117 protein-coding genes, 1 tRNA gene, 1 rRNA gene, 3 other RNA genes and 1 other annotated feature (2 of these 123 cut by a window edge) are annotated in these 115,343 nt (G+C 44.3%); of the genes, 28 read left to right on the top strand and 94 right to left on the bottom strand.

Annotated features, from left to right (window positions below; genetic code table 11):
* Positions 1-1,097, bottom strand: partial view of an AI-2E family transporter gene (locus AR1Y2_RS07135; RefSeq protein WP_137328359.1) — the 5' portion only. Its footprint begins 43 nt before the window's first position; only the first 1,097 of its 1,140 coding nucleotides appear in the window; it begins with the start codon at positions 1,095-1,097; the stop codon falls past the left edge of the window.
* A 156-nt stretch (positions 1,098-1,253) separates the two neighbouring features.
* Between AR1Y2_RS07135 and AR1Y2_RS07130 the strand changes: the two genes are divergently transcribed.
* Both AR1Y2_RS07130 and AR1Y2_RS07125 read left to right on the top strand, forming a co-directional pair.
* Positions 1,254-1,982, top strand: coding sequence for a LytR/AlgR family response regulator transcription factor (locus tag AR1Y2_RS07130; RefSeq protein ID WP_137328358.1), 729 nt, complete (start codon positions 1,254-1,256; stop codon positions 1,980-1,982).
* A gap of 213 nt (positions 1,983-2,195) precedes the next feature.
* Entirely contained in the window at positions 2,196-2,747 is a 552-nt protein-coding gene (locus AR1Y2_RS07125) for a LytR/AlgR family response regulator transcription factor (RefSeq protein WP_243118886.1), read from the top strand.
* 179 nt (positions 2,748-2,926) lie between these two features.
* On the opposite strand, the gene ssrS is transcribed toward AR1Y2_RS07125, so the two are convergent.
* From ssrS to AR1Y2_RS07055, 13 genes are all read right to left on the bottom strand, one after another.
* Positions 2,927-3,105: non-coding RNA, 6S RNA (gene ssrS, locus AR1Y2_RS07120), on the bottom strand.
* Positions 3,106-3,184: 79 nt separating this feature from the next.
* A complete protein-coding gene (locus tag AR1Y2_RS07115; protein ID WP_137328357.1) occupies positions 3,185-3,775 on the bottom strand; it encodes a DUF5662 family protein in 591 nt (196 codons plus the stop codon).
* Positions 3,776-3,777: 2 nt separating this feature from the next.
* The gene (locus tag AR1Y2_RS07110; protein ID WP_137328356.1) at positions 3,778-4,356 is read right to left on the bottom strand and encodes a chromate transporter; all 579 of its coding nucleotides are present in this window, start codon (positions 4,354-4,356) and stop codon (positions 3,778-3,780) included.
* Positions 4,356-4,913, bottom strand: coding sequence for a chromate transporter (locus tag AR1Y2_RS07105; protein ID WP_330576972.1), 558 nt, complete (start codon positions 4,911-4,913; stop codon positions 4,356-4,358). Before AR1Y2_RS07105 ends, AR1Y2_RS07110 begins: the two co-directional genes overlap by 1 nt.
* Positions 4,914-5,014: 101 nt before the next feature.
* Positions 5,015-6,499: a glutamate synthase subunit beta gene (locus AR1Y2_RS07100; RefSeq protein ID WP_137328355.1), complete on the bottom strand. Its 1,485-nt coding sequence runs from the start codon at positions 6,497-6,499 to the stop codon at positions 5,015-5,017.
* A gap of 12 nt (positions 6,500-6,511) precedes the next feature.
* The gene (gltB, locus tag AR1Y2_RS07095; protein WP_137328354.1) at positions 6,512-11,044 is read right to left on the bottom strand and encodes a glutamate synthase large subunit; all 4,533 of its coding nucleotides are present in this window, start codon (positions 11,042-11,044) and stop codon (positions 6,512-6,514) included.
* Positions 11,045-11,387: 343 nt separating this feature from the next.
* Positions 11,388-12,563 (bottom strand): iron-containing alcohol dehydrogenase, encoded by a 1,176-nt coding sequence (locus AR1Y2_RS07090; RefSeq protein ID WP_137328353.1) that lies wholly within the window; start codon positions 12,561-12,563, stop codon positions 11,388-11,390.
* A gap of 143 nt (positions 12,564-12,706) precedes the next feature.
* Complete coding sequence (gene queC, locus AR1Y2_RS07085; RefSeq protein WP_137328352.1) at positions 12,707-13,369, bottom strand: 7-cyano-7-deazaguanine synthase QueC; 663 nt, start codon at positions 13,367-13,369, stop codon at positions 12,707-12,709.
* A 13-nt stretch (positions 13,370-13,382) separates the two neighbouring features.
* Positions 13,383-13,970 (bottom strand): GTP cyclohydrolase I FolE, encoded by a 588-nt coding sequence (gene folE / locus AR1Y2_RS07080; RefSeq protein ID WP_137328351.1) that lies wholly within the window; start codon positions 13,968-13,970, stop codon positions 13,383-13,385.
* A 6-nt stretch (positions 13,971-13,976) separates the two neighbouring features.
* Positions 13,977-14,645, bottom strand: coding sequence for a putative 7-carboxy-7-deazaguanine synthase QueE (gene queE, locus AR1Y2_RS07075; protein WP_137328350.1), 669 nt, complete (start codon positions 14,643-14,645; stop codon positions 13,977-13,979).
* 2 nt (positions 14,646-14,647) lie between these two features.
* A complete protein-coding gene (gene queD / locus AR1Y2_RS07070; RefSeq protein WP_137328349.1) occupies positions 14,648-15,067 on the bottom strand; it encodes a 6-carboxytetrahydropterin synthase QueD in 420 nt (139 codons plus the stop codon).
* A gap of 235 nt (positions 15,068-15,302) precedes the next feature.
* A complete protein-coding gene (locus AR1Y2_RS07065; RefSeq protein ID WP_137328348.1) occupies positions 15,303-16,028 on the bottom strand; it encodes a helix-turn-helix domain-containing protein in 726 nt (241 codons plus the stop codon).
* 478 nt (positions 16,029-16,506) lie between these two features.
* Positions 16,507-17,376, bottom strand: a complete 870-nt coding sequence (locus AR1Y2_RS07055; RefSeq protein ID WP_137330218.1) for a LysR family transcriptional regulator — start codon at positions 17,374-17,376, stop codon at positions 16,507-16,509.
* 145 nt (positions 17,377-17,521) lie between these two features.
* On the opposite strand from AR1Y2_RS07055, the gene AR1Y2_RS07050 reads away from it, so the two are divergent.
* Positions 17,522-18,394, top strand: coding sequence for a DMT family transporter (locus tag AR1Y2_RS07050; RefSeq protein WP_137328347.1), 873 nt, complete (start codon positions 17,522-17,524; stop codon positions 18,392-18,394).
* A gap of 16 nt (positions 18,395-18,410) precedes the next feature.
* Here the strand turns inward: AR1Y2_RS07050 and AR1Y2_RS07045 are convergent, their stop codons facing one another.
* From AR1Y2_RS07045 to dapF, 29 genes are all read right to left on the bottom strand, one after another.
* The gene (locus AR1Y2_RS07045) at positions 18,411-19,184 is read right to left on the bottom strand and encodes an ABC transporter ATP-binding protein (protein ID WP_137328346.1); all 774 of its coding nucleotides are present in this window, start codon (positions 19,182-19,184) and stop codon (positions 18,411-18,413) included.
* Positions 19,181-20,062 (bottom strand): ABC transporter permease, encoded by an 882-nt coding sequence (locus tag AR1Y2_RS07040; protein WP_137328345.1) that lies wholly within the window; start codon positions 20,060-20,062, stop codon positions 19,181-19,183. Before AR1Y2_RS07040 ends, AR1Y2_RS07045 begins: the two co-directional genes overlap by 4 nt.
* Positions 20,063-20,074: 12 nt before the next feature.
* Entirely contained in the window at positions 20,075-21,082 is a 1,008-nt protein-coding gene (locus AR1Y2_RS07035) for an ABC transporter substrate-binding protein (protein ID WP_137328344.1), read from the bottom strand.
* A 191-nt stretch (positions 21,083-21,273) separates the two neighbouring features.
* Positions 21,274-21,512, bottom strand: a binding site (T-box leader).
* Between the two features lie 60 nt (positions 21,513-21,572).
* The gene (locus AR1Y2_RS07030; RefSeq protein ID WP_137328343.1) at positions 21,573-22,208 is read right to left on the bottom strand and encodes a cell wall hydrolase; all 636 of its coding nucleotides are present in this window, start codon (positions 22,206-22,208) and stop codon (positions 21,573-21,575) included.
* Between the two features lie 171 nt (positions 22,209-22,379).
* Positions 22,380-22,717: RNase P RNA component class A (gene rnpB / locus AR1Y2_RS07025), an RNA gene on the bottom strand.
* Between the two features lie 90 nt (positions 22,718-22,807).
* Complete coding sequence (locus AR1Y2_RS07020; protein ID WP_137328342.1) at positions 22,808-24,874, bottom strand: C1 family peptidase; 2,067 nt, start codon at positions 24,872-24,874, stop codon at positions 22,808-22,810.
* A gap of 99 nt (positions 24,875-24,973) precedes the next feature.
* Positions 24,974-26,629, bottom strand: coding sequence for a nucleoside kinase (locus AR1Y2_RS07015; protein WP_137328341.1), 1,656 nt, complete (start codon positions 26,627-26,629; stop codon positions 24,974-24,976).
* A 24-nt stretch (positions 26,630-26,653) separates the two neighbouring features.
* A complete protein-coding gene (locus AR1Y2_RS07010) occupies positions 26,654-27,436 on the bottom strand; it encodes a Nif3-like dinuclear metal center hexameric protein (protein ID WP_137328340.1) in 783 nt (260 codons plus the stop codon).
* Positions 27,426-28,118 carry a tRNA (adenine(22)-N(1))-methyltransferase gene (locus AR1Y2_RS07005; protein ID WP_137328339.1) on the bottom strand — a complete coding sequence of 231 codons (693 nt, stop codon included), beginning with the start codon at positions 28,116-28,118 and terminating at the stop codon, positions 27,426-27,428. Before AR1Y2_RS07005 ends, AR1Y2_RS07010 begins: the two co-directional genes overlap by 11 nt.
* Before the next feature lie 11 nt (positions 28,119-28,129).
* Positions 28,130-29,224: an RNA polymerase sigma factor RpoD gene (rpoD, locus tag AR1Y2_RS07000; protein ID WP_137328338.1), complete on the bottom strand. Its 1,095-nt coding sequence runs from the start codon at positions 29,222-29,224 to the stop codon at positions 28,130-28,132.
* Between the two features lie 34 nt (positions 29,225-29,258).
* Positions 29,259-31,016: a DNA primase gene (gene dnaG / locus AR1Y2_RS06995; RefSeq protein ID WP_137328337.1), complete on the bottom strand. Its 1,758-nt coding sequence runs from the start codon at positions 31,014-31,016 to the stop codon at positions 29,259-29,261.
* 82 nt (positions 31,017-31,098) lie between these two features.
* Positions 31,099-32,106, bottom strand: coding sequence for a deoxyguanosinetriphosphate triphosphohydrolase (locus AR1Y2_RS06990; RefSeq protein WP_137328336.1), 1,008 nt, complete (start codon positions 32,104-32,106; stop codon positions 31,099-31,101).
* Positions 32,107-32,151: 45 nt separating this feature from the next.
* Positions 32,152-32,898 carry a sigma-70 domain-containing protein gene (locus tag AR1Y2_RS06985; RefSeq protein WP_137328335.1) on the bottom strand — a complete coding sequence of 249 codons (747 nt, stop codon included), beginning with the start codon at positions 32,896-32,898 and terminating at the stop codon, positions 32,152-32,154.
* A gap of 9 nt (positions 32,899-32,907) precedes the next feature.
* Complete coding sequence (locus AR1Y2_RS06980) at positions 32,908-33,735, bottom strand: undecaprenyl-diphosphate phosphatase (protein WP_137328334.1); 828 nt, start codon at positions 33,733-33,735, stop codon at positions 32,908-32,910.
* Positions 33,736-33,806: 71 nt separating this feature from the next.
* Positions 33,807-34,046, bottom strand: a complete 240-nt coding sequence (rpoZ, locus tag AR1Y2_RS06975) for a DNA-directed RNA polymerase subunit omega (protein WP_137328333.1) — start codon at positions 34,044-34,046, stop codon at positions 33,807-33,809.
* Positions 34,047-34,060: 14 nt separating this feature from the next.
* The gene (gene gmk, locus AR1Y2_RS06970) at positions 34,061-34,675 is read right to left on the bottom strand and encodes a guanylate kinase (RefSeq protein ID WP_137328332.1); all 615 of its coding nucleotides are present in this window, start codon (positions 34,673-34,675) and stop codon (positions 34,061-34,063) included.
* A gap of 14 nt (positions 34,676-34,689) precedes the next feature.
* Positions 34,690-35,571, bottom strand: coding sequence for a YicC/YloC family endoribonuclease (locus tag AR1Y2_RS06965; protein ID WP_137328331.1), 882 nt, complete (start codon positions 35,569-35,571; stop codon positions 34,690-34,692).
* A gap of 83 nt (positions 35,572-35,654) precedes the next feature.
* Positions 35,655-36,188: a Holliday junction resolvase RecU gene (locus AR1Y2_RS06960; protein WP_137328330.1), complete on the bottom strand. Its 534-nt coding sequence runs from the start codon at positions 36,186-36,188 to the stop codon at positions 35,655-35,657.
* Positions 36,170-37,159: an RluA family pseudouridine synthase gene (locus AR1Y2_RS06955; protein WP_137328329.1), complete on the bottom strand. Its 990-nt coding sequence runs from the start codon at positions 37,157-37,159 to the stop codon at positions 36,170-36,172. The genes AR1Y2_RS06960 and AR1Y2_RS06955 overlap by 19 nt, the downstream gene beginning before the upstream one ends.
* 11 nt (positions 37,160-37,170) lie before the next feature.
* On the bottom strand, positions 37,171-37,929 hold the full coding sequence (locus AR1Y2_RS06950) for an SDR family NAD(P)-dependent oxidoreductase (RefSeq protein WP_137328328.1): 759 nt from the start codon (positions 37,927-37,929) through the stop codon (positions 37,171-37,173).
* A gap of 20 nt (positions 37,930-37,949) precedes the next feature.
* Complete coding sequence (locus AR1Y2_RS06945; RefSeq protein WP_137328327.1) at positions 37,950-38,615, bottom strand: HAD family hydrolase; 666 nt, start codon at positions 38,613-38,615, stop codon at positions 37,950-37,952.
* Complete coding sequence (locus tag AR1Y2_RS06940) at positions 38,609-39,331, bottom strand: pseudouridine synthase (RefSeq protein WP_175403704.1); 723 nt, start codon at positions 39,329-39,331, stop codon at positions 38,609-38,611. Before AR1Y2_RS06940 ends, AR1Y2_RS06945 begins: the two co-directional genes overlap by 7 nt.
* Complete coding sequence (locus tag AR1Y2_RS06935; protein WP_137328326.1) at positions 39,331-40,692, bottom strand: RsmF rRNA methyltransferase first C-terminal domain-containing protein; 1,362 nt, start codon at positions 40,690-40,692, stop codon at positions 39,331-39,333. The genes AR1Y2_RS06940 and AR1Y2_RS06935 overlap by 1 nt, the downstream gene beginning before the upstream one ends.
* 8 nt (positions 40,693-40,700) lie before the next feature.
* Positions 40,701-41,504 (bottom strand): GTP pyrophosphokinase, encoded by an 804-nt coding sequence (locus tag AR1Y2_RS06930; protein ID WP_137328325.1) that lies wholly within the window; start codon positions 41,502-41,504, stop codon positions 40,701-40,703.
* Between the two features lie 293 nt (positions 41,505-41,797).
* Positions 41,798-42,760: a beta-ketoacyl-ACP synthase III gene (locus tag AR1Y2_RS06925; protein WP_137328324.1), complete on the bottom strand. Its 963-nt coding sequence runs from the start codon at positions 42,758-42,760 to the stop codon at positions 41,798-41,800.
* Positions 42,761-42,849: 89 nt separating this feature from the next.
* A complete protein-coding gene (gene spoIVA / locus AR1Y2_RS06920; RefSeq protein WP_137328323.1) occupies positions 42,850-44,322 on the bottom strand; it encodes a stage IV sporulation protein A in 1,473 nt (490 codons plus the stop codon).
* A gap of 441 nt (positions 44,323-44,763) precedes the next feature.
* Positions 44,764-45,633, bottom strand: a complete 870-nt coding sequence (locus tag AR1Y2_RS06915; RefSeq protein WP_137328322.1) for a shikimate dehydrogenase — start codon at positions 45,631-45,633, stop codon at positions 44,764-44,766.
* A 115-nt stretch (positions 45,634-45,748) separates the two neighbouring features.
* Complete coding sequence (locus tag AR1Y2_RS06910; protein WP_137328321.1) at positions 45,749-47,206, bottom strand: UDP-N-acetylmuramoyl-L-alanyl-D-glutamate--2,6-diaminopimelate ligase; 1,458 nt, start codon at positions 47,204-47,206, stop codon at positions 45,749-45,751.
* Between the two features lie 9 nt (positions 47,207-47,215).
* Positions 47,216-48,067: a diaminopimelate epimerase gene (gene dapF, locus AR1Y2_RS06905; RefSeq protein WP_137328320.1), complete on the bottom strand. Its 852-nt coding sequence runs from the start codon at positions 48,065-48,067 to the stop codon at positions 47,216-47,218.
* 231 nt (positions 48,068-48,298) lie between these two features.
* On the opposite strand from dapF, the gene AR1Y2_RS06900 reads away from it, so the two are divergent.
* Positions 48,299-49,648, top strand: a complete 1,350-nt coding sequence (locus AR1Y2_RS06900; RefSeq protein WP_137328319.1) for an MATE family efflux transporter — start codon at positions 48,299-48,301, stop codon at positions 49,646-49,648.
* Positions 49,649-49,742: 94 nt separating this feature from the next.
* On the opposite strand, the gene AR1Y2_RS06895 is transcribed toward AR1Y2_RS06900, so the two are convergent.
* The 14 genes from AR1Y2_RS06895 to AR1Y2_RS06830 form a co-directional block, all read right to left on the bottom strand.
* Positions 49,743-51,020 (bottom strand): aminotransferase class I/II-fold pyridoxal phosphate-dependent enzyme, encoded by a 1,278-nt coding sequence (locus AR1Y2_RS06895; RefSeq protein WP_137328318.1) that lies wholly within the window; start codon positions 51,018-51,020, stop codon positions 49,743-49,745.
* A gap of 13 nt (positions 51,021-51,033) precedes the next feature.
* Positions 51,034-52,050 (bottom strand): NAD(P)H-dependent glycerol-3-phosphate dehydrogenase, encoded by a 1,017-nt coding sequence (locus tag AR1Y2_RS06890; protein ID WP_137328317.1) that lies wholly within the window; start codon positions 52,048-52,050, stop codon positions 51,034-51,036.
* Between the two features lie 9 nt (positions 52,051-52,059).
* Complete coding sequence (gene plsY / locus AR1Y2_RS06885; protein WP_137328316.1) at positions 52,060-52,686, bottom strand: glycerol-3-phosphate 1-O-acyltransferase PlsY; 627 nt, start codon at positions 52,684-52,686, stop codon at positions 52,060-52,062.
* On the bottom strand, positions 52,686-54,008 hold the full coding sequence (gene der, locus AR1Y2_RS06880) for a ribosome biogenesis GTPase Der (protein WP_137328315.1): 1,323 nt from the start codon (positions 54,006-54,008) through the stop codon (positions 52,686-52,688). The genes plsY and der overlap by 1 nt, the downstream gene beginning before the upstream one ends.
* A 115-nt stretch (positions 54,009-54,123) precedes the next feature.
* On the bottom strand, positions 54,124-54,942 hold the full coding sequence (gene pgeF / locus AR1Y2_RS06875; protein ID WP_137328314.1) for a peptidoglycan editing factor PgeF: 819 nt from the start codon (positions 54,940-54,942) through the stop codon (positions 54,124-54,126).
* A complete protein-coding gene (locus AR1Y2_RS06870; protein WP_137328313.1) occupies positions 54,932-55,273 on the bottom strand; it encodes a YraN family protein in 342 nt (113 codons plus the stop codon). Before AR1Y2_RS06870 ends, pgeF begins: the two co-directional genes overlap by 11 nt.
* On the bottom strand, positions 55,270-55,917 hold the full coding sequence (locus AR1Y2_RS06865; protein WP_137328312.1) for a ribonuclease HII: 648 nt from the start codon (positions 55,915-55,917) through the stop codon (positions 55,270-55,272). The genes AR1Y2_RS06870 and AR1Y2_RS06865 overlap by 4 nt, the downstream gene beginning before the upstream one ends.
* 11 nt (positions 55,918-55,928) lie before the next feature.
* Positions 55,929-56,483, bottom strand: coding sequence for a signal peptidase I (lepB, locus tag AR1Y2_RS06860; RefSeq protein ID WP_137328311.1), 555 nt, complete (start codon positions 56,481-56,483; stop codon positions 55,929-55,931).
* Between the two features lie 8 nt (positions 56,484-56,491).
* Positions 56,492-57,346: a ribosome biogenesis GTPase YlqF gene (ylqF, locus tag AR1Y2_RS06855; RefSeq protein WP_137328310.1), complete on the bottom strand. Its 855-nt coding sequence runs from the start codon at positions 57,344-57,346 to the stop codon at positions 56,492-56,494.
* Between the two features lie 13 nt (positions 57,347-57,359).
* Positions 57,360-57,911: a signal peptidase I gene (lepB, locus tag AR1Y2_RS06850; RefSeq protein WP_243118885.1), complete on the bottom strand. Its 552-nt coding sequence runs from the start codon at positions 57,909-57,911 to the stop codon at positions 57,360-57,362.
* 149 nt (positions 57,912-58,060) lie between these two features.
* Positions 58,061-58,402: a 50S ribosomal protein L19 gene (gene rplS / locus AR1Y2_RS06845; RefSeq protein ID WP_137328309.1), complete on the bottom strand. Its 342-nt coding sequence runs from the start codon at positions 58,400-58,402 to the stop codon at positions 58,061-58,063.
* Positions 58,403-58,520: 118 nt separating this feature from the next.
* Entirely contained in the window at positions 58,521-59,204 is a 684-nt protein-coding gene (trmD, locus tag AR1Y2_RS06840; protein WP_137328308.1) for a tRNA (guanosine(37)-N1)-methyltransferase TrmD, read from the bottom strand.
* Positions 59,197-59,709 (bottom strand): ribosome maturation factor RimM, encoded by a 513-nt coding sequence (gene rimM, locus AR1Y2_RS06835; RefSeq protein WP_137328307.1) that lies wholly within the window; start codon positions 59,707-59,709, stop codon positions 59,197-59,199. Before rimM ends, trmD begins: the two co-directional genes overlap by 8 nt.
* Before the next feature lie 20 nt (positions 59,710-59,729).
* Positions 59,730-61,523: a DUF885 domain-containing protein gene (locus tag AR1Y2_RS06830; RefSeq protein ID WP_137328306.1), complete on the bottom strand. Its 1,794-nt coding sequence runs from the start codon at positions 61,521-61,523 to the stop codon at positions 59,730-59,732.
* Positions 61,524-61,688: 165 nt separating this feature from the next.
* On the opposite strand from AR1Y2_RS06830, the gene AR1Y2_RS06825 reads away from it, so the two are divergent.
* The 5 genes from AR1Y2_RS06825 (at position 61,689) to AR1Y2_RS06805 (ending at position 65,763) form a co-directional block, all read left to right on the top strand.
* Positions 61,689-62,369: a response regulator transcription factor gene (locus AR1Y2_RS06825; RefSeq protein WP_137328305.1), complete on the top strand. Its 681-nt coding sequence runs from the start codon at positions 61,689-61,691 to the stop codon at positions 62,367-62,369.
* A gap of 100 nt (positions 62,370-62,469) precedes the next feature.
* Entirely contained in the window at positions 62,470-63,408 is a 939-nt protein-coding gene (locus AR1Y2_RS06820; RefSeq protein ID WP_137328304.1) for an ATP-binding cassette domain-containing protein, read from the top strand.
* Entirely contained in the window at positions 63,386-64,090 is a 705-nt protein-coding gene (locus AR1Y2_RS06815) for an ABC transporter permease (protein WP_137328303.1), read from the top strand. Before AR1Y2_RS06820 ends, AR1Y2_RS06815 begins: the two co-directional genes overlap by 23 nt.
* A gap of 1 nt (position 64,091) precedes the next feature.
* Positions 64,092-64,838, top strand: a complete 747-nt coding sequence (locus AR1Y2_RS06810; RefSeq protein WP_243118884.1) for an ABC transporter permease — start codon at positions 64,092-64,094, stop codon at positions 64,836-64,838.
* Between the two features lie 16 nt (positions 64,839-64,854).
* Positions 64,855-65,763 (top strand): sensor histidine kinase, encoded by a 909-nt coding sequence (locus tag AR1Y2_RS06805; RefSeq protein ID WP_137328301.1) that lies wholly within the window; start codon positions 64,855-64,857, stop codon positions 65,761-65,763.
* Here the strand turns inward: AR1Y2_RS06805 and AR1Y2_RS06800 are convergent.
* Genes AR1Y2_RS06800 through AR1Y2_RS06790 form a run of 3 tightly spaced genes read right to left on the bottom strand, consistent with a single transcriptional unit; the run spans position 65,760 to position 67,329 of the window.
* The gene (locus AR1Y2_RS06800) at positions 65,760-66,512 is read right to left on the bottom strand and encodes an anti-sigma-I factor RsgI family protein (RefSeq protein WP_137328300.1); all 753 of its coding nucleotides are present in this window, start codon (positions 66,510-66,512) and stop codon (positions 65,760-65,762) included. The two genes, AR1Y2_RS06805 and AR1Y2_RS06800, sit on opposite strands and share 4 nt — an antisense overlap.
* Positions 66,493-66,978, bottom strand: coding sequence for an RNA polymerase sigma factor (locus AR1Y2_RS06795; protein ID WP_137328299.1), 486 nt, complete (start codon positions 66,976-66,978; stop codon positions 66,493-66,495). Before AR1Y2_RS06795 ends, AR1Y2_RS06800 begins: the two co-directional genes overlap by 20 nt.
* Positions 66,979-67,017: 39 nt before the next feature.
* Positions 67,018-67,329: a hypothetical protein gene (locus AR1Y2_RS06790; protein WP_137328298.1), complete on the bottom strand. Its 312-nt coding sequence runs from the start codon at positions 67,327-67,329 to the stop codon at positions 67,018-67,020.
* 280 nt (positions 67,330-67,609) lie between these two features.
* On the opposite strand from AR1Y2_RS06790, the gene AR1Y2_RS06785 reads away from it, so the two are divergent.
* The 5 genes from AR1Y2_RS06785 to AR1Y2_RS06765 all read left to right on the top strand — a co-directional run bounded on the left by AR1Y2_RS06785 (position 67,610) and on the right by AR1Y2_RS06765 (position 71,991).
* Complete coding sequence (locus AR1Y2_RS06785; RefSeq protein WP_137328297.1) at positions 67,610-68,329, top strand: Ig-like domain-containing protein; 720 nt, start codon at positions 67,610-67,612, stop codon at positions 68,327-68,329.
* A complete protein-coding gene (locus AR1Y2_RS17750) occupies positions 68,277-68,600 on the top strand; it encodes a helix-turn-helix domain-containing protein (RefSeq protein WP_175403604.1) in 324 nt (107 codons plus the stop codon). Before AR1Y2_RS06785 ends, AR1Y2_RS17750 begins: the two co-directional genes overlap by 53 nt.
* 393 nt (positions 68,601-68,993) lie before the next feature.
* Positions 68,994-69,899: an Ltp family lipoprotein gene (locus AR1Y2_RS06775; RefSeq protein WP_243118883.1), complete on the top strand. Its 906-nt coding sequence runs from the start codon at positions 68,994-68,996 to the stop codon at positions 69,897-69,899.
* Positions 69,900-69,982: 83 nt separating this feature from the next.
* Entirely contained in the window at positions 69,983-70,672 is a 690-nt protein-coding gene (locus AR1Y2_RS06770) for a hypothetical protein (RefSeq protein WP_137328296.1), read from the top strand.
* A gap of 164 nt (positions 70,673-70,836) precedes the next feature.
* Entirely contained in the window at positions 70,837-71,991 is a 1,155-nt protein-coding gene (locus tag AR1Y2_RS06765; RefSeq protein WP_137328295.1) for a site-specific integrase, read from the top strand.
* Positions 71,992-72,005: 14 nt separating this feature from the next.
* On the opposite strand, the gene ssrA is transcribed toward AR1Y2_RS06765, so the two are convergent.
* The 4 genes from ssrA to AR1Y2_RS06745 form a co-directional block, all read right to left on the bottom strand.
* Positions 72,006-72,353: a transfer-messenger RNA gene (gene ssrA / locus AR1Y2_RS06760) on the bottom strand.
* 60 nt (positions 72,354-72,413) lie between these two features.
* The gene (locus tag AR1Y2_RS06755) at positions 72,414-73,214 is read right to left on the bottom strand and encodes a TraX family protein (protein ID WP_137328294.1); all 801 of its coding nucleotides are present in this window, start codon (positions 73,212-73,214) and stop codon (positions 72,414-72,416) included.
* Positions 73,215-73,243: 29 nt separating this feature from the next.
* Positions 73,244-75,694, bottom strand: coding sequence for a hybrid sensor histidine kinase/response regulator (locus AR1Y2_RS06750; RefSeq protein ID WP_137328293.1), 2,451 nt, complete (start codon positions 75,692-75,694; stop codon positions 73,244-73,246).
* Positions 75,695-75,718: 24 nt separating this feature from the next.
* On the bottom strand, positions 75,719-77,029 hold the full coding sequence (locus AR1Y2_RS06745; RefSeq protein ID WP_137328292.1) for an ABC transporter substrate-binding protein: 1,311 nt from the start codon (positions 77,027-77,029) through the stop codon (positions 75,719-75,721).
* Between the two features lie 111 nt (positions 77,030-77,140).
* Between AR1Y2_RS06745 and AR1Y2_RS06740 the strand changes: the two genes are divergently transcribed.
* Positions 77,141-77,932, top strand: coding sequence for a Cof-type HAD-IIB family hydrolase (locus AR1Y2_RS06740; RefSeq protein ID WP_137328291.1), 792 nt, complete (start codon positions 77,141-77,143; stop codon positions 77,930-77,932).
* 53 nt (positions 77,933-77,985) lie between these two features.
* On the opposite strand, the gene AR1Y2_RS06735 is transcribed toward AR1Y2_RS06740, so the two are convergent.
* The 12 genes from AR1Y2_RS06735 to AR1Y2_RS06680 form a co-directional block, all read right to left on the bottom strand.
* On the bottom strand, positions 77,986-78,642 hold the full coding sequence (locus AR1Y2_RS06735; protein ID WP_137328290.1) for a glycoside hydrolase family 25 protein: 657 nt from the start codon (positions 78,640-78,642) through the stop codon (positions 77,986-77,988).
* Between the two features lie 60 nt (positions 78,643-78,702).
* Positions 78,703-79,173 carry an SsrA-binding protein SmpB gene (smpB, locus tag AR1Y2_RS06730; protein ID WP_137328289.1) on the bottom strand — a complete coding sequence of 157 codons (471 nt, stop codon included), beginning with the start codon at positions 79,171-79,173 and terminating at the stop codon, positions 78,703-78,705.
* Positions 79,136-81,307: a ribonuclease R gene (rnr, locus tag AR1Y2_RS06725; RefSeq protein ID WP_137328288.1), complete on the bottom strand. Its 2,172-nt coding sequence runs from the start codon at positions 81,305-81,307 to the stop codon at positions 79,136-79,138. Before rnr ends, smpB begins: the two co-directional genes overlap by 38 nt.
* A 166-nt stretch (positions 81,308-81,473) precedes the next feature.
* A complete protein-coding gene (gene secG / locus AR1Y2_RS06720) occupies positions 81,474-81,710 on the bottom strand; it encodes a preprotein translocase subunit SecG (RefSeq protein ID WP_137328287.1) in 237 nt (78 codons plus the stop codon).
* A gap of 228 nt (positions 81,711-81,938) precedes the next feature.
* Complete coding sequence (eno, locus tag AR1Y2_RS06715) at positions 81,939-83,234, bottom strand: phosphopyruvate hydratase (protein ID WP_137328286.1); 1,296 nt, start codon at positions 83,232-83,234, stop codon at positions 81,939-81,941.
* A gap of 124 nt (positions 83,235-83,358) precedes the next feature.
* Positions 83,359-84,900: a 2,3-bisphosphoglycerate-independent phosphoglycerate mutase gene (gene gpmI, locus AR1Y2_RS06710; RefSeq protein WP_137328285.1), complete on the bottom strand. Its 1,542-nt coding sequence runs from the start codon at positions 84,898-84,900 to the stop codon at positions 83,359-83,361.
* Positions 84,901-84,993: 93 nt separating this feature from the next.
* Positions 84,994-85,305, bottom strand: coding sequence for a type II toxin-antitoxin system RelE/ParE family toxin (locus AR1Y2_RS06705; RefSeq protein ID WP_137328284.1), 312 nt, complete (start codon positions 85,303-85,305; stop codon positions 84,994-84,996).
* A gap of 6 nt (positions 85,306-85,311) precedes the next feature.
* Entirely contained in the window at positions 85,312-85,581 is a 270-nt protein-coding gene (locus AR1Y2_RS06700) for a type II toxin-antitoxin system Phd/YefM family antitoxin (protein WP_137328283.1), read from the bottom strand.
* Between the two features lie 130 nt (positions 85,582-85,711).
* Positions 85,712-86,461 (bottom strand): triose-phosphate isomerase, encoded by a 750-nt coding sequence (gene tpiA / locus AR1Y2_RS06695; RefSeq protein ID WP_137330214.1) that lies wholly within the window; start codon positions 86,459-86,461, stop codon positions 85,712-85,714.
* Positions 86,462-86,499: 38 nt separating this feature from the next.
* Complete coding sequence (locus AR1Y2_RS06690; protein ID WP_137328282.1) at positions 86,500-87,693, bottom strand: phosphoglycerate kinase; 1,194 nt, start codon at positions 87,691-87,693, stop codon at positions 86,500-86,502.
* A 159-nt stretch (positions 87,694-87,852) separates the two neighbouring features.
* Positions 87,853-88,869 carry a type I glyceraldehyde-3-phosphate dehydrogenase gene (gene gap, locus AR1Y2_RS06685; RefSeq protein WP_137328281.1) on the bottom strand — a complete coding sequence of 339 codons (1,017 nt, stop codon included), beginning with the start codon at positions 88,867-88,869 and terminating at the stop codon, positions 87,853-87,855.
* A gap of 170 nt (positions 88,870-89,039) precedes the next feature.
* A complete protein-coding gene (locus AR1Y2_RS06680) occupies positions 89,040-90,713 on the bottom strand; it encodes a Na/Pi cotransporter family protein (RefSeq protein ID WP_137328280.1) in 1,674 nt (557 codons plus the stop codon).
* A 157-nt stretch (positions 90,714-90,870) separates the two neighbouring features.
* Here AR1Y2_RS06680 and AR1Y2_RS06675 point away from each other — a divergent pair, with 157 nt between their 5' ends.
* Positions 90,871-91,680 (top strand): histidinol-phosphatase HisJ family protein, encoded by an 810-nt coding sequence (locus AR1Y2_RS06675; RefSeq protein ID WP_137328279.1) that lies wholly within the window; start codon positions 90,871-90,873, stop codon positions 91,678-91,680.
* Positions 91,681-91,732: 52 nt separating this feature from the next.
* On the opposite strand, the gene AR1Y2_RS06670 is transcribed toward AR1Y2_RS06675, so the two are convergent.
* From AR1Y2_RS06670 to licT, 8 genes are all read right to left on the bottom strand, one after another.
* Positions 91,733-92,602, bottom strand: a complete 870-nt coding sequence (locus AR1Y2_RS06670; RefSeq protein WP_137328278.1) for a radical SAM protein — start codon at positions 92,600-92,602, stop codon at positions 91,733-91,735.
* 15 nt (positions 92,603-92,617) lie between these two features.
* The gene (locus AR1Y2_RS06665; protein ID WP_137328277.1) at positions 92,618-93,298 is read right to left on the bottom strand and encodes a L,D-transpeptidase family protein; all 681 of its coding nucleotides are present in this window, start codon (positions 93,296-93,298) and stop codon (positions 92,618-92,620) included.
* 201 nt (positions 93,299-93,499) lie between these two features.
* Positions 93,500-94,324 carry an N-acetylmuramoyl-L-alanine amidase gene (locus AR1Y2_RS06660; RefSeq protein ID WP_137328276.1) on the bottom strand — a complete coding sequence of 275 codons (825 nt, stop codon included), beginning with the start codon at positions 94,322-94,324 and terminating at the stop codon, positions 93,500-93,502.
* Positions 94,325-94,552: 228 nt separating this feature from the next.
* A complete protein-coding gene (nagA, locus tag AR1Y2_RS06655; protein ID WP_137328275.1) occupies positions 94,553-95,674 on the bottom strand; it encodes an N-acetylglucosamine-6-phosphate deacetylase in 1,122 nt (373 codons plus the stop codon).
* Positions 95,671-96,408, bottom strand: a complete 738-nt coding sequence (gene nagB / locus AR1Y2_RS06650) for a glucosamine-6-phosphate deaminase (RefSeq protein WP_137328274.1) — start codon at positions 96,406-96,408, stop codon at positions 95,671-95,673. The genes nagA and nagB overlap by 4 nt, the downstream gene beginning before the upstream one ends.
* A gap of 88 nt (positions 96,409-96,496) precedes the next feature.
* On the bottom strand, positions 96,497-97,957 hold the full coding sequence (gene nagE, locus AR1Y2_RS06645) for an N-acetylglucosamine-specific PTS transporter subunit IIBC (RefSeq protein WP_137328273.1): 1,461 nt from the start codon (positions 97,955-97,957) through the stop codon (positions 96,497-96,499).
* Positions 97,958-97,992: 35 nt separating this feature from the next.
* On the bottom strand, positions 97,993-98,490 hold the full coding sequence (locus AR1Y2_RS06640) for a PTS sugar transporter subunit IIA (protein ID WP_137328272.1): 498 nt from the start codon (positions 98,488-98,490) through the stop codon (positions 97,993-97,995).
* A gap of 9 nt (positions 98,491-98,499) precedes the next feature.
* Positions 98,500-99,354 carry a BglG family transcription antiterminator LicT gene (gene licT / locus AR1Y2_RS06635; protein WP_137328271.1) on the bottom strand — a complete coding sequence of 285 codons (855 nt, stop codon included), beginning with the start codon at positions 99,352-99,354 and terminating at the stop codon, positions 98,500-98,502.
* A 325-nt stretch (positions 99,355-99,679) separates the two neighbouring features.
* Between licT and AR1Y2_RS06630 the strand changes: the two genes are divergently transcribed.
* The 6 genes from AR1Y2_RS06630 to AR1Y2_RS06605 all read left to right on the top strand — a co-directional run bounded on the left by AR1Y2_RS06630 (position 99,680) and on the right by AR1Y2_RS06605 (position 104,610).
* Positions 99,680-100,603 carry a tyrosine-type recombinase/integrase gene (locus tag AR1Y2_RS06630; RefSeq protein WP_137328270.1) on the top strand — a complete coding sequence of 308 codons (924 nt, stop codon included), beginning with the start codon at positions 99,680-99,682 and terminating at the stop codon, positions 100,601-100,603.
* Between the two features lie 40 nt (positions 100,604-100,643).
* Positions 100,644-100,859: a PTS sugar transporter subunit IIB gene (locus AR1Y2_RS06625; RefSeq protein ID WP_243118882.1), complete on the top strand. Its 216-nt coding sequence runs from the start codon at positions 100,644-100,646 to the stop codon at positions 100,857-100,859.
* Between the two features lie 43 nt (positions 100,860-100,902).
* Positions 100,903-101,724, top strand: a complete 822-nt coding sequence (locus AR1Y2_RS06620) for a PTS mannose/fructose/sorbose/N-acetylgalactosamine transporter subunit IIC (RefSeq protein WP_137328268.1) — start codon at positions 100,903-100,905, stop codon at positions 101,722-101,724.
* Position 101,725: 1 nt separating this feature from the next.
* Positions 101,726-102,559, top strand: a complete 834-nt coding sequence (locus AR1Y2_RS06615; protein ID WP_175403603.1) for a PTS system mannose/fructose/sorbose family transporter subunit IID — start codon at positions 101,726-101,728, stop codon at positions 102,557-102,559.
* A 26-nt stretch (positions 102,560-102,585) separates the two neighbouring features.
* Positions 102,586-103,632 carry a zinc-dependent alcohol dehydrogenase gene (locus AR1Y2_RS06610; RefSeq protein ID WP_137328266.1) on the top strand — a complete coding sequence of 349 codons (1,047 nt, stop codon included), beginning with the start codon at positions 102,586-102,588 and terminating at the stop codon, positions 103,630-103,632.
* A gap of 204 nt (positions 103,633-103,836) precedes the next feature.
* The gene (locus AR1Y2_RS06605; protein WP_137328265.1) at positions 103,837-104,610 is read left to right on the top strand and encodes a GntR family transcriptional regulator; all 774 of its coding nucleotides are present in this window, start codon (positions 103,837-103,839) and stop codon (positions 104,608-104,610) included.
* Positions 104,611-104,702: 92 nt separating this feature from the next.
* On the opposite strand, the gene AR1Y2_RS06600 is transcribed toward AR1Y2_RS06605, so the two are convergent.
* The 6 genes from AR1Y2_RS06600 to AR1Y2_RS06575 form a co-directional block, all read right to left on the bottom strand.
* Positions 104,703-105,440 (bottom strand): GntR family transcriptional regulator, encoded by a 738-nt coding sequence (locus tag AR1Y2_RS06600; protein WP_137328264.1) that lies wholly within the window; start codon positions 105,438-105,440, stop codon positions 104,703-104,705.
* Between the two features lie 21 nt (positions 105,441-105,461).
* Positions 105,462-106,229, bottom strand: a complete 768-nt coding sequence (locus tag AR1Y2_RS06595) for an SDR family NAD(P)-dependent oxidoreductase (protein ID WP_137328263.1) — start codon at positions 106,227-106,229, stop codon at positions 105,462-105,464.
* Positions 106,230-106,270: 41 nt separating this feature from the next.
* Positions 106,271-107,320: a zinc-dependent alcohol dehydrogenase gene (locus AR1Y2_RS06590; protein WP_137328262.1), complete on the bottom strand. Its 1,050-nt coding sequence runs from the start codon at positions 107,318-107,320 to the stop codon at positions 106,271-106,273.
* A gap of 38 nt (positions 107,321-107,358) precedes the next feature.
* Positions 107,359-108,189 (bottom strand): PTS system mannose/fructose/sorbose family transporter subunit IID, encoded by an 831-nt coding sequence (locus AR1Y2_RS06585; RefSeq protein WP_243118881.1) that lies wholly within the window; start codon positions 108,187-108,189, stop codon positions 107,359-107,361.
* 1 nt (position 108,190) lies between these two features.
* Positions 108,191-109,012 carry a PTS mannose/fructose/sorbose/N-acetylgalactosamine transporter subunit IIC gene (locus AR1Y2_RS06580; protein ID WP_137328260.1) on the bottom strand — a complete coding sequence of 274 codons (822 nt, stop codon included), beginning with the start codon at positions 109,010-109,012 and terminating at the stop codon, positions 108,191-108,193.
* 88 nt (positions 109,013-109,100) lie between these two features.
* Positions 109,101-109,580, bottom strand: coding sequence for a PTS sugar transporter subunit IIB (locus AR1Y2_RS06575; RefSeq protein WP_137328259.1), 480 nt, complete (start codon positions 109,578-109,580; stop codon positions 109,101-109,103).
* A gap of 308 nt (positions 109,581-109,888) precedes the next feature.
* Here AR1Y2_RS06575 and AR1Y2_RS06570 point away from each other — a divergent pair, with 308 nt between their 5' ends.
* Together AR1Y2_RS06570 and AR1Y2_RS06565 are read left to right on the top strand one after the other, a co-directional pair.
* A complete protein-coding gene (locus tag AR1Y2_RS06570) occupies positions 109,889-110,584 on the top strand; it encodes a ribulose-phosphate 3-epimerase (protein WP_137328258.1) in 696 nt (231 codons plus the stop codon).
* Between the two features lie 95 nt (positions 110,585-110,679).
* Positions 110,680-111,564: a class II fructose-bisphosphate aldolase gene (locus tag AR1Y2_RS06565; protein ID WP_137328257.1), complete on the top strand. Its 885-nt coding sequence runs from the start codon at positions 110,680-110,682 to the stop codon at positions 111,562-111,564.
* 134 nt (positions 111,565-111,698) lie between these two features.
* On the opposite strand, the gene AR1Y2_RS06560 is transcribed toward AR1Y2_RS06565, so the two are convergent.
* Together AR1Y2_RS06560 and AR1Y2_RS06555 are read right to left on the bottom strand one after the other, a co-directional pair.
* Positions 111,699-112,271, bottom strand: a complete 573-nt coding sequence (locus AR1Y2_RS06560; protein WP_137328256.1) for a GNAT family N-acetyltransferase — start codon at positions 112,269-112,271, stop codon at positions 111,699-111,701.
* A 161-nt stretch (positions 112,272-112,432) separates the two neighbouring features.
* Positions 112,433-112,876, bottom strand: a complete 444-nt coding sequence (locus AR1Y2_RS06555; protein WP_137328255.1) for a PTS sugar transporter subunit IIA — start codon at positions 112,874-112,876, stop codon at positions 112,433-112,435.
* A gap of 169 nt (positions 112,877-113,045) precedes the next feature.
* On the opposite strand from AR1Y2_RS06555, the gene AR1Y2_RS06550 reads away from it, so the two are divergent.
* The 4 genes from AR1Y2_RS06550 to AR1Y2_RS18375 all read left to right on the top strand — a co-directional run bounded on the left by AR1Y2_RS06550 (position 113,046) and on the right by AR1Y2_RS18375 (position 114,300).
* A complete protein-coding gene (locus tag AR1Y2_RS06550; protein ID WP_137328254.1) occupies positions 113,046-113,633 on the top strand; it encodes a manganese efflux pump in 588 nt (195 codons plus the stop codon).
* A 45-nt stretch (positions 113,634-113,678) separates the two neighbouring features.
* A complete protein-coding gene (locus tag AR1Y2_RS17745) occupies positions 113,679-113,828 on the top strand; it encodes a hypothetical protein (protein WP_175403602.1) in 150 nt (49 codons plus the stop codon).
* Between the two features lie 36 nt (positions 113,829-113,864).
* Positions 113,865-114,035, top strand: coding sequence for a hypothetical protein (locus AR1Y2_RS17740; RefSeq protein WP_175403601.1), 171 nt, complete (start codon positions 113,865-113,867; stop codon positions 114,033-114,035).
* A gap of 97 nt (positions 114,036-114,132) precedes the next feature.
* Complete coding sequence (locus AR1Y2_RS18375; RefSeq protein ID WP_175403600.1) at positions 114,133-114,300, top strand: DUF6774 domain-containing protein; 168 nt, start codon at positions 114,133-114,135, stop codon at positions 114,298-114,300.
* 81 nt (positions 114,301-114,381) lie between these two features.
* On the opposite strand, the gene AR1Y2_RS06545 is transcribed toward AR1Y2_RS18375, so the two are convergent.
* Both AR1Y2_RS06545 and AR1Y2_RS06540 read right to left on the bottom strand, forming a co-directional pair.
* Positions 114,382-114,454 (bottom strand) — tRNA-Trp (locus tag AR1Y2_RS06545).
* 108 nt (positions 114,455-114,562) lie between these two features.
* Positions 114,563-115,343: ribosomal RNA gene (locus tag AR1Y2_RS06540) — 23S ribosomal RNA — on the bottom strand (it continues 2,117 nt past the right edge of the window).

Below are 115,343 nucleotides of genomic sequence, written 5' to 3'. Positions count from 1 at the left end.
CTTTCATTGGCCGCATCCCTAAGCAGTGCATAAATAACGGAGCATGCCGGAATGCTGATAAACATGCCTGGAACTCCTGCCAGATTGCCGCCCACTGTCACAGCCACCAAAACCCAAATGGCAGGCAGGCCCACAGAATTCCCAACCACATGAGGATAAATCAGGTTTCCTTCAATCTGCTGCACCACAACAAACATGATAACAAACACTACCATTTTAAACGGGCTCACCATAAAGATCAGGATAGCTCCCAGGGTGCTTCCGATAATGCCTCCCAAAATCGGGATCAGGGAAGTCACACCGATAAACATAGCTACCAGCATAGCATAAGGCAGTCCAATGATATTCATACAGATGAAAATGATCGTACCCAGGATTACCGCTTCCGTACACTGGCCGGACAGAAAGCTTGAAAACGCCTGGTTACACATATTTCCGATATATACGATCCGGTCAGCATAGGATTCTTTGATATAAGAATACAAAAGCTTCTTGGTCTGCAATATCAGCTTTTCCTTTTTCAGCAGCGCGTTCATAGCAAACACGATACCCAGAAGGAAAGTCACCACGGTCTGCACAGCAGAACTGATCACTGACATCGTAGATCCCAGAAGGCTGCTGGCGCTGGATTGAAAAAAGCCCATCAGTTCACTGCTGATCTTGTTCCAGTCCAGATCAATCTTCATCAAATTCTGTTTTGTGAGTAGAGGATTATCCGATATTTTCTGTAAAAAGCCCTGAATCTCATTCACAAACCCCGGAATACTGGAGGCCAGGCTGTATAAAGTTCTGGCAAGCTCAGGCAGAATCAAAAAGCTGATCAGCGCCAGCACACCGATAATACAGACGATAGCCAGCAGCAGACTCAATGCTCTTCTGCCCTTCTTTACCTTGGAAAACAAACGGGTCTCAAAAAACCTCATGGGTACATTGATGATAAATGCCATACATCCGCCGATCACAAACGGGAAAATCACAGAGATCAGATAAGAGATTCCTTTCAGTATGTAGCTTATGTTGCTGACCCCAAGATAGAGAAGGACACCAAATGCTACAAGTCCAAAGAATCCCTGCGTATTTTTATTGTAAAATTTCATATGTTACAGCTCCTTTTAAAAGATATTAACCAATTATACCGGAAATAAAATCAGATATCCATAGATAATAAAAAAGATTCGGTTTCTTATTGTATTTCTAAGTTTTTCCATGGTAAGATAGAGTTGTACAAAATGCAAAATGGAGTGATGATACCAATGAACATTTACATATATAACAATAACCGGAAGACATCCAAAGCCAATAAAAAGACACTAGAAGAACTTGCCTCAAAGCACCACTACAGCACTGATATCTTTGAATATGACAACAAAGATGAACTAGTATTTGATCTTTCTTCCCATCCGGAACGGGCAGATGTGATCATATTTCGTATATCCAGGTGCAAAGACGAACAGATTGCCGGGCTGGAAGCTGCCAAGAGCCTGCGCAAGCTTGGCTGTCATGCCTTGTTTATTTATGTATCGGCTAACAAACAGCTGGCCGCGGATACATTTCCAACCTTTCCTTTTTACTATTTTTATATCAAGCATCTGACCCTTGCCGAGTTTGAGGACGTATACATAAAAGCTCTCTCACTAGCCAGAAAGCGGCGGGACAAGCTGTTCCAATGCGGCAATGACATGGATGAGCACGTGTTTCCTCTGTCAGATATTTATTATTTTGAAATATTTCAAAGAATCACCACTGTATATCACAGCAATACAAGCTTTTCTTTCTACAGGTCCATGGCAGGCCTGGAAAAGGAACTGACTCCGAAAGGATTTCTGCGCATTCACAGATCCTTTCTCATCAACATGCGCCATATTGACAGAGTCACTGACCACACCGTAAAGCTGACCAACGGATTTGAACTCCCTATCGGCACCACATACTTAAATCAGGTCCGAAAGAAACTTTCACAACTTAAAACCTATTCCATATAAGAGTTAAGAAGGTGATATCATGTTTTCTATCTGTTTTTGTGACGATACCCCTGCAACCCTCGAAAAACATATCGCCTTTTTCAGTCCATCGCAGAGAGACACCAGATTCAGGCCAATTTCCGAGCCTTCTCATCAGGTGGGGAACTTCTTCGCTATGCGGAAAATCCAAACCACTTTTTTGATCTCTATTTCATCGATGCAGTGCTGAAAGACATGAACGGCATAGATACTGCCGTCCATCTCCGGGAATATGACCCCGACGGACTTGTCGTCTTCCTTGGTCTCCGCCCTGAATGTGCCGGGGATTGTTTTACAGCCTATCCCTTTAATTATATCATTAAGTCAAGGCTCAATTACACAAAAGGCGAGTCCGTTTTTCTTGCCGCCTATTCTGTCTTTAAACAGAGACAGCAGCCGTTTATCGTGTGCAGGAACCGTTCTACCTTCCAGTGCATCAGGCTCTCTGATATTTCACATTTTGAAACGCTGGGACGTCTCGTAGTCGTTCACTTTAAAGACCAGACATTTGAATTTTATTCCAAGCTTAATACTGTGGAGCAGTCCGTAAAAGACAAAGGATTTATTCGCGTGCACCGTTCTTTTATCGTAAATCTCTCCTATATTGCAGCGGCGGACAAAGAGAGCCTCTATCTGCTCGGACATGAGAGTGCCATTCCCATCGGGCAAGTATACCTGGATCAGGTACGCCGGGAGACCTATCCATTCTTCAGTATCAATCAAAACAACCAGACCCTCACTCTTTGAGGTACTGTAATTGACAATTTTGAGCACCAAATGTGAATTGACGTAGTTAAATGATTTCCTTACGCATTTTGTTTGCATTCTCGCGAAGCGTTTTTATGTCATAAGAGGTTCCGTAGGAATTTCCTATGACATGAAACAAGGGGGCTGCCTGTATGGCATCCCCCTCAATCTTATCTTTTGTTATGCCCAAGATGCCGTTCCCCGCAATTTTGACTCCTAGCCACAGCTAGGTGGGTTTCCTCATCCTGCCTTCTACCTTCCACCGTATTGTGGCTTGGTATCCAGCCGGATATTCGGAATCCCGTTCAAATAGTTGTAGGTTCAAAATAGCAGGCGTTATCGTACACCCCAGGCCGTTCGTTCCGTTTCATTAAAGCTATTATACCCTAAGTATTCCAGAGTTTCAAGAATTATATGCAAGACAATTTTACCAGCACTCAGCCTATGACTACTGAACCCGTCTTTTCAAAAGGAGAGATTTTGTCATAGCCGCTGATATCTTCCTTCAGGTCTCTTTTGACATAACGGAAGGTCTCCTTCTCTCCTTTTTTGGCATACATGGTCAGAAGCATCATCAGATAATCCTTGGATGCCTCATGCATAATCGATGCACCGATCCCATTGTTAAAATACTCCAGAGGGCTCTCTGTTGTAAAATCGTTCTTTTTATAGATCTTTCCCGCACTGATCCTGTCTACCAGCATCTCCGCCATATATCGTTTGGGAATCTTCATTCCTACCAGACATTTGGCCTCCGGGTTTAAGCTGTAATCGATCCAATACTCAAAATGGTGCCTGTTCCGCCCCTTATGATGTAGCCATGCCCTGGATATCCCGTACTTTCTCCTCTCTATATTGTTGGGGCTTTGATTCCCCTGATAGTACCTTGCCCCGGGAATGAATTCCGTCGGAGAATACTTTGACATATCGTGCATGATCCCTTGCCAGTAAAGGCCGACCTTAAAGCAGCCCTTTGCCACCAGGATTTTGTGCTTTGTAATTGTCCTAAAATGTCCTAAAATATGCATAATCAAACTCCCAGTACGGCAACCCCAATACACCCCGACAACACGATCAAGAAAATCGGATGTATGGATCTCCCCCGTTTTTCTGCTAACTTACTTATCATATATAATATAACAAAAAGAATCACAGATTTAAAGTCAATGGAGGAAAGTATTTTATGAATATTCAGTTCTCCGGTTTTTAAGAACGCAACTTTAAACACGGATAAGGTGGCTGCACAGATTAGCCCGGCCACCACCGGGCGTATACCGTAAAAACCAGCTTCCACATAGCGGTTATTCTTAAAGCTTTCCAGTACCCTGGCCACCAGGATGATAATGATGACGGACGGCAGCACAAGACCAAAGGTCGCTATGAGACTTCCCGGAACTCCTGCGATATGATATCCGGAATAGGTTGACATATTAACCCCGATGGCTCCCGGTGTGGACTCTGAGATCGCCAGCATATTGACAATATCGCCCTGGGTAAACCAGTGAAATTTGTCTGCCATACTATAGAGAAACGGAAGTGTGGCAAGGCCTCCGCCAAGGGCAAACAGGCCTGTCTTAAAGAATTCTACAAACAGCTGAAAAAGAATCATTAATTCTGCTCTCCTTTCCGCACGCGCCCGCAGAGCAGAAGCCCCAGGGCAGCACCGATGATCACATAGATCACCGGATTATTCATGACAAATACCATACCGAAAAACGTAGCGGCAAAGATAATCCCGGTAAGCCAGTCCACCACACCGCCTTTTACCATCTTCTTTATGCTGTTGATCATCAGGACGCAGACACAGACCCGGATGCCCCAGAACGCGCTCTGCACCGCTTTCAGTTCACTGAAGTTGGTCATAAAAGCGGCAATCACCATGATGATGACCAGGGACGGAGCCGTAAATCCCAGAGTGGCTGTGATACCTCCCCTAATCCCCTTTAATTTGTATCCGATAAACGTGGAAGTGTTGACAGCGATGACTCCCGGTGTACACTGTCCCACCGCAAAATAATCCATGACCTCTTCGCTGGTGGCCCAGCCTTTATTCTGTACAACTTCCCTCTCGATCATCGGAAGCATGGCATAACCTCCGCCGAACGTAAATGCACCCATCTTAAAAAAGGTTAAAAATAATTCTTTATATTCCTTCAATATATCCATCCGTCCTTCCCATTGATTTTTCTTTCTTATTATACGGAAAAACTGTAAAAAAAACCAGAGACAAAACCAAACTGGTTTTGTCTCTGGCCGTGTAACGGTTCTTAAAGATTGGTGTAGCCCATCATCTCAAGGTCGACCTCTCTTGCCGCTTCCCGTCCTTCGCGGATCGCCCAGACGACCAGTGACTGGCCCCGGTGCATATCTCCTGCAGTAAACACATTTTTTATATTGGTCCGGAAAGAGTCTTTTTGTGTGGCGACGTTGGTGCGCTCATTAACCTTTACGCCAAATGCATCGGTCACATAGGATTCGCTTCCAAGGAATCCTGCCGCGATCAGCACCAAATCCACCGGCACTTCCTTTTCCGTACCTGCAATCTCAGCCATGACCATCCGTCCGGTCTTTTCATCCTTTTTGCTCTCAAGCTTCACGATGACGGCTTTTGACACCTCCCCTTTTTTATTCTTCTTAAATTCCTTGACCGTAGACTGGTAAGTCCTCGGATCATGTCCGAACACAGCGGCCGCTTCCTCCTGCCCATAGTCCGTCTTTGAAACTCTTGGCCACTCCGGCCACGGATTGTTTTCCGCCCGCTCGTGGGGCAGCTCCGGCATCATTTCCAGTTGGATGACACTCTTAGCTCCGTGGCGGATGGAAGTGCCCACACAGTCATTTCCTGTGTCGCCGCCTCCGATGACCAGCACATTCTTCCCTTTCGCACTGATATAGGTGTTTTCCTTAAGCCCATTGTCCAGCAGTGCTTTTGTGGTGGATTTCAGGAAATCCACTGCAAAGTAGATACCTTTTGCATCTCTTCCTGGGACTTCAATATCCCTTGGATGAGAGGAGCCGCAGGCTAAGATAATACTGTCATATTCTTTTTTCAGCTGTTCTGCTTTGATATCTTTTCCCACATCCGTATTGATCTCAAAGCGAATGCCTTCCTCTTCCATGATCTTGATCTTGCGCTCCACAACCTGTTTTTCCAGTTTCATGTTGGGAATCCCATACATCATAAGGCCTCCCACCCGGTCAGAGCGTTCAAAAACCGTAACCTGATGGCCTCTTTTATTCAGGGAATTGGCAGCTGAAAGCCCTGCCGGGCCTGATCCGATAACTGCAACCTTCTTTCCTGTCCTGCTCTTCGGAGGTTTTGCCTTTGCCAGCCCGTTGGCATATCCGTATTCAATGATACTCAGCTCATTTTGCTTAGAGCAGACTGGTTCTCCGTTCAGGCCGCAGGTACAGGCCGCCTCACAGAGGGCCGGGCAGACCCTTCCTGTGAATTCCGGGAACGGATTGGTCTTTTTAAGCCGTTCAAATGCCTGTTCCCAGTTGCCTGTATAGATCAAGTCGTTCCATTCCGGAACCAGATTGTTTAACGGGCATCCGGAGGCCATTCCATTTAACATCAGCCCTGACTGGCAGAACGGCACACCGCAGTCCATACAGCGGGCACCCTGCCTCTGCTGTTCCTCCTTTGGGAGAGGAATATGGAATTCATTATAATGTTTAATTCTTTCCTTGGGATCTTCAGCCCTTGCATCTTTTCTATCATAATCTATAAATCCGGTCGGTTTTCCCATTTGTCTGTCCTCCTACTTTGCGTTCTCGTAAAATGCTTCAATCTGTGCCTGCTCGCTGCTAAGTCCCCGTTCTTCCATCTGAACGATCAGGTTCAGCATCCGTTTGTAATCCACCGGCATGATCTTTTTAAACTTCGGCAGATATTCTTCAAAATTCTTCAGGATATTCTTTCCTTTTTCGGAGTTTGTGTAGGCCACATGCTCTTTCAGCATTTCTTTGACTTCCAGCACATCGTATTTGGATGTAATGTTTTCAATGGTCACCATTTCCTTGTTCACATTCATGTAGAGACTGCTGTCCTCATCCAGAACATAAGCGATACCGCCGCTCATGCCTGCCGCAAAGTTCTTCCCTGTCTCGCCGAGGACTAAAACACGTCCTCCGGTCATATATTCACATCCATGATCGCCTACGCCTTCCACGACGGCAATAGCTCCGGAATTTCTCACGCAGAATCGTTCTCCTGCAACTCCGTTGATAAATGACTTGCCGCTGGTTGCTCCGTAGAGCGCCACGTTTCCTACAATGATATTTTCTTCCGGCCTAAACTTGACGCCGGTCGGAGGATAAACCACAAGCTTTCCTCCTGACAGCCCTTTTCCAAAGTAGTCATTGCTGTCTCCCACAAGCTCCAGCGTGAGCCCTTTCGGTATAAATGCCCCGAAGCTCTGTCCGCCGGCACCAGTACATTTTATTGTGTACATATCGTCAGGCAGTGTGTTTTCACCCCAGCGTTTGGTAATCTCAGAGCCGAAGATCGTACCGAAGGTACGGTCTATATTTGTCACATCCAGTTCGATGCTCTTTCTCTGCTTCTTTTCCAGAGCCGGTTTCAATTTCTTAAGAAGAACCGTCTCATCCGCTGACTTATCCAGTTTAAAGTCATAAACCTTTTTGTGAAGATAATCAACCTTTTCCGCTTCCACATAGGAAGTATCCAGAATCCTTGTCAGGTCAATATGCTTTTCTTTGGCTTCCTCTGTCGGTTTCAGCAAATCTGTGCGTCCTACCAGTTCATCGATGGTAGCCACACCAAGCTTCGCCATATATTCCCTCAGTTCCTGGGCAATAAACCGCATGAAGTTTACCACATACTCCGGTTTTCCTGCAAATCTCTTGCGCAGTTCCGGATTCTGAGTAGCCACACCCACCGGACAGGTATCCAGGTTGCAGACACGCATCATGACACAGCCCAAGGTGACAAGCGGTGCTGTAGCAAAACCAAACTCCTCTGCCCCTAACATAGCCGCCACTGCTACGTCACGTCCACTCATGAGTTTACCGTCTGTCTCCAGGATCACCTTGTTTCTGAGATCATTCATGATCAGGTTCTGGTGTGCTTCCGCAAGTCCCAGCTCCCATGGAAGCCCTGCGTTGTAGATGGAGTTTCTAGGAGCGGCTCCGGTACCACCGTCATACCCTGAGACCAGAATTACCTGCGCCCCGGCTTTTGCCACACCGGATGCCACAGTTCCCACTCCAGCTTCGGATACAAGCTTCACAGAGATTCTGGCGTCCCTGTTTGCATTTTTGCAGTCATAGATCAGCTGCGCCAGATCCTCGATAGAGTAAATATCATGGTGAGGCGGAGGGGATATCAGTCCCACTCCCGCCGTTGAGTGACGGGTCTTGGCGATCCAAGGATAAACCTTCTTTCCCGGAAGATGTCCTCCCTCACCAGGCTTTGCTCCCTGAGCCATCTTGATCTGAATCTCTTTTGCACTGACCAGATACTCACTTGTGACTCCGAACCTTCCGGATGCCACCTGTTTGATAGCAGAACAGCGGTTCTTTCCGTCTCTTCCAACCGTCAGACGTTCCGGGCGTTCCCCGCCCTCTCCGCTGTTGGACTTGCCGCCCAGCATGTTCATGGCAATGGCCAATGTTTCATGAGCCTCTCCTGAGATAGAACCATAAGACATAGCACCGGTCTTAAACCTTTTGACAATCGACTCTACGCTCTCTACCTTCTCCAGAGGGATGCCCTTGGACGGATAGTTAAACTCCATCAGGCCTCTTAAATTGCCCGGCTCCAGCTCTTCATCGATCATATGTGTATACTGCTTAAACGTGTCATAATTGCCGGTCCTTGCCGCCATCTGAAGCGTATGGATCGTCTGCGGATTATACAGATGCTGTTCCTTGCCGCTTCTGAACTTATGGCTTCCGGTGCTCTCCAGCATCAGATCGTTTTCCAGGCCCAGCGGATCAAATGCAGAGGAATGTCTCACATCCACATCTTCTTCAATATCTTTCAGGGTGATTCCTTCTACACGGCTTACTGTATTTGTAAAGTACTGGTCAATGACCTTGGAGTCAATACCGATCGCCTCAAAGATCTGGGACCCCTGGTAAGACTGGATCGTGGAAATACCCATCTTGGATGCAATTTTGATGATTCCGTGAAGCACTGCGTTTGTATAATCCTCCACTGCGGCATAATAATCCTTGTGCAGCAGGTTATCATCAATAAGCTTCTGAATAGCCTGAAGAGCCAAATATGGATTTACCGCACAGGCTCCGTAACCAAGCAGAGTCGCAAAGTGGTGGACTTCCCTCGGCTCGCCGCTCTCAAGGATCAGGGCCACAGAGGTTCTTTTCTTTGTCTTGATCAAATGCTGGTGCATCGCGGACACAGCCAGCAGTGACGGGATAGCGACATGATTCTCATCCACGCCCCGGTCAGACAGAATAATAATATTGGCCCCATCCCTGTAAGCACGGTCAGCTTCCACAAACAGACGGTCCAGCGCCTTTTCCAGAGAAGTATTTTTATAGTATATGATCGGAAGTTCAGCTACTTGGAATCCCTCCCGCTTTAAGTTTTTGATCTTTAAAAGGTCCGTATCCGTAAGGATTGGGTTATGAACCTTTAACACCTGGCAGTTATCCGGCTTTTCCTCTAAGATATTTCCGTCTTTTCCCACGTAGATCGTTGTGGAGGTCACAAGCTCTTCCCTAATCGCATCAATCGGCGGGTTTGTTACCTGTGCGAACAGCTGCTTAAAATAGTTAAACAGCGGCTGGTGTTTTTTTGACAGAACAGCCAGCGGGGAATCCGTTCCCATGGCCGCGATTGCCTCTGAGCCATTGAGTGCCATGGGCTGAATGGCTGTTTTAACTTCTTCATAGGAATATCCGAAAGCCTTTAAAAGCTTTTCTCTCTGCTCGGACTCGTAAGCCGGAACAGGGATATTCGGGATCTTTAAATCCTTAAGTTCGATCAGATTGCTGTCTAACCACTCGCCGTAGGGTTCTTTTCCTGCATAGGATTCCTTTACAACATCATCGTCAATGACTTCTCCTTTGACCGTGTCCACAAGGAGCATCTTGCCCGGACGCAGCCGTTCCTTCACTAGAATCTTCGTAGGGTCAATATCCAGCACTCCGATCTCGGAAGACAGGATCAGCTGATCGTCATCGGTGATGTAATATCTGGAAGGACGCAAGCCGTTTCGGTCAAGCACGGCTCCTACCTGGTCTCCATCGGTGAACAGAATGGAAGCCGGTCCATCCCAAGGCTCCATCATAGTGGCATAGTACTGGTAAAAATCCCGTTTCTTCTGGCTGATAACTTTATTGTTCTCCCATGGCTCCGGAATGGTGATCATGATCGCATGAGGCAGTGCCATACCGCTCATCACAAGGAATTCCAGTGTGTTATCAAGTCTTGCCGAATCTGATCCGTTGGGATTGACTACAGGGATCACTTTATGCATCTGGCCCTTCAGGTACTTGGACTCCATATTCTCTTCCCTGGCCAGCATCTTATCAGCGTTTCCACGGATGGTATTGATCTCACCGTTATGTACGATGAAACGGTACGGATGTGCTTTCTCCCAGCTTGGAGTGGTGTTGGTACTGAACCGGGAATGAACGAGGGCTATGGCAGATTCATAATCCTGATCCTGAAGGTCTTTAAAGAAGGTCCTCAACTGATCCACAAGGAACATTCCCTTATATACGATGGTTCTGCTGGACAAAGAGATCACATAGGTCTCCTCGTTGCTCTGTTCAAAAACTTTCCTGATGATATAAAGCCTGCGGTCAAATTCCAGCCCTTTTTCAACTGCCTCCGGTTTTTCAATAAATGCCTGAAGGATCTTAGGCATACATTCAATGGCCTTTTTTCCCAAAACCTTACTGTCCGTGGGCACTTCCCTCCATCCCAGGAAGTTCATCCCTTCTTTTTCCACGATAATCTCAAACATCTTCTTGGCCTGCTGGATTTTCAGTTCGTCATTCGGGAAGAAAAACATGCCGACGCCGTATTCTCTCTCTCCCCCGATTCCGATACCGGCCTCCTTACAAGCTTTCTCAAAAAATTTGTGGGAGATCTGAAGCATGATCCCGACACCGTCTCCAGTCTCTCCTGCTGCGTCTTTACCGGCTCTGTGCTCTAAGGTCTCTACAATCTTTAAAGCATTATGAACAGTCTTGTGGCTCTTGATCCCTTTAATATTGACACAGGCTCCAATCCCGCAGTTATCATGCTCAAAGCTAGGATGGTATAACCCAGGGGTGTTCTCTCTCTTGTTCGTCATAAGTCTCTTCCTTTCTTCCTGCTGCTTGGAAATGTTATTTTTTGTAGATTTCCTACGTTGGAATCTATCATACAAAAATTTAAGGACCTTGTAAAGTATTTTTTTCTTAAGTTATCTGATTATTTGATTATTTTGCATTCTTATATGAATAATCTGATAATTCATCAGGATAATTCGCCCAGACCCAGGATAATATTAGAAATGAATTCAGCTCATAAGATCAAAAAAGCCGGGACTAAAAAAAGTCCCAGCTTTAAAAATATGAGTTATTTACCACGATTTCCATCGCACTTTTTAAAATGCGCTTGCCCATAGTGGTAAATGGATGTAGTGTCTGCTATATTTAGAATATTACGTCTTTTCCGTAGTAGATGCACTCTAACACTTTTTCCATGTCATCTACAGAGGTTTCTCTAGGATTAGATCCTGTACATGCGTCTGCCACAGCACGCTCCGCGATCATCCTCTTCTTCTGGTTGAATTCTTCTTCATTGATTCCGAAATCTTTCAGGTTGGAAACAATGTTCAGCTTCTTGTTCATATCCCGGATTGCTTCAATCAAAGAAAGTGTCAGTGCTTTATCGGAATTTCCAGGGAGGCCGATCTTTCTTGCAATGGCTGCATAGCGGTCTTCGCATACCTTTGCATTAAACTGGATCACATACGGAAGATAGATAGCGTTCGCACATCCGTGTGTGATATGTCCTGTATCAAAAACTGCTCCTGTCTTATGCGCTAAAGAATGTACAATTCCTAACAGTGCATTAGAGAATGACATTCCTGCAAGACATTGTGCATAGTGCATATTTTCACGTGCGGTCATGTCTCCCTCATAGGAAGCTTTTAAGTTGTCAAATACCATCTCGATGGCATCGATTGCCAAAGGATCTGAAAATGGTGAATGCAGTCCGGCAACATATGCTTCAATCGCATGGGTCAGTGCATCCATTCCTGTATAAGAGGTCAGTTTCGGAGGCATCGTCTCTGCCAGTGCAGGGTCTACAATGGCAACATCCGGTGTGATCTCAAAGTCTGCCAGCGGATATTTAATGCCTGAACTGTAGTCCGTGATAACAGCAAATGCCGTCACTTCCGTAGCTGTTCCTGAAGTTGAAGGGATTGCAAGGAATCTTGCTTTGTTTCTGAGTTTTGGAACTGTGAATGGGTCTTTTACATCGTCAAATGTGGTTTCCGGATGTTCATAGAAGATCCACATAGCTTTTGCAGCATCGATCGGAGATCCTCCGCCCATTGCCACGATCCAGTCCGGTTCAAACTCTCTCATAATCTCGGCACCTTTAAATACGGTCTCAACAGAAGGGTCCGGCTCTACTCCCTCAATTAATTTTGTCTCTATGCCTGCTTCTTTTAAATAATCAACAACCTGGTCTACAAATCCAAAACGTTTCATAGATCCGCCGCCGATGACTAAAACAGCTTTTTTTCCGTCCAGCGTCTTCAGTGTCTCAAGTGATCCTTTTCCAAAGTACAAATCTCTAGGTAATGTAAATCTTCCCATACGTTATCTCCTTTGTTGCAGAGGATTGATATGTTGACAACCCTGACCATTGGTTACATTCCTATTGTACTATTTTGTTAATGTTTTATCAATAAGAATCTAAAAACAAGATAACACTTAGACAAATTTTCTAAGCCTGAATCTCAGTTCCGGCGCTCTGTTAGATAGGCTTCCATTCCTTTTCTTCTCAGCTTGCACGCAGGACAGTCACCGCATCCGTCGCCCTTTACCCCGTTATAACAGGTCAGTGTTTCCTGCCTGATAATATCAAAAACTCCCAGATCATCGGCCATTTTCCATGTCTCTTTTTTGTCAATCCACATGAGCGGAGTGATCACCTCAAACTCGTAGTCCATTGCTAGCGTCAGGGTTGTTTCAAGAGATGTGATAAACACATGTCTGCAGTCTGGATATCCGCTGAAATCACTCTGTGACACACCGGTCACCAACACATGAATCCCTCTCTGTTTTGCAAACACAGCTGCGAATGTAAGAAAGAGCATATTCCTTCCGTCTACAAAGGAATTGGGTGTACCGGTCTCTGGCGCTTCTTTGTCCACCTCAATATCCGCCCTGGTCAGGGAATTTGGCGCCAGCTGGTTTAGCAGGCCCATATCCAGGATATGATGCTCCACCCCATGCTTTTTGCAGATTTCTTTTGCACAGACCAGCTCGTCTGAATGCTTCTGTCCATAGTTAAAAGAAAGCGCAATGACTTCCTCATATTTTTTCTTTGCCCAGAACAGACAGGTGGTGCTGTCCTGTCCTCCGCTGAATACAACGACTGCCTTTGTTGGTTTTGACATAATATCCTCCTCTTTATCTGTCTGCCAGTGTGTAAAAACGGCTTTCCATGAAAGGATCGCTCTCAAACCGGCCTCTCAGTGTCGATGTGATGGTTTTTGCCTGGTTTTTCTTGATGCCCCTGGCACTCATGCAGCTATGGTTTCCCTCTATGAGCACTGCCACATCTTCTGTTTGGGCCACCTCAGAAATAATCTCTGCTATATCGGATCCAATGCGTTCCTGAAGCTGCAGGCGTTTACCCACCATGTCACAGATTCTCGCAATCTTGCTGAGTCCCAGGATCTTTTCTTTCGGCTGGTATGCGACGGTCACCTTCATATTGTACATCAATGCTAAATGGTGCTCACAATAGCTGAAAATATCAATATCCTTTACAATAACCATGTCCTTATGATTTTTAACTGACAAATCGTCTTCAAACGTCTTGGAAAACATCTCCGCGATCTGAGTGTTTGTATAATTCATCCCTTCAAACACTTCTTCATACATCCTGGCCACACGGTCCGGTGTCTCTACCAGCCCTTCCCGTTCCGGATCATCTCCTAGTGCTTCAAGTATTCCTCTGATATGTGTCTTGATTGCTTCTTTATCGATTGCCATAGCTTCCTAGACTCCCTTCTGCTCCGGATCCCAAACGACCTTGTGGATCTGGATCTGAAACCTGACTTTATTAAGCTTGTGTTCCTTCATAAATTCTACGATCTCTTCCGGCAGCAGTGCACCAAAGACCGGACTGAAATAAACGATGGCTCTCTCACAGAGAGAAAACCGGTCTGTGATCTCTTTTGCCCTTTCCAGGTCCTCTCTTGTCCCTATAACGAACTTTACTACATCCCACGGTTTTAATTCTTCCATATTTTCAAGGCACATGGATTCTTCCATGCCGCTGGACGGCAGCTTATAATCCATGGTCATAGAAAGCCTTGCGTCTCTTTCTCTCCACGGGCGGATGGGAATACTTCCGTTTGTCTCAATCTCCAGTTCTACTTTCGGCAGAGCGAGAATACTTCCGATGAGCCCGCTGATATTTTCGTCCAAAAGCGGCTCCCCTCCCGTCAATGTCACCAGTTCAACCCCGGCCTCCTTCACCATCTGTGCAGTCTCCGGGGCCGTCATAAGTTCCGCGTCCCCTTTTTTGCTGATGGCCCATTTGGTGTCACAGTAGGAGCAGTTTAGATTACATCCCCGAAGGCGGATAAACATGGCAAGCCTCCCGGCCTTCTTTCCTTCTCCGTTAATACTCACAAAACTTTCTGCGATCTTAAAAGTTTCCATTTCTATTCTCCGTAAATTGCACAGTTATTCGGCGTCTCATACACTTCCACAAAAGATACATCATAGCCGCTCTGTTTGAAACAGTCATAAAAGTATTTTGCAAAATTCTCTGCCGTCGGCCGGAATGCTACTTCAATGATCCGAAAATCTTCTTCCTTCAGCGCTTCCATTGTTTTTTCTTTCAGTGTATTTTTTTCTATGATCAGTGCATGGTCAAACTCATCTGCGATCTCTTTTACCTTATCTTTTAATTGGCCAAAGTCTACGACCATCCCTCTGGTCTGGCCCTGTTGTTCCACTTTTTCTTTTTGAATGGTCACCGAAAGCTTCCATCGGTGCCCGTGCAGATTGCTGCATTTTCCCTCATAACCCGCCAGAAAATGTGCCGAGTCAAAGGATGCATGTGTATTTAATTGATACATAAGACTTCCCTTCTCTATCTATCCTAATGAAACAAAAAAGACATGCCACCCTGAGGTATCCATGTCTCTAAGCATTTCTCTAAGACGTAAGAACTGCACAAAGGCAATCTTCTTACACTGTCCTAGTTTTGTTTAAAGACAGGATGGTACGAATGAACTGTCTATTCTATTCAAAATAACTAATTGAGTATAACACACTTTCGCTCAATTTGAAACAGGTAAAATAACATATAGTTCAGATAGAATTCATGCCTGAAGAAAACAGCCGGATGAGAAATCTCCATATATGGGGATATTCTTTTAAAATCGTTCTCCTGATCTCATCGCTGACGGCCTTTCCTTTCTCTGTAAATGTATATGCCCCGTCAGCAACTCCCCCTATAGCTATATGGGCATTTGCATATCCGCCCACAGCAATATGGGATGCCAGCGCACACCCTCCTATGGCATAGATTCCCACAGCGAGCCCCCCCACTGCAAAGATACCAATGGCGGCGCCCCCTACTGCCAGACCTCCAATGGCAAGCCCGCCAAAGGCCAGCAGGCCAAGGGAAAGCATCCCAATGGAAAGTAAACCGGTAGAAATCATTCCCATAGAGACCAGTCCCACAGCGATATTTCCCGCTGCTATGATCCCTTTTGCTTTATAAATTCCTCTCCCAAAGTTGATATGCACCAAAGGAATCCCGCAGATTGTCATTTTGCTCTTATATTCATAGTGCTGTTTTACAGCGACATAGACAACTTCCTTTTCTTTTTTATACAATTCATTCCCAGTCAGTTCATCTATACTGACTCCAAAAATACGGCTTAATTCTATCAGCTTGTTCATCTCCGGCGTTGTCGTCCCAAGCTCCCATTTAGAGACCGTCTGCCTGGATACATTCAGCCGGTTCCCCAATTCCTCCTGGGACCATCCTTTTTCTTTTCTTACCCGGTTTAGATTTTCATAAAATTCCATAACTTTTCTCCTATTCCTAATCGTGCGAAGCACGCACGCCCGAAGGGTATTCCCTGTGGTATATATTTTTGTTTATTATAAGAAAACCGGGTGTTTTTCACCACCAAATGCCGTTGGAAATCTGTCAACCAAACTTAACATCGTCCTTTTTACACCCTCTCAGGTGCGCGTGCTACGCACGACAAGGTATACCCACAGGGCATCCCGTGTTTTATACCCTCGGGTGCGCGTGCTACGCACGATAAGGTATGACATTTTCCACATGATTTCCGTTCGGCTCTTAGAATGCCTCCCTCCAATCATGTAGAAAATGGACGTAATGTCTACTGGAGAAGGGCTTCTGTCAAAAGAAGGGTGTCACTTTTCAAAAGTTATTTACCACTATTGGAGGAGCGCATTTCAAAAGCACGACGGAAATAGTGGTAAATAACTCATACCCACAGGGCATCCCGTATTCTATACCCTCCGGGTACGCGTGCTACGCACGATAAGGTAAATAATCCAGGAATCTTTTTACTGCTAGTGACATCCCTTTTCTGTCCCGGAATGCAAGCCCGATCTTTCGATAAGCCGGCACCTCCAGTTCCTTTGTGACAATACGGTACGGGATGCGCTGCAAAATAAGCTGCGGGAGAATGCTGATTCCCAGACCGCTCTCCACCATGGACATGATGGCATAATCATCCCAGGTAGTAAATTGAACTTTTCGTGAAATGCGGCACTGTTCAAGAATCTCTGAGACATCTGAATTGCCATCTCTTTTCAACAGCATAAAGGGTGCATCACACAGTGCCTCCATAGGAAAACGGCTGCATTCTGCCAATGGATGTTGTTCCGGAAGGACTGCCAATAGCTGGTCCTGCTCCAGAAAAACTGTCTCCAGCTCCGGAAGCGTGGGAAGCCTTAGAAAACCGCAGTCCACACGTCCATTTAAAATCCAGTTTTCTATTTCCGTATAGTCACCAAGCAACAGTTCATAGTCAATGTGGGGATAATCCTCCTGAAATTTTTTGATGATATTCGGAAGCCAATGCGTGGCTGCACTTGAAAATGTTCCGATCCGTATCAGGCCTGATGTCAGACCTTTTAATTCGTCCACCTGTACTTGCAGCTTCTCAAACTCTCTGCAGACGCTTTTTGCATACGGCAAAAGCTTCATCCCATCTGAAGTCAGACGCACGCCTGACCGGTCCCGCTCAAGAAGAGATACCCCCCATTCTGCCTCCAGGTCATGGATCATGCGGCTGATTCCCGACTGGGAATAACTAAGCATCTCCCCGGCTTTTGTAAAACTCCCATATTCCACAGCTTTCACAAAAGACATGTATTTTTGAAGATTCATATCCATCTGTATACCCACACCTCCCTATTTATCTGAATTTGTCATCTTTTATATGACAAATATTCGTTTTTGTTATTTATGGTTTCATGATACAGTATAAGTATAAGCTGTTCAAGAAAAAGCAAGCAATATGCTGTCATCGAGGTGAGTTATGGAAAAACATTATTTTAAATATTTTACGGCACTGCTGCTGTTTGGATCCAACGGCATTGTTGCAAGCTATATTGAACTGAACAGTTATGAGATTGTATTTTTAAGAACTCTGATCGGGAGCCTGTTTCTCCTTCTAGTTTTCTTTTTCACTGAAAAAAGGCCGCATAAATATAAGGATAAAAAACATTTACTCTATATTCTGATCTCCGGGACCGCCATGGGGATCAGCTGGATGCTTCTCTATGAGGCGTATAAGACCATCGGTGTCAGTATCGCCACATTGGCTTACTACTGCGGCCCTGTCATTGTTATGGCTGTCTCTCCCCTGCTGTTTAAGGAGCGAATGACAATACATAAATTCCTGGGATTTACGGCCGTTGCAGCAGGTATGATAACGGTCAATGGAAACAGCCTGTTTCACACCGGTATCTCCACAGGGCTGCTCTGCGGCCTCCTGTCAGCCGTCATGTATGCTCTCATGGTGATCTTTAACAAAAAAGCACACAGTATTACAGGTCTTAAAAACTCTATGTATCAGCTGATCATAAGTTTTCTTACTGTGGCAGCCTTTATGCAGACCAAGCAGAGCCTCAGCCTTCCGTCCGTATGGCAGAATCTGTTCCCTGTATTAATTTTAGGGATCGTCAACACAGGTATCGGCTGTTATTTCTATTTTTCATCCATCACAAAACTGCCCGCAGGTTCCGTGGCCATCTGCGGATATTTAGAGCCACTGTCCGCCCTGATATTCTCGGCTTTCTTTCTCAGGGAACACTTAACTGGCATACAACTGCTCGGTGCCGTCTTGATCATCGGAGGGGCCATGTACGGAGAACTTATGGGCAAGAAAAAAAGCCATAGGAATCAATGATCCTATGGCTGGTGTGCTAATTTCCTGTCTCTATGCTGATCTCATTAAACTGATCCAGCAGATCTTCAATTGCAAGAGCCTCTTTTTCTTCTCCTGCCTTGTCTATGATCGCCTTTCCCTGATGCATCATAATCAGGCGGTTTCCATATTCCACCGCGAATCTCAAGTTATGCGTGACCATGATCGTGGTCAGATTCTTCTCCGTGACAATCTTATCCGTCAGCTCCATAATCAGCTCCGCAGTCTTTGGATCCAGTGCTGCCGTATGCTCATCCAGAATCAAGAATTCTATGGGGGTCATGGTAGTCATCAAAAGTGCCATGGCTTGCCGCTGTCCTCCGGACAGGGAGCCTACTTTGGTTCCCATCATATCCTCAAGTCCCAATCCCAGCTGGGAGAGCATTTCCTGGTAATGGCGGATCCTCTTTTTATTGGTTCCCAGCCCAAGGCCGTATGACTTGCCCTTGTTGTCAGCTAAAGACATATTCTCAAGGATTGTCATGGAAGGACAGGTTCCCATAGAGGGGTCCTGATACACACGCCCGATCTTACGCTGGCGGACAAACTCCTTTTGCTTTGTAATATCTTCATTGTTTAAAAAGATCGATCCGCTCTCCGGCTGAAGGCTTCCGCAGATCAGATTCAGCATCGAGGTCTTTCCGGAACCATTGCTTCCGATCACGGAGATAAAGTCTCCATTCTGAACCTTCAGGCTGAAATCCTGAAACAGACATACCTCATTTACTGTTCCGATATTATAATATTTGTCGATATTCTTAAGTTCAATCATGCTTTCACCTTCTTCTTACGGTCCATGCTGACGATCAGGATCACAAGGAACAGAATCGCCGTGATCAGTTTAAGATCCTGTGAATCCAGGCCGATCTCAATGGCAGCCGCCACACAGGCCTTATAAATAACAGATCCGATGATGACAGCTGTAGTCGCTTTCAATCGATTTCCTTTAAAAATGTTGGTCCCGATGATCACGCTGGCCAGACCGATGACGATTGTACCGGTACCCATTGAAATTTCAAAAAATCTCTGCTGCTGACACATGACACTACCCGCCAGAGCTACCAGCCCATTTGCGATGGAAAGACCAACGATCTTTACAAATCCGCTGTCTTTTGCCAGAGAGGTGACAATTTTTTCATTGTCCCCCACCGCCCTTAATAGATAGCCGGATTTTGTCTTTAAGTACAGATCCAGAAGGAGCTTTGCGATCAACATAATAACAGTGATGATGACCAGCGTCTTATATGGAGCAAGTGCTTCCGGGAATAATCCGTTGATCCCATTATTATTAAATATCGTATTGTAATTGAACAGTGGAACATTGGCACTTCCGCCTGTGATCCGCAGATTGATCGTATAAAGCCCTGTCATCATGATGATACCAGACAGAAGATCCCGGACCTTAAACTTCACATGGATAATGCCGGTCAGCGCTCCCGCTGCCGCCCCTGCCGCTGTGGAAAGGATCAGCGACAGGATTGGATTGAATCCATTCATCAGCAGTACGGTTGTGATAGCCGCGCCTAACGGAAAGGTACTGTCCACAGACAGATCCGGAAAGTCCAGTATTTTATAAGTAATGTATACGCCCAGAGCCATGACCGCATAGATAAATCCCTGCTCAAAGACCCCAATGATCAATTGTTCCATTTTTTGCTCCTATTATTTGCTTGCTTTAATTTCTGTAAATGTCTCTACGGCTGTTTTCTGTATATCAGATGGAAGTTTGATACCCAGATCCTTCGCTGCCTTTTCATTCAGATAAATATCTCCCTGATTGAATGTTTCAAACGGAATCTCAGATGCTTTCTTTTCTCCCTTTAACACTTTGGCAGCCATCTTTCCGGTCTGTTCCCCGAGTTTCACAAAATCGATACCCACACAGCCGATACATCCCAGTTTTACCTGTTCGATCTCTGATCCAAATACAGGAATCTTTGCTTTGTTAGCTTTTTCCAGGTAGGTTGGCATACAGCTGACAACTAGGTTGTCTGTCAGGTTTGTGATACAGTCGACTTTTTTGATCAGACTGTCTGCTGCCATAGGCATATCAGCCGCTGCACTGATTCCCTGTGTTACGATCTTGAAACCATTTTTCTTGGCCACCTTCTCATATGCTTCAATTCCCGCCTTGGAATTTACTTCGTTGGTGCTGTATAAAATACCTACGTTCTTTGCCTTTGGAAGTACTTTTCGGATCAGCTTCAGCTGTTTGTCTGCAAGGATCAGATCCGAAGTACCGGTGACTTCTCCCACATTCTTTCCGTCTTTATCTACAAATCCCGCCAGTTCCGGTGAAGTGACTGCAGTGTAGATAACCGGTGTCTTAGAATCAGAAGCCGCATTGTATGCGCTCTGTGCACTAGGAGTGGCAATCGCGCAGATCAGGTCAAATTTTTTGGATGCGAAATTGGATGCGATCTGATTGTCCGCCGCTGTATCTGCCTGTGCATTTTTAAAAGTGATCTTTAAGTTCTTGCCCTCTTTGATCCCTTCCTTTTCCAGACCCTGGATAAATCCCTTACGGCAGTTGTTTAAGGATTCGTGCTCCGCAAACTGCTGAATTCCGATCTGATACGTCTGGTCCTCACTTTTTTTTGAACATCCTGCGAGTAATAAAGATGCTGCCAATACCATACTGCAGCCTGCTGCTAATAACTTCTTTCTCATAACTTTCTCTCCTTTTCTCTACAATTGATTAACTGCACTATAGAGATAAACAATTCATTGAGCGCCAAATGCGATTTGACCCAGTCAAATAATTTCCTCACGCATTTGTGTGCATAATACCCGCAGGGCTTTTTAATTCATAGGGAGGTTCGAAGAACTATCCTATGGAATAAAAAACGCCCCAAGCTCACGCTTGAGGCGGATATCCGCGGTACCACTCAAATTGGCATCATAAAAAATGCCCACTTTTCTCATATACTATCATATATGCCCTGTTAGGTAACGGGTCGGGTGCCCGGCAACTCCTACTATAAGTTCAGAACTGCCCTCGAAAGTCCATTCATCAGGGAATTCATGCTACAATCCCACCACCTGCAGCTCTCTTTAAATCCTTCTGCTCCTGACTACTACTCTTTCTCATCGGTTTATCACTATATGATAGAATGATAATACTTTTCTGTTTTCGTGTCAACCCCGAATTTTTACTATCTTATTTATAAAATGAATGTCCCTGATAAGTGAACAGTTTCGTCAAAGCCCGGTCAAACCAAGATACGTTTCGAGGATTTGCCATTGTCTTTTCTACAAAGTACAAAGCACCTTCTGAATAGTCTTCTCCGGAAAGGGCCCTCTCCACGCTTTCCCTTGTGGATGCTTTGATGGTCACAGAATTGTATCGTCCATCGGCTGTAGGAGAAAACTGGACACTTCCGTTGGTTCTCTGGAATACAACCTTTTCCACCGTATTTGGAAATTCCTTGGAACGCACTCTGTTTAATATCACATTTGCGACTAAGATTTTACTCTTTATGTCTTTGTCAGTAGCTTCTGCTTCCACAATCCGTGTGAGGATCGCTTTATCTCTTGTAGATATTTTTCCCTTCAGACCTTTGGCTTGCTGCACCTTTTCGATCTGACGTTCAATATTCAACTTTTTCACCAGTGCTTTACGTTCTTTGAACTGCTCTTGTTCCTCCAACAGTTTCCTTTGGATGAGCTGGTCTGCACCATTGTCGCTTTTCGGCGGCTGGAATAATGTATCGCTGGCAAAGACCTGCTGCCCTACACTGCATAAGCCAATCGCGCAAGATATGGCTGCTACTTTCCATTTTTTCTTCAATGTCATACTACACTCCTTTGATATAGTGTATGACAAATTTGAAACATTATTCACACTTTTGTAAAATTTATGTCCTAAAACAAGCAAATCGTTATTTTTCTACATGATTTAAAATAAAAACTGCCTGTCCAGCAGTTGTAATAACGGGACAAGCAGTGTAAACAATCTTTCAAAACGGAATTTAGTTAATCTGTAAGCCGGGTTCTGTCTTAAATGATCATCTATCTCGACCTGCTGTTGCCAGCAAGCTCCAGCGGCACACCGAAAAGTGGACCGGGCAAGCCCATAGCTTTTCTCCTGCCTTGCTTCGGATGGGGTTTACATGTGCCTTGTCTGTTACCAGCCAAGCGGTGGGCTCTTACCCCGCCTTTCCACCCTTACCGGCAAAAACCGGCGGTTTATTTCTGTTGCACTGGCCTGAGGGTCTCCCCTACCGGACGTTATCCGGCATCCTGCCCTGCGAAGCCCGGACTTTCCTCACCAAATTACTTTGGCGCGATCATTCGGTTAACTAAATTCCGAGTGGAATTATACCATGTTCTCATAGGTCCCGTCAAACAATTTAAAGATTCCTTTTCTTCTTTCTAATGCAATATCTATACATCTTAATAGATTTTCACGGTATAAGATACTTTAAACTTCCCGCAATAAGCGGTTACTTTTACTCTGCCCTTTTTCTTTTTAGCCTTCAGCTTACCGCTGGTCTTTCCAATGGACGCCAGTTTTTTATTATTGACTTTCCATTTCACTGTACCTGTGACGCCATACTTTTTCGCCTTGAACAGATAAGACTTCTTTCTCTTTATCTTTGACTTCTTCTTTGTCAATGCCAAACGCTTATTGCTTACTTTCACTTTGCACTTCAGGCTGTAGCTCTTGCCCTGCTGAGTCACCTTAGCTGTAATTGTTGCAGTTCCGGCCTTCTTCCCTGTCACAGCACCGGCAGAGCTTACGGCTGCCACAGATTTGTTGGAACTGGAATAGGAAACTTTTGCTCCGCTAACTTTATTCTTTATACCAACTGTCGTTTTATTTCCCTTGTAAATGCTGAAAGAACTCTTTGACAAATACGGTTTTTTATATACCACCGCCGGCCTTGTCGTTGTTGGTTTTGTCTGAGGCTTTGGTGATCCACTCGTATTAGAACCATTTGCATCCATTGACTGAGTATAGGACCTTGTAGTTGCTTTTATTGAAAAATTACACAACCGATTTTGACCATTTTCTGGCGTATAAATATCATTGATGGCCTGCTCTCCGGCCTTGACAAAGCTTTGGCCTGGCTCAATCGTCCCCTTATAATAACAGTCCCCATCACCATAGTAGTCTGAACATTCCAGTCCGATATTGAGTCTTTGATCCGCTTTGGCTTTCCTTAACATCAAAACAACTGCATACTTTCCGGATACTTTCTTCGCAGAGGTCTTTGCAGTGATATATCCTGCATGCAAAACTGTCTGCTCCGACGTCAGTTGTTCCTTTTTTGATAGCTCCGGTACACCCGAAGAGTTTACAGGAGCCATATATAACTGATACTTACTGCCAATGGAATCTGTAAAAAATGTCACTGATTCTAATTTCTCATTTTTACCAAAATCAAAAACATTCGCAAAATAACAGAAATCTGCAGAGATGTTTTCGGATACATTGATTGAGGTCACTGCTCCAAATTCATCCAACTGATAAAGCTTTTCATCTGAATCATATGCCTTAAAACTCTTGATTGTATAATCAGGCAGTAAAAGAGGATCTTCATAAGAAACCCAATAATACCCTCCGTCACTGTAGCTGGCGTTGGTTCCCCAACTATTCTTAATCAGCCATGCGCCGTTTTCTGACGGAGCTTTGCTGAAATTCGTTTTGCTATATGTATCATCCCATCCAACAATAATGACCTCATGATTTTGAACTAATTCTTGATTATTCCTATCTGTCAATTCGCCCGAATAGTAATAAGAATCTCCTTTGTGGTACTTAGAAGAAAAGTCCCAATATATTCCTGTCCCCACAGCACCGTTATTCATCACTGCCTGTTTGATCTCTTTGCCGTTCTCCGGATTAAGGAACTGGATATCGGTTGCCTGATATAACTTGGGCGCACTGTTAAGATTCTTCGGCCTTACTACATTGGCGAATTCAAATATCTCATTAATAAAAGAAATATCCTGCTCTGATTTCGGCCCAAACCCGGATGCATAATATCCGGAAGACATCCACTCGTTGCCTCCATTGTCGTTAGTTGTATTGCACATGTAGCCGCTTCCTGTCAGTCCGTTCATGGTCCAGAGCATATGCTGTTCTGACAAGTCCGTGCTTAGTCCCGTACTTGTCTTTACTTTTGATTCAAACAATCCTGAACCTGAAAAAGCCCAGCAGGCTCCTACATCTTCCTGGTCTTTGACAGATGTCATATGTCCTGCTGTCCTTCCATCATATCTGGAAGGGATGGCACCGCTTCTCTTCTTTCCAGGAATGGATACGGTGGCCGGAACCTCTACCTTGGCCGGCGGCTGCCGATATCCATACTTTGAATCTTCTTCTCCAAAATGTTCATTCGTTTCTGCAGTCAGTTCAGGCGCTGTCTCTGCTTTGACCATTGATGTCTGAAATATCAGGCTAAAACAAAGGCAAAGCGCAAAAGCGGCACTAACTCCCCTTTTTATCTTTCTCAAATTCTTCTCCCCTTTATTATAGATATTAAAACCATTCTTTTATACTATATATGAGGAAAAATCTTCATTGATAGTTAGAGGTTTGTCTTCAGGTTGTGATTAAGTTTCAAAACAGCTTCCCCCAATAAATTCTCTGAGAAGTGAAGTTTTCGGTATATCTTCGCTCTTAACGCTCAAAAAGTAATCCAAAAACTTCAGCAGACGTTTGGATTCCTGGTACTCCGGACATCCTGGACTGATCTGAAATAAAAGAGGTTCCGCATACTGCTTTAACACGGCCAGCTCATAGATCTGGGCAGAGTTAAACATGATATCCGCCTCCTCCTGATAAGGAAAGATATTCAGTTCTTCCCCTCTCCTGACAGATTCCCAGCGCCCTATGGTTGTTTTGGCATCCATTCCCCTGTGTCTTGCATCCCTTACGATCCTTCGCAGCAGACGCCCGTCGGAGCTTGGTATCCGGTTGTGTTCATCAATGTTGATCTGGCTCAACGCACTGACATAGATCTTATATTTATCCTGTTCCGAGATCTCACTGGACAGCATTCCATTCAGACCGTGGATTCCCTCGATGACCAGCACATCATCCGGTCCGATCTTTTTATAATTGCCTTTATACTCCCGCTTGCCGGACACAAAATTATACGTGGGCAGCTGCACCCCTTTTCCCGCCAGGAGGCAGTTGATATCTTCATTAAACAATTCCAGATCCAGGGACGCAATGGTCTCAAAGTTATAATTGCCTTCCTCATCCCTTGGTGATAACTCCCTGTCTAAGAAATAGTCATCCAAAGAAATCGGATGCGGCGTCAGCCCATCGATCTGCAGCTGTATGGCAAGCCTGTGGGAAAATGTAGTCTTTCCTGAGGAAGACGGACCGGCGATCAAAACCACCTTTTTTCCATCGTCTACGATCTTTGTAGCGATGTCTGCAAGAAGTTTTTCCTGCAGCGCCTCCTGGACCAAAATCAGATTATTGATGTCCCCGTTTGTGATCTCCTCATTGAGCTTTCCGACGGTATCCACACGCATCAGTTTACTCCAGGATCTGGACCGCTGCATCACATGGAAAAGCTTTGGCTGCGGCGTAAACCGGGAAACTGCGTAAAGATGGTCCCTCCTGGGGATCTGGAGCACAATGCCTCCCTGATATGCATCCACAAAAAAGTCCTTTATATAGCCGGTGCTCGGTGCCATATACCCATAGAAATAGTTCTCATAGCCATCCAGAGAATAGACGTTGGTCCTTGAGACTCTTCTGAATCTGAAAAGCCTCACCTTTTCCTTCATGCCCTGTTGTGCAAATCTTTTCCTGGCCTCAAACGTATTGTAGGAGATCTTTTCTATCTTTAGATCATGGTTGACCAGTTCCCTCATCTTTGCCTGGATTTTCTTAGCAAGCTGATCATCAACCTCCAGGTCATCCAATGAGAATTCGCAGAATGTACTGTTCCCAATAGAATAATTCATGGTTATGCGGTTGGTGCAGCCTTCTCCGAGTACTTCCTCACACGCTTTTAAGAACACAAAATTTACAGTTCTTTTATACGTCATATATCCGCTCTGTTCCTCGTTGGTAACAAAACGGATCTCACAGTCCTCATCAATGGTGTGGTATAATTCCCTCAATTTCTCTCCCGTATAGGCAAGCAAAATCACAGGAGTCCCCGGGCGCTGGAAGCGTTTTGCGATATCCTCCAGTGTCGTGCCCTCTTTTATACTGATCCTGGCTCCTTCTACTGTTACATGTAACATTCCCTGCATCATCTCCTCTCTGGTCTATTTTACGTCAAACGGGCATTTTGTATGTCTTAAGATTACGTCACATTCTGGTATATTCTTCTGAAGAAAATGTCCCATAAAATCAACAAAGATTTTTTCCAGTCCGTGATGGCCGGCATCGATGACTGTGATGCCCATATCCACCGCATCCAGTCCCTCGTGGTGCCCGATATCCCCGGTTAAAAATACATCTGCCCCGACAGAGGATACCTCTTTTTCCATATGCCTTCCGGAGCCTGGCACAATGGCCACCCTGCGGATCTCCTTTGTTCCGTCCCCGAACACAAACACCTGCTTGATGTCAAAGGTCTTTTTGATCTTCTCCACAAAGTCGTCAACAGACACGGGCCGGCGAAAGTCCGACACTGTTCCAATCCCCATGGGAATGCCGTTTTCTGTACATGTGGTCTCTACCGGACCGTCACTTTTAAGGCCCAGCGCTTCGCAGACGATCCTTCCCATATGGACGACATCAAAATTTGTGTGCATAGCGTAACAGTTGATGCCGTTTTCCAATAGAGTAAGGATCTTGGAAGGTGTTCCCGCATCGTCCGTAATGCTCTTTAAGGGAGAGAAAATGAGAGGGTGGTGGGTCAGCAGAAAGTCCACATTTTGGCTCACTGCATCTTCCACCACCCCTTTGTCCGCATCCAATGCGACCATGATCTTCTGGATCTCTCTATCCTGCCGTCCCGCAAGAAGGCCCACGTTATCCCAGTCCATGGCATAACCTGACGGCACATACGTCTCTAATACTCTCATCAGTTCACTACATTTCATAATGTTTCAGTGCCTCCTTTATTTCCTCCAGGGCAGAGGATAATTCATTTGCCCTGTTTTTCAGGGTTTCTGAGTCTTTCCCCTGAAAAGATGTGAGGATCTTTTGTATATCTTCTTTTTCTTTCAAAAGGTATTCTTTCATCAAAGGATCCTTTGACCCAGGAAGATATGTCCCGTAAGAATACTGCCAGGAAGACGGATATGACTCCCGGCCTTGGACTGCTTTAATTACAATGTAATATTTCCCGTCCTCCCTGACCAATGCCTCTTTCTTGATGGCATATCCATGGCTGTGAAGAAACTTCCGCACTTTTTCCCAATGGGACTGGGGAGAAAGAACAAGCTCGGCAACATGGCAGAGCTTGTCTTCCCCCCGCGTAAGGATCTGTTCCATCAAATCTCCGCCCATACCGGCGATCACTGCACTGTCGGCATCTTCCGGAAGTCCTTCCATGCCGTCAGATAAGATGCACTCGATCTGTCCGTCCAGTCCCTCTTTTTTTATATTCTGTCTGGCCCGCTCGAGGGGCCCCCGGTTGACATCCATGGCAAATGCCTTTCCAGAAAGTCCTTCGGATGTCAGATAAATCGGTATGTATCCATGATCTGTCCCTATATCGGCGACACACATCCCTTCGGATACAAAAGAAGCAATTGTTTTTAACCGTGTTGACAGCTCCATAATCCACCCAATTAATCCAGATAATCTTTCAGTTTTCTGCTGCGGCTCGGATGTCTCAGCTTTCTCAAAGCCTTAGCTTCGATCTGACGGATTCTCTCTCTTGTGACGTTAAACTCTTTTCCTACTTCCTCTAAAGTCCTGGCGCGGCTGTCATCCAGACCGAAGCGCAGTCTTAACACCTTCTGCTCCCGCTCAGTGAGAGTTCCCAGAACTTCACTCAGCTGCTCCTTGAGCAGTGTAAATGCCGCGGCATCCGCCGGCACCGGTACATTGTCATCCTGTATAAAGTCTCCCAGATGGCTGTCCTCTTCCTCGCCGATCGGGGTCTCCAAAGAAACCGGCTCCTGGGAAATCTTTAAAATCTCCCGGACACGGTCCACCGGAATATCCATCTCCTCCGCAATCTCCTCAGGAAGTGGTTCCCGGCCAAGCTCCTGTAACAACTGTCTGGATACACGGATCAGTTTATTGATGGTCTCCACCATATGCACAGGAATACGGATCGTTCTCGCCTGGTCAGCAATAGCTCTGGTAATGGCCTGACGGATCCACCATGTGGCATAGGTGCTGAACTTATATCCTTTTCTGTAATCAAACTTCTCCACTGCTTTGATCAGTCCGAGATTTCCCTCCTGGATCAGGTCAAGGAACAGCATCCCCCGCCCCACATAGCGTTTTGCGATACTGACAACGAGACGCAAGTTGGCTTCCGCCAGTTTCTTCTTCGCTTCCTCGTCCCCTTCTTCCATCCTTTGTGCCAGGCGGATTTCCTCATCGGCGCTGAGCAGCGGTACTTTTCCTATTTCTTTTAAGTACATGCGCACAGGATCTTCGATACTGACTCCATCCGGGATGGTCAGATCCGCTTCTTCCTCAATCTCTTCTTTGATCTCCAGATCTTCGTCCTCGTCTCCCTCTGGAATCGTGAGCACGTCAATCCCATTTTGTTCCAGGTAATCAAAAATCGCCTCCATCATATCCGATGTCAGCTTAAAATCTTTGAAATATGTCTCAATCTGAGCATACTCCAAAAAGTTTTTATTTTTCTTCCCCAGTTCTACTAAACCTGCCAGCTTCTCGCTGAATTGTAACATTGTGTCGTCCATTGATTTCCTTCCTCTCATACCTATTTTAACCAACCTAAATCGAAATATGCAGCTTTGCAAGGCTGCCCTTTTCCTGGATCAGCTCCTGCCATTTCATAATGTCGTTGGATTCATTCATCTTGTGTTCAATGCTGTCTTCTTTCACCTTGCGGACAATATCGGTCAGTGCCTTGTCGTTGTCCTCCGGCAGCGGCTTTAGTTTCAGCGTGGTGTTAAACAGTTCCGCGATCTTCTTCTGATCCTCCATGTCCACATACTGATTCAGGATCTTTGCCGGCGTCACCTTCCCGTCCTGCTCGTATTCTTTAAACAGTAACACAGCAACACCGTGGTAGATCGGCTCGATAAAGTCATCGGGCCCGATAATCCCTCTAAGCTTGTCAAACAGCACCGGCTCGTTGACCAGCCATGTGAGCAAAAGCTTCTGCGGCTCTAGTTTTTTTTCTTCTTTTTTAACTTCGATCGGCTTTCGTTCCTGTTCCTTTGGCTTTTCCTGGACATATCCGCTGGTCCCGTAATAATCCACCAGATCCGTAAGCTCTTTTACTCCCATAAAATATTCCCTGGATACAGCCTCACAGTAATTGCTGCGCTCCAGCGGCTCCCTTATGGAAGACAAAAGCTTGGCCGCCTCGTGCTGGAACTTTGTCTTTTCTTCTGGGTCGTCCTGGTTGTACTTCCCAGCCGCCACAGAAACCTGAAACATAAAACTGCTCCGGGCCTTCTCGATACGCTTGGTGAGTTCTTCACTTCCCAATGCCTTAATAAACTCATCCGGATCTTTATGTGGATTTAAGTTCAGGACCCTGACCGTAAGCCCAGCTCCTTTTAAGATCGGAATCGCTCTTAAAATAGCCCTCTGTCCTGCCTCATCGCTGTCGAAGGAGAGGATGACTTCATCAGTATAACGTTTTAAAAGCATCCCGTGCCCTTCTGTAAACGCGGTCCCAAGTGCTGCCACCGCATTGGTGAATCCGGCCTGGTGCATTGTGATAACATCCATATATCCTTCGCATAGAATGATAAATTTCTCTCTTGAGCTCCGTGCAAAGTTCAGACCGTAAAGATTCCTGCTCTTGTCAAACAGCTTTGTCTCCCTGGAGTTCAGATACTTGGGATTTCCGTCCCCCATGACACGTCCCCCGAATCCGATGACACGGTTGTTCACATCCTGGATCGGAAACATGACCCGGTTCCAGAACTTGTCGCTGCCTCCTCTGGCCTCATCGATGGAAACCAGTGCAGAATCCTTCAAGTCTTCATCTGTAAATCCTTTGCTCTTTAAAAAGCGGTAGAGGTCATCTTGATAAATATCCGCATATCCAAGGCCAAACTTTTTAATTGTCTCCTCGGTGATGCCCCGCTTTTTAAGATATGCAAGCCCTTTTTCTCCTCTTTTGCTGTGCAAGAGGATATAAAAATAGTTGGCCGCCATCTTATTCATCTCTTTTAATTTTGCTTTGGCATCTGCCTGCTGCTTTGCCTCTGTACTGAGTTCCTGTTCGGGCAGCTCCATCCCGGCCCGCTCTGCAAGATACCTCACGGCTTCCGGAAATGTGAAGTTTTCATATTCCATAATAAAAGTGAACACATTGCCCCCTGCCCCGCATCCAAAACAGTAATACATCTGCTTGTCCCTGCTGACAGAAAACGACGGTGATTTTTCATTATGGAAAGGGCAAAGGCCAAAATATGAACTGCCTTTCCGCTTCAGTGGTACATATGAAGAGATTAAATCCACGATGTCATTGCGGCTTCTGACCTCTTCAATAATGTCATCTCCGTATAACAACAGCCTGTCCTCCTAATCTAAGTGATAAATGTCCTCTATATATATTATTCTACATAAATTGATTCATTCCTTTTTATTTTTCTCACTTTTCCAGCCAGAATTTCGGAATGAAGATTTCCTTGTATGTCTCAATGGCAAAATGGTCCGTCATCCCGGCAATATAGTCACATACAGCCTGTTCTTTCGACTCTGTCTGGCCAATCCGCCCTCTGGAAACATCAGGAAGAAGGTCGATATGATGCAGATAATGCGAAAACAGCGGCTCAATGATGTGGTGCACCTTCTTTTCTTCTTTTTTTGTCTGTGGATTAAAATAGACGTGGTCAAACATAAATCTCCGGAGTCCGAACATCGCCGTATACACTTCCTCAGACATGAGAATATCATCCTTTTCCTCACTGTGTTTTACAATATCACAGATAATATTATTAATCCGCTCCCTTACTGTATGCCCGAGCACATCCGTGTACTCTGACGGAAGATCGGATTCTTTCATGACCCCCGCACGTATGGAATCGTCGATGTCATGGTTAATGTAGGCGATCTTATCGGCCAGACGAACGATTTTACCCTCCAGTGTGGCAGAAATGCTGTGGGTAGAATGGTTTTTCATTCCCTCCCGGACCTCCCAGGTAAGATTCAGCCCCTTCCCGTTCTTTTCCAGGCATTCCACTACTCTGACACTCTGGAGATTATGGCGGAATCCTTCCGGATTTAGCTCGTTTAAGGCTCTTTCCCCCGCATGGCCGAACGGTGTGTGCCCCAGATCGTGGCCCAGAGCAATGGCCTCAGTGAGCAGTTCGTTCAGGTTCAGTGCTCTGGCTATGGTCCTGGCATTCTGGGCCACCTCCAGAGTATGGGTAAGCCTGGTCCGATAATGGTCCCCTTTTGGCGATAAAAACACCTGTGTCTTGTCTTTTAAACGCCGAAAAGCCTTGCAGTGGACGATTCGGTCCCTGTCCCTCTGGAAACAGGTCCGAAGCTCGCACTCCACTTCAGGCTTTTCTCTCCCTCTTGTCTGGCTGCTCAGCGTCGCATAAGGACTGAGCATCTCTTGTTCTGTCTGTTCCTGCTTTTCTCTGATGTTCATTGCCCCACCTCTTCCTGTACCTATGGGCGGCCGGGAGATCCCGGCCTATTTCTGGGTAATGTCCGTCTCTACCACAGAAATCGCATCCAGTGACATCTTCATGATCTCTTTTACTTCCTCCTCCGTCATGGAAAGCTCATGGGCAAGCTCCTTCGCAGTAGCTTCCCTTCCTAAATCCTTTGCCAGGAATCTGGCTGCCTCGTCAAGACGGTTTGCCTTTCCCGCCATCTGCTCTCCCATAGAATCCGCATGAGTCTGTTCTGCGACCGCTGCCTTTATGGCCTCCTCCGCAGACGCCATCAAGAATTCTTCCGCTGTCTGGGGATCCTTTTCGTTGAGGCTGTACACAGCTTCAATAAGCCCCATATTCCCTTCCTGCACAAGGTCTCCTAAGTGAACTCCGCGGCCCGTATACTTTTTGGCGGTCAGAGCCACTTCAGATAGCAGGCTCTCGACCAGCTCATTTTTCACATCTTCCCCATTTCCGAGCCGGACGATCAGTCCCCTGACCTCCTCCGGGTCAGATCCACCCCGTTCTGCCAGTTCCTCTTCATAAAACCGGATGACACCCGGTTCTGTCTCCTCTTGCTGCTCTTTTTTTGGACTTCGGTCATATCCTTCCACCTGGACTCCTGCTTCCACAAAATAATCGCAGAGCATGGTCTCGATCTCATCTGTTATGTCAAGTCCTCCGAAATACGATAAAATATCTTCCTTCCGGATTTTTCCGCCCCCGGCCTTTGCCACCTCCAGAAGCTCCTGCATTCCTTTTAAAAATAATTCTTTCTCCATGTAATTCTCCTAATTAACAAATGTAAAATATCCGATGACCAAAACACCGAGTATGATCCGGTATACACCAAACGCCTTAAAGTCATGCCGTTTCACATATCCCATCAAAAACTTGATAGCAACGATGGAAACAAGGAACGAAACGATCATCCCCACAGCCAGCACTAAAAGCTCCGTGCCGGTAAACGCAAAGCCGAACTTTACGATCTTTAAAAGACTGGCTCCAAACATGACCGGGATTCCGAGAAAAAATGAAAACTCAGCCGCCACAGTCCTGGAACACCCAATCAAGATCCCGCCGACAATCGTGGCGCCGGAACGGGACGTTCCCGGAATCAGCGACAGTACCTGGAAGACACCTATGATAAAGGCCATCCGGTATGTAAGGCCTTTCAGGGAATTCATCTCTCTTCTGCGGCTTCTCTCATTATGATTTTCAATGACGATAAATAAGATACCGTAAATGATAAGAGTGGCTGCGACAACGATCGGATTAAAAAACCGGTCATGAATAGCATCGTCGAACAAAATGCCGATGACAGCGGCCGGAAGAACCGCAATGATCACTTTATACCAGAGAACCATCGTATCATGTTTCTGCGCCCGGTTCTTCTTCGGTGAGAGAGGGTTCAGCTTATGAAAATACAGCACTACCACCGCCATGATAGCACCCAGCTGGATCACCACGTCAAACATCTCCTTAAATGCCCCTGAGACATTTAAGTTTATGAACTCATCTACTAAGATCAAATGTCCAGTGCTGCTGATCGGCAGCCACTCCGTGATGCCCTCCACAATTCCAAGAATAACAGTTTTTAAGATTAATATAAGATCCATGCCTAGTTCCTTTCAAGATGATATTTGAAAAGGGTGATTAGAAAATATCCTATTCACCCTTCCTGCTTTCTCTATTCTTCGTCTTCTCCATCCTGAAGAATCTTTACTTTACTGCTCCTTATCTCCTCCACTGCAGTGGAAAGAGGCTTCTGTTCATCCGCATCTTCACTGAGCGGCATATCTCCCCCGATCAGCTGTCTTGCTCTCTTGGCACTGGCAATGACCAGTGAGTATCGGCTTGTGATGATATTCTTATCTTCGTCATCTCCGTTGATAACCTGCATTAATTCTGAATATGATGGGTGTAGCATAAATATGATTCCTCCTATAGGGTTTTTAAACCTTCCATTGTCTCTTTCACTAATTCCATGTTGTGCCTGCGCTCACATGCCTGTGCGGTGACAACCGCATGCACCTGATCCACACACACTTCCAGATCGTCGTTGACGATAATATAATCATACTGGCACATGTCCTCAGACTCCTCCACAGCCCTTGAAAGTCTCTTGTTGATCACTTCCTCGGACTCCGTCCCTCTTCCGATCAGGCGGTTTTTGATCTCCTGGGCACTGGGTGCCGTGATAAAGACCAAAAGAGCGTCTTCGTACTGTTCCCTGATGGCAAACGCCCCCTGGACTTCAATCTCCAGGATCACATTGTGCCCTGCATCCAGTTCTTCTTCCACGAACTTGCGCGGGGTGCCGTAAAAATTTTCTACGTATCTAGCATATTCTATAAATCCGTTGTAGTCAATCAGGTTTCGGAAATCTTCCTCGGACTTAAAGAAATAGTCCCTTCCGTCCACTTCTCCTTCTCTGGGCTTCCTTGTGGTGGCAGAGACGGACAGGCTGTAGCCGTACTTCTCCACCAGGCGTTTTGCCACTGTCCCTTTTCCAACGCCGGAAAATCCGGATAAGATGACCAATGCACCTTTTTTCATCGTTTTGTTCCTCCCTACTCAATATTCTGAACCTGTTCCCTGACCTTTTCCACATTTGTCTTAAGCTCAATGGCGTGATTGGAAAGTTCCACGTCACTGGACTTGGACAAGATCGTGTTGGCCTCCCGGTTCATCTCCTGGGCAAGGAAATCCAGCTTTCTTCCTACACTGTCTTTCTCGTAAAGTTCTTCCTCCATAGCCTTGATATGGCTCTTAAAACGGACGATCTCCTCATCCACGGATATCTTATCTGCATATAAGGTTACTTCTGCGGCAATACGGCTCTCATCCATGCCTGCATTATCTAAAAATTCCTTGACCTTATCTTCAAGCTTGGTGCGGTATTCTTTGATGATGGACGGAGAACGCTCTGCAATAAACTCAATGTCCTTTTCCATCTGGGCAAGCTTTCCTTGCATATCTTCCAAAAGCCTTTTGCCTTCTACGGTTCTGGACTCCACAAACTTCTCCCCGGCTTCCGTTACAGCCTTCTTAATAAGGCTCCACCACTGGCTCTCATCGAAAACCTCTTCCGTCAGGGAAAGCACCTCTGGAAACTGGGACAGACGCTCTGCCGTGATCGACACAGGAATACCGAACTCTTCCCCCATCTGATGAAAAGCATCCATGTATTCTTTTGCCATGGCGCGGTTATAGTGGAGACCCACGCTGGTCTCTGATAAATCTTCATATGATATGGACAGATCAATCTTCCCCCTGTTTGCGAACTGCTTGAACAGGCTGCGGACATCCGCCTCAAACATAGTAAACTTTTTTGGTATCTTTAATGATATATCACAGTATCTGTGATTGACTGATTTCACCTCAACGGTGATCGTCTGATTGTTGTCATTGGATACGACGCTGCGCCCAAATCCTGTCATGCTTCTAATCATTGGTCTATCTTCTTTCTGTGTATTCATTTGCCGGACGTAACGGCTGTTTCAATATTTTATTATACGAAAAACCGTCCGCCAAGTCAACGCCTCCCGGCCAATAGTTTGTTGAGACATTCCAGATAATGCAGGATCATCCCTTTCTTCATCGGGACAAAGAACCCTGCATCCAGCTCACCAAATTTAAAATGCTTCGGCCCGCCGTCTGTCTGTCGATTCCAAAACTTCATCGTTTCCTCAAAAGACATAAAGTAACAGGCCTGCCTGTGGGTAAAATAAATCAGAAGAAAACTGATGCCCCCCTGTTTTTCAAACCTCTCCATAAATTCTATTTGATGTTCATGGATATTATGTAATGGAAATACGTCAGTTGCACATTCTTTGGCGTCAAAACAGATCGGATACCCCTGGACAGCACCTATATAATCGACAGTACTTTTCTGGTCAAAGTATGCCAGAGTGATCTGCCGGCTGTTCTTGTCAAATCTGACCGGCTTTATGGAGGTAGGTATCTTCTGGACCAGTGCCAGCCCCTGCTCCTTGTATTTTTCATTGGTATGGTTGACTAGTTCCTCCAGAACCGATCCCCGCAGTCCTTTTAAATTCCAAGTTCCCATGATATGCTCCCAAATAATTCTTCTGCCGTCTTTAAAAATAATTCCGGCACCTGTGCGGTGACCGTCCTGCCGGACAGTTCTGTACATCGCTTCATCTCTTTTGGAAAAACAAGACAACCGCAGTGCAGCAGCTGGTGCTTCACTCCAAACTTTCTTTTCAGCCAAAGGTTTGCTTCCCGGTCTCCATACTTGGTATCCCCTACGAGAGGAAATCCCATTCCAGCCAAATGGGCACGGATCTGATGGGTCTTTCCGGTGATCAATTCCACTCTAAGAAGCGTAAAACCGCCTCCGCAGGCCACAGGCTCATAGGCCGTCTCAATGCGGCTGCCACTCCCATCTGCCTTCTCTGAAAATGATACTTTATTTTCCTTCCGGTCTTTCTTAATATATCCGGACACTCTGCTGCTGTTTTTTAATGTGCCTTTGACAATACAGTAGTAATACTTTTTCACTGTACGTTCCTTCAACATTTCAGCCATGGTCTGCAGACCTTCCAGGGATATCCCCGCGATCAGCAGTCCCGTTGTATTTCTGTCCAGACGGTTGCATATAGACGGCCGGAACAGTTCCAGATTGGATTCCTTTAAGATCCCAAGCTGCAGACAGTACGGGACGATCAGTTCATTGACCGACACATCCGACGGCTTTGACTTCTGTGACAGCATCCCGTAAGGTTTATTGATGATCAATACATTGGAATCCTGATAGGCCACAGAAAGATCCGCTCTTGTCTTCTCCGCCTTCGGCTCCTCCCGAAACGTTGCGATGGTCTCGTCTGCCAGGTAAATACATACCACATCGCCAGATTTCAGCTTTTCATTTCCGGAAGCCTTTTTTCCGTTCAGCTTGATGTTCTTTTTCCGGAGCATTTTATAAAGGAAGCTCTTGGGCGCCTTGTTCAAATATTTTGCCAGAAGCTTGTCTAGCCGCTGTTCTTCTTCCCTGTCTGAAATCCTGATTTCTTTCATATCGTTTCCCTCTAATGGATCAGCCTGACGATCAGACTGCTTGGAAGCAGCTTGCAGAGAACTCTCACGGCCTTCATTAAGATTCCGTATACAGAGACTGCCCTGCCCTTCTTCACATCTTTCAGGGCTTTCTTCACAACCCTTTCCGGCTTCGCCATCACAAGCTTTTTGTATAGTTTCATTTCTTTTTTCTGGTAGGCTGTATCGAAAAATTCAGTGTTGACCGGTCCCGGGCATACGGTTGTGACATAAATTCTTCTTTTCTTCAGTTCCTGTCTTAATGCCAGGCTGTAATTTAATACATAGGATTTGGTGGCGGCATACACTGCAAAGCCAGGCTGCGGCGCAAAGGCTGCGGATGAGGCCACCTGGACAATACGGGACTTCTTCGGCATGTACGGCAGGACAGCTCTGGTTACCCTTGTGAGTGCCAGACAGTTCACCTTCAGCATCTGGTCCAGCAGTTCTTCGTCCTGTCTGTCAAACAAGCCGGCCAGCCCAAGTCCGGAACAGTTCACCAGCACATAAACCTTCGGTTTTTCTTTTGCGAGGATACTCCTGATTCTTACGATACTGTCCTTCTTTGAAAGATCCAGCGGAATCGGCCGGATTACAATGTTGGAAACCAGCACTCCCAGTTCTAAAAGGCGGTCCGCTCTTCTGGCCACTACCCAGATCTCATCTAGAAATCCATGGCTTTTAGCTATCTGGAGAACGAACTGTCTTCCAAGTCCTGAGGAAGCTCCTGTAACGATTGCTACTTTCTTCATGTTATCACCTCTCGTATCGGTTATACTGATTGATAGGTTCCATTTATGATATCAAAGTAAGTGTCAATATAGTAATCAGCCAGTTCCCTCTTCTTGTCAGCCACCGCCTGGGAATAAGCATCCCTGACGGCACAGGTCGTCATATTGGCGCTGTTTCCAGCCATGATCCCATATGGGATATCCTCAAACACCAGAATATGTTCCGGCTCAACCGACAGCTCCTGTGCTGTCTTTAAATATACGTCCGGGGCAGGTTTCCCCTTTGGCACCTCATTGGAAGTACAGATGTACTGAAAATACTGCCCGATCCCGTGGGCATTTAAACATGCCTTTGTCAATTCTCTGGAATTGCTGGTGGCGATCCCAATAGGGAGCTTTTTGTCCTTTAATACATCCAAAAATTCGATTACCCCTTCTTTCAGGGGGATCTCATTCGTATACATCTCGTAAGCCATACGGTTCCATGTATCTTTAATCTCTTGAACAGTGAGCGGAAGCGGAAAATGGTTTTTAAAGTACTCCGCCGTCTCATTAAAGCTGTAGCCTTCCAGCAGATCGTTCAGCCCTTCTGGAACCTGAAGGCCGAAATGCCCAAGAAAACGTTCGTCAATCTCTTTCCAGATCCACATAGAATCCACCAAAGTTCCGTCCAAATCAAAAATTACCGCTTTTTTATCCTTTAGCATTGGTTCTCCTTTAAACATCTGATCTCTTCCTCTGTAAGTTCCCTGGACTGCCCTGGCAGGAGCTCCGGATCCAACAAAAGCGGTCCCATGGAAAGACGCTTTAATTTAAGCACCTGACTCCCCACCGCTTCAAACATGCGCTTGATCTGATGAAATCTGCCCTCTGTGATGAACACCTCAGCCTCAGAAACTTCCCCTGACTTCAAAATCTTCAGCCTGGCGGGCTTTAACGGTTTCTCATCACCAATGTCCATACCCGACTCAAAAACCTCCTGCTGTGCTCTTCCAATTTGCCCTGTTACAGTGACAGAGTACCGCTTCGTGACATGATGCTTCGGTGACAGCAGACGGTGCCCCAGCTCTCCGTCATTTGTTATCAGCAGAAGCCCTTCTGTATCCTTATCCAGCCTTCCCACCGGAAACATACCCTTTTTATGGACTTCTGGGATCAGATCCATGACCGTTTGTTCCCTGGAATCCCTGGTCGCCGTGACCACTCCCTTAGGTTTGTTCAGCATCAAATATTCATATTCCCTGTATTTAAGTTCCTTCCCGTCCAGTGTGACCTCGTCCTGTCCAGGCACTACCTTTTGTTCCGGTTTCTTTACTGTTTCTCCTGCCGCCAGGACCCTCCCCTGACGGACCATTTTTTTTGCTTCACTTCTGGTACAGCCACAGACCGCGCACAGAAACTTGTCCAAACGCATTGCCTTCATCACATCCATCTCCATGAAGGCGCATATTTATTCTTCATCCGGCCTTTGGATAATTTCCCCCATCCAAGAGGATATCCCTGGACTGTGACAAGATACATACCGTCTTCCTTTTCATCTGCAAGTATGGTTTCACATTTTAAATACTTCATAAGTCTCTCATCGGACAGGCTTAAGTCCAGCGTTCTCGCATATCCATCTCCGGACAATGCCATGGCCAGCACCTGGCTTGGCTCAAATCTCCGTTTTTTCATCTCTCCAAGTAAAAGGCCATGCCTTAACACCCTGAGCCTTCCAAGATCAGGCAGATCTTTGGGCGTGAGGATCAGTCTCCCCTTATGTTCTTTTATCCGGTTTGGGTCCAAATCCATCCTGCATTCAGAGAGGAAGGCCTCTGCCTCCTGGGAAATCTTTGCACGGTCACGCTTTTGTCCTTCTGCGCCGGCTGCCGGTTCTCCCTCTTTTTTCAGAAGCGCAAGAAAATGCCCTTCCCCTTTGATCTTATGTGGCCAGAGCCTGATACACTTTTTGACATCCTGAAGTCCCGACACGGTCCACTCAGGGTGTCCCCGGTCAAATCCATCAGCCTCAGGCATATCAACCAGAGAAAGCTCCGGCACCTGATGAAGCAGGTACTCGATCAGCTGCTCATCTTCCTCCGGTGAAAAGGTACAGGTGGAGTACAAAAGATATCCCCCGGGTTTGAGCATCTTAACCGCATCCAGTATAATCTCTCGCTGAATCTTCACATAGGGTTCGATCCCATATTCCGCCCAGTTTTTGATCTCATTGCTGCCCTTTCTAAACATTCCTTCTCCAGAACAAGGGGCATCCACTAACACCTTATCAAAATACTCATAGCATACCGGCACAAGATTCTTTGGTTCCTCGCTTGCGATCACGCTGTTGCTGATACCGAACATTTCCAGGTTCTTAAGCAAAGCTTTTGTCCTGGTAATACTGATATCATTGGATACTAGAAGGCCCTCGCCCTTAAGCCTCGCTCCCAGTTCCGTGGACTTGCCTCCAGGCGCTGCACACAGGTCCAGTACCTTGTCTCCCGGCTCTACCGGCAGAAATGCAGCCGGAGCCATGGCGCTGGGCTCCTGGATATAGTACAGGCCAGCATGATAAAACGGGTGTTTTGCCGGCTGGTCTTTGGCTTCGACAAAAAATCCATTTTCGGTCCATGGCACAGGTTCTATCTCAAACGGTGCGATCTTTCGGAACTCCTCCACGGAAATCTTGGAGGTATTGACGCGGATGCCGCTCTGCTTTGGCCTTTGGAGGCACGCCTCATAATCGCTGTATTCTTCCCCCAGAAGGGATTTCATCTTCTCAACGAATAACTGTGGTAATTCCATAATTTCTCCTATGACAGGCTCTGTGCACGGTAGCCCTCCGCAATGATATCCAGCTGCTTATTAAAATGGATCAGCTGCTCCATATCTCCTGTCTCATATATTTTGTAAAACTCGTCCTGTATCTTGATGACTTCCTGTTTGTTTGCTACTTTATATAAATTCTGCATGGTTGACAGAATCTCGGAAACAATATTTGCCTTTTTTCGGAAAGAATTCTGGGCATCCATGATCTCATCTCTGACAATGGACATCTCTTTATCCAGGACCACAATGGCGTCTGCTGCATTCATCAGCTTCTCCGTTATGTGCTCCGGTATGTTCTCTTTATACTTATACTGCAGGGAATGCTCTACTGTGGCCCAGAAATTCATAGCAAGAGTACGGATCTGTATCTCTGCCTGAATCTTTTTCTTGCCGTAGATGGTATCCACGTCATAATAAATGATCACATGGAAACTCCGGTATCCGCTGTCTTTTGCTTTTGTGATATAGTCCTTTTTCGTCTTGATCTCCATATCAGAACGCTGTTCAATGATCTCAACCACACGGTCAATATCTTCGACGAATTGACAGATGACCCGGATGCCTGCAATATCTTCCAGATCTGTCTCTATTTCATTAATGTTTATTTTCTTTCTCTGCATCTTATCAAGAATACTAGAAATGCTTTTTACTCTGCCGTCCACCTGTTCGATCGGTGAATAACGGCCTGCGGTTCTATATTCATTCATGATGTGCACGAACTTCAGCTTTAACTCCTCCACAGCCAAGTCGTAAGGGCAAAGGATCTCTCTCCACATCTGTAATTCCATTGCCAACACCTCCCTTAATCTATATTAATATATTATACCATACTTTGACGTGCGAAGCACGCCCATCCGAAGGATCCAGAATACGGGATGCCCTGTGGGTATACCTTGTCGTGCAAAGCATGCCCATCCAAAGGATCTAAAAGGGTTGTTCGTTTTTCTCCATTGCCTGGAGGAAGCCTTTCCAGAGCAGACGGAAGGCAATGGAGAAAAACGAACACCTCCCCAATAAACAAAAAAAGCAGGAAAGCCCTACTTTTTTCTCAGATGATGCCGGAAGATCCTCCGGCCGTTTCTTACCATTCTAAATAAATCGTTCCCCAGGTCAGCCCGCCGCCGAATCCGCACAGCACAAGCTTATCTCCTCTTTCCAGCATTCCCTTTTTGTTGATCTCGTCTAGCAAGATCGGAACGCTCGCCGAAGATGTGTTGCTGCATCGGTCCAGATTCATCGGAAACTTTTCGATATCCAGCTTCAGACGTTTTGCCGCCGAATCAATGATCCGTTTATTTGCCTGATGCAGGACGTAGTATTTGATCTCATCTTTTGAAGCTCCTGCTTTCTCAAGTACATTTTCAATCGTCTTTGGAACCGTTTTTACCGCAAAGCGGTATACTTCCTGTCCGTCCATAAAGACCGGTTCTAAAGGCTCATGATTCTCTACCAATAAATTATTTAATTTTCTCTCACCGCAGGTCAGTGCTTCTCCCAGGTCTCCGTTAGATCCATAGTCGATAAAGACTTCTCTGGAATCATCCGCTTCCACAACTGCGCATCCTGCCCCATCCCCGAACAAAACACAGCTGCTCCGGTCCTTCCAGTCAACGATCTTAGACAGGGTCTCCACACCGATCACCAGCATTTTCTTAGCCAGGCCTGACTTTGCATATGCGATGGCCGTGGTCAGCGCATAGACAAACCCGGAACAGGCCGCATTTAAGTCCATGCAGACTGCATTTGTAGCCTTGATAGCCTTCTGCACATCACATGCACCGTTGGGAGTAGCCCGGTCGCCGGACAATGTCGCGAAAAAGATACAGTCCAACTCCTCCGGAGCTACTCCGCTTTCCTTCAAGGCCTCTTTGGCAGCTTTCACTGCCATGCCGGATGTTGTATCGTCCACAGAAATATGACGCGCCCGGATACCGGTCCTGCTGGCGATCCACTCGTCACTGGTATCCATCACTTTTGCTAAATCATCATTTGTAACAATCGTCTCCGGAAGATAACTTCCTGTACCTAATATTCTAATCGACATATCTTATCATTTATCCTGCGCTTTCCTAATATTTTGTTTACCAAAGTATATTCTTTTTTTCCCCATTTGTCAATGGTGCCCAGCTATTCTCAAATGATGATGCAGACAAGTCCACCATTGCTTTCGTTGACGATTTTCTCCATAGTATCCTGGAGTTTTTGCTGGCTTTCCTCTGTCATCTTCTGGGCTTTTGACTGCATGCCCTCTCCAACCAGCTGTTCCAATGTCTTGCCAAAGATATTGATATCCCAGATACTCTCCTGTGGATCACTCTTCCCCTTGTCAAAATATTCCATCAGATCCTTCGCCTGATACTCTTCTCCTACGATCGGTGCGATCTCTGTGGAGATATTGGCTCGGATCATATGGATCGACGGAGCACTGGCTTTGATCTTTACACCGTACTTATTGCCGTGTTTAACGATTTTAGGTTCTTCCAGCACAATGTCTCCCTTGGTCGGCGTCACGACTCCATACCCACGTTGTTTCACCGCGTTGAGTGCATCTGCCACCTCTTCGTATTCTTTCTTCTGCCTTGCCAGATCCTGCATAATAGAAATAAATTCGTACTCATTTTTGATCGGCAGCCCAATGGTATCGCTTAAAAATTCATAATAATAAGAATCATCCATATCAACCGCGATCCGTATCACCCCAGTATCCATGGCTACAGAATCCAGTTTCCACTGTTTTATGTATTGATTTTCATAATCTTCCTCCTCATAGATGTCTTTCATGGTATCCTTCTCCATGAGCATCCTGCGGGCCGTATCCATGATCTCCTGCTTGATCTTATGGTCCTTCGGGAGCACCTCCACCCATTTCGGCACGAAAAATCCGATGGATGAGATCGGGAATTCCATCAGAACACTTTTCAATATAAAATAAATATCATCCTTCTTCAGCTGCTCACAGTTCATCGGGAGTACTTTTGCTCCATACTTTGCCTCTTTTTCCTTGGCAAGTTTCACTGTCTCCTCGGAATATGGACGGCTGGTATTCAACAGAACCACAAATGGTTTATGTAATGCTTTCAGCTGTTTGATCGTCTCTTCTTCCGGCTCCTGGTAATTTGCGGCTTCAATATCCCCGAAAGAACCGTCCGTTGTCACCACAATCCCGATGGTAGAATGTTCTGTGATAACCTTTTTAGTTCCGATGCTGGCAGCCTTTGTAAAGGGAATCTCATAATCAAACCACGGCGTCTTTACAAGCCGTTCCTCTTCCCCTTCAATATGGCCCACTGCCCCGTTTACCATATAGCCGACACAGTCAATCAGCCGCACCTTCATGCTGATGCCGTCATCCACATTGATCTCCACCGCTTCATTGGGCACGAATTTCGGTTCCGTTGTCATGATGGTCTTTCCGCTGGATGACTGGGGAAGCTCATCGTTGGCACGGTTTCTTTCATTCTCATTTTCCATATTCGGCAGAACCATCAGATTCATAAACCGCTTGATAAATGTACTCTTTCCAGTCCTCACGGGACCTACCACACCAATGTAGATTTCTCCATTGGTCCTGGCCATAATATCCTTATATACATTAAAGTAATCCATAATATCCTCCTACGATAGACTGTTAAAGTATATGCAGGCTCTTCGCAAGTTATGACTGAAACAAAGAAAAAAAGGACTGCCTGCGCAATCCTTTTATCTCTTATCTTACTATGTATTATCTTATGAGTTTTTCTCCATTGTTTCCAGTCGGCTCTGGAAAGGCCTCCTTCCAACAATGAAGAAAAACTCTTAGAGGTGGCGCCTTTTGTCTTGTAGCAGCCTGCTCCAGCAGACATTACGTCCATTTTCACCAGTTCGGAGGCCTTGCATTCGAAGGGACGTTAGTTTTTCTTCTTGAAGCAAAGACTCGGAGGCGGTGCGCATCGCGCAGTGAGGCTGTCTGAGCGTCAGCGAGTTCCGAACGGGCCGCCGGAGAGACTTTGCTGAAAGTTAGAAAATCTTACGTCCCTGAGACAGCAAGCCGGAGAACTGGTGAAAATGTTATGAAAAGAACTTTTCTTTTACTTCTTTTACCGGCATATCCTGTCCTGTGAACAGTTTAAACGCTGCAACTCCCTGCCATAAGAGCATTCCGTCTCCCTGTACCGTTTTGCAGCCTGCTGCCTTGGCATCTTTCAAGAGTTTCGTCTCTTTTGGATTATATACAACGTCCGCAACAACCATATCCTCATGGAACAGGCTTGTGTCCTGTATCACAGAAGTATCTTCTTTTGGCTTCATTCCAAGCAGAGTTCCGTTTATAAGGATATCAGTCTTTAAAACTGCCTTTTTTACAGCCTCTTCGTCTGCCAGATCGATCAGTGAAATCTTGCAGTCCGGAGCTTCCACGCGGAGCTTTTTGTGCATCTCCTCAGCACGGTCAAAAAAATCATCTCTTGGATTGATCACCGTGATTTCTTTTGCATCGTCCAGGGCACACTGCACTAAAATCGCAGTTGCCGCGCCTCCTGCGCCGAAGATTACAATATCCTTTTCCTGCACTGTAACACCGTGGTCATTTAAGTTTGCCACGAAACCTTCGCCGTCAGTGATATGACCGTAAAGTTTTCCATCCCTGTTCACGACAGTATTGACTGCACCGATCAGCCTGGCCGCTGGAGATAACTCATCCATGTATTTTGCCGCTTCTGTCTTACACGGCATTGTCACATTGATCCCCTTCATATTCAGAGTGCGGACTGCGCTGATGGCGTCTTTTACCTGCTCTTCTTTAATGTCAAATGCAAGGTAGGCCGCATCAATATCCAATGCCTGAAAGCCATAATTGTGCATTGCCGGTGAGCCTGAATGTCCCACCGGTGACCCGATCAGTCCAAGTAATTTTGTTGTTCCTTTGATTCTGCTATCCATAGTTCCTCCTAATCTCTTCTCTGACAGACTTACAAAGCTGCCGTTTTTCCTTGATTTCTTTTATCTTAAAGGCCTCAAGCACTTATGTGCCATCCGTCTTCAGCTTTCCATTCAGTTATGCTTCCTCTATAATCTCACGGATCAGGTCTCTTTCATCCATATGATGTTTGACCCCTCTGATCTCCTGGTAATCCTCATGCCCTTTTCCAGCAAGAATAACGATATCTCCCTTGCCGGCATGTTCCATACAATAGCGGATGGCTTCTTTCCTGTCCGGGATCGTGACATATTTGCCCGGACCCTTGTGGACGCCAACTAAAATGTCATCAATAATATCCATAGGTTCTTCATTTCTTGGATTATCAGAAGTCACCACCGTTAAGTCTGCAAGCTTTGAGGACACTTCTCCCATCTCATACCTTCTTGCCTTTGCCCGGTTGCCTCCGCAGCCGAACAGACAGTAGATCTTTTTTGGTTCGTATTTGCGGATTGTCGTGAGAAGACTCTCAAGACTCATGGCATTGTGGGCATAATCGATCATCAGTGTATATTCTCCCGGTGTTTTTATAATCTCCAGACGTCCTTTTACCTGAATCGTATTTAACGCATCCAGCACATCGGACTTCTGGATCCCCATATGGCGGCACAGAGAGATAGCGGCCAATGAATTGTAAACCGTAAAATCTCCAGGGATATCCACATGGACATTGTACTCTTCCTTTCCCTTCAGATCATAAGAAACACCCAGATAGCCGGGTTCCTGGATCCTCTTTATATTTTGGGCATACACATCGTTAGCCTCATCCATGCCAAACGTCTCCAGGGAGCAGGTATGTCCTTTGATGATCCTCTCCACATAAGCGTCATCGCCGTTAACGATTCCCTGCCTGCACTGCTGAAACAGCAGAGACTTGCAGTGAATATAATCATCCATATCCTTGTGCTCATTTTCCCCGATATGGTCTTCGGCAAGATTGGTAAAGATTCCGTAGTCGAAAGTGAATCCGCTGACCCGGTGCAGCATCAATCCCTGTGAGGACACCTCCATCACCACGTTTTTACAGCCCTCATCGGCCATCCTGCGGAATGATTCCTGGATCACATAAGACTCCGGAGTTGTATTGACCGAAGGAATCCGCTCCTCTCCGATGACAGTCTCGATGGTTCCAATCAGTCCGGTCTTCTGCCCCGCATGCTCAAGAACAGACTGGATCATGTAAGTGATCGTTGTCTTTCCCTTGGTTCCGGTAATCCCAATAGTCGTAAGCTCCTCTGCGGGGTATCCGAAGTAAGCCGCGGACATTTCCGCAAGCGCTCTCCTTGTGTCGTCAAACCGGATCACAGTCACACCTTCCGGCACCTCCACATCCCGTTCAACGACAACGGCTTTGGCACCTTGTTCTGCCACCTGGCCGACAAACTTATGTCCGTCAAATGCTGCTCCTGAGATGCAGACAAAAACGCTTCCTTCTTCCACTTTTCTTGAATCATAGACAAGAGTGCTGATCTCTGTATCTTCCTGCCCCTGTACGAGTCTATATTCTGATCGTTCCAATAATTTTGATAATTTCATAGATTCCTCCTAAGCCAAAACTTCCGTAAGGTCAATCTCCCCGTCAAATACCTTTGTGGCCGGCCCCTTCATAAAGATGGTATGTTTCTCTTCATCGTAATTAATCTGAAGATCTCCGCCCAGCAGGTGGACCAGAACATTTTTGCCGGTCTTCTTATTTAAATAACATGCGTAGGCGCTCGCACATGCTCCGGTTCCGCATGCCAGTGTCTCTCCTGACCCGCGTTCCCATACCCGCATTTTGACCGTATGGTCATCGATGACTTCAATGAATTCTGTGTTGACCCGGTCCGGAAACATTGGATGGTTCTCAAACATTGGCCCAAGCCTTTCGATCTCAAGATCGTCAACAGAGTCCACAAACACGACACCATGAGGATTCCCCATGGATATGCAGGTGATCCTGTACTCTCTGCCGTCCACGATGACAGGCTTATCAATGACTTGTTTTTCTTCGTCATAGTTCACAGGAATCTTCTCAGCGTCCAGCACCGGTGCATCCATATCAACATTGACCCAGGTGACCTTTCCGTCCTCTACCGTAAGATCCAGTTCCTTGATCCCGCCCTTTGTCTCTATGGTAATCCTTGTTTTATCTGTCAATCCATAGTCGTAGACATATTTTGCTATGCAGCGTACTCCATTGCCGCACATGGCTCCCTCGGAACCATCAGAATTGTACATTGCCATGCGGAAATCCGCTTTATCGGAAGGGTGAATACAGATCATGCCGTCCGAACCGATGCCAAAGTGGCGGTCACTGACAAATTTAGCTGCCGCATTTGGGTTCTCGATGGTTTCTTCAAAACAGTTCACATATACATAATCATTGCCGCAGCCGTGCATTTTTGTAAATTTCATGGAATCACTCCTTATTTTCTTATTGTCATTAATATTTTTTTATTCTACCATAATCAATATAGAAACACAAAGTGTTTTCTGCCGCTCCTAGTTGTGTTTTGGAGCTCCCTATTATAAAATAGAAGCACCAATCTAAGGAACAAAGTGGGAAAGAAGAGATCATCTACTCAATTTTACTATAAAAAGTATATATCACTAAGTAAGTTCCTAGACATTAAGGCGGCGTTTATTATGGAAAATAAGACAAATGATTTTACAAAGGGAAGTGTAACGAGAAATATTATAAACCTGGCTGTTCCTATGACACTGGCTCAGCTGATCAATGTTCTGTACAGCATTGTTGACCGTATCTACATTGGAAGGATGGGGACGGATGCTGCTCTCGCCCTTGGCGGCGTGGGAATCACCTTTCCTATCATCACGATCATCATGGCTTTTGCCAATTTAATCGGTATGGGCGGTGCCCCCTTATGTTCTATTGAGCGGGGAAAGGGGAATCAAAAAAAGGCCGAGGAGATCATGGGGAATTCTTTTTTCCTTCTGATCGTCCTGGGCCTTCTGCTCACTGCCGTGATCCTTATATTTAAAAAACCGGTCATCTATGCGTTTGGGGCCAGCCAGGCTACATTTCCATATGCAGACAGCTATATCACAATCTATCTGCTGGGATCTGTTTTTGTGATGATCGGTCTTGGAATGAACAGTTTTATTAACTCACAGGGATTTGCCAGGACAGGCATGTTGACGGTTTTAATCGGTGCAATCTTGAATATTGTCCTAGACCCTGTCTTTATCTTTGTGCTGCATCTGGGTGTCAGAGGCGCCGCTCTGGCAACAGTCATCTCCCAGTTTATTTCTTCTGTATGGGTCCTTGTGTTCCTGGCCGGAAAAAAGACCATCTTAAAACTGAAGATAGAATATTTCAGTCTGAAGTTGACTCTTGTCAGACAGATCATCGCTCTGGGTCTCTCCGGGTTTACCATGTCCATCACCAACAGCATCGTCCAGATCGCCTGCAATGCAACCTTACAGATTTACGGAGGGGATCTCTACGTGACGATCATGACGATCTTAAACTCTATCCGGGAAGTGATCACTATGCCAGTGACCGGCATTACCAACGGCGCACAGCCGGTGCTGGGTTATAATTACGGGGCTGAACAGTACCAACGGGTAAAACAGGCTATAAAGTTTATGACCCTTGCCTGCATTGTCTATACATCCGCAGTCTGGGGCATCCTGCTTTTGGCTCCCCACTTTTTTATCCATATATTTAACAGCGACCCCTCCATCATCGCTAAGGGCGTGCCTGCCCTGAAGCTGTATTTCTTTGGGATCTTTATGATGTCCCTACAGTTTTCAGGCCAGTCCACCTATATTGCCCTGAACAGATCCAAACAGGCCATCTTCTTTTCAATCTTCCGAAAGGTTGTCATTGTGCTTCCTTTAACTGTCTGCCTTCCGATGCTGTTCGGTTTGGGCGTCAACGGTGTTTTTATAGCAGAGCCTATCTCAAACTTTATCGGAGGAACCGCCTGTTATGTAACCATGCTGATCACCGTTTATCGAAAACTAAAGTAAACAAATAAAAACATATCGGGTGAGGACATATCTTGCCTCTGAAATTAAAAGAAGGCTCTACCATCCCCAGGTAAAGCCTTCTTTTCCTTATGTACTATAAGTCGGTTTGTTCCAGAAGCTTCTGGATCCCGGCCTTTTTTACACAGACACAGAATAATTCCATAGCCTGCTCCAATTCTTCTACTGTAGGGTAGGTAGGTGCGATCCTTAAGTTGCTGTCCTTAGGATCCTTTTTATACGGATAGGTAGCTCCGGCGCCGGTGAGTACAACTCCCGCTTCCTTTGCCAGACGGACCACTTCCTTTGCACAACCAGGATATACATCCACTGAAACAAAGTATCCGCCCTTTGGCTCCTCCCATACAGCAAGTCCAGTTCCTGTAAGTTCTTTCTCCAGATATTTAAGAACCGTCTCAAACTTTGGCTTCATGCAGCCGGCTAAAACCTGCATGTGGGCCCTGAGCCCCTCAGCATTTTTAAAGAACTGCACATGGCGCAGCTGATTCACTTTGTCATAGCCAATGGTCTGGGCACCCATGATCTTTTTAATCTCCTTGATATTCTCGTGACTGGAGGCGATCAGGCTGACACCTGCGCCAGGAAAAGTGATCTTGGATGTAGAGAAGAAATAATAAGCACGGTTTTTGGTACCGGCCTCTTCACAGGCATCTAAAATGTTCTTTACTTTCACATCCTCAAATACCGGATGCACACCGTAGGCATTGTCCCAAAATATCCTGAAGTCATTCGCGGCAGTCTTCATGGAAGCCAGTCGGTCTACTGTCTTGTCACTGTAGCAGATACCCTGAGGATTGGAATACTTCGGAACACACCAGATTCCCTTGATGGACTCATCGCTTCCGGAAAGTTCTTCTACCACATCCATATCCGGGCCTTCTTTTGTCATAGGAACCGGGATCATCTCCACACCCAGTGTCTCGCAGATGGTAAAATGACGGTCATATCCCGGACTCGGACAGAGGAACTTCACTTTTTCGAGCTGTCCCCATGGTTTTTCTCCCATAGCACCAAACACAAACAGACGCATCATCGCGTCAAACATTAGGTTCAGGCTGGCATTTCCCCCAACGATCAGATTGTCAGCATTGATATCAAGCAATTCACTGAAAAGTTCCTTCATCTCCGGTATTCCGTCCAGAACACCGTAGTTTCTCACATCCATTCCCGCCTTTGTGTGATATTCGGTCATCTCTTTCAGCATGCCGTTGGCGTGATCGACCTGGGAAGGCGCAGGTTTTCCTCTTGACATGTCCAGACTTAGATTCCTGCTTTTTAATTCCTCATACTCATTGTCTGCTGCTTCCTTTGCTTGTTCCAATTCTTCCTTTGACATTTCCGCGAATTCTGCCATAACGTTATCCTTCCTATTCTTCTTCCCATGTAAGATTTGTATGTTCTTTTTTACGTTCCCTTAAAAGAAGGTCTGCAACGGCCTCCCTTGGATCCTTCTCTTCAAACAACACCCGGTTGACTTCCTCGATGATCGGAACATTGACATGCTTCCTCTTTGCAAGGCCAAGGGCTGCCTTGGCGGAGTAAACACCTTCCACCACCATCTTTACCTCATCCATAGCCTCTTTCGGAGAGTATCCCTGTCCCATTAAGAGACCCGCTTTTCTGTTCCGGCTGTGGACGCTCGTACAGGTAACGATCAGGTCACCAATGCCGGTAAGCCCGGTAAAGGTCTCAATCTGTCCTCCAAGTGCCACACCAAGTCTGGTAAGCTCTGCGATCCCTCTGGTCATCAATGCAGCCTTTGTGTTATCGCCATATCCAAGACCGTCTGTGACACCTGCTGCAAGAGCAATGACATTTTTTAACGCTCCCCCAAGCTCGATTCCCATAATATCCGGGCTTGTATAGACACGGAATACTTCATTCATGAATAGATCCTGCAGCATAACGGCTACACTCTCTTTTTTTGCGCCAACTACACAGGTGGTAGGAAGCTTTCTTCCGACTTCCTCTGCATGGCTTGGTCCGGAAAGTACGCAGACTACAGCGCCAGGAATCTCTTCCTCGATGATCTCAGTGAGAGTTTTGAAAGTCTCGTCTTCGATTCCCTTCGCTACGTTGACGATTACCTGTCCTTCTTTGATAAAAGGAGCCATGCGCTCTGCCATGGAACGGACCACCGGAGACGGCACAGCCATCACAATGACATCTTTTCCAGAAAGAGTTTCCTCTAGATCGCCGCTGACTTTTACGTTGTCGGGCAGCTTCACTCCCGGCAGTTTATCCTTCTGCTCTCTTTCCTTCATAAGCATGTCTACTTCCTGTTTGTCATGAGACCACAGGGTCACTTCATTACCGTTATTCGCCAACAGAACTGCCAAAGCACTTCCCCAGCTTCCTGCACCAATCACACTTACCTTCTTCATAGTTTCCTCCTAACGTTTTACCTTCTGCCCAAGCTTGTTTTCCGTCCCGTGAATCAGCCGGTCAATGTTTGCCCTATGTCTCCAGACCGCCATCGCTGTGAATATACATCCAACTGCCACCAGCTGCCAATCGTTGGGACTGCTGAAATATAAAATAAAAGGGATCACAAGCACCATACAAATGGAACCCAATGATACATATCTGCTGATCCCCGTAACTACGGAGAAGATCAGCAGACAGAGAAGCCCCAGCCTCCAGTCAAATGCAAAGATCACTCCGCCTGTAGTAGCGATTCCCTTCCCTCCCTTAAAGTGCAGGTAAAAGGGAAAATTATGTCCGATGACCACTGCAAAACCAGTCACCAGCCAAAGTGTAGCTTCATGAGCCATCCCGCCGAATTGGGGGATCAGTATGTATCTCGCAGCGTTTACTGCGATGAGTCCCTTTAGGGAATCTCCGAGGAAAGTCAGCAGCGCCGCTGTCTTTCCCAGAGTTCTCAAGGTATTTGTAGTTCCTGAATTTCCGCTTCCGTAGTTTCTTATATCAATATGATTGATTTTTCCGATGATGTATCCTGTCTGAATGCAGCCCAGCAGATATCCCATAGCCAGGCAGAGAAAAACACAAAGGACCATTACTTTTCCTTCCTTTCCCGCGCAATGATATGAATCGGCGTACCCCGGAATCCAAAAGTATTCCGGATCTGGTTTTCAATATAACGGGTATATGAAAAATGCATCAGCTGCTTGTCATTGATAAACACAACGAAAGTCGGCGGTTTTACCGATACCTGTGTCATATAGTAGAGTTTCAGGCGTTTTCCCTTGTCGGACGGCGGCTGCTTCATGGCCACTGCCTCTGTCAGAATCTCGTTCAGCACTCCGGTCTGCACACGCATTGCGTGGTTCTCGATGACAGCGTCAAGCATATCAAAAATCTTCGGAAAGCGCTGTCCTGTCTTCGCTGAGATAAAAACTAACTCCGCATAGGACATGTAAGCCAGGACTTCACGAATCTTGTTGGTAAACTTATAAATCGTCTTGTCATCCTTCTCCACAAGATCCCATTTATTGACCGCTATGATCATTCCCTTGCCTCTCTCATGGGCAATCCCCGCGATCTTTGCGTCCTGTTCTGTGATGCCTTCCGTGGCGTCGATGACCAGGACTGCCACATCACACCTCTCCACGGCAGATACAGTACGGATCACGCTGTAGCGCTCCAGTTCCTCTTTGATCTTATTCTTTCTGCGCAGCCCGGCAGTGTCGATAAACACGTATTCTTTGCCGTTTTTCTCAATGACGGTGTCGATGGCATCTCTTGTGGTGCCCGCAACGTCAGAGACTATGACTCTCTCCTCACCAAGCATCTTATTGATGATCGAAGACTTTCCTGCATTTGGTTTTCCGATGATGGCAATCTTCGGCCGTTCATCCTCTTCTTCCTCCAACGCCTCAGGATCACAGTTCTCTACCACTTCATCCAGCAGGTCACCGAACCCTAACTTGGAGTTTGCAGAAACCGGATGAGGGTCTCCCAGCCCCAGATTATAAAACTCATAGGTATCCGCCAGGAACTTATCATAGTTGTCCACCTTGTTGACTGCCAGGACGACCGGCTTTCTGGAACGTCTCAGCATGTCTGCCACTTGGAAGTCAGCATCCACCAAGCCCTGTCTGACATCCACCAGGAAAACGATGACATCGGCCGTCTCAATGGCGATCTGTGCCTGCTCCCGCATTCTGGAAAGGATCACATCTCCTGAGTCCGGCTCGATCCCTCCGGTATCAATCAGTGTAAAATTATAATTCAGCCAGGAAATGTCCGCATAAATCCTGTCTCTGGTCACTCCGGGCGTATCCTTTACTATAGAGATATTCTCGCCCGCAAGTGCGTTGAACAGCGTGGATTTTCCCACGTTCGGCCTTCCCACAATTGCTACTATCGGTTTACTCATATTTATTTCCTCTCTGTATGGAATCTTTCTTCCTAAAACTTCCGTTTGATTATAAAATAATCTTCCCCAGTTGTAAAGATAATATGATCACTACTCTGTGCCCATTATATCATATTCAAAGCACAATGAATGCCCCTAAATTTCCACGCCGTCCTTTGGTCGCCCGGTGTGAAAACAAATACTCACTGTTACAGCAGGTACACAGGTCAGTGATATCCAGATGTTCCTTTAAGATTCCTGCTTCTGTTAAAATGATCTCATTCGCTTTCCAGAGATCCAGCTGATACTTTCCGTTTCCCTTTTCATCCATGAATTCCTCTTTTGGATGCCCGGAAAACTCTTTTATAAACTGTTCCGCCACGTCCTCACTGACCTCATAACAGTCTCTACAGATGGACGGTCCCACAGCTGCTACGATATCCTCCGGACGGCATCCATATCCGCCCTGCATATTTTTGACCATCTTAGCGCCGATCCTTCCAACCGTTCCCTTCCATCCGGAATGGGCCAGGGCTGCCACCTTTTTCTCTGGATCAAAGAAAAACAACGGCACACAGTCCGCATACCCGGTATACAAAGGAACACCAGGTACATTTGTCACCAGCCCGTCCATGCCCGTCATGATCTTACCGCAGTCATCCTTTCCGACTCTTTTGATCCGGGTATCATGAACCTGGTTTGAAAACACAAGCTTTGTGTGGTCGAAGCCGACAGCCTCTCCGATCCTGCGGAAATTTTCATCTACTGCCGCCTCATCGTCTCCTCTTGTATAGCTCAAATTCATGGATGAGAACATCCCTTCGCTGACTCCGCCCTCTCTGGTGGAAAAGCCATGGACGACTCCTGCCCGGCTGAGCTTACTGAATGTCAGATATGGAACCTTCCCTTCGTTCAGTTTTGTGGAATGATTTTCGTTTGACTTCTTAAAATGCATTTTTTATCACCCTGATCTTCTTTCCTAAGATTTCTACCACATCAAACCTTGCCGGCACCGAAAACAAGTTGTGCCGGTATAGATAATACTCCGCGGTTTTGCGGATCTTCTGCTGTTTTGCACCATTGACTGCCTCCAAAGGATATCCGTATGCCGCATTTTTCCTGTACTTCACTTCTACAAACACGAGATATTCCCCGTCTCTGGCGACAATGTCAATCTCCCCAAAATGGGAATAAAAATTCCTCTCCAGTACTTCGTAACCCTGGGACACCAAAAACCGGCACGCAGTTTCTTCCTTCTCCATCCCGGTTTTTCTCTGATTTCTCATATGTACTTCCTAACAAATGTCCTCCGGTGAAGGTCACAGATCCCGGATTCCTTGATTGCCTCAATGTGGGCTTTTGTTCCATACCCTTTATTTTTCGCAAACTGGTACTGGGGATAGATCTGGTCGTACTCTTCCATCATCCGGTCTCTGGTCACCTTTGCCACAATACTTGCCGCAGCGATGGAAGCGCTCTTTGCGTCTCCCTTGATGATCGGCACCTGTTCTATGTCAATTCCCGGAATTGTGACTGCGTCATTCAATAAAAGATCCGGTACAACAGAAAGCTTTGACACAGCCATCATCATAGCTTCATAGGTTGCATTTAAGATGTTGATCTCATCGATCACCTTTTCCGATACCATACCGATCCCCACCGCAACAGCTTTTTCGTATATCTCATCATACAAAGCTTCTCTCTTTTTTGCAGAAACTTTCTTGGAATCATTCAAATATAAAATATCACAGTCCTTCGGAAGGATGACCGCCGCGGCAACCACCGGCCCTGCAAACGGCCCCCGGCCCACTTCGTCAATACCGCATATATGGGAGAAGCTTCCGTATTCCCTTTCATAGAAAAACATCCCATGCATACGTTCCTTCTCTGCGTTTAACTTTTCTAATCGTTTTTCTTCCTGTTTCGTCATAAGTACCTCGTCTAGCGGATTCTTCCCGCATGCCCGATTGGAAACAGACGGAAGATAACTCTCCCCTTAATCTCTTTCCTGTATATGGGCCCCACACGGATATCTCTGCTGTCCATGCTGTTGTTTCTGTTATCTCCAAGAACAAAATATTCATCGTCTTTTAATGTGATACTCCCCTCTACGTTGATAGGAAGTGTCATATGGTCTTTGGAGTAATCATGGGAGACCTTCTGTCCGTTGACATACACTTGTTCACTTCGGATCTCCACCGTCTCCCCCGGCAGCCCGATCACTCTCTTTACCAGCGTTTCTTTTCTGTCGGCAGGATTGGGGAACACCACCACCTCAAACCGCTCCGGATCCCGAAAACGGTACGTGATCTTATCCACCAGCACGCTGTCTTTATCCTTCAAAGTAGGCTCCATGGAATAACCAGAAACCCCAGTTCTTTCCCCCACAAAAGTAATGACCACAAAAGATACAAAAACTGCGATCACCACAGTGGAGGCCCAAAAAAATAATTCAGAATAAAAACGGTGCGCCCTGCGCCTTGTTCGAAACGGCATGTGATTGATTACTCCTCATAGTCAGCGGGAACTTCCAGCGAGATCTTACCAAGCTTTCCATTCCTGTACTCTTCCAGCAGAATATGTGCAGCCTTCTCATAGTCCAGCTGATTCCCTTTTTCTTTGCAGTGACGGTTCTCTGCGATCTGTTCTAAAATCTTTAATGTATTGCTCTCCTCGTCCACTTGGTAGCGGCCGGCTAAAATCCCCGGATATTCTTTCACCAAAAACGGAATCAGTTCCATGGCCATCTCTTCCCTGTTCAAAATCTCTTCCTTGATGGAACCGATCAGTGCCAGATGAAGGCCTACGGTCTGGTCTTCAAACTTGGGCCATAAGATTCCCGGCGTGTCCAAAAGTTCAATGTTCTTGTTCAGCTTGATCCACTGCTTTCCTTTGGTCACTCCCGGTTTATTTCCCGTCTTAGTGCAGGCTTTTCCCACCAGACTGTTGATAAAAGTAGACTTTCCAACATTAGGGATCCCTGCGATCATCGCACGGATGGGGCGGTTCTTGATTCCTCTTTTCCGGTCCCTCTCAATCTTATCCTTGCAGGCTTCCATAACAATCCCCTGGACCGCCTTGACGCCTGTTCCTTTCTGAGAATTGACTTTTCCAACGAAAAAGCCCTTCTCTTTGAAGTACTGCTCCCACAGTTCTGTTTTTCTGCTGTCTGCAAGATCTGTCTTGTTCAGCAGTATCAGCCTGGACTTGTTCTGGGCCAGCTGGTCAATATCAGGATTTCTGCTGCCAAATGGGATCCTGGCATCTACCAATTCGATCACAATATCGATCAGCTTGATATTTTCCTGCATCATTCTCTTTGCCTTGGTCATATGACCTGGGTACCATTGAAACTGCATAGATCCTCCTTCTTTATCCAAAAGGCCAATACTTCATGCCGACCTTACCTATAATCTGTGTCTTCTTTACATTTCCCACAACAGCACTTCTGGAATCTTCGCTGTTATTGTAATTATCTCCTATAACAAAATATTGATTCTTGGAAAGTTTCACACCGTCGGCCGCCAGTCCCGGGGACAGGATCTTTTCTGTTCCGAAGCTTCTGGCTTTTCTGCCGTCCACGTAAACGTCTCCATTCTTGATCGTTACCGTCTCACCAGGAAGCCCGATGACTCTCTTTACATAATACTGCCGGTTATTTTCATCTTCGGATTCGAACAATATTATATCATATCGCGACGGACTTTTCACTTTATAAATCAGGCGGTTCACAAGCCTTTTTTCCCCGCTCTGATATGTGGGAAGCATGGAATCTCCCTGGACCGTATAGCTGGCACAGAGAAATCGAACAATTAAAAATGCGGCAAAAATAACGGCCACAAAAGCCAGCAGATAGGCCACGATCTTATCCCGTCTCTGTCTTTTTTTCTTTCTCATCTGATACGTTACCGTATAACCACTCACAGACCTCACATCCTTTCTATACGCATTTGTGTGCATAATGCCCGCAGGTCTATTTTATTCCATAGGGAGGTTCGCAGAACTTTCCTATGGAATAAAATAGGGACAAGCTCCGGCTCGTCCCTGTTTGTCTTTTCCCTGAATCGGACAGACTATACTCTTTCTTTTACTTTCGCAGCTTTACCTACACGGTCACGTAAGTAGTATAACTTCGCGCGTCTAACCTTACCTTTGCGCACTACTTCGATCTTTTCGATGATCGGAGAATGTACAGGCCATGTTTTTTCTACGCCGATACCGCTGGAATTCTTGCGGACAGTAAATGTCTCACGGGCTCCGCCGTTCTGTCTTTTGATGACAGTTCCCTCAAATACCTGGATTCTCTCACGGTTTCCTTCTTTTACTTTTCCGTATACTTTTACAGTATCACCTGTTCTGAAATCTGCAACTTCTTTTAACTGTGCATCTTCGATGCTTTTAATGATATCGTTCATGTTGTTCCTCCTCAAATCATTTTAGATGTTCTTAATACCTTCCGTAACAGAGGACCATCCTATTTATAACAACTGCTATATGATAGCATATCAGCGTTTTCTTTGCAAGGATTTTTTTCTATTTTATGAGCAGATCCGGCCTTCTCTCCTTCGTCCTCCGATAAGACTGTTCTTTTCTCCATTCTTCAATCTTTGCATGGTGCCCGGAAAGCAACACCTCAGGTACTTTTCTGCCGAGGAACTCCGGTGGCCTGGTATACTGGGGATATTCCAGCATCCCGTTTTCAAAGGACTCATACTCTGCCGACTCACCGTTGTTGAGCACTCCCGGGACCAGCCTTGAAATCGCATCAATCATCACCATGGCCGGAAGTTCCCCGCCAGTCAAGACATAGTCCCCGATGGAGACATAATCTGTGACGATTTCCTCTAACACCCGCTCATCCACGCCTTCATAGTGGCCGCATAAAAAGACAAGTTCTTCTTCCTTTGCAAATTCTTTTGCCATCTCCTGGTGGAAGACTTTCCCCTGAGGGGTCACATAAATGACCCTTGGTTTCTTTTCCATCTTTTCTTCTATATGCTGATAAGCCAGGTAAATCGGTTCTGCCTGCATGACCATGCCAGCTCCCCCTCCATATGGGTAATCATCCACCTTTTTATGCTTGTCCCTGGTAAAATCACGGATATTGACCGCTTCCACGCTGATATGCCCTGCCTCTGCCGCACGGCCTAAAATACTTGTATTGCATCCGTTTTCAATCATTTCCGGAAACAGGGTCAAGACATGAAACTTATTCATCCAACAATCCTTTCATTACAAAAACGTCGATCCTCTTTTCTTCCAGAGAAACCTTCTTTATACAGTCCTTGATAGCCGGAAGCAATACTTCTTTCCCGTCTTCCATTTTTACTACATACACGTCATTGGCACCAGTTTGGAGTACATCGTCCAATATCCCCAGTTTTTCTCCAGTTTCCCTGTAGACATCAAATCCCAGGATATCTGCGATAAAAAACTCATTCTCATCGAGTTTGACCGCATTCTCCCTGGTGACAAACAGTCCGCAGCGTTTATACTGCTCGATGTCATTGATATCATCAAACTCTTGAAATTTTAAAATCGGCTGGTTCTTAAAGAATTTGCAGGACTGCACATGCAGCAAACGCATTTCCTTTCCAGTATCCAGCAAAACTTCTTTTAGGTCTTTAAACCGTTCTACATCGTCAGTCATGGGGTAGATCTTAACCTCTCCGCGGACACCATGGGTCGAGGCAATGGCCCCCACCTGAAACATATCTTCCATATATCTTATAAACTTCCTTCCTACTTATTTTCTTTGATGTATGCCTCAACAGCTTTTCTCACAGTTGCAAAATTACTCGGGCCATTTTCAAGGATGGCTTTGTGAAACTCTTTTATTTTAAACTTCTTGCCGAGTTCCTTGGAAGCTTTGCTCCGTAGTTCCTGGAACTCCAGGGCTCCTGCATAATACTTAAGGTAATAACCGGGTTCTGCCGCCACAAGACGATATAGATTTTCAACACCAGAGGTACCGTACCCCATATTCTTCATAAAATCCTTCGCCTTGCTAAGACTCCAGCCACTGTAGTTGACTTTGATGTCCAGATAACTTCCCAGGCACATGTTCATCTCATCGTTCACCCGCTTTAACTTTCCGACAGATTTATCGTAGGGCACGTAATCGTATGCATGCATTTCCACATAGGTGGCCCATCCCTCGGAATAACCGGGGAAATCTAAGATCAGCCGTATATCATCCGGATCTGTGCTGAGGAAATAATTATTCTCATAGAGATGCCCCGGATAGCCTTCATGGGCTAACGTAGTGTAGAGGCTGCTGTTATCTGTGGAACCTTTGTTGATATAAATAGTATTTTCCGTCTCATCATCAATAGGCGGAACCATATAAAAGGCAGGGCTTAAGGTATCCTCCAGTGCTTCCGGCACATATTTGATCTTATAATTGACTTTTTTAAGCGGCGGATAATCCTTTTTCGCCTGCTTCTCCAAGTCTGCTAAAATCTTTTTAGGATTTGTCATCACAGGGTCAAAGTTATAAAACTTTTTCTGGAGGCTCTTGTCATTCTCCATGAGCCGCATCATCTGTTTTATACAGCTTTGCATCCGCTGGATCAACTTCAGTTCCAGCTCCTTGATGGACTTAGCTGTCCCTGTCCTCTGCCGCAGCACCAGTTGATAATAGTCCTTGCCGTTTTTAAGCTTGCATATGCCCCCGCTGTTTTTTCCCGTACCTTTTAGGGAAAGTATGGTCTTTTTTAAATTCCGGAATGCAGGATAAACAGAACCGGTGAGCAGCTTTTTATTCTTTTTGCTATATTCGGCCTTCTGCTTTTTACTCAGCCCGGAAAACGAAGAGATACGCTCCTTAAAGGTGGCGTTTAAAATATTCTTTTTCCCGCTCTCCTTCAAAAAATCATTGATCTGTTTTACCGCATTGTCTGCCGTTTGATCTGTCACATAAAGGCCGGCTTTGGACTGTGCTTTCAGATATTCCCCTGCCTCTGTAAAATAATCAGGGATCTGGCTTAACAGCTCCAAATAATCCTCGATATCCTTCTTTCTATAAAACTGATATTCAGCCAGCGTCACCGGAAGATTGGACTGAAGCCCGGATACATCCCCGATGATATTGGAGTACAGAGGATACTTTTCGTCCTCAATCAGCATATCCAGATAATCCTTTAATATATCATAAGTCAGCTTCTGATCCTCTGTCAGGCTGCTCCTGTCAAACTCAGCAAGTTCAGAGGCCGTCTTTTTGTTTTCCTTCAGTGCCTTTTCGTCAGTACCCGGGACAATATGCCCAATGGAAACCTTGTCCTTTTTTATTCCATACTTTTCCGGATTCTTCAACTGATAGTGAAGATTCAGTGTGTTGTCCGAAAGGCTCTCTTTTACCTGGCGGCTTAAAAACTTGTCAAACTCTTTTTGTACATTGGTCTTTGCCTGCTGCTCTGATGCAGTCTCAGCCTGATCTGTACCACCCTGTCCGGATGGAAGACTGCATCCTGCCAGAGAAACCGCAAGCATCAGGGAAAGCAGCAGGGAGATCAGTTGTTTTCTTCTTTTCATCATATTCTTTATCCTCCCGGGAATTCGCTTCTTATCAATATTTTAAATAAACAACACAAGATATGCAACCTAAAAATCCAGAAGCGGATATTTCTTTAAATCTCATCCCACGATTTATTTACCCATGTTATACTATAATCAAAATTACAGAAAGGCAAGGTAGCGCATATGCCTAAGATATTGATCATTGAAGATGATAAGGAAATCCGTCTTCTTCTGTCTGATTTTTTAAGTGAACATGGATATAGGACAATCTGCAAGCAGGAGGGGCGCCATATTGGGGAAACCCTAGAACAACAAAAGATCGACCTGGTACTTTTGGATCTTATGCTCCCATATAAAAGTGGTGATCAGATCCTGCCAGAAATACGTTCCTGCTCTGATGTTCCGGTGATCGTCATTTCCGCAAAAGGTACCACTCAAAATAAAATTGATCTGCTCCGCCTGGGCGCTGATGACTATATCACAAAACCCTTTGACCTGGAAGAAACCCTGGCAAGAATCGAGAGCAGTCTGCGCAGGGCAAAGCTTCAGATAGCTCCAGAACATGCTCTTGAATTTCAGGAACTGACCTTGGATGTAGAGGCCCATACGGTACAAGTGAAAGGCCGGGAGCTTACACTGACCGCCAAGGAATATAAGATTCTGGAACTGCTCATGAGATATCCGGACAAAATATTTTCAAAATCCAATCTGTTTCAAAGTGTTTGGAACAGCGAATATTTCAGTGAAGATAATACGTTAAACGTCCATATCAGCAATTTGAGAAATAAGATGAGGACTCTGTCACCAGACTTTGAATATATTGATACCGTCTGGGGCATCGGATACCGCCTGCACAAGGGCTGAACGCTGCACTTAAGATTTATTTTATGATTTTGTGCCCTGATTTAAGAAAATCTTTAAGGTTGAGACTTATACTTGTATTCTAAAGAAAGGAGCACAACATATGGGTTCTACAGTTTTAGAGGCACACGGCCTTACAAAAATTTTTAGACATACTCCAGTTCTGGACCACGTAGATCTGACGGTGGAAAAAGGCAAAATATACGGTTTCATAGGGCAAAACGGAGCAGGAAAGACTACATTTCTCCGCATTACAGCCGGCCTTTCCTTTGCCTCTAAGGGCACGCTTTCTCTCTGGGGCAGGCAGAGCAGGGCGGATCTGCAGGAACAGCGTAAAAGAATGGGCTGCATGATCGAGACACCGGCTCTGTATCCTAATCTGACCGCTTTTCAAAACATGGAGGTACAACGCCTTTCCCGCGGTATCCCCGGCAAATCTATAATCGCAGATTGTCTGCGTCTGGTGGGCCTTGAGGACACCGCAAAAAAACCGGTGAGAAACTTCTCCCTTGGAATGCGCCAACGCCTGGGCATCGGAATTGCACTGTTAAATACCCCGGAATTTTTAATCCTGGACGAACCTATCAACGGACTCGATCCCGCTGGTATCGTTGAAATACGCAGTCTTCTCAGACATCTGAACAAAGAATATGGAATGACCATCCTGGTATCCAGCCACATTCTGGAGGAGCTGTACCAGACAGCATCACAATTTATCCTGATCCACAAAGGACGTATCATTGAAGAGCTCTCAGACAGCCAGTTAAATGAACAGTGCAAAAGACATATCGCTATAAAAACAACGAATCCCCAAAGTGCTCTCCTGGCACTGGAGAAGAAACTGCACACAGAACAGCTCCGCCTTATGCCCGACGGAACGATACGCCTGTATGAATCTCTGGATGATGTAGAGACGGTGGCCCGGCTTTTGTCAGAGTCCGGCATCCTTGTGACCGGTTTAAACCTGTCCGGCGATACTTTAGAAGATTATTTCTTAAGAAAGGTAGGTAAGGCTTCCCATGAATCAACTGTTCAAGTCTGAATTCTATAAACTGATAAGGCAGAAAAGTTTCTGGGGTCTGACTGTATTTTCCTGCCTTCTGAGCAGCATCCTCCTGCTGGACGGATCTTTCCCCACAGATGCACAGGCTTTTTTTGATCACGCACTTTACGCCCTGCCCCTTCTCTATGTATTGATCATGGTCTTCGGCGCTTTGTTTGTGGGAAAGGATTTTGACATCCGGACGATACAAGCTTATGTCTGCGCCGGCCACAAAAGAGGAAACATCCTGCTGGCTAAGGCCACAGTCCATCTTGTGGGCAGTGCTGCCATCCTTTTTTCGCCGCTGATTCTTCACACAGTCACCGGATACATCCTGTATGGAATACCCGGCAGCGGCATAACACCGATTTTAATGAAATCTGCCATGACTTTCTGGATCATCTGTGCCATGGGCATGCTGCCCTGTATTTTTGCGTTTCTTTTTAAGGATGTGGGGAAGACACTAACTCTGCTATTGATTCTTTATTTTATCATGCTTTTTCTTTTAAACGGCCGGCATTATCGCCTCATGGCTTTCTGTCTTCCCATGGGACAGCTTAGACTTCTGTCTCTGAATCAGCTGTCGGGATTTTATATATCTGCTTTCTTTACTGACTGTATCTGGATCCTCGTCTGTTACTCGTTGGCATACTGGAACTTTTCCCGTTCGGATTTGAAATGAGGTGAATATTTTGATTAATCTGTTAAAAATGGAGCGTTTTCATCTGTTCCACAACCGGACTTATTGGCTGAGTGCCTTTCTTATTTTTATGCTTGGTTTTATAACAGCGGACACTTATGTTTCAGAGCTGTTCGGCCCGGAAGAACGTATCGCCAGCTCCCTCGGCGATGTATTTAACGGCATGGTATACGACAGCACATTTTTGCTCATTATCATTTCCTGCGTATTGGCATTAATCCTTGGACAAGAGTTTTCCTTCAGGACCATCCATCAGGAAATCAGTGCTGGTCATTCAAGGCTTATGGTTTTTATAAGCAAGACTACTGTATATCTTTCTGCGTTTAATCTTCTGGCGCTGGTCTATCCCACTGCCGGATGTATCAGAGAATTTTCACGCTTCGGTCTGTCAGATCCAGGCAGCTTTTTCTATGCGCTGGCAAAGGCAGCCTTCAACTCCTTCCTGCTCAACAGCTCTGTTTTTCTGATCCCCGTACTCTGCTGTTTTGGCCTAAAAAGTATGACAAAAGCACTCTCTGTCACCGCTCTGGTCACCTTTGTTTCCAGCCTGTATCTGGGATACGGCATGATGCTGAAACTGCCGGTCCGCTTTCTTCCGGCCTTTCAGATCCGCAAAATGGTAACCGGAACAGACATCTTTTCTATAGAAAGTCTGGCGGTAGCCGTGGCCTGGAATGCCGTGCTGATTTATGCGTCCTGGCATATTTTCCGCCGATGCGATTTGAAATAACTAAAAGGGAGGCTTTATGAACTTTGTAATCTTAATTCTTCTTGTTCTCGCCGTAATCTTATCTATAAAGTACATAGTCATAAAAAAACAGATCCACAGTATCTCCCGCCAGATAGAGCAGGTGACTACCCGTGAATCCGAAAAAATGCTGGATATATCCTTTGTTGACCCGGACTTAGAATTACTTGCCGGACAGATCAACACTGTTTTCGCAGGGCAGAGGACCGCCACCGCAAAAATACTGCAGCACGAAGAACAGCTGAAGGAATCCATAGCCGGGATCTCCCATGATCTGCGCACTCCGCTGACGGTGATCCTCGGCCACCTTCAAATGCTTAAGGATTCAGATCTTCAGCCGGATCAGCTTAAGCGGGTTGAAACTGCCCTTCGGAAATCTTACCGACTGAAAGATCTGATCGACAACTTTTACGACTTGTCGCTGCTGGAAACAGAACAGATTGAACCTCACTGGGAGAAGATCAACATTTCCAACCTCCTGATCGACTTTCTGGCGGAGAACGCTCCGCTGTTTGAGAACAGACATGTTCATCCACAGATCAAAATCCCTGATACCTCTGTTTTTGTACTGGTAGACCGCAGTATGCTGGACAGAATCCTGCAAAACTTGATCACAAACGCAGTCCGTTATACGACAGACACAGTGGACATAAGCCTTACACTATCCCCAGATGGGCGTGCCATTTTTCAGATATCCAATCCTGTCTATGATCCCGAAAAACTGGACGTGGACCGGTTATTTGAACGGTTTTATACCGGGGACCCATCACGGAGCACAGAAAGTACGGGCCTTGGGCTCTCCGTTGTAAAAATCCTGCTTGAAAAACTCCAGGGCAGCGTCTGTGCTTCGGTCCGCGGATCTGTCCTGTATATTACAGTCACACTTGAAACCCTTCTCAAAGATTAATGGTCGTGGTGGCTTCCATGTCTGTGATGTCCCTGCTGCCCCTGCTGCTGGTCTTTCCCGTGCTCATCCTCACATTTCTTTGTGTAGTCTTTGATCTCACTGATTGAATGATCCCTGCACGTCTCTACTGTTGCCGTCTGGTCCACCCTCTGAAGTTCCTTAATGGCAAGATACTTAGCCGGTGATACATTCCAGTGATGGGATTTCTTCTTCACCGTTTTTGACACAGCATAAACTTCAACTTCATGCCCGCTGACACATTGGTCGATCTCGGTATGCAGTTCCTTTATCTCAGAAGATTTTACTGACTTTTTCCCCTGGACCGTTACAGAGATGATGCCGTCTTTCTTTAAATATCCCTTTTTCTTTATTTTCTTTAAAAGGATAGAAACTGCATCCTTATAGCTTTTGTGTTTAAGATCCAGTCCGGAAAGCACCTCTTTCCCGTCCTGGTTGTAGGCAGACACCCTGATCACCCGTTCAAAACGGTTGACCGATAATTCTATGGAGGGATTTACATCCAGATCTATATAACTGCTCTCTGAAAAATATATTTGATATGAGCCAATTCCGAAAAAAAGTACGAATGCGGCCGCTGCCAATGCAGCAGAGAACCTGTATATGCCTCTCTTTTGTCTGGGCCTTTCGTCTAATCTCTTTAACACCGCTTCTCTTGTTTTTTCCTTTAACTCTTCTTCTGCCTTGATTTTCTCAAAAGATCTGTGTATATCATTCTTCAAAAAAGTCACCTCCTAAATTTTCCTTCAGCTTATTTCTTGCTCTTCCAAGCCAGGTATAGATCGTGTTTTCTTTTTTATGAAGAATCAGGGCGATCTCCGGCACCGTATACTCTTCATAATAAAAAAGATACACTACATTTTTAAATTTAGTCGGCAGCTTTGCTACTGCATCAAAAACATCCAGATCTCTTTCTTTCAAAAACACCGGCTCTGTACTGACAGAGTCAATGGAGACAGCATTTTTTCTGAAAAAATTCCTCAGCACATCTTTGCATCTGTTCACAGTGACCCTGATCAGCCAGGCCTTTTTATGTTCTTCGTTTTCAAAGCTGATGTCACTCTGCATATACTTTAAAAATACGTCCTGAAACACATCTTCCACATCACTATAGTTTTTCAGATGCATAAAACATATTTTTCTGAGCATATCAGAATACATTTCGATTGTGTTGGTCAGATCTGCTTCACTTCTCATTCTTGCCCTCCCAGGCATTTCTCTTATAAGCTTTTGTTTCTATGCGTGATGCTTTCCATGGTGACTGCTTTTGTGTCTGTTGCTGTGATGCCCATAGTGGCGTTTATGAGTATGTTTCTTTGTAATCGTACAATTAGAACGACCGCAGTTGTAATGCTTTGTTTTCTTATGATGTTTTGCTTTGGAATGATGCTTGTGCGTAGTTGTTTTCTTGCATGATTTTACAGTACATACTGTCTTGACTGCCGGTTTCTGGATCGATATATTTTTTGCTGCCCCGCTTCCGGAAAATGAAGAAAATCCTCCTAAAAACACAAGTCCTGTAGTGATGATTGCTGCTGAAACTTTCATTTGATCCACCTTCTCTTTCTTAAATGTTTTAACGTTCTATCATTAATACGATTCAATGAAGGGAATCCTTTCACAGTTTTTTTATTTCTTTAAACTGTTTATTTCTTAAAGACAAAAGCCAGCTGCAGACGGGGATCTTATATAATGAACCAAACCTTCTTTTTTCCAATAATTTTACATATATTCTACTACATCTTCCATTATTTATGTTATATTTATATATATTAGCATCATACTCAAGAGGGATGTGACTTTAAATTTAACACAGAGGAGGTATTTTATGAAGAAAAAGTTGTTATGTTTTTTCCTGGTAGCTGCGATTTTGGTTCCTGCTTTGCCTGTAACTGCAGATAATAGCTGCCATCATGAGTGGAGCGAATGGGATACCACAATTGAACCTGACTGCGGAAATACTGGGGAGGAATCCCGTTTCTGCTTTAATTGCTATGAGGACCAGACTAGGACTGTTCCTGCCACGGGGGATCACTTGTGGGATGACTGGTATAATACCAAGAAGTCAACCATCCATAAAACCGGATTGAAAAAACGCGAATGCATGATGTGCTATGCAACTCAAACCAAAAAGACAGCAAAGGTAAAACCCTATGTAAAGTTCACGAAAAAAACAGTCAAATTAAAAGTTTCAAAAACTTATAAACTTAAAATCAAATATGCAAAAGGTGATTCAGTTAAGAAATGGAAATCCAGCAACAAAAGAGTTGCCACCGTTTCAAAAAAGGGAAAGGTAAAGGCAAAAAGGAAAGGTACTGCCAAGATCACAGTTATTATGAGATCCGGCAAAAAAGCTACATGTAAGATCAAAGTTTCACGCAAAAAGAAAGCATCAAAGAAGAAAACTGTAGCAACGGTCTATTGGACACCTGGAGGGTCTGTATATCATAGCACCATAAATTGTCCTACTCTCAGCCGTTCTCGGACAATCTATTATGGCTCCGTATCATCCTGCCCTAAAAGCAGGCCTTGTAAAGTTTGCTTCTGAGAATATATCTGGAGATTATGAACCAAAGCAAAGAAACTTGTATAAAATAGCAAAAGCATTAGATGTTGATATATCTTGGCTCATGGGAAATGATGTTCCTTCTGAAAGTCAGGGAAATGAAATAATGTCTTCCTATGAACTTGCAAATATTACAAACAAAGTTAAGAATGATATACAAGCCCAGGAGTTATTAAAAATATACTATGATAGTTTAAACGATGATAACAAGCAAAGAATATTGGATCTCGCCAGGGCTTTGGGAAGCAATTAAGCTCCCCTCTTCTGTCCCACCATTTCCATTATAAGATTATAAATAAAAGTAATATCATCTTCAGATAAGTTAGGTAATTCTTTTATAATTAGTTTTATACAATCTTTTGTTATCATATGTATCTCTCCCTTCATTCAGCAAACGTATGTTTGTATTTATTATAACGCACAAAAAGAATGCTTACAACAAAAACCAGAACATTTGTTTGTTTTTTATAAATGCAGCGACCTAATTTAACTAATTGCATTACTAGTTGTTATTTTTATTGTATTTTACTACTTTTATCATTGTTTGTGTAAACTTTATATAGATTACCATAATTTACATTATATTTACATCAATACACTTAAGAGGGATGAAACTATTAACTTTTTACATTAAGGAGAAGGCGCAATGAAAAAATTAATGATGAGGGTTATTCCCTTAATTTTCGCTGTTTTTATTGTTAGCGGATGTTCGCATAAGGAAACAAGTAAAGCCAAGGATGAATACAAAAGCTATAAAACGTATGCTTTTGCTGACGATTTTACATATAAGGCTCCTGCAAATTGGGAGTTTGATGATTCAAGTAATGAAAATTTTTTTCATTATAAAAATAAAGATGATCATAGTGATGGTATGCTAAATGTCTCGTGTGTTTATGATGCAGGAGGGTTAGTTTCTGATAAATATTCATTTGACACATGGATTGAAGGGATAAAATCTAGAGATGATTATGTAGGGGAAATCAAAATCAGTAATATAAAAGTTGATGGTCTGGATGCAAAAAGATATAGTCATAGATTAAAAGTAGAAAATCAAATATATTATATAGACAACGTTGTATTTAATTGTATAAATGGATGGGGATATGTTGGCATATTGACCTTGAATAAGGAAGACTATAAAGATACATTTGACAGAATAATAAATTCAATCGATATAAACGAAGATGCCAAATCTACCACAGAAGCCATAACAGAAGCCACTACGGAGGCAACCACAGAAGCTACTACCGAAGCATACTCGCCGACTGCAGGAGAAGAAAACGCTCTAAGTAAAGCTTATAACTATCTTGATAGCATGGCGTTTTCTAAATCTGGATTAATTGAACAGCTTGAATATGAAGGATTTACAAAAAAAGAAGCAAAATACGCAGTTAATAATTGTGGGGCAAATTGGAAAGAACAGGCCGTAAAGAAGGCTGCGCAATATTTGAGCAGTCAATCATTTTCCAGATCAGGATTAATCGAACAACTTGAATATGAGGGATTTACAAGCAAACAAGCAAGGTATGGCGTAAAGAAAGCATACAAATAAATACAAAAACTGCCCGGAGGAAATTTCATATATTTAAGATGGGGACAGCAGAAAAAATTTTGCAATAAGGAGAAGAATTTTTTATGAAGAGAAAGATATTCTGGTTATTTACAACTTTAGCTTTAATATTTTCAATGACAGGATGTGTGTCAAAGCAGGAAAAAAAAGTATTGAAGATTGATGCATTAAAAAAAGAATATGCAAGCATAAATTCGTTTATAAAATCTATAAATTGGAAATATTCCGGGGATGAACTAGAAAAAGCTGGATACTCAAAAACAACTTTCCCTGACGAAGGATATGATTTAGAGTATTGTTTAGACGATATTGTTATAAAAACGCTAGGAACGGTAGAAAAATCTCATATCTCAGCATCTTTTAAATTTAAAAATGATAAATTACAAGACGTTGAACTATACTACCTTGCGAGTGACAAAAATGACTATAAAGAAAAATTTGAGATAATCTATTCAGAATTAGATAAAACTCAGAGGTTTAAGGAACATTTCTTCTTTGTCAGGGAAAACAAAAATGATAAAGGTTCGATCGGTAAATTAGAAAAAACTGATTCAGCAGTTGAAAAAAATTCTGACTTAGCTGATATTGCTGGTGTTTACTATGAAGGTTTTATATATAAAGCATTTTTTACTTCAAAAGATGCTCGATATAAAACGTCTCAGCTAGTTGGAACAGGTGCCAAAACAAAAAACGATGACGTAGGATTTAGCATTATTTATAATATTGCGAACGATAATTCATATTCAAACAAATGATAACAAACTAAAAAACCGCCCGGCGGCAACCGGACGGCACATAAGATACTATTATCAGGATGACGCCTGATATAATACGATTTGCACTCATATTATATCATTTTGGCACCCGTTCTGGCAATAGGTGTTATTTTTATACAATTTTTTAGAAAGGATGATGTAATATGCCAACTGCAAAAAAGCTACCAAGTGGATCCTGGCGGTGCCAGGTATACAGCCATTCCGTTATTTTAACAGACAAAGATGGTGATATTGTATATGATAAAGATAAGAAGCCAAAAAAGAAAAGGATTTATGAAAGTTTTACTTCAGATGATCCGACAAAAAGAGGAAAAGTCGAGGCTGAGGCAATGGCTAGTGACTTTATACTGAACCGAAAAGGAAAAAAGAAAAGGTCAAAGGACGTTGATATGACCCTATTGCAGGCAATCGACAAGTATATAGACCAACATAGTGAATCCCTCTCCCCCTCCACCCTTAAAGATTATGACACAATAAAAAGAAATGGCTTTCAGGATATTATGCTACTAAAACTCAGAGAGTTTGATGAGGATATTCTTCAGGATGCCATTAACCGTGAATCTAAGCGTGTTTCTAAGGGGAGGTGTAAGAATCCTAAGCCTATATCATCAAAACGTCTCAGAAACGAATATGGATTGATTAGACCGGTATTAAAAAAGTACCGAAAAGATATTGATTTTGAAGAAATCTCTCTCCCTCAGGTTGCTCCAAGAAACCCAGAACTCATTCCACCGGAAATTATTTTCGACATCATAAAGGATACCGATATTGAATTGGCCGTTCTTTTAGCTATGTGGTTATCATTTTCACAATCTGAAATCAGAGGCCTGACAAAATCAAAGTCCATTAACGGGGACTATATAACAATTAGAGAAGTTATTGTAGACGGAAAAGATGGTCCGGTAAAAAAAGAAATCGGAAAAAATAAATACAGAAATAGAAGACATAAAATCCCGGCGCGTATAAAAGAACTTGTTGATAAAGTTGAAGGGGATGTATTGGTTCCAATGAGTGGCAGTGCAATTTATAATAAATGGATACGTTTATTAGATGAACATGAGCTACCGCACATCACTTTCCATGATCTCCGTCACGTCAATGCCTCCGTTATGGCCCTGCTCCGGATCCCGGATAAGTACGCTCAAGAACGTGGCGGCTGGAAGTCAGACAAAGTCATGAAAAAAGTTTATCAACAGACATTCCCTGAAGAGCGCGAAAATGTGGATAAGAAAATTGATGATTATTTTGAAAAGAAAATGCAACACGAATGCAACACGAAAAAGAAAAAGAGCACGTAAATACGCGCTCTTTGCGATGGACTAGGCGGGAATCGAACCCGCGTCCAAAAACCCATCCCCTCAGGCATCTCCCATTACAGTCTCTGTATTGACATTCCCTCCATGCTGCTCCCAGAGACAGGATCAACACTTCAGTAGCTTCATAAATACTTCATCTGCCGCAAAGCTTAAGCAGACGAGGGTTCTACATTATTTGAAGCCTAATAACAGGCTGTAGATGACCTGTCACAGACTACTGCAAGCCCTTAGGCTGCAGCGTACGCTAATTTATTATCTGCGTTTAATTTAAGTTTACACCGTAACGTGGTCTCTCCGAATGGCTTCCCGAGCTTCAGAATCCCTGTCGAAACCAGTACTAGCCCGAATATTTCCTTATATAGTATAACCCTTTTTTTGTGAAAAAGTCAATAAAAAGAAATAGATTATCCCAAAAACATATCATAGATCAGAACAATGATAGAAATATGGACAGGATAAAACAAATAAAAAAAGTATTTCATCCCTCTTCCTCTCTTTCCATGGTATGTCTGGAGAACCAGCAATGTGCCGAGAGCAAAACATAACTTTATGATATAGACAGGAAGCATATGTAAATCAAATCCATAAGCCAGGATGTCCTCTGCTGGAATCTTTACACCATAAAACAGGAAAATAAGAATACCAAGGGCAAGTAATTTCTGCTTTTTCTCTTTCAAAGCGTAACATACAAATACAGCAAGAACACCATAACAATCATAATCTGTATGAAGCAAATGAGCAGTTGCCGCACAGAAGGCAACGATCAGAAAACCTACCGATGCTTTATCCCTCTTGTTCATCTCCTCGTATGCGAAACATGCACATGCCCCCAAAAACAGTGTAAATAAAACATTCGTGCACCCTAAATGCAGCTTTAGAGGCATTTCTGTGATGGCATCCAAAAGATACTGGAACGGAATCTCTGACAAAACCGCAAACACCAAAAGATTTCTTAAATAACGAAATCTATGTTTTGTATACCGACATGATTCTGCACAGAAGAATGCAAAAATAAAAAACGACATAGAAGTAATGCCAAAAAGCAGCACTATGATGTTGTAGCTCAAGCCTTCACTTATGTGTAACCATGCACTCATCCCAGTTACGATCCAAAAGAGAAATACTTTATAGATATGGTCTAAAAGCATGGTCACGGCTCCAAATATCTTAAGTTGAGATGCGGTATATTCTTTATGTATTAACATTATAACTTTTCCTTTTCATACTGCCGGGATCACCTCTTGTTATAGGGTAAATGCCGGGTCAGAATTTGATCTAAAAGCTGGATATCAATAGGCTTTGGCATAAAATCATCAAAACCTTTCTTCTTAAACAACTCCTGGGCCTCTTTTGTCACGTTGGCCGTCAAAGCGATGACCGGTATTCTCTTCTTTTCTGCGTCAGGCAGCGACCGGATGGCCTTTAATGTTTCAATGCCGTCCATTTCCGGCATCATATGATCTAAGAAAATCAGATCATAGCTGTATTCCTTCACGGCCTCTACTGCCTCTCTCCCGGAACTTACACAGTCAATCTGCATCTGGTACGGGGCCATCAATGCCTCTGCCACCCCAAGATTGATTTTATTGTCATCTACAATCAGCACTTTGGCCTCCGGGATCGGCTGTATCATGGAAATATTAAATTGTTCAACTGAATCAAATGCATCCTTTTTCCCGGAATACAGCAGGGATTCCAGCCCAAAACAGAACAGTGGGGAATATACTGCTGCCTCATCCGCCCCATAAGGATCTTCTTCCTGCCGAAGAAGCACAATGCTTTTATATGGCCCTTTGATGCATGTACTTTTTACTTTCGATAACGTTTCTTGGTCTGCCAGGATAAAATCAAAACGTTCCTGTACAACATTCTTCAAAAACTTCCTTTGATCCGATTCAAGCCGGTAGGAGATCTGGTAATCCTTTAATGTTTTTTCGTACAGGGCACAAAGATCCTTGTCTGGCTCATATACAGCCAGAACACGTTCTGTAGGCCAGCTGAGCTGAACAAGTTTTTCTTCTCCAACCGGTCTCTGGCAAATGACCGCTGAAAAAGAGGCCCCTTCTCCATAAACACTGTCCACAGTAATACTTCCGTCCATCATCTCCGCCAGATTCTTGGATATGGCAAGACCCAGGCCGGTTCCTCCGCTGCTGTGACTGTAATGAGAATCAATTTGTTCAAAGCTGTTGAACAGGCGGTTCATATCCTGCTTTCTTATCCCAATCCCAGTATCCTCCACTGTTATAGTCAGCAGGAACCGGCCATTTTCCATGCTACCATGAAGGTGCAGACAGATATATCCCCGTTCTGTAAATTTCACTGCATTGCTCAGCAGGTTTACCATGATCTGTTTTACCCGAGCCATATCCCCGTATAGGAGGGCCGGAAGATCCTCGTCTAAGTCAACATAAAATTGTACAGGCTTATCACCGATTTTTAAAACAGTCAGCGCTGTTATATCTGTCATCAGGCTCCTCAGACTGTATTTTTCCTCGATCAGCGTAAATTTCCCCGCTTCGATCTTGGAATAGTCCAGGATATCGTTGATGATCACAAGAAGGCTTTTGGACGAATGATCGATGGTCTCCACATACTCTCTCTGTTTTGCTGTGAGATCTTCCCGCAGTAGCAATTCACTGACTCCTGTGACAGCGTTCATCGGTGTACGGATCTCATGGCTCATATTAGCCAGAAATGTTGATTTCATCTCAGCAATGTGCTGCTGGTTTTTGGATACCGCAAGAGAAACCACAACAGTGGTCAGGAGGACTACAAATATAACAACACAGGAAACACTGAGCATCGCCAGCTCCTTTGTCAGTACTGCTGTATTTGCAGACACTGCGTCCTTGCCCACAATGTTTACGACCGTCCAATCATGAAATCCCAGAGGCTGGTAATATGCATATTGTTCTGTCCCAAGGTGGTCATAAAGTGTCATTCCCTTTCTATTATGATCTATATCATCCTTTACTTTTTCCAGACTGTAATCACCATCAAAAATATTATTTTCCAGCACTCTAAAATAATTATTATAATCCATGCTCTTTGTGCGCAGTATCAGTTCTCCCTGTGCATCAATCATATAAGCATATCCGTTTCCATTAAAACTGCTGATGCTTAAGGCATCCTGCAATTTCTTGATATCCATCATAGCAACCAGAGCGCCGTCCGGGAGGCCTTTTTCTCCTTCAACCGGGATAGAAAAAATAATTCCTGAAGCAGCCCTGTCCTCTAAGATCTTACGCTGCACATCAGTGATCACTGCCTTCCCTTTGCACGCGTTAATATAATAAGGCTCCTTTGAAATATTGTCCCGCCGCTTCATATCAGGTGTCCATAGAGTTCCCTTTCTGTCCGCATAGCCGATAAAAGCAATGCCTGGCTTTTTTCTGACATGGGAAAGATAAGATATCTTATTCCCACTGCCCTCAATGGATGACAGTGCGTCAGCCGCCACCTCCAGAGAAGTCTGGGTGTCCTGAATGATCGTCTGGGTGTGGGATGTAATCTGCTGTGCTGTCTCGGCCAGCCGGACCTGGTTTTCCTTGGCCAGAGTCTGGTCAAACCTGCGAAAATAAAAAATGACAGCACCAATAAACACAACGGTCAGAAGCAGTATGGCCCCGCTGAGGCAGTGGATCAATTTTTTAGAATAACTTGAACTTCTCATTTTTTTCATAGACCATACTCCCGGCTGTCATTGTCATTTTTCCTGCCTGATCCTCTGTCTCCGCAGCTTGTCCATCTTCTTCAGACATTCCTTTTCAGTGATGTTCTGGTCTGAAACCATGTATTCCTGGATGCAGGAGGCATCTGTCTGAGAAAATCCCCGGATCCTGAGCCACGCAATGGAATCATGATAGTTCCGGTCGATCAGACGCTCAGACTGCATATACTGAGGCGTGGAGATACTTGCCGTCTGGTTTTTAAAAACCGGTGCCGTGTATATCCTTTCAAACGCCTTATTATAATTAAATGGGTCTGCCAGAAAAGTGACAAAGTTAATGGCATCCGACAGTTTTGAACTGTGTTTATTCACTGCGACCAGCGCAAGGTTGGGACCCTCAAAAGTACCCTGGTCTGGGACTCCCATGAATGCCGGCATGATGCCATACTCTGCCGGATTTCCATCAAAGTCCGTGTAAAGCCATGTATCCCAGCAAAGCATCATACCGTATTTTCCGCTTTTCATAGCACTGTTCATTCCGTCCCAGGTATTGTCGGTATACTTCTGTCCAAGATATCCTTTTTTGGCCATCGTCTTATACCACTTCAATACACTCCTCATCTCCGGGAGATCCAAATAACCCATTTTTTGGTCATTCATGTTTTCAAGCGTCTGTGAATCACCCACGATCGTGTCCAAAGGAAACTGATAGAGCATCATCGATGATTCCTTAAATGGCATATACAGTGGAGTGATGCCGTTCTTTTTCAACACCTCACAGACTTCCAGAAACTCTTTCTGTGTTTTCGGAACCCGTAAATGAAGCTTTTTAAATATTGTTTTGTTATAGATGGTTCCAGAAATAGATGCCTCCCAGTGGGGAAGACCGATGATCTTTCCATGGTAGATTGCCTGATTGACTGATGTGTCAGTCAGATCATCCACCCAGACAGCATTGGTAAAATCATATAGATTTTTATCCGGATCGATACTGTCAATATTCGTTCCCCCGTAGGTCAGCAGCAGGTCAGGCTTGCTCTCCTTACCTGCAAAAGCATTCTTGATCTTTTTCTGGAATTCATCTTTCGGAAAAGATTTTATCTCTATATGGCCGCCCGTGGCAGCTTCATAATTATTGACAGCTCTTTTCATATAGACACGTTCCATCTCCGGTTCCTGAGACCAAAGGACCAAAGCCTGTCCGCTGTTTTTCTTCCATTGATACTGAGGTTTCTTATAAGGAGATGCCGGTGCCATGGAAACCTTCTGTGAACTGCAGGAAGTACAACCCGTAAGACAGGCTGCCGCAAACAGCAGACATACGAGCGTAAAATAGATTCTTTTCATGATCCCATCCTCCTTATGCAGAAACACTGCTTTCTTAAAGAATATTATATCACGCTTAAACCATGATGTGGTAAAATAATACCAGTCTTAATAAGAAAAGGAGGCCTGACTATGACAAATCAGAAAATTGTATTTTTTGATATAGACGGCACACTTCACGATCATTCCGGCAAAGTGACTGAAAGTACACAGCATTCCATAACAAAGCTGATTTCCAACGGCCATTATGCGGTCATCTGTACCGGCCGCAACAAAAGTATCATCAAACAAGATATCATTGATCTGGGATTCCATGGCATCATCGCTGGATGCGGCACCTATGTAGAATTTGACGGCAAAGTGCTGCATAACGCCGTGCTTCCCGAACAGGTGGGAAAACATGCAGTCTCTGTGCTTCACCAAACCAATGTCAACTTTTTTATTGAATCCCCTGACTACGTCTACCTTGATGATGCAGCGGCCGGCGAAAACTTTCAGGCTGCCATAAAAAGAATTAAACACAGCTACGGCCAGAATCTGCGGCCTCTGTCTTCTTGTGATTACCGCTTTTCTAAGATTACCGGGTACCCAAAAGAAGACAGTGATATCGCTGGACTGGTTCAGCAAATGCAGCCGGAATTCCAAGTGATTCTTCATCCGGAACACCAATATAATGAAATCATACCGGCTGGTTATTCCAAGGCATCCGGCATCCAAGTCCTGCTCTCCCACCTGGGACTTGCCCCAGAAGACAGTTATGCATTCGGGGACAGCAGAAATGATCTTGAAATGTTTGACGCAGTCTCCTACGGAATTGCCATGGGAAACAGCCCTGACGAAGTGAAATGCCGGGCCTCCTATGAAACACTTTCTGTGGCGGACAACGGAATTGAATATGCCCTGAAAAAATTCGGATTGATCTAAAAATCCCCCATTCTGTACTAGGCGTTTTTGTCTTATACAGGATGGGGGAATTGTTATTCTCTGCTTTCTCTTGTTTCCGGGCAAAGTCTGTGTCTTGCTGAAGGATTCCTTTTGTCATAGTCTTTGAAACTGTAATCCATATCCACAGCACCATGGATGCCTCTTACCCTTCCGTCACTGGAAAACTGCCACATATCCACATCCTCCACTCCTAAAGTAGGCTGATATTTGGCAAGCCACAGCTCATATTCCCTGAGTCTTTCTATATCAAAATAGTCCTCCAGGTCAGATAAATTTGTGTAAAACATAGGCCTGTAACCGGATCTTCTGATTTCATTACAGAATTCCCTTGTAAAGTCAGTTGCCAGATCTCTCGTGATGATAACTCCTTGATCCCTGGCGTAATCAATCGAGTCTTCTTCAAAATCAAAAGCCACCGGATACTCAATCCGATATCTCCGGATAATCCTCACACACTGTCTTGCTTCTTCTCTGGCCATCTCCTTTGTATAGGCATAGCTGAACCAGTAGGCTCCCAAAGGAATCCTTTCACGGTTACATTCCCTTGCATTGCGGTCAAATTCGTGATCTATATTTCCGTCGCCGAATCCGGCCCTGACCATTGCAAATTCAATACCATCCTGTTTCACTCTTCTCCAGTCAATCCGGCCGTCGGCGTAGCTTACATCAATTCCTTTCCTTCTGTGCATACGTACCTCCTGTCCTTTTGTAACTATAATATGCGGAAAGGGCCGGGAGGTTCCGTGCAGCTATCCCAGATTTCTGACCTTAAAGTCTCTGAGGGCTTCTCTCTTCTGGTCTTTCTTGGCGATATCCTGACGTTTGTCATACAGCTTCTTACCGCGGCAAAGCCCAACCTCTACCTTCACCAGGCTTCCTTTGAAATAAACCCGGAGAGGGATCAGAGTATAGCCTTTTCTGTTTACTTCTGACATCAGTCTTGTAATCTCAGAACTGTGGAGCAGAAGCTTCCTTTCTCTCAATGGATCTTTGTTAAAAATGTTTCCCTTCTCATATGGGCTCACATGCATCTGTTTCACAAAGATTTCTCCATTATCAATGCTGATAAAGGCTTCCTTGATACTGCAGTGGCCCTGTCTCATAGATTTTACTTCTGTTCCAAAAAGCACAATTCCCGCTTCCACGGTCTCTTCCACAAAGTAATCATGACGTGCCTTTTTGTTATTCGCAATCAGCTTTGTTCCGCCCGTCTTCGCCATGTTCATCCTCCTCAACAATCTCAAAATCAATATTTTTCAAAATCTTGTCAACTCCAGTCACCAGGATCTGTACCGGCTGTCCAAGCTTCCATGTGCGCCCTGTTCTCTCCCCAACCATAGAGTATGACATCTCATTATAATTATAATAATCTCCCGGCAGCTTTGACACATGGACCATACCTTCAATCGTATTCGGCAGTTCTACATAAATGCCCCATCCGGTCACCCCGGAGATCACACCTTTGTACTGCTGCCCGATATGCCGCTCCATATACTCCGTTTTTTTAAGCTTCTCTACTTCCCTCTCTACTTCATCCGCTCTGCGCTCCATTTTAGAAGACTGTTCAGAAACCTTAGGAAGTATGGATTCATAATGCCGGATTCTTTTGGTATTCAGCTTCCCCCGAAGAGATTCTTTTATGATCCTATGGATCTGCAGATCCGGATATCTTCGGATCGGAGAAGTAAAGTGGCAGTAATACTGAGTTGACAGGCCAAAATGACCTGAACTCTCTGTGGTGTATCTGGCCTGTTTCATAGATCTTAACGTAAGGCGGCTGATCAGTGCCTCCTCTGGAGTTCCCTCCACCTTGGTCAGCAGTTTTTGTATTTCCTTCGGGTGGATCTCATCCTTTTTCAGCTTCAGAACAATCCCGAAATTCTCCAAAAATGTCCGCAGCTTCTGAACCTTCTCTCCATCCGGATTGTCATGTGTCCGGTAGACAAACGGTGTCTCCTGCCAGTAAAAATTCTCTGCCACAGTCTCATTGGCCAGCAGCATAAAATCTTCTATGATCTTTGTGGCTGCATTTCTTTTTGCAGGAATCACATCGATTGCTTTCCCCTCTTCGTTTAAGAGAATTTTTGACTCAGGGAAATCAAAGTCCACACTGCCCCGTTCATGTCTGCGTTCCCTCAAAACATCTGAGAGTTCTTTCATCTGCTCAAACATCTGGACAAAGTCCTTATAACGTGTCCGCTCCTGTTCGTCTCCGTCCAAGACCGCTGCTACGCTGGTATAGGTCATACGCTCGTCCACAAGAATGACCGTCTCAGCAATACGGTGGCTCTTTAGGTTACCCTTTTCATCCAGTTCCATAATGCAGCTCAACGCCAGACGGTCAGTGCCTGCATTGAGGGAACAGATTCCATTGGACAGCTGATGAGGCAGCATCGGAATCACTCTATCCACCAGATAAACACTGGTTCCTCTTTTCAGTGCTTCCTTATCCAGTGCTGAGTGTTCCGTCACATATTCAGAGACATCCGCAATGTGGACCCCCAACTGATATCCGCTGTCTGTTTTTGTCAAGGTAATCGCATCATCCAAATCCTTGGCATCTTCACCATCAATGGTCACCGTCTGCCAATCCCTCAGGTCCAGCCGGCCTTCCAAAGCTGATGTTTCCACAAAAGAAGGGACCGCTTCCACTTCCTTGACAATCTCTTCCCCAAACTCTGTAGGGATATTATACGCCTTGACAATGGACAGGATGTCCACCCTCGGATCGTCTCTGTGCCCCAGAACTTCTATGATCTTCCCTTCGGGGCTTCTTCGTATATCTCCATAATCCGTGATCTCTACAAGAACCTTGAATCCGTCCGTCAGATTCCCGCACTGTTCTTTTGGAATAAAGATGTCACTTTCAAATCTTTGATTATCCGGAACCACAAAGCCATAACTTTTGTTTTTTTCAAACGTTCCTACAATCTCCTTCATTCCACGCTCAATAATCTTGATGATCCTGGCCTCTTTCCGTCTTCCGTTTTTGGCCTGGTCTTCCGTCACCTCAATCAAAACAGTATCCTCATGGAAGGCTCCGTTCATATCATTCTCAGCAATATAAAAATCGCTGTCTTCTCCCTCCACTGAGACAAATCCAAATCCCTTCTGGGTACAGGTAAAGGTTCCTGTTAACGTCTTTTTGGTAACCGGGCGGAACTTGCCTCTTTTGGAAACCTCAATAGTTCCCTCATCCACAAGCTCCCCAAGAATCTGTGCAAGCTCCTTGCGGTCTTCTGGCTCCACCTGTAAAAGGTATCCGATTTCCTTTTGTTTCATAGGCTCATAATGTTTATCATAAATCAGATCGCTGATTCTCTTTTTTCTTTGATTATATAATTCCTTTTCCATAACTTTTCCTTTTCTTTCTGCAGAATATAGGACAAACGATTTCCTTGCGTATTTGTGTGCATAACGCCCATAGGGCTTTTTTATTCTGTAGGGAGTTTGGAAGAACCTTCCTACAGAATAAAAAAACACTTCTTAAACATTATCTGCTTTAAGAAGTGTTTCCATTCTAAAGAAATCTGGAACAAAGAAGAGCTGCTGTCACAAAAAAGATCACTGTAAAAACAGTCGTCGCTTTTATAATGCTTCCTTCTCTGGAGCGGCCTTTGTTCTTGCTCCAATACGTACCGGAGATCGTTGATCCTGTCAGAGATCCCAATCCGGCTTCTTTTCCTTCTTGCATCAATACTAATATAATCAGAACAATACACGATACCAAAAACAGTATAGTTAATGCCATTTTCATTGCCTTTTCCTCCTAATGTTTCTGCTCACTGCTGATTATTCTAGCACACCTTTCCATAAAATGCAAGGATCCCGCAGTATCTTACCTTTTCTTAACAGACAGCACTGCAAAAAACAGGACAACGTTGCACCGCTGTCCTGCTTCTCCTGAGGTCTCTTCTCCATATACGGGAATATTCCATGTAAGTCCATGAAATACTTTATTTATTTTTATTATACCGCTGTACCTCTATAAATACAATCCATATCGTTTGCAAGAACCAAGTTCCTCCTCAATCCTAAGCAGACGGTTATATTTTGCTGTCCGGTCAGAACGGCACGGTGCGCCTGTCTTGATCAACCCGCTATTTGTACCAACCGCAATGTCTGCAATGGTGGTGTCTTCTGTTTCTCCGGAACGATGGGAAATGATGGTCTTATAACCTGCCCTTTTTGCAGTCTCGATGGCATCCAATGTTTCGGTCAAAGTACCGATCTGGTTAGGTTTGATCAGGATACTATTTGCCATATCATTTTCAATCCCATCCATTAGACGCTTTTTATTGGTCACAAACAGGTCATCACCCACCAGCAGGATCTTCTGGCCAAGACGGTATGTGAGAACCTTCCAGCCCGGCGCATCTTCTTCGTTTAATCCGTCTTCGATCGAGAAGATCGGATAATGCTCTGTAAGCTGTTCGTAATACTGTACCATCTCCTCAGAATTCCTGCGGATTTCCTTTCCGGTCATCTGGCTTTCCCCTGGAAAGTAGTACACATCTTCATCTTCGTCATAGATCTCTGAAGCAGCGCAGTCCATGGCGATCATCACCTGTTCCCCTGCTTTGTAGCCAGCATTTTCGATGGCTTTGACCAAAAGATCCAGAGCAGCCTCAGGACTTTCCAGATTCGGCGCAAAACCGCCTTCATCCCCTACTCCTGTGCTCAAATGATTCTCTTTTAAGATACTTTTCAGCTTATGGTAAATTTCAGTTCCCATCATCAGTGCTTCTTTGAAGGTCTCGGCTCCAACCGGCGCGATCATAAATTCCTGGAAGTCCACCGTATTGTCCGCATGCTTTCCTCCATTTAAAATATTCATCATCGGTACCGGAAGCTTACAAGCAAAACTTCCGCCTAAATACTGGTACAGCGGTATCCCCAGTCCGTTGGCGGCAGCCCTTGCCGTGGCAAGAGATGCCCCGAGAATGGCATTGGCGCCAAATTTCTCTTTATTCTCAGTTCCGTCTGCTTCGATCATGATCTGATCGATCTCGATCTGATTCAGCGCATTTTTTCCCACCAGACGGTCTGCGATCCTGTGATTGACGTGGTTTACCGCTGTCTCCACCCCCAGACCTCCGTAGCGTTTTTCACGGTCACGAAGCTCTAAAGCCTCGAATTTCCCTGTGGAAGCCCCAGATGGCACCAATGCAGATCCATAATGCCCATTTGACAATATAACCTCCACTTCCACCGTAGGATTTCCCCTGGAGTCTAAAACTTCTCTTCCTATAACATCTTCTATTGATAAGCCATATTTCAACACACTCACATCCTTTACAAGTAATTAGTAGTATTTTATCCAGATAGATGAAGATCCATACATTGAAATACAAAAAGAGAGCAGTGTGCATGAAAAAACACACTGCTCCCTTCCATAAAACGATTTATTTCACTAATAAAGACTTTCCTGTCATTTCTTCCGGCTGCTCAAGACCCATCATTTCGATCAAAGTCGGAGCAATGTCGGCCAAACATCCGCCTTCTCTCAGTTTTACACCTTCCTTGTAGTTTACTAAGATAAACGGTACCTGATTGATCGTATGAGCAGTAAACGGAGCGCCGGTCACGTAGTCAACCAACTGTTCCGCATTTCCGTGGTCTGCACAGATGAACATCTGTCCATCCACCTTTTTGATGGCTTCCACTGCTCTTCCCACGCATCCATCAACGGTCTCAATGGCTTTTACTGCCGCTTCGCAGATACCAGTATGGCCTACCATGTCAGGGTTTGCAAAGTTAATGATGATCACATCATACTGATCGGACTCAATCGCTTCCACAAGTTTGCTTCCCACTTCCAAAGCACTCATCTCCGGCTGCAGGTCATAGGTTGCCACAGATGGGGATTTAACCAGAGTTCTCTCCTCTCCCTCATTCGGAACCTCTACGCCTCCGTTAAAGAAGAATGTCACATGTGCATATTTCTCTGTCTCAGCCAGACGAAGCTGTTTTAATCCTTGTTTTGCCAAGAACTCCCCAAATGTATTCTTGATCTCAACTTTGTGGAATGCTACAATCTTGTTCGGAATTGTTGCATCATATTCTGTAAAACAAACGAAAGTTGTCTTAAAATATCCGTTTGGACGTTCAAAGCTGTCAAACTTGTCGTCACAGATTGCTCTAGTAATCTCTCTTGCACGATCCGGGCGGAAGTTGAAGAAAACAACAGAGTCATTTTCCTTAATAGTAGCGGTTGGCTCTCCATTTTCTGTGATAACAGTCGGTAAAACAAACTCGTCATTGACTTCTTCTTTGTAAGAATCCGCAATAGCATCCACGGCAGAATCTTTCATCACACCTTCTCCCATGACAAGGGCTTTATAGGCCTTCTCCACACGGTCCCAGCGGTTATCACGGTCCATAGCATAGTAACGTCCTGAAACAGTCGCAACTTTACCGACCCCGATCTCTTTCATCTTTGCTTCCAGTTCTTCAACAAATCCTTTTCCAGAAGTCGGAGCTGTGTCACGTCCATCTAAGAATGCATGCACATATACTTTATCGATATTATTTCTCTTCGCAAGTTCCAGCAGACCATACAGATGAGTATTATGGCTATGTACTCCTCCGTCGGAAACCAGACCCATAGCATGAAGGGCGCTGCCGTTCTTTTTACAGTTTTCCACTGCCTGGAGCAGTGCTTCGTTTTCAAAGAAATCGCCGTCCTGGATTTCTTTAGTGATCCTGGTAAGTTCCTGATATACGATCCTTCCTGCACCCATATTTAGATGTCCTACTTCGGAATTCCCCATCTGACCATCCGGAAGCCCTACAGCCATGCCAGAAGCATTTCCAGGGACAAACGGGCAAGTCTTCATCAGTTCGTCCATAACCGGAGTGTTAGCCGCCGCAATGGCATTGCCCTCTTTATTATCATTCAGTCCATAACCATCTAATATCATTAATACCGTTGGTTTTTTACTCATTGTAATCTCCTTTATCTTCATTGATCTCTTTTTATAGTCCGTTAATATTATAACGATTTTTGAGAATGAATTCAACCAGGGAATTCATATAAATCATATCAGGTTTTTATATTCCCTTTTTCCATCTACGATTGCATAAATTATGACATTTTTATTTGTCTCATTTACTTTGTAGAAAATCAGATGACGTTCTACAATAAGAACCCGGTATCCCTGCTTTTTCAAAATAGAGTATCTTGGAGTGCTGCCTGAGCATGGAACATCTTTTAGCTGGATGACACGTTTTTCTATTTTGTCCAAATAAGCCAGGGCAATCTTGTTGTCACCTGAATCAGCAGCAATGTAAAATATAATATCCCTCAGCTGATCTTCAAATTTATCTGTTCGTATTATTTGAAATGCCATATCCTGTCACCTTGATTGGAGGGCAGACCGGATGCCATCAAAAGTTTCCTGAACTGGCTCGAGTCTTCCGTTTTTCACGTCATCCTCGGCTTCCGCCAAAGTTCTCAATAACTCTAATTCAGCCTTCATTTGATTATATTGTTGAATACCAAGGACAACCGTATCTCCACGTCCATTTACCGTGATAACGATCGGCTCTCTTGATTCCTTACATTGCTTTGATATTTCACTATAATGATTTCTCAAATCTGCTGACGGCCTGATTTCTGGCTGCATAACATCACCCACTTTCTCTATAGTCATATTATATCTCAATATGATAATAAATTCAATCTCCATAAACTTACAAAAATCCCGCAGACACTTTATGAGATATCTGCGGGAAATTATTAATTCACTTAAATCATTATTTGTAATTCACGATCTTACCAAAGTCTGGTTTTAAAGCAGCTCCACCGACTAATCCTCCATCGATGTCTTCCTGTGCAAATAATTCTGGTGCACTTGCAGCGGATACAGAACCGCCGTACTGGATACGAATAGCGTCCGCTGTTGCCTGATCGTATACTTCAGCGATGCACTCACGGATCGCTTTACATACTTCCTGAGCCTGTTCTGTCGTCGCAACTTTTCCTGTTCCGATAGCCCAGATCGGTTCGTATGCAATGACAGCTGTCTTTGCCTGGTCAGCAGTCACACCCTGGAATGCGATCTTGATCTGCTGGCGTACGAAATCGATGGTCACACCCTGCTCTCTCTGAGCAAGTGTCTCACCGCAGCAAACGATTGGAGTAATTCCATGTTCAAAAGCTTTTAAGACTTTTTTATTCACTGTCTCATCTGTTTCTGCAAAATATTCTCTTCTCTCAGAATGTCCGATGATAACATATTTCACACCTAAGTCTGTTAACATATTCGGAGCGATCTCGCCTGTGTAAGCGCCGCTCTCTTCAAAATACATGTTCTCAGCGCCGATGTTGATGTTACTTCCTTTTGCAGCTTCCAGTGCTGCCGGAATACAGATGGCCGGCACACAGAAGACAACATCTGAAACCTCGCTTGCTACCAATGGCTTTAATTCATTAACTAAAGCTACTGTCTCGCTAGGTGTTTTGTTCATTTTCCAGTTTCCTGCTACGATTGTTTTACGCATAATGCTATATCCTCCGATTACTTTCAATAAGTGTACAGTGCTTATTTATCGTTTGCCGCTGCAACGCCTGGTAATTCTTTTCCTTCCAGGAATTCCAGTGATGCTCCACCACCTGTAGAGATATGAGTCATCTTATCTCCGAATCCGAGCTGGTTAACTGCCGCTGCGGAATCTCCTCCGCCAATGATAGTTGTAGCGTCGATCTCTGCCAGTGCTTCTGCAACTGCAACGGTTCCTGCTGCAAAGTTCGGCATCTCAAAGCATCCCATCGGTCCGTTCCATACTACAGTCTTGGCATCTTTCAGTGCATTTGAAAACAGTTCTCTTGTCTTTGGTCCGATGTCAAGTCCCTGCCATCCTGCTTCGATTCCGCCTCTCTCAACAGTTTTGATGTTGGCGTCATTTGAGAAGTCATCAGCAACTACAGTGTCAACAGGAATCAGTAAGTTCACACCTTTTTCTTTTGCCTTGTCCATCATTTCTTTTGCGTAGTCTAAGTAGTCAGCTTCCAGAAGGGAATCTCCAACTTCTTCTCCCAATGCTTTCATGAAAGTATATGCCATACCTCCGCCGATGATCAAAGTATCGACTTTGTCTAGCAGGTTATTGATCACAGAGATCTTAGAGGAAACCTTTGCTCCTCCCAAGATAGCGACCATAGGACGTTCCGGATTGTTGACCGCATTTCCTAAGAAATCAATCTCTTTCTGCATTAAATATCCTACAACTGCAGTGTCCACGAACTTTGTAACTCCCACGTTAGAGCAGTGAGCTCTATGAGCGGTACCAAAAGCATCATTAACAAAAACATCGCAGAGACTTGCAAGTTCTTTGCTGAACTCTTCTCCATTCTTTGTCTCTTCTGCTCTGTAGCGTGTATTCTGAAGTAAAATGACATCCCCGTCCTGCATTCCTTCTACCGCAGCTTTTGCATTCGGTCCTACCACGTTGTCATCTGCAGCAAACTTTACTTCCTGTCCTAATAACTCGCTTAATCTTTCTGCTACTGGCGCAAGAGATAACTCCGGTTTCGGTTCCCCTTTTGGTTTTCCTAAGTGTGAGCAGAGGATCAGCTTTCCGCCGTCAGCAATTAACTTCTTTAGTGTAGGAAGTGCTGCCACAAGACGGTTCTCATCTGTGATCTTTCCATCCTGAAGCGGAACGTTGAAGTCACAGCGCACTAAGACTTTTTTTCCTTTTACGTTGATATCATCTACTGATTTCTTGTTTAACATGTTCTTTCCTCCTAGGATTTCTTATAGGAAGGACTAAAAAGTCTTCCTATGGAATAAAAAAACGGTCCGGTCCAAAAAGACCGGACCCGTTTGAGTCTTTATAATATTACAGAATATTACACTGACTTCTGAGGCTTGTCCTCACAAAAGTGTAGAAGCTTATGCTAATTCTGCAAAGTATTTGATTGTTCTAACCATCTGGCTTGTGTATGAGTTTTCGTTGTCATACCAAGAAACAACCTGTACTTCATATAATCCGTCACCAACTTCAGTAACCATTGTCTGAGTTGCGTCGAATAAAGAACCATATTTGATTCCGATGATGTCAGAAGATACTAATTCTTCTTCTGTGTATCCGAAAGACTCTGTTGCTGCTGCTTTCATAGCTGCGTTGATTCCTTCAACAGTTACATTGTCACCTTTAACAACTGCTGTTAAAAGTGTTGTTGATCCTGTAGGAACCGGTACACGCTGAGCAGATCCGATTAATTTTCCGTTTAATTCTGGGATAACTAATCCGATAGCTTTTGCAGCACCTGTAGAGTTAGGTACGATGTTGACTGCAGCTGCACGTGCTCTTCTTAAGTCACCTTTTCTCTGAGGTCCGTCAAGAGTCATCTGATCTCCTGTGTAAGCATGTACTGTTAACATGATACCAGACTGGATTGGTGCATACTTGTTCAGTGCATCAGCCATAGGTGCTAAGCAGTTTGTTGTACAAGATGCTGCTGAGATGACTGTGTCTTCTTTTGTCAATGTATCGTGGTTTACATTATATACGATAGTTGGAAGATCATTTCCAGCTGGCGCAGAAATAACAACTTTCTTAGCTCCTGCCTGAACGTGTGCGGATGCTTTGTCTTTAGATGTGTAGAATCCTGTACATTCTAATACAACATCAACATCTAATTCTCCCCAAGGAAGTTTTGTTGCGTCTGCTTCTGCGTAGATTTCGATTTCTTTTCCGTCAACTACGATGGAAGATTCTTTTGCTTCTACCTTGTCGCCTAATGCATATCTTCCCTGTGCAGAATCATACTTTAATAAATGTGCTAACATCTTAGGATTTGTTAAATCGTTGATTGCTACAACTTCATAACCTTCTGCTCCGAACATCTGTCTGAATGCAAGACGTCCAATACGTCCAAATCCATTAATCGCTACTTTTACTGCCATCTCAATTCCTCCTAAGTCTTGAATGAATAATTTAATGTTGTCTGTCAATTGTCAATCTATTGACAAACTTCCTTTTTATTTTAAACAATATGTCCAAAAATATCAAGCCTATTTTAGTATTTCTCTCATGTATACAAAATCATACCTTTGTACAAGATTACTAAAATCTTTTATTTCTCATTTTCATCGATGATATAATTGGCAATATTATCTGCATAGTCAGAAATACGCTCCAAACTGGTCATCATATCGATGTAGATCACACCAGCCTCAGGTACACAGGATTCCCTCTCCAGCCGTTCAATATGCTGTTTTCGGTACTGCTTCTCCATCCGGTCGACTTCTTCCTCTCCCATGAGAGCCTGTTTCGCGATCTCCACATCATCATTTTCAATGGCACGGATCGCATAATCAAAAGTTTTAATGACTTGAGCCGTCATTTTGTGCAATTCGTCCTTAGCGAGGTCTGAGAAAGCAATTTTATCGTCATGCTTCATCTGCATGAATTCTGCAATATTCTCAACGTGATCTCCCGCCCTCTCAATGTCAGAAATTGTATAAAACAAGTCAGTGACAATCTTGCTCTGCTTCTCCGTCAGCGCCAGATTGCTGATCTTTACCAGATAGCCAGTGATCATGGTTTCCAGATGGTTGATGACCTTCTCGTCCCTGAACACCTTGTCCAGCTGTTTTTCACTTGGCTGCGGATTCATGGCTTCTTTTGTGACGCGCTTCATATTCTTCAGCACAATATCACCCATACGCACCACTTCCTTTACAGCATTCTCCACTGCAAAAGAAGGAGTCTCCAAAATACGCGGATCCAGGTGGCGCAAAACCATTTCTTCTACTTCTTCATCCTCTTCGTCTTCCGGCTCCTCATGGATGATCAATCCTGACAGTTTTACCAAAACATTGGCAAATGGGAATAAAAGCACTGTGACGGACACATTAAAAATAGAGTGAAAGATCGAAATCTCCGTACTTGTGATGTGCTGCATAGCCAGATTATCAAACACTCCAAAGAAAATTGTCATGATAATTCCATAGATACCTGCACCGATAATATTAAAGGACAAATGAATCACTGCGGCTCTCTTTGCTGTTTTATTGGCTCCTGCACTGGATAAAAGTGCGGTGATACATGTACCGATATTCTGTCCGAGAGTGATAAAGACTGCGGAACGCCAGTTGACGATCCCCTTCATGGCAAGTGTCTGCAGGATACCCACAGATGCAGAAGAGCTCTGGATAACCGCTGTTACCACTGCTCCGACCAAAATCCCGAGAAATGGATTACCTCCAAGGATCTCAAACGCTTTCGAAAAGACCGGGCTGCTCTGGTAAACCCCGATCGAACTGGACATAAAGGAAAGCCCAATGAAAAGTACACCAAAACCAACGGCAATCTCTGCCTTTTGGCTCAGTTTTTGTTTATTTGAAAAAGTTACAATAAATGCGCCGATGGCCAGGATCAAAGGGGCAAAAAATTCTGGTTTTAATGCGCCTGCCCATTCATTGGCTGATACAAGCCATGCGGTAATCGTGGTTCCGACGTTTGCTCCCATGATAACGCCTGCTGCCTGGGTAAGATTCATGATCCCGGCATTTACAAAACCTACGACCATGACAGTTGTTGCCGAACTGCTCTGGATGATGGCTGTGACCAAAGCTCCCACTAAAACTCCTAAAAAGCGGTTGTTGGTCAGATATCCCAGAAGCTGCCTCATTTTATTTCCGGCGGTCTTCTGAAGGCCATCTGCCATCACATTCATTCCATAGAGAAACATACCTAGTCCGCCGGCGAAGGCAAATAGGTTCCCTACATGATCTAATGTACTCATTCTTTTTTCCTCCTGTATTAAACATCCTTAGTTTAACATAAGGTAATTGTTAATTTAAAGTAAAACTTTTGTAACTTCTCTGTTTTTCATGTATTTTTTTTAATAATTATATATAATAAAGGTGAAACCAATCTTAAATATATATAAAGGAGATGCCATGATTCGTTCAGATTTTCATTTACATACCAGCCACTCATCTGACTCAAAAGCCCCAATGGAATCTATGATTTTAAAGGCTGTAGACCTGGGTCTTACGAAAATTTGTTTTACAGAACACCAGGATTACGACTATCCCGAAAATGATGAAAACTTTGATTTTCTTCTGGATATCCAAACATATAAAAAGGAATTATTTACATTAAAGGATAAATACAAAGATCATATACAGGTGCTGTTCGGCACCGAGATCGGTCTCATGCCCACAACCTATGACAAATGCCGTGCCTTCGCGCGCTCAGAAAATTTTGACTTTATCATTGGATCTACCCATATTGTTGACCAAATGGACCCATATGAATCCATATTTTTTGAAACATATCCTGGAAAACAAGGACTTACAAGATATTTAGAAGTGATTCTTGAGAATGTACAGACATACCATGACTACTGCGTCTATGGCCATTTGGATTATGCAGTGCGCTACTGCCCAGATAAAAACTACCATTTTGTTTACAAAGACTATGCCGATTTGATCGAGGAAATTTTAAGAACGGTCATTGATGATGGAAAAGGGATCGAGGTCAACACCGGCGGGTACAAATACGGCCTCGGCTATCCGAATCCCCACCCGGATATTTTAAAACGCTACCGGGAACTTGGAGGGGAAATCCTGACCATAGGATCAGACGGACACTGTCCGGAACATATGGCTTATGATTTTTCAAAGCTTTCGGACCTGCTCACTTCCGTTGGTTTCCGGTACTATACGGTATTTAAAGATCAAAAACCAGAATTTATAAAATTATAAAAACAAGGGGAGAAGTCCTGGTCATTGGACACCTCCCCTTCTGTCATTTATATTAAAATCCCCGCATCCACTCTTCTTTTAAGTGTATATTTCCCTGGATTGCTTCTTCCAACTGGGCCATCATTCTTTCCCGGTCTTCGTTTAAAGTCCCTTTCAAATTGACATAATTGGAAGCATGGTTGGAACGGAAGATACAGCCCGGACAGTCCATGTTTTCCAGCATCAGTTTTGTCTCCTTGAGATTGTCATACGGGGTCATCAGTTCAAATTCCCCTTTTTGAATCTTCTCTTCCAAAGGCAGTCCCGGCTCTACCATCAAGGTCAGCAATCCTACATAATCCGGCTTCATAGCGGACAGCACCTTTCCGGTGTCAACTGCATGTTCTCTCCACAGCTTTGTTCCTCCAAGACCAGAGATTGCTGTCACAGACAGCCGGATGCCTGCCTGCTTTATCTTACCCGCTGACTGGATCATTTCCTGCGGAGTCGCCCCCTTTTTCATGAATTCAAGCACCTGTGCATTACCTGATTCCAGTCCCATATACACCATATCCAGACCGTGTGCTTTCAGTTCCCGGAGTTCCTCTTCTTTTTTGATCATGACACTTCTGGGTGACGCATAGCAGGTCACCTGACGGCATTCCGGTATCTCTTCCCGTATATAGTTCAGGATCTCATTAAGATATTCATTCTTGCAGATCAGAGCATCCCCGTCTGCCAGAAAGATTTTTCCAATCGAGCTGTAGTATGCTCTTGCCTCCCTGAAATCAGCCAGCACATCCTGAAGCGGCCTCATTCTAAATCGCTTTTCTTTATACATATTACAGAAAATACAGTCGTTCTGACTGCACCCGATCGTCACCTGTATGATCAGGCTGTATGCCTCGCTGGGCGGTCTGTAAACCATTCCTTCGTATTCCATTGGTTCCCCTCCTGATTAACTGCGGTAGATGCAGATTTTTACTCCTGGCTCCGCATTTCTTATGATCTTTTTCATGTTTGCCTTGCTGACTGCAATGCATCCTGCCGTGAAAGACTTTTTCCCTTTACAGTGCATAAAAATTGCAGAACCCTTTTTATATTTATGTTTTGGATTGTAGTTCAAAAAAAGTCCGTAATGATAATGTGGCTTGTAATCGATCAAATGCTCTCCCCTGCAGCGATGCTTTTTTTCTCTCACATCCACCAGCCGGTTATAGTATTTTTTGTCGCCGCACCAATAAAGATATTTATTTACCTTCGTATATTCCATCTTTGACCCTGGATTTTTTTTGATACCAAAAGCTCCCGTAACCCCATAAGTACCGGAAGGTGTTTTCATATCCCCTTCTTTTTTCTTATAGATTCCTTTTTTCCCTACATAGCCTCTGCATTTTAAGATCCGTTTCCATTTATGATTCTTTTTCTGGTACATACAAACCGTTGCTCTTGATTTCTTATGGTATTTTACAAAGATCAGCTGGTTTACTTTACTGTCATACCGGAATCGGTCGAATTTCTTCTGCCATACAGACTTCTTTGCCGCTGCATGGACCGTCTGTTTTTCTATGATTCCCGCTGTCATATTCCAAATAAGGACTGCCATAACCAACACTGCCATCCATCTTTTTTTCTTCATTATTGTATTCACCTCTTGGGCTATTATACACAAATACAGATAAGAAAAAAAGAGGTTTTCGCAAAATTATTTGTATACAAACTATTTTTATACAAACTAAATATTTCCAAATTCCTTCTGACATGCCGAAAATGTCTTGGCTTCGGCCATAGTCCCACAGCCGAATATTGTACTAATGGACATAAAGCCATCATCCACGCATCATTTCTTTACAAACCGGTCAATTCCATTGGCTGCCCCTTCTGCCATCTTTTTTTGAAAGCGTTCACTTTTCATAGACATATCGTCCTTTGGGTTACTCAAAAAGCCCAGTTCCAGAATCGTTACCGGCATAGCTGCCCAGTTTATACCGCTCATCTGATCTGTCAGCGTGACGCCACGGTTCTTCATACCCGTGGCCTTGCAGTACTCTTTTAGTACGCTTTTAGACAGTTCCTGAGATTGTTTAGCCAGCCGTGCCGCATATGGATTGTTATTTGAAGGCGCCATAGAAAGAGCACCCCGCACTGCATAGTCTCTCGAACCATTGGCATGAATCCTGATAAAAATATCTGCGCCCTTTTTTTCGGCAAATTTTGCTCTTTTGGCATTGCTGATATTTACATCTGCTCTTTTCCGGGTCAAATACACCGTATACCCTCTTTTTACGAGCTCTTTCTTAAGTTTCTTTGATACCATAAGGGTCAGTTCATATTCATTTAATCCTGACACAATACCGCTGGTTCCAGAGGATACCTTCGATTTCATTTCTTTAGCCCCTGGCCCGATGGGCTCCTGGGACTGATCCTGTTTCCTCTGATGCCCCGGATCAATCACTACTACATACTTCTTTTTTTCTGCTTTTACCTTTTCCTTAGATTTCTGCTCTGCCTTTTGTCGTGTTTCTTCAGAGAAAATCGTCCTCTTATCGGCGGGGGAAGAATCCCTTCCGTCCTCTTTTCCTGCAAAATATAAAATCATTATTCCTATGACTGCCAAACACGCGCCAATGACTGCGGAAGCTTTGATTATCGTTGTCTTATTCATCCATATCCCAGGTCCTTTTCTGCTTTTACAATCGGTTTTAGGTTATATTCTTCAGCATATTCTGGTCATGCCGTGCAGACATTTTAAAACAAACCAACAAAAAAATGTGAAGAAAAATGCCGGAAGATATAATTTCTCACATTCTCCGCTCTCAATAATCCAAGAACTATATAATAAAGAAAGGCAGAAGCCGTCTTTTAAACGTACTTCTGCCCTCTGTTATTCTGTTTAATTCTTCTTTGTCAATTTTCCTTTTTGTACGATTGACTTGATATTCAGCTCTTTGTCTAAGATAACAACATTGGCATATTTGCCCTCTGAAATACTTCCATATTTATCATCAATGCCAATGGATCTGGCTGGATTCTGTGATGCACATTTGACTGCACTCTCAAGTGGAATCCCCATGCTTTTTACTGCGGTTCTCATACAGTCCATCAAGTTTGTGGCAGAGCCTGCAATCGCTCCCCCTTCCGCTAAAGTTGCAAGATTGCCCACGACTTTAACGTCCTGGCCTCCCAGCTGATAAGTGCCGTCATCCATTCCGGTGGCCATCATGCTGTCACTGATCAGGATAATATGGTCATCTCCAAACATCTTAAAGGTAGTCCTGACGGCACTGGGATGAATATGAATACCGTCGCATATAAGTTCCACATCCAGTCCGTAGTCACAGGCTGCCCCGATGACACCTGGTGCCCTGTGGCTGTACCCCGGCATGGCGTTGTAGAGATGTGTCACGTGGCTGACTCCATGTTCAATGGCTTTTACTGCGGTGTCATAATCCGCTGCAGTATGGGCAATCGAGATGACCGCCTCGTCTTTTACCTGACGGATAAAGTCCATGGCTCCCTCGGTTTCCGGTGCAATGTCCACCAGCTTAAATAAACCGTTTGAAGCCTTTTGAAGCCTCCGGTACATGTCCACATCCGGTGTATGGATATACGCAGGATTCTGCGCTCCCTTTTTGGCCTCATTGATGAATGGACCTTCCATGTTAATGCCGACCAGATCCGCTCCAGCGCCGCCCCTATATCCAGCGGCTGCCTCGGCGATGGACATCAGTTGATCCTCCGCTAAGGTCATAGTAGCCGGACAGATCGCAAGCACTCCATTTTCTGCTTCATACTCTGCCATCTTATGGATAGCTTCAGAAGTCCCGTCACAGAAATCATATCCCACACAGCCGTGAAAGTGAATATCAACCAGCCCTGGGATTGCATAGCAGCCCTCGGCGTCTAAGATCTGTTCATCCTGTGAAGAATCACAAAATATTTCACCGTCCGTACAGATATCTTTTGACCGGAAGACCCCGTCTTCACAAAAAACTTCTGCGTTTTTTATAATCATAATAAATCCTCTACCTCTGACAATGCGTCCGCATCTGCTACCAGGATCACATCATTGTGAAGCTGTAAGATGGACGCCGGTACTTTCGGTGTTACCGGTCCGAAGAATGCTTCTTTTACAATACCTGCTTTTTCTTTGCCGCTGATAATAAGAAGAATCTTCTTTGCTTTCATGATTGATTTGATGCCCATTGTATAAGCCTGTCTCGGCACGTCTTCTTCTTTTTCAAAGAAACGCTTATTGGCATTGATGGTGCTCTCTGTCAAATCCACGCAGTGGGTCTCTTTTTCAAATGCTTCTCCAGGCTCGTTGAATCCAATGTGCCCGTTGTGTCCGATTCCAAGAAGCTGTAAATCCACCCCACCGATTTCCTCTAACACCTGGTTATATCTTGCACATTCTTTCTGCGCATCTTCTTCCATACCATTTGGAATGTTGATATTCTCTGGTTTGATATTTACCTTATTAAACAGATATTGATGCATAAAATAGTCATAGCTCTGGTCATTGTCTTTCGGAAGCCCTTTGTATTCATCCAGATTCACTGATCTCACCTGGCTGAAATCCAAATCGTCCTGCTCATACCAATGTACCAGATTCTCATAGATCCCGATCGGTGAAGATCCTGTCGCCAGCCCCAATACACAGTCTGGCTTAGTGATGATCTCTGCTGAGATAATATTTGCTGCCTTCCTGCTCATGTCCTTGTAATCTTTTCCCTTAATAACTCTCATTTTCTACTTCCTTTCTATGATCCGGGGAAACACTAAAAGCTGTTTCCCCATAAATAGTTTCCATCTATTACTCAATATAACTCTTAGTTTACATTTCAGCAAGCTTTATTAACTCGTCTGCCACAAACTGCACTTTCGTGCCTACGATGATCTGAATACTGTTTTTGCCGGGACGAATAATTCCTGCAATTCCAGCTGACTTAATCTTTTTCTCGTCAATCAGATCCTGGTCCTTGATTTCCAGACGAAGCCTTGTGATACAGTTGTCAATAGAAGTCAGGTTATCCTTTCCTCCGAGCCCTTCTAAAATGATCTGCGCCACTCTTGTAAAATCATCATTTGCCAATACGGCACTCTTCTCCTCCTCCACGTCATCGTCTTCTTCACGTCCTGGAGTCTTTAAGTTAAACTTCACAATGATAAAACGGAACAGCACATAATAAACTACAAACGCAATCACACCAAGAATCAGCAGCATCCACGGCTTATTGGCCATTGGAAGTCTGGAACTCAAAAGGAAGTCAACCAGTCCTGCACTGAAGCTGAATCCTGCTGTAGCATGTAAAGCTGCCGCTACCGCCACAAAAATACCAGTCAGCAACGCGTGAACCACATACAGTGCCGGAGCCAAGAACATAAAGGAGAATTCCAGAGGCTCTGTAACGCCGGTAAAGAAAGAAGCAAAGGCCGCCGCGATCAATAGACCTGCCGCTACTTTTTTCTTGTTGTCTTTGGCTGTATGGTACATAGCCAGAGCGCCTGCCGGCAGACCAAACATCATAACCGGGAAGAATCCTGCCTGATACATACCAGTGATACCTTTGACTCCGGTCCCTGCCCAGAATTTACCGATATCGTCAATGCCTGCAACATCAAACCAGAATACAGAGTTTAATGCGTGATGTAATCCTGTCGGAATGAGCAGTCTGTTAAAGAATGCATAGATTCCTGCTCCCACAGGTCCCAGTCCTACAATACTTTCCCCAAATTTGACTAATACATTATACAATGGCGGCCATACAAAATACAAAATACCAGAAACGACTAACATTAATGCTGAGGTTATGATCGGCACACAGCGTTTTCCACTGAAGAATGATAAGGCCGTTGGCAACTGTACTTCTCCAAACTTATTAAAGCAAGCTGATGCTATAAGACCGGAAATAATACCGACAAAAGCGTTTTGGATCTTTGCAAAAGCAGGAGCTACCTGCTCAACCGGAATGTTCAGCAAAAGTGCCACATTGTCACTATTTAAAATAGTCGTTACAACAAGATAAGCAACCAATCCTGACAGTGCCGCTGCGCCGTCTTTCTTTTTGGTCATTCCAAGAGCGACACCCACAGCAAACAAGATCGGCAGATTATCGATGATGGCTCCTCCAGCCTTCACTAAGAATACTGCCACCGCGATCGGAGCTTTGTCGGCATTGGCTGCCATAACATTGGGGTCGATCAGATAACCGATACCCATTAAGATTGCGGCCGCCGGAAGTACCGCAACCGGCAGCATCAATGCTTTACCTAATTTCTGAAAATATTTCATCATAACAATAAGTTCCCCTTTCAAATTAAATCCTTCTCTTATTTTTCATTTAACCGGATGATCAGCTCCCCTGCCTCTACCTCCTTTCCGTGGAAGCATTCGATATCCGTATAATTTCCTTTTTCACAGATGACAACAGGAACGGTTACATCATAACCCGCCGCTTTGATGGCATCCATATCAAATGTGAGCAGCAGATCGCCAGCCTTTACCGGATCTCCTGAATTCTTATGAGCCGTAAAATGTTCCCCTTTCAGTTCAACAGTGTCGATCCCCACATGGACAATCATTTCCAGACCGTCCGGCCCCGAGATGCTGACCGCATGCTTTGTCTCAAACATCACGCCGACTTTTCCGTCGATCGGCGATACAACTTTCCCCTCTTTCGGTATGATCGCCACTCCCGTCCCAAGGATTTCTCCTGCAAACGTCGGATCAGCCACTTGATTCATGGCAATCACTGTCCCCTTCATTGGTGACAGTACTTCAACCGATTTCACTTCCTGCTTAAACGCTTTCTTCAAAGACTTAAACATGATTCCCTCCTATTTTCTAATGTTCTTTGTCTGATTGCTGCTTTTTATGCGTTCAATATGCATTGTTAAGTATACAATCTCTCCCTCTGACATTTCCCGCCGGTATTCCTTCTTAATATACTCTGCAATCTCCTGGCTGCATTGATACTCATCCGGATACATGGCTGAGATCATCTTCTGGAGCTCAGGCTCAATTTCGTCCATCCCTCCTCCTGACATGACTTTTCTTGACAAAAACTTGAGGTGTGTAATAAATCTTTCATAGTTTAGAGAAGTTTCCGTAAGTTCCATTTGAAAATAATCTTTGACCTTGTCAATAACGTTTTTGATAAAAGTTGTGATCTGTACTGTGTCACGCACTTTCGTATCATACTCTGCACTGACCACATGGAGGGCTATGGATACCGCCTCATCCTGTGGAAGCTTTACACCCAAGTCCTTTTCCACGATTCCAAGAGCATATTCCCCGATCTTGTATTCCAGATCATAGAATGTCTTGACCTCCCGGCTCAGAGGGTTGGGGTACATCATATCCTGCTTCATTCTCTGAAGCGCAAAGTTGATATGGTCTGTAAGGGTAATATAGATGTTTTCATTGAGCTTCGTATTAAGGATCCCTTTTGCATACATGATGATGTCGCTACATGTCTGCAGAAGCTCCATCGGAAGGTCCGTGATCAATTCTTTAAACCTTTGACTGACCCCCGGGTCCTCCATATGAAAAACCTTCTGGATCTTGCTATCATCCACAGGAGAACCTGCTTTTCCTTTAAACCCAAGACCGGTCCCCATAAGGATCACTTCATTGCCTGCTTCATCTATGGAACTAACCACATTGTTGTTGATCACCTTTGTAATTTTCATAATGCCTCTCCTCATAAACATGAACAAAAGAAAAAAAACCCAATTCTACAAGATCGGTTGAAGTTCCCTCAAAAAACTTTCCCTACTCGTAAAATCCGGTTTTGCCTGCCGAACAGTGACAATCCACGAATAATAAATATCACCAGTTATTCCTCTTTATGTGATTATTATATTCGCAAGATGCACAGATGTCAACCCCCTATTTTTTCGATTTGTATACAACTGTGCCAAAGAAGTCAATGGTAACATTTACCATGCCGCTTTCGTCGACATTTCATACCCAACTCTTCATAATAGAAGGAAAATACACAAAGGAGAATCTATTATGAATCATTTATCTACACTAATTACCGATTACCTAAGGAACTGCCAGATCCGAAAACGTCTGAATGCCAAAACACTGAAAGCCTACAAAATCGACTTGTCACAATTTGAAAAATTTATGTCAAACTATTCTTCTCCATTCTGCAAAGATGCATTAAATTCTTATATCTCTGATTTGCATCAAAAATATCAGCCAAAAACAGTCAAAAGGAAAATCGCAGCTACAAAAGCATTTTTTCATTACCTTGAATTTGAAGAGTTTTTACCCGAAAATCCCTTTAATAAAATTTCCTTAAAATTCCGTGAACCGAAACTGCTGCCAAAAACTATCCCTCCACATGTTATAGAAACCTTTCTGTCCGAGTTATATAAAAAGAAAAAAGAAGCCGTCACTACATACCAAAAAAAGTGTTCCCTAAGAAACATCGCTGTCGTAGAGCTGCTTTTTGCCACGGGCATCCGTGTTTCAGAGTTATGCAGCCTGAAATCAGAAAATATTGATCTGATCAATCACACAGTTTTAATATTTGGAAAAGGATCAAAAGAACGTCTCCTCCAAATCACAAACATGGATGTCCTTTCCGCCCTGAACGAATACTATTCATTTTTTTGTAAAGAGATCTTAAGCTGCGGATACTTTTTTGTAAACCGTCTGGGGTCCCGTCTCTCGGAACAGTCCGTCCGCTTCATGCTTGACAGGCATGCAAAAGCTTCTGACATATCCCTTCACATCACACCCCATATGTTCCGTCATTCCTTTGCCACCTTGCTTTTAGAAGAGGATGTCGACATACGCTACATTCAGCAGATCTTAGGACACAGTTCTATCACCACTACCGAGATCTATACCCATGTCTCCACACAAAAGCAGAAAAATATATTGATGAACAAATTGCCCAGAAACCATATGAGCATCCGGAAGTAAAGGATAACAATGTATTATCCTTCTTAAATACCCGAAAACATTGTGCTGCTTAAAAGAGAAAGGAATCATTTTTGACCACATCAATATCGGAGGTATGGGAGCAGGAGGTGATAGAAAGCAATTTTACAGAAATATCTCAATGTCCGAAGAAGAAATAGACATACTCAGAGAACTGTCAGAGGCAGGTTCAGCGTTCAATATCAGAATCATCGCAGAAGACGGAGAAATAGATATTTCAAAAATGCTGGATAAGTAACTTAAGAAACTAAAGACAAGAAAACTAGAAAAGGAGGTCGTTTATGAAAATAACCCTATTTCAGGCACTTCTAATTGGAATTGTATACTACTTAGGCAATACAGGCACCCCGTGGCTGTCCTTGCTGGGAAGCTTTTCTGTCGTATACAGGCCCTTGGTGGCAGGAACAATCGTCGGATTTATTTTAGGTGATCCGGTACAGGGATGTATGATCGGTGCCGCTATCAATCTCCCTTACGTGGCATTTATCAATGCAGGGGGAACCCAGCCCGCTGATCCGGGGCTGGCCGGCACAGTTGGAACCGCATGGGCCATGGCCGCCGGTGTCAACCCAGCCGCAGCAGTTACCATCGCTCTCCCGCTTGGACTGCTTGGAACAATGGTGTGGGTAGCACATATGACGTTGGATGTAACCTTCGTACATATGGCAGATAAGGCAGCAGAAGAAGGGAATCTGGAGAAAATATGCTTCTGGCATGTAGTTCCGCCTCAGATCCTTATGTTCCTGCTCTGTGTGGTTCCGGCAACCGCAGCAACTTATTTTGGATCTACTGCCGTCAAAGGTATTATTTCTTCCCTGACAGGTAAACCGCTGGCAACCTTAACTGTGATTGGAGGTCTGCTTCCTGCACTTGGTATCGCAATGAACCTCCGTGCAATTGGACGGCCTGGTACACTTTTGTTCTTTCTTGTAGGATTTATAGCCGTTGTCTATTTAGAACTACCTGTTATCGCAGTGGCCGTACTGGCAGGTGTGATCGGATACTTCTATACCATGCTGAGCAACCAGACACCACAGGCAGCCGCCGCTGGAGATTCGTGTGGAGCTGTGCCAATAGAAAATGACGATGAGGAGGATTTTTAATATGTCTGAAGATATAAAGAAAAGATTATCCAAAAAAGATGTCTCAAAGGCTTTTTGGAGATGGGCATTTTTCTCCCATGCAAATTATAACTATGAACGACTGGAAGCAACTGGTCTGGTTTTTTCTATGAAGCATATTATAAAAAAATTATATGGCGATGACCCTCAGGAATATAAAGCCTGCCTCAAAAGGCATATGCAGTTTTTTAATACAGAGCCGAACTTTGGTGCAGTCATCCCAGGAATCGTTTTGGCTATGGAGGAAGAGAAAGCAAATGGAGCTCCCATATCCGATGATGCGATCAACGGTGTGAAAACCGGCCTGATGGGTCCGTTTGCCGGTATTGGAGATACCCTATGGCAGGGCACCTTAACACCGATCCTGCTGGCATTTGGTATCAGTTTAGGTTCAAAAGGAAATCTTCTTGGGCCTCTGGTGTACGCCCTGCTGATGCTGGGAATCATGTGGCCGATCGCGCATTTTTGCTGGACAAAAGGTTACCAGCTTGGCAAAGAAGGAATTGAAAAGATTCTCGGAGGCAACCAGTTACAGTTGTTGATCACAGGGGCCTCTGCTATGGGTGCCATCGTACTGGGGGCATTATCGGCACAATTTGTAACGGTAAAGTGCATTGCGAAGCTCAATTTCGGCGCTTTGAATATGAATATCCAGGAAACTGTGTTTGACGCATTATTTAAAGGTGTATTACCTTTGGCCTTTACAATGCTGACTTATTATTTACTGAAAAAGAAAAAAATTAATCCAACGGCCGTGATGGGAATCTTAATACTGATCGGAATCATCGGAGGAGTGCTTGGAATTCTGGGCGCGTAAAGCAGAAAATATCGTGGAGGAGAACAATGGGAGAAATGGCAAAGACCCTGGTATTCACAGGGGAGAAACAAATTGAGATACAGGAATATCCGATTCCTGAAGTCAGTGACGATATGGTTCTGGTAAAAACAGATGCATGTGCGATCTGCACATGGGAGCAGAGGGTTTATACCGGAGTAAAAAAAGTGGACTTTCCGTTCATCGGAGGCCATGAGATGGTTGGAAAAATTGTCAAGATGGGCAAAAACGTTGACCAGAGACAGTGGAATGTCGGGGATTTTGTGGCAGTCGGGGTGACCCTGCCCTGCAAAAACTGCTACCAGTGTAAGAGCGGAAATGAACAGAACTGTGAGCACTTTGACCACAGCAAACAGTTAGAGGGTCTTCCAGAAAAGGGGATGGGCGGACTTAGTTCCCACCTGCTGGTACATCCGTCAAACCTGTTCCATCTCCACGACATCACACCGGAAGAAGCAACGATCACAGAACCATTATCCTGTGTCCTTCACAGCGTAGAAACTGCCGATATCCAATTTGGTGACACCGTTGTTGTGATCGGCTGCGGGATCATGGGACTATTACACACGATCCTTGCGACCAAACGAGGGGCTTCTGTCATTGTCTCCGACACGAATGAAGAAAGAACAAAGTTAGGATTGGAGCTGGGCGCAAAGTATGCAGTGAACCCGGCAAAGGAAGATCTTTCCGAACGGGTAAAGGAGATCACCGGAGGGATCATGGCACAAGTGGTATTTGACACCACGCCGATCTCCAAGGTAGCGGAAGACGCGGTGAAGGCGGTGGCTAACAACGGACGCCTGGTACTTTACAGTTCCTTCTATCCGGACACACCGATCTCCATCAGTCCGGACTGGCTGCACAAGAGCGGAGCAAAGCTCATGGGAACTGCAAACTCCAATACCGTGGACTTTACAAAAGCTACGAGGCTGTTGTCAGAGGGAGTTGTGGATGTGAAACCATTTGTCAGTGAGGTTTACGATCTAAGCGACTATCAAAAGGCATTTGAATCTGCAATTAAAGGCGATAAGTTCAGAGTAGTGATCAAATTTTAGAAGTGGCTGACCTGTTTTGCAGCAGCTGTTTGGACAAAGTTTTGGCAGGGAGAAAGCCGGTTTTTACTGGTTTTTTCCTGCTTTTTTTCTGAACAAATGCGTATTTAAAAAACCACTTTTATCCAACGGGATTTATGGTGTATACTAGAGATATCAGATGAAATATTTGTAAGGAAACGACGTTTCTTATGCAAAGGAGGGCGTATGAGTGAAATGAAAAAAAAGCAGCTGCTTTATATGCAGCTGAGGGATTCTATATTGGCAGATTATAAGGACAAACCATACTATTCTCCTTTGCCGGGAGAACGCGAACTGTGTGATATCTATTCTGTCAGCAGACCTACCGTGAGGAAGGCTCTTGAGATTCTGGAGGATGAAGGCTGTATTATAAGGCTTACCGGGAAAGGTGCGTTTTTCATTGGCAATAAGGAGTTTGTAGATGCCAACAATGATATGAAGTTCTCAGACATTGCATTCTATAATCAGGTCAGCCTGAGGGGCGATTACACCAGCAGTAAAGTATTGTTGCAGAAGATTGAGATTGCAGACAAGAAAGTTGCAGTCATGCTGAGGCTTCCGAAAAATGCCAAGGTTTTTCATTTAGAAAGGCTCCGGTATATCAACGGCAAATTATACTCTTTGGCCAATGCCTATATTCCGTATGAGTTATGTCCTGAATTGACAGAGCATGATTTTTCTGACCGTTCTCTGCACAATACATTGTGCCAGTATGGTCATGTACCGTTTAAGGCTGATAAGACCATTGAGATTTCCAAAGCATCCGAGTATGATGCCATGCACCTGGATTTAAAACCTGGGGACCCGATCTCCATTTCATCTACCGTCACCTATGATGAACATGGCAATATGCTGGAATATGCGGTCACCAGGGCGGATGCGTATAAGACATTGATACAGATGCAGGTCTACAATCAGGATCATGTCAAGGATCAGGTGATGAGGGAAAAGCGCCAGTAGCAGTGCAGGCGCTTTTTTCTTGTTTTCGGAAATAAGGGAAAGTTTCAATTAAAGGGAGTGTATTTTCCAGACTAAAAATACGCTCCCTTGTGCTATTTATTAAAGACATCCATTTTTATCAATGTTTTGTATGCATCTGATTTAGAAATTGTGTATTCTAAGATATCACCCTCTTTATTATAAATAATACTTGAAGTGATTGTGATGGGAGCTCCGGTTTCAATATCTAAGTGAAGTGATTCATACTCTGTGGCTTTTGAGATCTCTATGGTCTTATCCGCTTTGTAAGGAATATGTCCATGCTCAGAGAGAGTTTTATGCAGAGACCGGTCACTGAAATCGTATTCATTTAATTCCGGGCAAAGGTCATATAAGATATAAGAATTAGCCAGGGAATACAGTTTATCATTAATGTACCGTAACCGCTCAAGGTGAAAAACTTTAGAATTGATCTCTGCTTTCAGCCGGGCTGAAACCTCATAGCTGGCCATCTCAATTTTTTCTGTCAACACTTTGCTTCGGGTATAATCGCCCCGTAGAGAAACTTGATCATAGAATGCGATATTCGTGGGCTGCATTTTATTGCTGTCTGCCTCAATAAAGTCTTTGTTCCCGATAAAGAAGGCTCCTTTTCCTGCCAATCTTACGATTTTCCCCTGTTCTTCTAAGATCTCTAATGCTTTTCGGACTGTAGGTCGGCTGACTGCATATATTTCACACAGTTCTCGTTCTCCTGGCAGAGGCGCGTAGTATGGTTTATGCTGATATTCAGCTAAGATCTTATCTCTTAATTGTATATACAACAATTCCTTTTTTTCTTCATGGCTCATAAAATCACCTTTCCTATATTGTCAGAACATGATCATTCCGCCAGTGCCGTTAAATACAGTCCCCGTAAAATAACTGGCTTTTTCAGATACCATGAATGCCACCACATTGGCCAGTTCAATGGGATCTGCAATCCGGCCTACTGGAATTTTTTTGACTTGTTGATCCTCGTCATCCCTATTTTTAAAAGACTTATTTAACATCTCTGTTTTCATATAACCGGGGGCGATGGCATTTACCGTGATCCCAGCAGAAGCAGTTTCTTTTGCCAGGGATTTTGTAAATCCTACAAGACCGGCTTTAGAAGCGGCATAATGTGCATGATTTCTTTCTGAACCTGTGATCGCGGCTTTTGACACTACGTTCATAATACTGCCCCTTTTCCCGGATTTTATTAAATACTGGATTAACTTTTGACTCATTAAAAAAGGTACGGTCAGATTCACATCCAGGACATGTTCAAATTCTTCTTTTGGCATATCAGCTACCAGAGCTGTTGTCCATGATGCAGCATTATTAATCAGAATATCTATGCTGCCGTATTCTTTTAGCGCTGTCTCAAAAATCCTTTCTCTATTCTCTGAGATAGTCATATCACCACAAAAACCAATAATATGTCCTGAATAATTGTCATTTAGTTTTTTAATATAAGAGAGAGCATCTTGTCTATTGGACCGATAATTCATAATCACATTTGCCCCTTCTTGAACCAGAACCGTGCAGATGGCTTTGCCGAATCCTTTTCCTCCGCCTGTAACAATGGCTGTACGGTTTTTTAATATTAAGTCCATATGCTATATATTCCTTTCCTAAGCTATGTAAAAGTCTTTTTTCATCTAAATCTCAGCACCACCCGGAATTTGTCACCTTTAGTTGCAGATTCAAATGCCTTTTGATAGTCGCTTAGATCGTAAACCTCACTGACAAATGGTTTCACATCCACAACTCCCTCTGACAACAGCCTCGTAGCTTTTGTAAAGTCCACGGTATTGGAGTTTGCAGTTCCCATGAGCTTTGCTCCGCTCTTGTGCAGCCAGTCCGGACTGATGGAGATCGGTGTGTCCGGATAGAAGGAACTGTAAAGTACCAGGCGTCCGTTGTTAGCCACCGCCTTCACCGCGTCTTCCGCTACCTTGGAGATCGGCGTGGTGTCAAATACCACTTGTGCCATGATCCCTCCGGTGATCTCCTTTACCCGTTCGGAAAGATCTTCCTTTGCCGGGTTCACTGCATACTTTGCGCCCAGCTCCAATCCTAACTTTGTTCTTTCTTCATTCGTGTCGGAGACAATGACAGAAGCCCCTCGTTTGGTCGCAAGGATCGTGTGTAATAGTCCCATGATCCCGCAGCCGATCACAACAACGGTGTCACCAAATTGGATATCGGCAGTTTCTACGCTGTGAAGGACACAGGATAATGGTTCTGTGATCGTTGCTTCTTCCGGTGTGATGTCGTGGAGATGGAACAGGTTTGACGGATGTACCAGCAGGTGGGAACTAAGTCCGCCCATCCCCTTTTCTGGAAGACCCTCTAACTGTTTGCTGTGGTCAAAGTGCTCACAGTTCTGTTCATTTCCGCTCTTACACTGGTAGCAGTTTTTGCAGGGCAGGGTCACCCCGACTGCCACAAAATCCCCGACATTCCACTGTCTCTGGTCAACGTTTTTGCCCATCTTGACAATTTTTCCAACCATCTCATGGCCTCCGATGAACGGAAAGTCCACTTTTTTTACTCCGGTATAAACCCTCTGCTCCCATGTGCAGATCGCACATGCATCTGTTTTTACCAGAACCATATCGTCACTGACTTCAGGAATCGGATATTCCTGTATCTCAATTTGTTTCTCCCCTGTAAATACCAGGGTCTTTGCCATTTCTCCCATTGTTTTTCCCTCCACGAAGTTTCTGACTATTTCTACAATTATGCACCTAAGAAGCCGACTGCACCAAGAACAACTCCGATGATTACCAGGATCAACATAACTGTGGTGGCTTTCATCTTCTTATTCTTCAGCAAGAATAACGTAAACAGGGTTACGGCCAAAGGCAAAATTCCCTGGAACAGCTGGTCAAATACTTTCTCCTGTACATTCATCTGCAATGCACCCAGTTTGATGATCGCAGAACACTTAACGGTTACGAACTGCGCAGACAGAGCACCCAGAACGATAGCACCCATGGCTGACGCACCTGTGATCAGCATCTGCAGCTGGTTTCCTCCAAGGATCTTTTCAATTCCTTCTTTACCTAAACTATAACCTTTCATCCAGCAGATATATGCTACCGGGAACATGATTCCAAACATTAATAATGTATATATAACAGGTCCCAAGAGGTTACCCTGAGAACCAAGGCTGATACCGAATGCCAGCAGGATCGGGGTCAAAGTACCCTGCCATAAGGTATCACCAATACCGGCGAACGGTCCCATCAAACCTGTTTTTACACCGTTGATCGCTTCATCAGTGATCGGTGCCCCATTGGCGCGCTCTTCTTCCATCGCCAGAACAATACCAGGGATAACACCTCCGATATGCGGCTCTGTATTAAAGAACTGCATATGTCTTTGGATACATGCTTTGTACTCATCCGGTCTGTCTCCATAGAGTTTTTTGATAACTGGTTTCATTGCAAATACCAGTCCGGTTGCCTCCAAACGCTCATAGTTATAGTTTGCGTGAGAGAAGAAGGTCCATCTCCAGAAGGCTTTTACGACTTCTTTTTTTGTTAAACTTCTTTTTTCTTCAGCCATATTAAAAATCCTCCTCATCGTCATCTTCTATTGGAACAGCTCCACCCGAATCTCCAGCGGCTGCTGCCTGCGGTGTCTGGTTGCTCAGCATAGTGTAGAAGTATCCGATCACACCTGCCAGTACGGCTACAGCGATAACTGGAAGCTTCAAATATACGACCAGAATAAATCCTACAAGGAAAAACAAAAGTGTACCAGGCCGTCCAATTGCACGGAGGTTCATTGCGATACCAAGTGCAGGAAGCAGTCCTCCGATTACGGTCAATACAGTAAGCGGCCTTCCTGTCAGAGAATCAATGATTCCTTTCACTGCAGTAGATCCAAAATAAGTTGCTGCGGTTGCCGGAACGACACAGAGCAGGAACATAAGGATTTGAGGCGGTACCACATGCCAGAAGCATATTTTCTCCAGATTCCCTTCTTCTGCTGCCTTATCTGCCATATGTACAAAGGTAACATCCAACGTCATATGTGCAACCCACACCATTGTTCCAAGCAATCCAAGCGGAAGTGCAATTGTTACTGCTGCTGCCGGGTTAACCCCTGCTGCCATGGCCCATGCGGTTCCGACCGTTCCTGCAAGTCCAGGATCCTGAGGAGCTGTTCCTCCAGCGGAAATGAACGCCACATACGGCAGGTTGATTGCAGCACCAATGATACATCCCTGTACCGGATCACCTAAGATGAATCCGACTAAAGTACCGGCTACCAATGGTTTGTAGACTACGGAAATACTACCCAGCAATGACAGCCATGGTGTACCGATATTACCTAAGTAATAAACGATACCGATCAAAAGCGCTTGAATTAATGTAATTTTCATACTTAACCTCCTTTATTCGTCGCTTTCATTGATAGTTTCTCATATTTATCTTTTGCGTTCCTTAAGTAAGTCTTTGCTTATGTCCCTCTTAAACCATTTTTGAAATGTCTGTCTCACTGTCCTCCGCGATGATCCTCACTCCAATCTTGGAACCTGCGTCTATTAATTCTTTAAAGATCTGTCTTTCTTCCTCAGAGGCAGAAATGTTGCGGAAGAATTTTTTACGGTCACCGCTGACTCCCATTCCTCCGATATTAATGTGATCAAACACGATGCCCTCTTCTTTCAGACGCTGCAAGGTTTTTGGATATTTCACAAGGATAATACATTGATCTCCTGCAAATCCCTTTTTCAGCCTTACTGCTGCCTTCTCCACTGTGAATGTTGCAAGCTTTACATTTGCCGGCACGCATGTTTTCAGGACACTTTTCATAAATGGGTCATTTGCAACTTCATCATCAATAATCATGATCTTGTTTGCACTGGTGTAATTCAGCCAAGAAGTCATAACCTGGCCATGAATCAGTCTGTCATCAATCCTTACTAATACAATACCTTCGATCTTCATAATACTGCTCCCTTCGTTAGAAAAAAATTGAACTCTTACTCATTTTATTGTAGTTGCTTGATACAACCACTGGTTATATCCTATATTACCACTACTCATAAAAAAGTCAACTTTTTTTCATGTATTTCAGTTTTTTTGTGAAATATGCCTTAAATCTATAAAAAAACTATAAACATTACACAAACTTTATTACCATCGGTTATATTTATTGCTTTTTCATTTTTTCTTTCTTATACTGAAGGTAAATCTTAATACACAGCTTAATAAGGTACATCTATTTTATTATAGAAGAAAGGAAGGTTTTATTTATGAGAAAGGTAACACTGAATCCCCCCTGTGTTTCTGCTTCCGTATCCTGTATGGATCTGCTCCATTTAAGAGAACAGATACTGGAGACAGAGCAGTCCGATATCTCTTTTTTCCATTATGATATGGTAGACGGGAAGTTTAACCAATGTTTTATCTTGGGAGACACATTATTAGAAATGATACGTCCGGAGGTAACCCTGCCAATCGAAGCGCATCTGGCCGCTTACGATCCAGACCTCTACGTCGAACGATTCGCAAAGCTTGGCGCAGATTATATTGCAGTCCACTATGAGGCGATGGAGCATCCTTTAAAAACGTTTGAACTCATCCGGAAATATGGTGCAGAACCCATTTTAGCTTTTAAATGTGATACTGCTCCTCCAGAAGATTTTCTTTCTCTGGCAAAAGAAGTTCCATGGATCTTAAAGCTGACGGTGAATCCTGGATTCTCTGGACAGACGATGCAGACGAACAGTCTGGAACATATAAAGGAAATGAGAGAAAAACTGTCTGATGCGGGACTTTCCACTTCCATCCAGGCAGACGGGAACGTAAATCCTTCTACTATAGATACTCTGTACAAATCCGGAGCAGACATCTTCACAGGTGGAACTTCCGGTCTATTCCGGCCGGAACACAGCATTAAAGAAAACAGAGAGATTCTTCTCTCAAATATCAACATACAAACAAAATAGTATGACCAATGGTAATTTACCATTTGACTTTATTATTACCATCGGTTATAATTTTTTTATAGCCAAGTAATAGATGATTCACGGAGGTAGAAGATATGTTAGTTACTATGAAAGAAATTTTAGGAGATGCAAAAGAGAAAAAATATGCTGTCGGCGCATTTAACGTTCCAAACCTGGAATCTATACAGGCAGTGATCTCCGCTGCTGAAGAACTAGGTGTTCCTGTCATCATTCAGCACGCAGAGGTTCATGAAAACTTAATATCTATGCAAGAGATCGGGCCAATCATGCTGGACTACGCAAAACGTGCTTCTGTTCCTGTTTGTGTGCACTTAGACCACGGCGCATCTTTTGACTTGTGTGTACAAGCGATCCGTTTAGGATTCACTTCTGTCATGTATGATGCTTCTGCCAAAAGTTATGAAGAAAACTTTGAAGAGACAAAGGAAATGGTAAAAATCGCGCACGCTGCTGGTGTATCTGTCGAGGCTGAATTAGGCCACATCTTTACTTCTGCTGTAGGAGGCGGAGAAGGCAGGGGCGCTGTAGGAGCAGACGATTTTGAATCATTAGAAGACTGCTATACAGATCCAGACACTGCAAAAGCATTTGTGGAAGGAACGGATGTCGATGCCCTTGCTATCTCTTTCGGAACGACCCACGGTGTTTATCTGACAGAACCAAAACTTGATTTAAACCGTATTACAGAGATCAAAAATAAGATCGATATTCCATTTGTTATGCACGGCGGTTCCGGTGTATCCGACGAAGACTTTAAAACTTCCATCCAGAACGGAATTACTAAGATCAACTACTATACATACAGCTCAATGGCCGGAGGCAATAAAGTCCGTGAATTCATCAATGCTGCCGGGGATGAAAAAGTATTCTTCCATGATATCATCGCTGCCGGTAAGGAAGCTATGAAAGAAAATGTAAAAGCCGCAATGAAAGTTTTTGCAAGCAGCATCTTAGACTAAATCAGGTAACTCTAACTCATTTTTATTGGTTGGGCATCCGCAATTTTGCGGGTGTCCTTTTTTAATTAAAAAGCGGTCAATCCTATAGACTGACCACTTGTTGTAAATGGTATATTGAACTGATAAACCGGAATCTACAGATTCTTTTCTACAAAATGGGTATCGTACATATTCCAATATTTTTGATACACCCTGTCACCTTCTCCATCGATATTCAATTGATACATTCTAAACGTAACCAAATAATTTTTGGGCTGCCATTGTTCCTTGTAAGAATAGCAATATCTCATTCCTATCTGCCGCATTACACCGCCGCTTCTCGGATTGTTTATATCGTGTGTTGCCGTAATATATGGGACACCGTCCTTTTTTAACTGTTCAACAAGAGCTATACTTGCTTCAGTAACAATTCCTCTATGCCAGCACTCTTTTTGAAGTGCATATCCAAAATCATGGCTGTCATCTGTATCTACTTTTACATAACCAATTGGAAAATTATCTTCTTTTAGACAAATCGCAAAGTAGTACTCCCTATTCGCAAATCGCTCCTTATAAAACTCCTTCGCTTCGTCTAAATCATTTACTGGATACCACGGCAAAAACATATTGACTTCTTCATCTTTCAAAAGTAAAAACAGCGCTTCCATATCTTTTTCTTCATATTTCCTTAATATAAGTCTATCCGTCTCAAGTTTTGATATGGCCATTATATTTCCTCCGTAGAATTCTAATTTATAGCGATATTATATAATATTTTAATACCACTGACAACTAATCATATACTTATAAAAAGTTTCATCCTCATTCGTTCATTCCCTTAAGTAAAAAAATACAGCCGTTGTATCCCGGCTGCATCTTTTTATATTTATTAGATTTCGTCTTCTTCTGTTTCCTGGCTCTGCTGTTTTACCATGTCGGCATACATGTCGTGTAAAAGAATCGGGGGCTGATTGCCAACTTCCACACATTCCGCACACAGAGAGTCCAGATCCATTCCATCTCTCATCATGACTGCCTGGACTACCATTGCCATATTCATTCCTGCGATAGCTTTGATATTGTCCTTTTTGGAAAAACAACGCATGACTGTATTGGAAGGAGTTCCACCTAGAATGTCCACAAAGATCAAAACTCCGTCTCCATCATCCAGCTTGTCCATGGCAGCTGTGATCTTTCCTTCAAATTCATCTACCCCGTCTCCGTGATACAATCCAACAGTTTCCACCTTTTCCTGCTTTCCTGCAATCAATTCTACTGCACTCAACAGTCCTTCTGCAAATCCTCCGTGTGTAGCAATTAAAATACCAACCATTTTTATCCTCCTTGATGATACATTGTTTGTTACTATTATTATACTATATTCTTCAACACATTACAACTGGTAATATAAATATATTACCAGTTGTAATGTGTTTTTTCTTTAGAACTGATTTTTTCTTTTGTCATATTATATATAAAACAATAAAATAAAAGGATTTCATATGCATCTGTTATCTATCATTTTATTTTCGATTTCAGCGAATATTGATGCCTTTTTCCTTGGTGCTGCATACGGTACAAAGGGATGTAAGTATCATATTTTAGATAATATCACAATTTCTTTTCTGACATCCATCGGTACCTTTCTCTCCATGTTTCTCGGAGAATGGCTGGTGAGTATTCTTTCGATCTCCACTGCGAACACATTTGGCTGCCTGATCATTATTTTTCTCGGCGTCTGGATGATGATGGATTATTTTTTCAAGAAAAATGTCCCGGATGATTTGACAGAAAAAGAAGAGAAAGCGCTGTCCTCGCCCCGCACAAAATGGCACTCCATGCCGCTCGCTTCCCTGATCGCACTTTCCATGGCTCTGACCTTAAATAATCTAGGTCTTGGCTTTGGTGCGGGAATCACAGGCTTAAATCCCTTTCTCACCTCTATCCTTACATTTTTCTTCAGCCTGTTCTTCCTGACTGCAGGTATGGCGGCGGGAAAGAAGTTTCTTTCTGATATTTTTGGAAAATATGCCGTATTAATCTCCGGTCTGCTCATTTTGATTTTAGGCATATATGAATTATTTATTTAATGAGAAATGAAGAAATTGCCCATACTAGTCTATGAGGTGATAAAGATGTCTTATGTTTCTCCTGAGCTTCGTCCAAAATTTGAAACGCTCAGCATTGAATTGAAGGATACGATTCTGAAACGCGGTGTAAAACTATACACGATCCAGGATCTGATCCGCGTATTAGAAGAAATCGTTGCAGAGTCAGAGGGTTAGTCCCCGGCTCTGCCAACACAAGAAAAGGAGGTCCTCATGAAAAAAGCAAGAGGCGATGAAGAAATCAATACAATCCCAAAAGGCTCCTATGAAGCTGGTGTTACCAACCATGCATTAAAGAAAACAAACGATATCTCACTGGATGATAAAGGAATGGATGCACAGGGAAATGGGTATCCGACGAACAAAGAATCCAAGGAAAAATAGTTTTGAGCAAAAAGGCCGGGTTTATCCGGCCTTTTATGGTATCACATACCCTGGTTTTTAACATATCCTAATAAAAAGCTATGAGGTAAAAACCACCATGGATTGCTCAAACCTTTACTTTCTTTCGACCATTGCCTGCAAGATTTCAGAATGTTTATCAGAAGACGAACTTGCTGTACTTTCTGCTGATTTAATGACATTAGCTGACATGATTGAGAGCATTCTTGCCCGTCAAGCTGTCTGTGACCGTAAAGTTGATAAATAAATTCAGTCTGAAAGATGGTTTTATTGTATTTTAACGCAAAATAAAAAGCCCAGGAAATGGCTTATTTCCTAGACTTCTTAACAGGGGCAGAAGGACTTGAACCCTCGACCTGCGGTTTTGGAGACCGTTATTCTACCAACTGAACTATGCCCCTATACAGCAAAAAGATAAAAAATACTTTTATTTTTTATCCCTTTTTCTAATTATATGTACCTTCAAAACTACATACAGAACCTTTCATCAAACATCTTCCTTACCTTCTTTGGTTAAAGCCTCGACCGATTAGTAACAGTCAGCTCCATACGTTGCCGCACTTCCACCTCTGCCCTATCTACCTCGTCGTCTTCAAGGGGTCTTACTAGATTACTCTATGGGAAATCTTATCTTTAGGGGGGCTTCACGCTTAGATGCCTTCAGCGTTTATCCCTTCCAGACTTGGCTACTCTGCTATGCATTTGGTAATACAACAGATCCACCAGTGGTCCGTCCATCCCGGTCCTCTCGTACTAAGGACAGCTCCTATCAAATTTCCTCCGCCTGCGCCGGATAGGGACCGAACTGTCTCACGACGTTCTGAACCCAGCTCGCGTACCGCTTTAATGGGCGAACAGCCCAACCCTTGGAACCTGCTACAGCTCCAGGATGCGATGAGCCGACATCGAGGTGCCAAACCACTCCGTCGATGTGAACTCTTGGGAGTGATAAGCCTGTTATCCCCAGGGTAGCTTTTATCCGTTGAGCGATGGCAATCCCACGTTATACCACCGGATCACTAAGTCCTACTTTCGTACCTGCTCCACCCGTCGGTGTCACAGTCAAGCCTTCTTCTGCCTTTGCACTCTGCGAATGGTTTCCGACCATTCTGAGAAGACCTTTGAGCGCCTCCGATACCCTTTCGGAGGCGACCGCCCCAGTCAAACTCCCCACCTGACATTGTCCCCCAGCCGGATCACGGCTGTTGGTTAGAAATCCAATACTGCAAGGGTGGTATCCCAACAGCGGCTCCAGAAGGACTGGCGTCCTTCCTTCACAGCCTCCCACCT

The organism is Anaerostipes rhamnosivorans, assembly GCF_005280655.1.
GTDB lineage: Bacteria > Bacillota > Clostridia > Lachnospirales > Lachnospiraceae > Anaerostipes > Anaerostipes rhamnosivorans.
This window is presented reverse-complemented; position numbering and strand designations above follow the sequence as displayed.

Bases quoted from the DNA above. Each gene is read 5' to 3' on its own strand.
- AR1Y2_RS07130 (WP_137328358.1), top strand. From the start codon at position 1,254: ATGAACATTTACATATATAACAATAACCGGAAGACATCCAAAGCCAAT.
- AR1Y2_RS07125 (WP_243118886.1), top strand. From the start codon at position 2,196: ATGAACGGCATAGATACTGCCGTCCATCTCCGGGAATATGACCCCGAC.
- AR1Y2_RS07115 (WP_137328357.1), bottom strand. From the start codon at position 3,775: ATGCATATTTTAGGACATTTTAGGACAATTACAAAGCACAAAATCCTG.
- AR1Y2_RS07110 (WP_137328356.1), bottom strand. From the start codon at position 4,356: ATGATTCTTTTTCAGCTGTTTGTAGAATTCTTTAAGACAGGCCTGTTT.
- AR1Y2_RS07105 (WP_330576972.1), bottom strand. From the start codon at position 4,913: ATGGATATATTGAAGGAATATAAAGAATTATTTTTAACCTTTTTTAAG.
- AR1Y2_RS07100 (WP_137328355.1), bottom strand. From the start codon at position 6,499: ATGGGAAAACCGACCGGATTTATAGATTATGATAGAAAAGATGCAAGG.
- gltB (WP_137328354.1), bottom strand. From the start codon at position 11,044: ATGACGAACAAGAGAGAGAACACCCCTGGGTTATACCATCCTAGCTTT.
- AR1Y2_RS07090 (WP_137328353.1), bottom strand. From the start codon at position 12,563: ATGGGAAGATTTACATTACCTAGAGATTTGTACTTTGGAAAAGGATCA.
- queC (WP_137328352.1), bottom strand. From the start codon at position 13,369: ATGTCAAAACCAACAAAGGCAGTCGTTGTATTCAGCGGAGGACAGGAC.
- folE (WP_137328351.1), bottom strand. From the start codon at position 13,970: ATGGCAATCGATAAAGAAGCAATCAAGACACATATCAGAGGAATACTT.
- queE (WP_137328350.1), bottom strand. From the start codon at position 14,645: ATGGAAACTTTTAAGATCGCAGAAAGTTTTGTGAGTATTAACGGAGAA.
- queD (WP_137328349.1), bottom strand. From the start codon at position 15,067: ATGTATCAATTAAATACACATGCATCCTTTGACTCGGCACATTTTCTG.
- AR1Y2_RS07065 (WP_137328348.1), bottom strand. From the start codon at position 16,028: ATGGAATTTTATGAAAATCTAAACCGGGTAAGAAAAGAAAAAGGATGG.
- AR1Y2_RS07055 (WP_137330218.1), bottom strand. From the start codon at position 17,376: ATGGATATGAATCTTCAAAAATACATGTCTTTTGTGAAAGCTGTGGAA.
- AR1Y2_RS07050 (WP_137328347.1), top strand. From the start codon at position 17,522: ATGGAAAAACATTATTTTAAATATTTTACGGCACTGCTGCTGTTTGGA.
- AR1Y2_RS07045 (WP_137328346.1), bottom strand. From the start codon at position 19,184: ATGATTGAACTTAAGAATATCGACAAATATTATAATATCGGAACAGTA.
- AR1Y2_RS07040 (WP_137328345.1), bottom strand. From the start codon at position 20,062: ATGGAACAATTGATCATTGGGGTCTTTGAGCAGGGATTTATCTATGCG.
- AR1Y2_RS07035 (WP_137328344.1), bottom strand. From the start codon at position 21,082: ATGAGAAAGAAGTTATTAGCAGCAGGCTGCAGTATGGTATTGGCAGCA.
- AR1Y2_RS07030 (WP_137328343.1), bottom strand. From the start codon at position 22,208: ATGACATTGAAGAAAAAATGGAAAGTAGCAGCCATATCTTGCGCGATT.
- AR1Y2_RS07015 (WP_137328341.1), bottom strand. From the start codon at position 26,629: ATGTTACATGTAACAGTAGAAGGAGCCAGGATCAGTATAAAAGAGGGC.
- AR1Y2_RS07010 (WP_137328340.1), bottom strand. From the start codon at position 27,436: ATGAAATGTAGTGAACTGATGAGAGTATTAGAGACGTATGTGCCGTCA.
- AR1Y2_RS07005 (WP_137328339.1), bottom strand. From the start codon at position 28,118: ATGGAGCTGTCAACACGGTTAAAAACAATTGCTTCTTTTGTATCCGAA.
- rpoD (WP_137328338.1), bottom strand. From the start codon at position 29,224: ATGGACGACACAATGTTACAATTCAGCGAGAAGCTGGCAGGTTTAGTA.
- AR1Y2_RS06990 (WP_137328336.1), bottom strand. From the start codon at position 32,106: ATGAACATCAGAGAAAAGCAGGAACAGACAGAACAAGAGATGCTCAGT.
- AR1Y2_RS06985 (WP_137328335.1), bottom strand. From the start codon at position 32,898: ATGGAGAAAGAATTATTTTTAAAAGGAATGCAGGAGCTTCTGGAGGTG.
- AR1Y2_RS06980 (WP_137328334.1), bottom strand. From the start codon at position 33,735: ATGGATCTTATATTAATCTTAAAAACTGTTATTCTTGGAATTGTGGAG.
- rpoZ (WP_137328333.1), bottom strand. From the start codon at position 34,046: ATGCTACACCCATCATATTCAGAATTAATGCAGGTTATCAACGGAGAT.
- gmk (WP_137328332.1), bottom strand. From the start codon at position 34,675: ATGAAAAAAGGTGCATTGGTCATCTTATCCGGATTTTCCGGCGTTGGA.
- AR1Y2_RS06965 (WP_137328331.1), bottom strand. From the start codon at position 35,571: ATGATTAGAAGCATGACAGGATTTGGGCGCAGCGTCGTATCCAATGAC.
- AR1Y2_RS06960 (WP_137328330.1), bottom strand. From the start codon at position 36,188: ATGGGAACTTGGAATTTAAAAGGACTGCGGGGATCGGTTCTGGAGGAA.
- AR1Y2_RS06955 (WP_137328329.1), bottom strand. From the start codon at position 37,159: ATGAAAGAAATCAGGATTTCAGACAGGGAAGAAGAACAGCGGCTAGAC.
- AR1Y2_RS06950 (WP_137328328.1), bottom strand. From the start codon at position 37,929: ATGAAGAAAGTAGCAATCGTTACAGGAGCTTCCTCAGGACTTGGAAGA.
- AR1Y2_RS06945 (WP_137328327.1), bottom strand. From the start codon at position 38,615: ATGCTAAAGGATAAAAAAGCGGTAATTTTTGATTTGGACGGAACTTTG.
- AR1Y2_RS06940 (WP_175403704.1), bottom strand. From the start codon at position 39,331: ATGAAGGCAATGCGTTTGGACAAGTTTCTGTGCGCGGTCTGTGGCTGT.
- AR1Y2_RS06935 (WP_137328326.1), bottom strand. From the start codon at position 40,692: ATGGAATTACCACAGTTATTCGTTGAGAAGATGAAATCCCTTCTGGGG.
- AR1Y2_RS06930 (WP_137328325.1), bottom strand. From the start codon at position 41,504: ATGGAATTACAGATGTGGAGAGAGATCCTTTGCCCTTACGACTTGGCT.
- AR1Y2_RS06925 (WP_137328324.1), bottom strand. From the start codon at position 42,760: ATGTCGATTAGAATATTAGGTACAGGAAGTTATCTTCCGGAGACGATT.
- spoIVA (WP_137328323.1), bottom strand. From the start codon at position 44,322: ATGGATTACTTTAATGTATATAAGGATATTATGGCCAGGACCAATGGA.
- AR1Y2_RS06915 (WP_137328322.1), bottom strand. From the start codon at position 45,633: ATGGATAGCAGAATCAAAGGAACAACAAAATTACTTGGACTGATCGGG.
- AR1Y2_RS06910 (WP_137328321.1), bottom strand. From the start codon at position 47,206: ATGAAATTATCAAAATTATTGGAACGATCAGAATATAGACTCGTACAG.
- dapF (WP_137328320.1), bottom strand. From the start codon at position 48,067: ATGAAATTTACAAAAATGCACGGCTGCGGCAATGATTATGTATATGTG.
- AR1Y2_RS06900 (WP_137328319.1), top strand. From the start codon at position 48,299: ATGGAAAATAAGACAAATGATTTTACAAAGGGAAGTGTAACGAGAAAT.
- AR1Y2_RS06895 (WP_137328318.1), bottom strand. From the start codon at position 51,020: ATGGCAGAATTCGCGGAAATGTCAAAGGAAGAATTGGAACAAGCAAAG.
- AR1Y2_RS06890 (WP_137328317.1), bottom strand. From the start codon at position 52,050: ATGAAGAAGGTAAGTGTGATTGGTGCAGGAAGCTGGGGAAGTGCTTTG.
- plsY (WP_137328316.1), bottom strand. From the start codon at position 52,686: ATGGTCCTTTGTGTTTTTCTCTGCCTGGCTATGGGATATCTGCTGGGC.
- der (WP_137328315.1), bottom strand. From the start codon at position 54,008: ATGAGTAAACCGATAGTAGCAATTGTGGGAAGGCCGAACGTGGGAAAA.
- pgeF (WP_137328314.1), bottom strand. From the start codon at position 54,942: ATGCATTTTAAGAAGTCAAACGAAAATCATTCCACAAAACTGAACGAA.
- AR1Y2_RS06870 (WP_137328313.1), bottom strand. From the start codon at position 55,273: ATGAGAAATCAGAGAAAAACCGGGATGGAGAAGGAAGAAACTGCGTGC.
- AR1Y2_RS06865 (WP_137328312.1), bottom strand. From the start codon at position 55,917: ATGACGAAACAGGAAGAAAAACGATTAGAAAAGTTAAACGCAGAGAAG.
- lepB (WP_137328311.1), bottom strand. From the start codon at position 56,483: ATGCCGTTTCGAACAAGGCGCAGGGCGCACCGTTTTTATTCTGAATTA.
- ylqF (WP_137328310.1), bottom strand. From the start codon at position 57,346: ATGCAGTTTCAATGGTACCCAGGTCATATGACCAAGGCAAAGAGAATG.
- rplS (WP_137328309.1), bottom strand. From the start codon at position 58,402: ATGAACGATATCATTAAAAGCATCGAAGATGCACAGTTAAAAGAAGTT.
- trmD (WP_137328308.1), bottom strand. From the start codon at position 59,204: ATGAATAAGTTTCATGTCTTGACCCTGTTTCCGGAAATGATTGAAAAC.
- rimM (WP_137328307.1), bottom strand. From the start codon at position 59,709: ATGGAAGATATGTTTCAGGTGGGGGCCATTGCCTCGACCCATGGTGTC.
- AR1Y2_RS06830 (WP_137328306.1), bottom strand. From the start codon at position 61,523: ATGATGAAAAGAAGAAAACAACTGATCTCCCTGCTGCTTTCCCTGATG.
- AR1Y2_RS06825 (WP_137328305.1), top strand. From the start codon at position 61,689: ATGCCTAAGATATTGATCATTGAAGATGATAAGGAAATCCGTCTTCTT.
- AR1Y2_RS06820 (WP_137328304.1), top strand. From the start codon at position 62,470: ATGGGTTCTACAGTTTTAGAGGCACACGGCCTTACAAAAATTTTTAGA.
- AR1Y2_RS06815 (WP_137328303.1), top strand. From the start codon at position 63,386: ATGAATCAACTGTTCAAGTCTGAATTCTATAAACTGATAAGGCAGAAA.
- AR1Y2_RS06805 (WP_137328301.1), top strand. From the start codon at position 64,855: ATGAACTTTGTAATCTTAATTCTTCTTGTTCTCGCCGTAATCTTATCT.
- AR1Y2_RS06795 (WP_137328299.1), bottom strand. From the start codon at position 66,978: ATGAGAAGTGAAGCAGATCTGACCAACACAATCGAAATGTATTCTGAT.
- AR1Y2_RS06790 (WP_137328298.1), bottom strand. From the start codon at position 67,329: ATGAAAGTTTCAGCAGCAATCATCACTACAGGACTTGTGTTTTTAGGA.
- AR1Y2_RS06785 (WP_137328297.1), top strand. From the start codon at position 67,610: ATGAAGAAAAAGTTGTTATGTTTTTTCCTGGTAGCTGCGATTTTGGTT.
- AR1Y2_RS17750 (WP_175403604.1), top strand. From the start codon at position 68,277: ATGGCTCCGTATCATCCTGCCCTAAAAGCAGGCCTTGTAAAGTTTGCT.
- AR1Y2_RS06775 (WP_243118883.1), top strand. From the start codon at position 68,994: ATGAAAAAATTAATGATGAGGGTTATTCCCTTAATTTTCGCTGTTTTT.
- AR1Y2_RS06770 (WP_137328296.1), top strand. From the start codon at position 69,983: ATGAAGAGAAAGATATTCTGGTTATTTACAACTTTAGCTTTAATATTT.
- AR1Y2_RS06765 (WP_137328295.1), top strand. From the start codon at position 70,837: ATGCCAACTGCAAAAAAGCTACCAAGTGGATCCTGGCGGTGCCAGGTA.
- AR1Y2_RS06755 (WP_137328294.1), bottom strand. From the start codon at position 73,214: ATGTTAATACATAAAGAATATACCGCATCTCAACTTAAGATATTTGGA.
- AR1Y2_RS06750 (WP_137328293.1), bottom strand. From the start codon at position 75,694: ATGAAAAAAATGAGAAGTTCAAGTTATTCTAAAAAATTGATCCACTGC.
- AR1Y2_RS06745 (WP_137328292.1), bottom strand. From the start codon at position 77,029: ATGAAAAGAATCTATTTTACGCTCGTATGTCTGCTGTTTGCGGCAGCC.
- AR1Y2_RS06740 (WP_137328291.1), top strand. From the start codon at position 77,141: ATGACAAATCAGAAAATTGTATTTTTTGATATAGACGGCACACTTCAC.
- AR1Y2_RS06735 (WP_137328290.1), bottom strand. From the start codon at position 78,642: ATGCACAGAAGGAAAGGAATTGATGTAAGCTACGCCGACGGCCGGATT.
- smpB (WP_137328289.1), bottom strand. From the start codon at position 79,173: ATGGCGAAGACGGGCGGAACAAAGCTGATTGCGAATAACAAAAAGGCA.
- rnr (WP_137328288.1), bottom strand. From the start codon at position 81,307: ATGGAAAAGGAATTATATAATCAAAGAAAAAAGAGAATCAGCGATCTG.
- secG (WP_137328287.1), bottom strand. From the start codon at position 81,710: ATGAAAATGGCATTAACTATACTGTTTTTGGTATCGTGTATTGTTCTG.
- gpmI (WP_137328285.1), bottom strand. From the start codon at position 84,900: ATGAGTAAAAAACCAACGGTATTAATGATATTAGATGGTTATGGACTG.
- AR1Y2_RS06705 (WP_137328284.1), bottom strand. From the start codon at position 85,305: ATGGCATTTCAAATAATACGAACAGATAAATTTGAAGATCAGCTGAGG.
- AR1Y2_RS06700 (WP_137328283.1), bottom strand. From the start codon at position 85,581: ATGCAGCCAGAAATCAGGCCGTCAGCAGATTTGAGAAATCATTATAGT.
- AR1Y2_RS06690 (WP_137328282.1), bottom strand. From the start codon at position 87,693: ATGTTAAACAAGAAATCAGTAGATGATATCAACGTAAAAGGAAAAAAA.
- gap (WP_137328281.1), bottom strand. From the start codon at position 88,869: ATGGCAGTAAAAGTAGCGATTAATGGATTTGGACGTATTGGACGTCTT.
- AR1Y2_RS06680 (WP_137328280.1), bottom strand. From the start codon at position 90,713: ATGAGTACATTAGATCATGTAGGGAACCTATTTGCCTTCGCCGGCGGA.
- AR1Y2_RS06675 (WP_137328279.1), top strand. From the start codon at position 90,871: ATGATTCGTTCAGATTTTCATTTACATACCAGCCACTCATCTGACTCA.
- AR1Y2_RS06670 (WP_137328278.1), bottom strand. From the start codon at position 92,602: ATGGAATACGAAGGAATGGTTTACAGACCGCCCAGCGAGGCATACAGC.
- AR1Y2_RS06665 (WP_137328277.1), bottom strand. From the start codon at position 93,298: ATGAAGAAAAAAAGATGGATGGCAGTGTTGGTTATGGCAGTCCTTATT.
- AR1Y2_RS06660 (WP_137328276.1), bottom strand. From the start codon at position 94,324: ATGAATAAGACAACGATAATCAAAGCTTCCGCAGTCATTGGCGCGTGT.
- nagA (WP_137328275.1), bottom strand. From the start codon at position 95,674: ATGATTATAAAAAACGCAGAAGTTTTTTGTGAAGACGGGGTCTTCCGG.
- nagB (WP_137328274.1), bottom strand. From the start codon at position 96,408: ATGAGAGTTATTAAGGGAAAAGATTACAAGGACATGAGCAGGAAGGCA.
- nagE (WP_137328273.1), bottom strand. From the start codon at position 97,957: ATGATGAAATATTTTCAGAAATTAGGTAAAGCATTGATGCTGCCGGTT.
- AR1Y2_RS06640 (WP_137328272.1), bottom strand. From the start codon at position 98,490: ATGTTTAAGTCTTTGAAGAAAGCGTTTAAGCAGGAAGTGAAATCGGTT.
- licT (WP_137328271.1), bottom strand. From the start codon at position 99,354: ATGAAAATTACAAAGGTGATCAACAACAATGTGGTTAGTTCCATAGAT.
- AR1Y2_RS06630 (WP_137328270.1), top strand. From the start codon at position 99,680: ATGAATCATTTATCTACACTAATTACCGATTACCTAAGGAACTGCCAG.
- AR1Y2_RS06620 (WP_137328268.1), top strand. From the start codon at position 100,903: ATGAAAATAACCCTATTTCAGGCACTTCTAATTGGAATTGTATACTAC.
- AR1Y2_RS06615 (WP_175403603.1), top strand. From the start codon at position 101,726: ATGTCTGAAGATATAAAGAAAAGATTATCCAAAAAAGATGTCTCAAAG.
- AR1Y2_RS06610 (WP_137328266.1), top strand. From the start codon at position 102,586: ATGGGAGAAATGGCAAAGACCCTGGTATTCACAGGGGAGAAACAAATT.
- AR1Y2_RS06605 (WP_137328265.1), top strand. From the start codon at position 103,837: ATGAGTGAAATGAAAAAAAAGCAGCTGCTTTATATGCAGCTGAGGGAT.
- AR1Y2_RS06600 (WP_137328264.1), bottom strand. From the start codon at position 105,440: ATGAGCCATGAAGAAAAAAAGGAATTGTTGTATATACAATTAAGAGAT.
- AR1Y2_RS06595 (WP_137328263.1), bottom strand. From the start codon at position 106,229: ATGGACTTAATATTAAAAAACCGTACAGCCATTGTTACAGGCGGAGGA.
- AR1Y2_RS06590 (WP_137328262.1), bottom strand. From the start codon at position 107,320: ATGGGAGAAATGGCAAAGACCCTGGTATTTACAGGGGAGAAACAAATT.
- AR1Y2_RS06585 (WP_243118881.1), bottom strand. From the start codon at position 108,189: ATGGCTGAAGAAAAAAGAAGTTTAACAAAAAAAGAAGTCGTAAAAGCC.
- AR1Y2_RS06580 (WP_137328260.1), bottom strand. From the start codon at position 109,012: ATGAAAATTACATTAATTCAAGCGCTTTTGATCGGTATCGTTTATTAC.
- AR1Y2_RS06575 (WP_137328259.1), bottom strand. From the start codon at position 109,580: ATGAAGATCGAAGGTATTGTATTAGTAAGGATTGATGACAGACTGATT.
- AR1Y2_RS06570 (WP_137328258.1), top strand. From the start codon at position 109,889: ATGAGAAAGGTAACACTGAATCCCCCCTGTGTTTCTGCTTCCGTATCC.
- AR1Y2_RS06565 (WP_137328257.1), top strand. From the start codon at position 110,680: ATGTTAGTTACTATGAAAGAAATTTTAGGAGATGCAAAAGAGAAAAAA.
- AR1Y2_RS06560 (WP_137328256.1), bottom strand. From the start codon at position 112,271: ATGGCCATATCAAAACTTGAGACGGATAGACTTATATTAAGGAAATAT.
- AR1Y2_RS06555 (WP_137328255.1), bottom strand. From the start codon at position 112,876: ATGGTTGGTATTTTAATTGCTACACACGGAGGATTTGCAGAAGGACTG.
- AR1Y2_RS06550 (WP_137328254.1), top strand. From the start codon at position 113,046: ATGCATCTGTTATCTATCATTTTATTTTCGATTTCAGCGAATATTGAT.
- AR1Y2_RS17745 (WP_175403602.1), top strand. From the start codon at position 113,679: ATGTCTTATGTTTCTCCTGAGCTTCGTCCAAAATTTGAAACGCTCAGC.
- AR1Y2_RS17740 (WP_175403601.1), top strand. From the start codon at position 113,865: ATGAAAAAAGCAAGAGGCGATGAAGAAATCAATACAATCCCAAAAGGC.
- AR1Y2_RS18375 (WP_175403600.1), top strand. From the start codon at position 114,133: ATGGATTGCTCAAACCTTTACTTTCTTTCGACCATTGCCTGCAAGATT.